Origin of the sequence: Metapseudomonas resinovorans DSM 21078 (genome assembly GCF_000423545.1) — a bacterium.
GTDB classification, from domain to species: Bacteria; Pseudomonadota; Gammaproteobacteria; order Pseudomonadales; family Pseudomonadaceae; genus Metapseudomonas; species Metapseudomonas resinovorans.
The window spans coordinates 172695-286090 of the sequence record NZ_KE384030.1 but is presented as its reverse complement, the minus strand read 5'-3'; the positions used below and the strand labels follow the sequence as shown (position 1 = coordinate 286090).

Sequence of the window (113396 nt, the reverse complement as noted above, 5' to 3'; positions counted from 1 at the left end):
ATCAGCGTGCTGCTGATCACCGCCCTGGTCACCCTGGTCGTCAGCGACATGCTCGCCCGCCAGCGCCTGAGCCTGGCCAGCAGCGCCAACCAACTGAACCAGCAGCAGCTCTGGCAACTGGCCCTGAGCGGCGAGGCCTGGGCACGCCAGCAACTGCTGGCGGACCTGCGCGACACGGACGAACTCGGTCGCGTGCACCTCGGTCAACGCTGGGCCCAGGGCGAGCATGCGTTCGACATCGAAGGCGGGCACATCCGCATCCGTCTGGACGACCTCAGCGGCCGCCTCGACCTGAATACCCAGAATGGGAACAGCGACCCCGTGCTGCGTGCCCGCTACCAGCGCCTGCTGGGCGTGCTCGGCCTCCCCGCCCATGACCCGGCCAGCCTGCTGCCCCGCCTAGGCCGCGATGGCAAGCCGCTGCCCCTGGCCGACATCAGCGAGCTGCAACGCCTCGCGCCACTGGACGCTGCGAGCCTGCGCCGGCTGCGGCCCTGGGTCCGCACCACGGAAGGCGCGCTGAACGTCAGCACCGCGCCGGCCGAAGTACTGGCCGCCCTCGAAAGCCTCGACCTGTCCGTCGCCCGCGCCATCGTCCAGGCCCGGCCCGCGGAAGGCTATGCCAGCGTCCAGGCCTTTCTCGAACAACCGCTGCTGCAGGACCGCCAGGTCCGCTCCTTGGGACTTGGCATCAGCAGCGAGCATTTCCGCGCCACCCTGGATGTCGAGCTGGGCGAGCGTCGCCTGCGTCTGGTCAGTGACTTGCACACCCGCGCCGATGGCCGCGTGGAGGTCCTGCGCCGCCGGCTCGCCCCTCCCGACACCCGCTTTTCGGAGTAACCAACGTGCAAGCCTGGCTTCATCTCAGCCCCCCTGCCCCGGCGGACGGCGACTGGTCGCTGTGCTGGTGGCGCGCCAATGGCGCTGTCATCCAGGGCGACCTCGAACAGGCCGCCCGGGACCTCGCCGGCCTTGACCTGACCCTGCTGCTGCCGGCCGAGGCCGCCAGCCATCACCGTATCGAGGTGCCTGCCCGCAGCGGCCGCTGGCTGCGCCAGGCGATCCATTCGGCTCTGGAGGAACGGCTGCTGGACAACCTCGATGACATGCTGCTGGCCCGAGGGCCCTTGCAGCAGCGGCGCCACTGCCGCCTGTTCGTGGTGCGCCGCGACTGGCTGCGCCAGGTCCTCGCCCGGCTCGCCAAGCACGGCCTTGCGCCCGGGCGCATCCATATCGACGCCGACTGCCTGCCGGGCGAGCGTGCCCTGGCAGTGCGCTGCGCCGGCCGCTGGCTGATCGGCGGTGCCGCGCCCCTGCGCCTGGCCGTGGACGACCAGCAACGGAGCGACCTCGGCGCGCGCCTGCCGGACGACCTCCAGTGGTGTGAGGAAGCCCCCTGGCCGCTGCTGGCCGAAGGCTCGCGGCACGCCATCGACCTGCGCCAGGACGAGTTTGCCCGCGCTTCCGGGCGCCGCCTGCCCTGGCGGGTCCTGGTGCTGCTGGCGGCCCTGGGCGTGGCTGCGCAGCTGGGTCAGGACATCGCTCACCGGCTCATGCTGGAGCAGCGCGCCCACGAACTGGCCCAGGCCAACCTGGCCGTCTGGCAACTGCACGCCCCTGACCCGGGTCCTGTCGTCGACCTGCCCCGTCAAGTGCGCGCACGCATGCAGCAGGCCGGCCAGCCCCACCTTGGCCTGGCCCACGGCCTGGACAGCCTGGCGCGCCTATGGAAAAGCAGCGGCGGTGCCATCGCCCAGGTTGACCGGCTCGACTACCAGGCGGGCGAGGGCTGGACCCTGCGCGTTCGCGCGCCGGCCTTCGCCGATCTCGAACGCTTGCGTGAAGGCCTGGTGCGCCAGGGCCTGATCGTCCTTTCCGACTCCGCCGTGCGCGATTCCGATGGGGTCAGCGCACGCCTGCAAATCAAGGACTGACATATGTCCCGACTACTGAACCCGCTGCACCAGCACTGGCAGCGCCTGCCCGCTCGGGAGCGCCGCGCCTTGCTGGCACTGGCCCTGTTCGTCGGCCTGGTGCTGGCCTGGCGACTGATCTGGCAGCCCCAGCAACACGCCTTGCAGCACGCCGAACGCCGTTACCAGGAGGAACTCCAGTTGCAGATCGACCTTGCCAACCTGCCCCACAACCCCGCTCCGCCAGGCGAGCGCATCCCCCCGACCGCCCTGCCGGGTTACCTCGCCAGGACCAGTGCCAATGCCGACATCACCCTCGAACGCATGGACGGCGACGACTCGGGGCGCGTGAACCTCCACCTGGCGGGCACGCTCGACAGCGTGCTCGCCTGGATGGAACGACTGGAAGACAGCGGTGTGGAGGTGGTGTCGCTGGGGATGGACGTCAGCCGCGAGGCTGACGTGAAGGCGCGGATGGTGGTGGAGGCGCCTCAGGAAACCCGTGCCGGGCTGGGCGACAGCAGGCGCAGGATGCCGCCCAGCAGCATGCCGTAGAGCGGCACGAAGAACACCAGGCTGATCGCAAGCTTGACGCCGTAATCCACGGTGGCGATTTCCACCCAGTGTTCGGCCATGAACGGGTTATCACTGCGCCAGAACGCCACGGAGAAGAAGGCGAAGGTGTCGAGCAGGTTGCCCGCGATGGTCGAAGCCACCGGGGCTATCCACCATTGGCGCATCTGCCGCAGACGGTCAAAGACCTGGATATCCAGCACCTGGCCCAGCACATAGGCCAGGAAACTGGCCAGGGAAATGCGCGCAACGAACAGGTTGAACTCGCCCAGGGCCGAGAGGCCGCGGAAGGCCGCCTCCTGGAACAGCACTGACACCACATAGGACGCCAGCAGGGCCGGCAGCATGACCCGCGCGATCACCCGCCGCGCGGCCTGCTTGCCCATCAGGCGCACGGTCAGGTCGGTGGCCAGGAAGATGAACGGAAAGCTGAATGCGCCCCAGGTGGTGTGCCAGCCGAACAGGGTAATCGGCAGCTGCACCAGATAGTTGCTGGCGATGATGATAAGGATGTGGAACGCGATCAGGCCGGTCAGCGCCGGGCGCCAGACCGTGGGAGAAGCAGCGGGCATGGTGATTGGCATCCTTTTTACCGATGGGGTGAGGGAACCCATGTCGCGGCCCCCTGGCCAACGACGGCGCGCATTCTAACTTGACCCACGCGTCAGGAAAAGCCGCTTCGTTTGGGCGCGAGCATCCAGGGTGACGAGTAATCATCCACGTTCGTAGAACCTGGGCTTGCTTTTTGCCCCCTGTAAGGGGGCGTGGCCAACTCTCGGTGCAGGCTGGCACATCGTAGCCCGGATGAAATCCGGGAGCGGCGATTGGACTTTCCCCGGAGTTCATCCGGGCTACTGACTCAACGTTGCGACAACTAACGCAGACATAGCCAATGAATTCGCCCCCACAAAGGGAGCGCAAGCGAGAAGGGCCGCACAGCGGCCCCTATTCGTTCGGTACCTTGCGTCGCCCGGTCACCATGGACCACGGCAGGTTCTCGCGCGTGCGCACGCTTTCCACCAGCGCCGCCGTGACATGCACGCAGGCCAGCCAGAACAGGCTGTCGGCCATGAAGACATGGATATCCCGGGGCAGGTCCTCGCCCCAGAAGTAGTCGATTTCTTCCATCAGGAAACCGGTGACGCCCAGCCCCAGCATCAGCAGGAGCATGAGGATCATCACCAGCCCACCCAGGGGCGAGTGCCCCAGCCGGTGCATGTGACCACCGGAAAGCAGGGCCTTGGCGTGGGCCAGCAGGCGTGCCGGACGCGGCCAGAAATCGGCCCAGCGTGCCGGCCGGGGGCCGACGAAGCCCCAGACCAGCCGCACCAGCACCACCGCCACGGCGTAGTAGCCGAGCCAGCGGTGCCAGCCGTCACCTGCCTCGTTGAGGAAGTAGTCGCCGATGAAGGCCGCCACCAGGGACCAGTGACCAATCCTGATCACCGGGTCCCAGAGGCGAACGGTGTCAGCGCTCACGGGTCAGTCCTCGATCTCCTGCTTGACCACCTTGCCGTCAACCGGGTCGAAGTAGATCTCGACCTTGCGCTTGTCCTTGTCCCAGCCGTAGATCTCGTAGCAGTTGCCCTCGGTCACCTTGAACTTCTTGATGTCGTAACCCTGGGACTTGAGGTCGTCCTGGAACTTGGTCTGGTCTTGCCAGGTGGCTTTGTCGGCAGTGGTGCATTCGGTCTTGGCGAACGTCAGCGGGCTGACGAGGGCCAGGGAAAGAAGCAGGAGCTTACGCATGGGAATAACCTCGAGTTGTACGTGCTTTGGCTAAAGGCAATGCAATGCTTTCTCATTCACTGCCATGACGATGGAGATTAGGCCAGGCTTGGAGGGCTGTCATTTCGGGGCCGGCCGGTCTCAGCGATGTTCGACCGCAAATTGACCCCGACCTGCGTGCTTGGCTCGGTAACAAGCTGTATCAGCCTGTTTCAAGAGCTCTGCAGGCTGCGCGTTAGAGCCGTGGATGCAGGACATGCCGATGCTGGCGCCCACGCGAAACTGTTGCCCTTCCCACTCCAGCACCACGCCCTGGATCTGCGCGATCAGCCGCGCTGCCAGCAGTTCTGCCTGAGGCAAAGGGCAACTGCGCAAGATCAGGGCGAACTCGTCGCCCCCCAGGCGCGCCAGCTGGTCCCCGGCGCGGACCTGGGCTTGCATCAGCCGCGCGAGCTGGCGCAGCAGTTCGTCGCCGGCGGCGTGGCCGGCGCTGTCGTTGACCTGCTTGAAACGGTCGAGGTCGATGAAGCAGAGCACGCTGCTGCCATCGTTCTGCAGTACATCGCGACAGCTTTCGGCGAGGGCATCCTCGAAGGCCGGACGGTTGAGCAGGCCGGTGAGGGCATCGTGAGTGGCGGCATAGCGCAGGTGCTTCTGCATGGCCCGCGCCTCGCTGACGTCGGTAAGCACCAGCACGCTGCCCAGCAGGGTGCCGTCACCACTGCGCATGGGGGCCGCCTGACCGCGCAGGGCGATGGTGCCGCCTGCCGGGTGGCGCAGCGAGGCGAGGCCCTGGAGGCTGGTGGCACTGCCCTGCTCCAGGCATTCGCGCACCGGGTTGGGAACCAGGCGGCCGTCTTCGCCTTCCAGCAACAGGACCTGTTCGATGGGCAACCCCTGGGCCTCGTCGCTCTGCCAACCACTCAGGCGTACGGCCACCGGGTTGAGGAAGCTGACCCGGCCTTCCAGGTCGGTGGTGATGACGCCGTCGCCGATGGCGTCGAGGGTCACCTGCAACCGCTCGCGCTCGTCGTGCAGGCGTTCGGCCAACTGGCGAAGCTCGCTGACGTCCCAGTTGGTACCGACCATGCGCAGCGGCGTGCCGTCGGCATCACAGACCAGGCGCGCGTGTCCCTTGAGCACCCGCTGGCCGCCATCGGCGCGATGGATGCGGAATTCGATGTCCAGGCGACGACTGCCTTCCCGCGCGGCCAGCACTTCGCGCTCGGCCCGTTCGGCATCGTCCGGGTGCAGGTGGGCGCGCCAATCGGCAAAGGACAGGTCGTCGCCAAGGCTACGCCCGTAGAGGCGGCACATGCCTTCGTCCCAGAGCAGGCGGTCGCTGGCCAGGTCCCATTCCCAGACACCGACACCGCTGGCTTCGGTGGCCACCGAGTAGCGCCGCGCCAGTTCCGCTTCGCGCTCTTCGGCACGCTTACGCCGATCGATGTCCTCGATCTGCGAGATGAAATACATCGGCTCGCCCTCGTGGTCGCGCACCAGGGATACCGCCAGCAGGCCCCAGATTTCCCGGCCGCTCTTGTGCAGGTAGCGTTTCTCCAGGCGATAGCTGTGGCGCCGCCCGGCGAGGACTTCCCGGACCAGCTCGAGGTCGTCGGCGAGGTCTTCGGGATGGGTGAGGTCGTGGAAGCTCAGCGCGGTGAGTTCATCCTCGCTGTAGCCAAGCATGTCGCACAGCGCATGGTTGACCCGCTGCCAGCGGCCGTCCAACCCCACCAGGGCCATGCCGATGGCGGAGTGGTCCATGGCGTCGCGAAAGCGCGTTTCACTCGCCGCCAGTTCGCGACGGCGCTTGCGCAACTGCTCGACCGCCGACGCCAGCAGCAGGGCTGGCAGCAAGGCCAGCAGCAACGGCAGGTAGACCAGCAGATCGCGCCAGCCTTTTTCCAGGGTCGTGGCATCGAGCAGGCCAAGGGCGATGATCAGGCCACCGCTCACCGAGGTCATGGCCACCAGCAACGCAGTACTGGCGAAGGTCAGGCGCACCGCCGCGATCATCAACGGCAGGGACAGGTAGACGAAGGGAAAGGGCAGCCACAGCAGCGCGAAAGGGGTGCCCAGCAACACGAGGCCGCCGTAGAACAACAGCTCGTGGCGACGACGCTCGCCAATGAACTCCCACCAGCTGTGCTGGCGCATCCAGACCGCCAGGGGCAGCACCGAGACGGCGCCGAGCATGGCGCCCTCGACCCAGTACATCCAGCCGCTTTCGAAGGAGTCCAGCCCCTGCCAGGCGAGGATACTGGCCCCCAGACTGGCCCCCATCAGTGGCGGCAGCAGGGCACCAAAGAACATGAACTGCAGGAAGGCCCCAGGGCTTTCGTTCATCCGCAGCGCGGCGCCACTGACCCGCAACAATGCCGCGGCAAGAATGATCTCCAGCAGGTTGGGCGCAATGAAGCTGGCCGCGAGCGCCAGGCCATCGCCAAAGGCCAGGTTGGCCAGCAGGTCGGCCAGCATCGCCACCGCCAGAATCGGCGCCCAGCGGCGCAGCGGTTGGTCCCAGAGCAGGGCGACGGTGAAGGCGTTGGCGTACCAGAGGGTGGCGATGCTGCCCGGCTGGCGCGACAGCCAGACAGCCCCCAGGGCCAGCAGCAGATAGCCGGAGAAGACCAGCAACAGGGTCGGCAAGAAAGCGCCTGGTTCGCGTGTACGGGGCATCAGCCGGGTCTCCCACGGCGGGCGCCGGGCGCGGGCCCGGCAGGATTCAGGCAGGTCGGAAACAAGTCAGCCACGGGAATCTCCACGCCGGCCACAGCTCATCCAGACAATAGCGGAACCTGGGTTCCGAGCAATTCGACGATCAGACGTCGACGTTGCCGCGACCGACACTCAACTCCAGGGCGCGCCGACGAGTAGCGTGGAGCATCGCGCCTGGACGAACTCGCGGAGCAGGCGCACCGGTTTGCTGAGCTGGGCCCGGTGGGCACAGATCAGGTTCAGCGGCGTGGCCTGGCCGCGGTACTCCGGCAGGGCCAGTTCCAGGCGCCCGGCCTGGATGTCGCCAGCCACATCCAGCCAGGACTTGTAGGTCAGCCCCTGCCCGGCCAGCGCCCAGCGCCGCACCACATCGGCATCGTCGCAGACGCGGTTGCCGGTCACCGCCACCACCTGCTCGCGGCGCCCCTCGCTGAAGCTCCAGCGGTCATGGACACGGCCGCCCAGTTGGTAGAGCAGGCAGTTGTGCCCAACCAGGTCCTCCGGCTGGCGCGGCCGGCCATGGCGGGCGAAGTAGTCGGGCGCGCCGCAGAGCACGCGGCGATTGCTGGCGGCCAGTGGCAGCGCCACCAGGCTGGAGTCTTCCGGTTCGCCATAGCGGATGGCGATGTCCACAGCCTGGCGGTACAGGTCGGCGATCCGGTCGCTGAGGTGCAGGCGAATGCAGAGGCGAGGGTGCTCGCGCTGGAGCTCGTCGAGCCAGGGCAACAGCACGTTGCGGCCAAAGTCCGACGGTGCCGACAGCTGCAACAGGCCGGCAATGTCCTCGCGGCCGCCGGCCAACTGGCGCTGGCCCTCCTCCAGGCTGGCCAGGGCATTGCGCGCATGGACGAGGAACTGCTCGCCCTCCGGCGTCAGGCGCAGGCTGCGCGTGGACCGCACGAAGAGGCGGGTGTCGAGCTGCTGCTCCAGGCGCTTGAGCGCGGCGCTGGCCACGGCCGGCGAGACGTCCAGCTTGCGGGCGGCGGCCGAGAGGCTACCGTGGTCAGCGGTGCTGACGAACAAGGCGAGATCGTCGAGGCGCAGCATTTTCAAACCCCCTTTGAAAGACTGTCGCTTTCTAGCCGATTTTTCTCGCTTGCGAAATAACCGACCATGCGGACCCTCAAGCCCTCACGCGGAGAATCCCGATGAAAGCCGTCGCCTACTTCCAGAACCTGCCTATCGATAACCCCGACTCCCTGCAGGACATCGAGCTGCCGGAACCGCAGCCAGGTCCGCGCGACCTGCTGGTGGAAGTCCGCGCCATTTCCGTCAATCCGGTGGATACCAAGGTCCGCCGCAACGCCACGCCGGAAGCCGGTCAACCCAAGGTGCTGGGCTGGGACGTCGCGGGCGTGGTCAAGGCGGTGGGCAGCGACGTCACCCTGTTCCAGTCGGGGGACCGCGTGTTCTACGCCGGCGACCTGACCCGTCCGGGCGGCAACGCGGAGTTCCATCGCGTGGACGAACGCATCGTCGGCCATATGCCGAAGACCCTGGACTTCGCCCAGGCCGCCGCCTTGCCGCTGACCTCCATCACCGCCTGGGAGCTGCTGTTCGACCGCCTGCAGATTGCCGAAGGCAAGACCGACCTGGGCCAGAGCCTGCTGGTGGTGGGTGCCGCTGGCGGCGTCGGTTCGATCCTGGTGCAACTGGCCCGCCAGCTCACCGGCCTGACCGTGATCGGCACTGCTTCGCGCGCGCAAACCCAGGCCTGGGTCCGCGAGCTGGGCGCCCATCAGGTGCTGGACCACAGCCAGCCCCTGGCCGAGGAGTTGCGCCGCGCCGGCCTTGCCCAGGTCAGCCATGTGGCCAGCCTGACCCAGACCGACCAACACCTTGACCAGTTGGTGGAAGCCCTGGCGCCCCAGGGCCGCCTCGGCCTGATCGATGACCCGGCGCAGCTGGACGTGGCCAAGCTCAAGCGCAAGAGCCTGTCGCTGCACTGGGAGTTCATGTACACCCGCTCGATGTTCCAGACCCCGGACATCCTCGAACAACACCGCCTGCTGGAACGCGTCAGCCAGCTGATCGACGCCGGCGTACTGAAGACCACCGTGGGCGAGCACTTCGGCCGTATCAACGCGGCCAACCTGCGCCGCGCCCATGCCCTGCTGGAAAGCGGCACGGCCAAGGGCAAGATCGTGCTGGAAGGGTTTGCCTGAAGGCCTTGAACGCCCAGTCCTGATGGTGGGCTGAAGCCCACCCTACGCGCGGGTGGAAAGGCTTCGCCGGGGTCCTGCCGGACGGGCGAGCGAATGGACTGGCGAATGGTCCGGTACGCACATGCAAAGCGACTAGAATTTCCCTGGTTTCGCCAGCGGCCGGCTGCGCCGCATCGCTTCCGCTTTGCCGGGGTCCTGGATGCATCCCACCCTTGTCCGGCCCGCTATTCGTGCGGGCCTCTACCTGCTATGCGCCGGTGCCTGGCTTCTGGTCTGGGGCACAGGGGCGCTGAGCATACTCGGACTACTCCTGCTCACCGCCTTGCTGATTTTCTTCCTCGAACGCCGTCACCGCCTGGGTCGCGAACGGCTGCGCCAGGGCCTGCGGCGCACCAGCCTGCAACTGGAGCAAGCGCAGCGCGACGCCATCCTTGGCAACTGGGAATACGAGCAAAGCTTCGCCTTGAGCCCGGGCGCCCAGCGAATTCTCGGCTGCAGCGACGAAGACAGCCTCGCCGGCCTGCTGAACCGTTTCCATCCGGCCGACCGCAACAGCGTGCAACGCGGCCTGGAGGCGTTGCTCGTGGGCGGCACTGCGCTGGCAGTGAACGCACGCCTGAACCTGCCCAGCGACCAGTCGCCCGTCTGGCTGGCCCTGCGCGGAGAAGCCCAGCCCGATGGCCGTTCCTTCGGCACGGTGCAGGACATCAGCGCCCAGAAGCGTGACGAAGAAGCGCTGCGTGCCAGCGAGCTTCGATTCCGGCAGTTGTTCGAGCAGACCCCGCGCATTGCCGTGCAGGGCTACGACCGCCAGCGCCGGGTGATCTACTGGAACCACGCCAGCGAACAGCTCTACGGCTACACGGTGGACCAGGCCATGGGCCGCTATCTCGAAGACCTGATAATCCCGCCCGCCATGCGCACCCAGGTCGTCGCCGACATCAATAACTGGATGATCGGCGGCCCGGCCATTCCCGCCAGCGAGCTGACCCTGCAACGCCGTGACGGTAGCCCGGTGACCGTGTTCTCCAGTCACCTGGTGCTACGCAATCTGCACAACCAGTTGGAGCTCTACTGCGTGGATATCGATTTCAGCGCTTTGGAGTCTGCGCGCGACGCCTTGCGGCAAAGCGAGAATCGTTACCAGGAGCTGCTGGATAGCCTCGACCAGCATGCTCCGCAGAGCCAATCCAGTCACGGCGAGCAGGGCTAGGACGAACGGCGATTACCACCAGTCGGCTGCTTGATCCACGTCATTTTCTGTCATCTGCGCCGGTCTACACTGATTTTCCCCACCACTTGATTGGGAGATGACTGAGGTGAAAATTCTCGTTCGTCCGACTACCACCCCTCAGGGTGCGAGCTGGCAAGTCTGCCTGGACCAGCACGCGGTGAGCTTCCGTAGTGAAGCCGAAGCACGCCGATTCGTCAGCGTCCTTGAGGAGCGCCTGAAGGCTCCTCACGTACTGCCGGAATGGTCTCGACGAATCGCGAGTTAGCCCAAGGGCGCCTGGCCGTTGCGGTCGAGGCGCCAGGTCAGAAGCGAACAGGCAACTGCCGCGCAGCCGCACAGGCTGATGACCAGGGCCAGGGGGATGGCGCTGCCGTCGTGCAGCACCCCCACCAGGGTGGCGGCACCCGCCGCCACCGCAAATTGCAGACTGCCCATCAGCGCGGAGGCGCTACCCGCGTTCTGGCCCTGACCGGCCATGGCGCAGGCCGAGCCGTTGGGCAGGATGCACCCCAGACTGGCGATGCAGCCGAACAGCGGCAAGAGCAGAGGCCAGAGCGCTTGGGTATGCAGGCTGGACACCACCAGCAGCGCCAGCGCGCACACCAGATAGATCCAGACCACCCGCCGCATCCAGAAGGCTGGCCCGCGAAAGCGCATCAGGTAGGCATTGACTTGCGCCACCAGAATGAAGCCCGCCGCATTGATGGCGAACAACCAGCCGTAGTGCTCCGGCGGCACGCCATACAGCTGGATGAAAACAAAAGGCGAGCCGGCGATGTAAGCGAACATACCGGCAATGGCAAAGCCACCGGTCATGCCATAGGCGAGGAACTGCCAGTCGCCGAACAACCTCCGGTACTGCCCCAGGGCGCCGTTCAGGGGCGCGCGGGGAGCCACGTCTGAGAGGGTTTCCGGCAGCCAGGCAGCGATACCCAGCAGCACCAGCGTGCTGAACAGCGTGAGTGCCCAGAAGATCGACTGCCAGCCGAACAACTCCAGCAGCAGGCCGCCACCCAGCGGCGCCAGGAGCGGCGCCAGCCCCATCACCAGCATCAATTGCGAGAAGGCCTTGGCCGAGCCGATGGGGTCACACAGGTCACGCACCACCGCCCGCGAAACCACCATGCCGGCACAGCCGCCCAGCGCCTGGACGAAGCGTGCGCCTATCAGCCATTCCAGGGTGGGTGCCATGGCACAGGCCACCGAAGCCAGGGTGAAGATGGTCACACCGACCAGCAGTGGCGGACGCCGGCCGAAACGGTCCGCCAGCGGGCCGTAGATGAGCTGACCGAAGGCCAGGCCGACGAAGTAGGACGCCAGGGTCAGTTGCACATGCTCCACGTCCGTGACGAAGGCCTGGGCAATCGCCGGGAAGCTGGGCAGGTAGAAGTCGATGGCCATGGGGCCGAAGGCACTGAGCGCGCCAAGGAGCAGGAGGATGCGGAAAGTCATGGTCGAGGCTGGCGCCATCCCTTGCGGTTAAGGCGCCAGATAGTAACAGGGGTAAAGGGGACCGCGGCGGAGAGGCTCTTCTATGGGGGTGAATTCATTCGCTAACCGGACCGGCAGGTCCGGCACAGGAGTCCGAGAATGGGCGCTGCGCGCCCATCAGCGAATGAATTCGCCCCCACAATGTTTTCCACAGGCCCCCTAACCCTCATGGGCCTGCTCGGCCTTGGGCGCTTTCTTGCGGTCCAGCCATTCCGAGGCCTGCTCCACCAGCATGAAGAACATGGGGATGAGGAAGGTCGCCAGCAGGGTCGCAGCGAGCATGCCGCCGATCACCCCGGTACCGATGGAATGGCGGCTTGCCGAACCGGCACCCGAACTGATGGCCAACGGCACGCAACCAAGGATGAAGGCCAGGGAGGTCATCACGATCGGCCGGAAGCGCAGCTTGGCAGCCTCCAGCGCCGCCTGCGCAGGCTTCATGCCCTGTTCGCGACACAAGACCGCGAACTCGACGATCAGGATGGCGTTCTTCGCCCCCAGGCCGATCAGGGTCACCAGGCCGACCTGGAAGTACACGTCGTTCTGGATGCCGCGCAGCCACACCGCGAGGATGGCGCCGAACACGGCGAAGGGCACCGCGGTGACCACCGCCAACGGGAGGGTCCAGCGTTCGTACTGGGCGGCGAGGATCAGGAACACCATGATCAGGCCGAAAACGAACGCGATACTGCCGGAGCCATGGGACGCCAGCTCCTGAAAGGCCGAACCGATCCAGCCGAGGGTGTAGTCTTCACCGAGTACTTCGTCCGCCACTGCCTGCATGGCCTCCAGCGCCTGGCCGGAACTGTAGCCCGGCGCCGGTCCGCCGAGGATCTTGGCTGCCGGGTAGACGTTGAAGCGGGCGTAGGAGTCCGGGCCGAGGATGCGCTCCACCCGAACCAGGGATGACAGCGGGACGAGGTCATCGCTGGCTGAGCGCACGTAGACCTGGCTCAGGTCCTCCGGTTTGCGGCGGAACTCCGGTTCCGACTGCAGGCTCACCTGCCAGGTACGCCCGTAGAGGGTGAAGTCGTTGACGTAATAGCTGCCGAACGTCGACTGCATGGCCGTGAACACATCGTTGATGGCCACGCCCAGGGCGCGAGCCTTGGTGCGATCAAGGTCGATGTAGTACTGCGGCACGCTGGCATTGAAGGTGGTGTTGACCCCGGCCAGTTCTGGCCGCTTGGCCGCTGCCGCGACGAACTTCTGCACTACGCCTTCCAGCTGCTGCACGGTACCGCCGCTACGGTCCTGGATATAGGCCTCGAAGCCGCCGGTTGTGCTCATACCGGAAATCGGCGGCGGGTTGAAGGTCATCACCACGGCATCCTTCTGCCCGGCGGCCATGGCCATGAAGGTGTGCGTCAGGTTGCGCGCGTCCAGCTCGGGCGTGGTGCGCTCGCTCCAGTCCTTCAGCGGCACGAAGGACACCCCGGCGTTGCTGCGAGTACCGAAGGTGAGAATGTCGAAACCGGCGAAGGTGACCACATCCTGTACCGCTGGATGCTCCATCAATTCCTCGGTGACGGCGCTGGTGACTTCCTCGGTGCGGGTCAGGGACGCGGCGGGCGGCAAGAAATAGGCATTGAGCACATAGCCCTGGTCCTCGTCGGGCACCAGGGAGCCGGGTACCCGGCCGAACAGCACGACCATCAGCGCGATCATCCCACCGAACAGCACCAGGCCGATCAGCGAACGCTTGAGGAAGAACTGAACGCCAGCGCCATAGCCTGAGGTCATGCGCTCGAAGAAGGTGTTGAACCAGCGGAATGGGGCGGCCGGCTCACCATGGCCGGGTTTGAGCATCAGGGCGCAGAGGGCCGGCGACAAGGTCAGGGCGACGATACCGGAGATCACCACCGAGACCGCGATGGTGATCGCGAACTGCTGGTACATCTGTCCGGCCAGGCCGCCGAGAAAGCCTACCGGGATGAACACCGCACAGAGCACCAGCACGATGGCGACGATCGGGCCAGTCACCTCCTCCATGGCTTCGATGGCCGCCTCACGCGGGCCGATCTTCTTGGTCGCCATCACCCGTTCGACGTTCTCGATCACCACGATGGCGTCGTCCACCACGATACCAATCGCCAGCACCATGCCGAACAGGGTCAGCAGGTTGATGGAGAACCCGAGCATGTACATGCCGGCGAAGGTACCGATCAACGACACCGGGATCGCCAGCACCGGGATCAGCGTGGCACGCCAGTTCTGCAGGAAGATGAAGACCACCAGCACCACCAGTACCAGGGCCTCGAAGAAGGTGTGGATCACCTCTTCGATGGAGACTTCGACGAACTTGGTGGTGTCGTAAGGGATCTTGTAGGTGATGCCTTCGGGGAAGCGCTTGGCCAGCCGCTCCATGGTGGACCTCACCGCTTCGGCGGTGTCCAGGGCGTTGGCGCCTGGTTGCAAGTAGATACCGAAGGCGGCGTTCTGCTGGCCGTTCAGCGAGGTCATCAAGGAGTAGTCCTGGGCCCCCAGCTCGACCCGCGCCACATCTTTCAGCAACAGGCTGGCGCCAGTGGCGTCGGAGCGCAGGATGACGCTCTCGAACTCCTTGGGATCGGTGAAGCGGCCCTGGGTGGTGACGGTGTAGGTGAAGTCCTGCGCCTGATTCAGCGGCTGCTGACCAAAGCTGCCGGCGGCGAACTGGGAGTTCTGCTCGCGGATGGCGTTGACCACATCCGTGGGGGTGAGATCGTACTGCGCCAGCTTGTCCGGCCGCAGCCAGATGCGCATGGAGTAGTCCTTGGAGCCGAACTGGCTGGCATCCCCCACGCCAGGAATCCGCTTCAGCTCGTCGATGACGTTGATCAGCGCGTAGTTGCTGATGAAGATCGGATCGCGGGAGTTGTCCGGCGAATAGAGGGTGACCACCTGGAGGATGTCGGAGGATTTCTTCTCGACCTTCACACCCTGCCGGCGCACTTCTTCCGGCAGCTTGGCCAGTGCGGCCTGGACCTTGTTGTTGACGTCGATGGTGGCCTGGTCCGGATCGCGCCCCACCTCGAAGTACACAGTCAGGCTCATGGCGCCGCTGCTGTCGGAGTTGGACAGCTGATAGATCATGCCCTCCACGCCGTTGATTTCCTGTTCCAGGGGCGCGGCGACGGTTTCGGCGATCACCTGCGAACTGGCACCGGGATACACGGCCGAAACCGAAACCTGCGGCGGAAGGATTTCCGGGTACTGGGCGATGGGCAGTGCGCGCATGGCGGCGAGGCCGGCAAGCACGATGACGATGGAGATGACCGCGGCAAAGACAGGGCGATCGATAAAGAAGCGCGAGATCACGTTAGGCGCTCCTTCAGGATTTCTTTGAGGTTTGGTCGGCAGGCGCCTGGCTGGCCTCGACCGCCTTCACCGGCGAGTCGGGGCGTACCTTGGGCAGGCCCTCGACTATCACCCTGTCGCCAGCCGTAACACCGGACTCGATCACCCAGCGGCCATCGCGGGTATCGCCGGTCTTGACCTGGCGCACGCGCGCCATGCCGTCCTGGTCGACCACATAGACGAAGGTGCCGCGCGGTCCTTGGGCCAGGGCGCGTTCAGGCAGGGTAATGGCCTGCGGACGGGTGAAGCCCTTCACCAGCACTCGCACGAACATGCCGGGCAGCAGTTTCTGTTCCGGGTTGGGTACCACGGCCCGGGCGCTTACGGTGCCAGTGCCTGTGTTGACGAAGCTGTCGGTGAAGTCGACCCGGCCGGAGAGCGGGTAGGTGGAACCGTCGCCGAACTTCAGGTCCGCGCTGAGCAGGCCGTCCGGAGGCAGCTCGACCTTGCCGTTCTTCACGCCGTCGCGCAGGCGCTCGGCTTCGGTGTCCGGGTAGGCGAAGTTGACGTAGATGGGATCGAGCTGGGTGAGTTGGGTCAGCAGGCTGCCGTTCGGGTCGCCGGCTACCACCAGGCTGCCTTCGGACCGGGTCTCCTTGCTGGTCATGCCGGAGATGGGGGCTTCCACCGTGGTGTAGTCGAGGTCGATCTGCCGGGCCTTCACCTCGGCTTGTGCCGCCTCGACGTTGGCCTTGCTCTGTTCGAAGTTGGAAATCGCGTTATCCAGTTCGCTCTCGCTGGCGAAGCCCTTCTTCTGCAGCTCGCGGGTACGCTTGAGGTCGCGCTCGGTCTGGCGGTAACGCGCCTGCTCCTGCGCCAAGGCCCCCTTGGCCCGCGCCAGAGCCGCCTCGTAGGTGCGCGGGTCGATGCGGAACAGCACTTGTCCCTGCTTCACCCGGCTGCCTTCGGTGTAGGTCCGCTGCTGGAGGATGCCGCTAACCTGGGCACGGACCTCCACCTCGCGAAAGCCCGCTGTGCGCCCGGCATACTCGAGAATCAGCGGAAGCGGAGCGGCCTTGGCGGTTTCCACGACCACCTCCGGAGCCGGCGGCGCGCCACCCGGTGCATCAGCTGCGCCCGCAAGGCCAAAAAAACTGGTACTTGCGACGAATAGTGCAAGGCTGAAGGAAAGGTTTCGAGCAAACGGCATGAGGCGTCTCCATACGGTGCCGAGTCGGCAAAAGAATCAAGCGCTGAACTATACATTCATTCGTGTCTGTAAAGGTCATGTACCAGCAAAATCGGTACACTCCGCTCCCCAACAAGAAGCCTAGACAGTATTGGCCCAACTGCTATGCGCAGAACAAAAGAAGAAGCTGAGAAAACCCGAGTCGCAATCCTCGACGCTGCCGAGCACCTTTTCCTGGAAAACGGCGTGGCGCATACGTCCCTGGAACAGATCGCGCGCGCCGCCGGGGTGACCCGTGGCGCGGTCTACTGGCATTTCCAGAACAAGGCCCACTTGTTCCACGAAATGCTGTCCCAGGTGCGCCTGCCCCAGGAACAGATGATCGACCGCCTGTGCGGCTGCAATGGCCAGGACCCGATGCTGTCCCTGCGCGACCTCTGCCTGGAGGCCATCATCAACCTGGCGCGGGATGAGCAGCGCAAGCGCATCTTCAACATCCTGCTGCATCGCTGTGAGTTCACCGAGGAACTGCGGGAGGCCGAAGAGCGCCACTATGCCTTCGTCGACCAGTTCATCCAGCTGTGCGAGGCCCTGTTCGACCGCCCTGCCTGCCGCGAACGACTGCGCCCGGGCATCAAGCCGTTGCACGCGTCCCGGGCGGTCCACGCCCTGGTTATCGGTCTGTTCAGCGACTGGACCCGCGACCCGCGGCTGTTCGACCCGCTGCAGGATGCCGAACCCATGGTGGACGCGCTGTTCCGCGGGCTGGTGAAGGACTGGGACTGATTACGGGCTCAATGCGTGGAGGTGGATCCATTGGCCAAGGGCGGCGCAGCCGACCCATGAGGCTCGAATGGCGAACCTGTGGTTCGAATGGCGATTGAAATAGCTCTCTCTGCATTGCGTGTTGCAGGCAGCTGCATTGCCCGTAGGAGCTGGCTTGCCAGCGAATGGCCCCGCTTCGCTGGCAAGCCAGCTCCTACAAGGCTCTTGGCCCGCTGGGAAGTCTCTCGCAACAGCTAACGCAGACATCGCCAATTCATTCGCAAAAGGGCAGCGAAGCTGCCCCGAAATCATCCAACGGACGGGCTATCAGGCCGGCTCAGCCTGATAGCCCTCTTCGCGAATCGCCTCCAGCACCTGTTCTTCCGCCAACCGGGTGGCAACACGTACCTCGCCGGCCGCCAGATCCACCTGTACCTCGGCGGCCTGGTCATGGGCCTGCACGGCCTGGGTAACGGCGCGGACGCAGTGCCCGCAAGACATGCCTTGAACCTTGAATACCTGCATGGTCGTTCTCCTTGTGAGTGGAACCTGGCGCCAGTCTCATCCTTTCCACGGTGGCAAGGTCAAGGGCTGCTCCTACACTGGGTTGAACATCTTGCAGGAGAACTCCGCCATGTACGGCCTCCGCCCTGCCCTTCTCGGCCTGCTGACCGCCCCGCTGCTGGCCCAGGCCCAGCCACCCATCGATTACGGCGTACTGATCGTCTCCCGCGAACGGCTGGAGCTGGCCACTGCCTGCGACGTCGGCCTCTACCTGGAGGACCAGTTGGCTGCGCGGCTGGTGCAAGGACAGATCGTTTCCTTCAACCTGCCGCCCGGGCGCCTGTCGATCCGCCTCAGCCTGCTGGGTCCAGGTCCCTGCAAGCCGGGTGTCGAGCAACTCCGAAACCAGAGCATTACCTTGATGGCCGGCGAGGTGCGCAAATACCGGCTGGCGCAAAGCACGCAAGGCCTCTATCTGGTGCCGACCACTGCGGTCCAGTGACCTCTTGACCTTTCCCTCGTGTCAAGGTTGATCCTAGTCCGCAGATTAGGAGGATCAGCCCATGACCAACCCAACCGCCTTCGACCTGCCCATATCAGGCATGACCTGCGCCAGTTGCGCAGGCCGTGTCGAGCGCGCCCTGGCCAAAGTGCCGGGCGTGCAGGCCGCCAGCGTCAACCTGGCCACTGAACACGCCCGCGTCCAGGCCCCCGGCGAAAGCCTGCCGGCCCTGGTGGCGGCGGTGGAGGCCGCGGGCTACCGGGTACCCGCCCAGCGCCTGGAACTGGCCATCGGCGGCATGACCTGCGCCAGTTGCGTCGGTCGCGTCGAACGTGCCCTGCGCAAGGTGCCGGGGGTCGCTGAAGTGACGGTGAACCTGGCCAGCGAACGTGCCCATTTGCAGCTCTTCGGCCAACCCGACAACGAGCGTCTGATCCAGGCCGTGGAGGCCGCCGGCTATTCCGCCAGCCTGGTGGACGATGCCCACCCGCCCGTAGACGACGCCGAAACCCGCCTGCGTCGGGAGCGCTGGGCGGTCCTGATCGCCCTCGCCCTCGCCCTGCCATTGGTGGTGCCAATGCTGCTGGAAGGGTTCGGCTTGCACTGGATGCTACCGGCCTGGGCACAGTTCGCCCTGGCCACCCCCGTGCAGTTCATCCTCGGCGCACGCTTCTATCGCGCGGCCTGGAAGGCGGTGAAAGCCGGCGCCGGCAACATGGACCTGTTGGTGGCCATCGGCACCAGCGCCGGTTACGGCCTGAGCCTCTATCAATGGTGGGCGGCCCATCCCGGCCACACGCCGCACCTCTATTTCGAGGCGTCAGCCGTGGTAATCGCCCTGGTGCTGCTGGGCAAGTACCTGGAAAGCCGCGCCAAACGCCAGACCAGCGCGGCCATTCGCGCACTGGAAGCCCTGCGCCCGGAACGCGCCACCCGTCTTGTAGAAGGCAGGGAGGAAGACGTCGCCATCGCCGCCTTGCAACTGGGCGACCTGCTGGTGGTCAAGCCCGGAGAGCGCTTCCCCGCTGACGGCGAGGTGAACGAAGGCCTGAGCCATGCCGACGAAGCCTTGATCAGCGGCGAGAGCCTGCCCGTGCCCAAACAACCCGGCGATCGCGTCACTGCTGGCGCCATCAACGGTGAAGGCCGGTTGCTGGTACGCACCACGGCCCTTGGCGGCGAAACCGTGCTGGCGCGGATCATCCGCCTGGTAGAAGACGCCCAGGCGGCCAAGGCGCCGATCCAGAAACTGGTGGACCGGGTCAGCCAGGTATTCGTCCCGGCCGTGCTGCTGATCGCCTTCGCCACCCTGGCCGGCTGGCTGCTTGCCGGCGCCAGCGTCGAGACCGCCTTGATCAACGCCGTGGCCGTGCTGGTCATCGCCTGCCCTTGCGCACTCGGCCTGGCCACCCCCACCGCCATCATGGCCGGTACCGGCGTGGCGGCGCGCCACGGCATCCTGATCAAGGACGCCGAAGCCCTGGAAGTCGCACATGCCGTGCAGGCGGTGGCCTTCGACAAGACCGGCACCCTGACCTCCGGCAGCCCGCGCATCGCCCACCTGGCGGCGCTGGATGGCAATGAAGATCAGCTGCTGCAACTGGCCGGCGCCCTGCAGCGCGGCAGTGAACACCCATTGGCCAAGGCGGTGCTGGACGCCTGCGCCGAACGCCACCTGGAACCCCCCGTCGTTGAGGCCAGCCAGGCCCTCGCCGGGCGCGGCATTCAAGGACGGGTGAACGACCGCCTGCTGGCCTTGGGCAATCGTCGCTTGCTGGACGAACAGAAACTCGCGGCCGGTGAGTTGACCAACTACGCCACGGCGTGGGAAGCCGAGGGCCGCACCCTGTCGTGGCTGCTGGAGTTGAAGCCTGAGCAGCGCGTGCTCGGCCTGTTCGCCTTCGGCGACACGCTGAAGGACGGCGCGGCCGAAGCCGTAGAGGCCCTGCGCAAGCGGAATATCCACAGCCACCTGATCACCGGCGACAACCGTGGCAGCGCGCGGGTGGTGGCCGAGGCGCTGGGTATCGACTCGGTCCATGCCGAGGTGCTCCCCGCCGACAAGGCGGCCACCGTGGCCGCGCTCAAGGCCAACGGAGTCGTGGTCGCCATGGTCGGCGACGGTATCAACGACGCCCCGGCCCTGGCCGCTGCCGACGTCGGCATCGCCATGGGCAGCGGCACGGACGTGGCCATGCACGCGGCCGGCATCACCCTGATGCGCGGCGACCCGCGCCTGGTGCCGGCGGCCCTGGATATCTCGCGGCGCACCTATGCGAAGATCCGCCAGAACCTGTTCTGGGCCTTCATCTACAACCTGATCGGCATTCCCCTGGCCGCCGCCGGCCTGCTCAGCCCGGTGGTAGCGGGCGCCGCCATGGCGCTGTCCAGCGTCAGCGTGGTGAGTAATGCGCTGCTGCTGAAAACCTGGAAGCCTGAAGAATGAACCCTGCTCCGTGGGAGCCAGCTTGCTGGCGAAGGTTCGCGAGCAAGCTCGCGCCTACGGTCGAGGGACCGCAACAGAGGAAACGCCAATGAACATCGGCCAAGCCGCCAAGAAAAGCGGGCTTACCGCAAAGATGATCCGCTATTACGAAGGCATCGGCCTGCTGCCGGAGGCCGGACGCACCGACAGCGGCTACCGCCAGTACAGCGCCCAGGACCTGCATACCCTCGCCTTCATCAAACGCTCGCGGGACCTGGGCTTCTCGCTGGAGGAAGTGGGACGTTTACTTGAGCTCTGGCAGGACCGCCAGCGCGCCAGCGCCGATGTGAAGTCGCTGGCCCGTGACCATATCGAAGCACTGAACCGCAAGATCGCCGAGCTGGCGGGCCTGCGTGACACCCTTCAGGAATTGGTGGACCACTGCCAGGGCGATCACCGGCCCGACTGCCCGATCCTCAAGGATCTGGAGTCAGGCGGCTGCTGCCACTGAACACTCGGCCGAGCGCACCTTTGGGCAACACGGTGATCGCCAGGCCGACGAACACCAGCACGCACGCCAGCCAGCCGGCAGCGCTGAGCTGTTCACCCAACAGCAGCCAGCCTGACAGCAGGCCGGACACCGGAACCGCCAGGGCAAAGGGCGTCACCAGGCTGGCGGGATAGCGCTGCAGCAGGAAGCTCCAGAGGCCAAAGCCCACAGTGGTCGCCAGGAACGCGATATAGACCAGCGCGCCGATACCGCCCCAGCTTGGGTGGCTCAAAGCACTGGCGATGGCCTCGGGACCTTCGAAGAGGTACGAGAGCACCAGCAGGGGAAGCGGCGGAATCAGGCTGACCCAGCAGATCAGCCGCAGCATGTCCTTCGCGCCGCTGCGCTTGGTGGCGATGTTGGCGAAGGCCCAGGCCAGCGCGGCGGCGATCACCAGCATGAAGGCCAGCAGGCTGTCTCCCAGCGGCCGACCAAAGCCGATCAGTACCAGGCCGGAAGCGGCCAGCAAAAGCCCCATCAGACCACGGCGACTGGGCCGCTCACCGAGGAACAGCGCCGCGATGAGGATGGTGAAGAACACCTGGCTCTGCAGCACCAGCGACGACAGCCCGGCGGGCATGCCCAGGTGCATGCCGACGAAGAGCAGGCCGAATTTGATCACCCCGAGCAACAGGCCGATCTGCACGATGCGCCAGAACGGCGCCGGCATCGGCCCGCGCAGGAACAACAGCGGCAAGGCTGCGAGGGCAAAGCGCAAGGCGCAGAACAGCAGTGGCGGGAAGTCTTCCAGGCCGACCTTGATCACCACGAAATTGACGCCCCAGATCAGGGTGACCAGCAGGGCCAGGAGGATGTGCGGGACAGGCATGGCGAGGGCTCCAGAAACTCAGCACACGCTAACAGCCTGGCGGGCGGATGTAAGGACACAGAAGCCTGCAAAAATCACTGGGCGCTGTATCACTGCCCCCCCCTCTCCCCGCCCCTGTGGGGGCGAATTCATTCACCAAGGACTGCGCAGCAGTCCCGCAGGATGGGTCGGGCGGCGCTCCGCGAGACTGCGATACCCATCAACCGCGATCCGCATGGGTTTCGTGCCTCAACCCATCCTACCCGCCAGACGGAGCGAATTATTGCGCAGCCATCCAGCAGGTCGGGCCAGGCGGCAAGCCGCTCGGCCCGCGAAGTCCAACGTCCGAGCCAAATGAAAAAGGCCGCAAGCGCGGCCTTTCCGGTTCAATTCGATCAGCTCAAGCCTGGGACTGCAGGTAGTTCTTCAGGCCGATGCGGTCGATCATGCCGAGCTGCTGCTCCAGCCAGTAGGCATGGTCTTCTTCGGTGTCCTTGAGCTGGGCGACGAGGATATCGCGGCTCATGTAGTCCTTGTGCTTCTCGCACAGGGTGATGCCCTTGCTCAGCGCGGCGCGCACTTCGTATTCCAGCTTGAGGTCGGCGCGCAGCATGTCTGGCACGGTCTGACCGGGGTGGATGGTGCGCGGGCGCATGTCCGGGGTGGCCTCGAGGAAAAGGATGCGCTGCAGCAGGGCGTCAGCGTGCTGGGTTTCCTCTTCCATCTCGTGGTTGATGCGCTCGAACAGCTTGTTGAAGCCCCAGTCCTGGTACATCCGCGAATGCAGGAAGTACTGGTCCCGGGCGGCCAGTTCACCGCGCAACAGGTCCTTGAGGTAATCCACCACTTCAGCTTGGCCTTGCATCTGCCCATCTCCTGAAAAAACCAATGAACAAGGATCGTGCGCCGATCCGGCCCGGTCAAGTCAGTCTCAGCTGACCATCCATGGCGGTGTTGGTTCTTCCCGTCCGACCGGAGCGTCCTGCTCGGACAAGGCCGCCTGGCGACGGGCTTCATCGGCGAGGGCGGCCTTGATTTCACGCATCACGGCATCCAGATCAGCGGTGTCCTCGGTCTCGGCGAACTCGCCGGTAAGCGGGGTTTCCGGGGTCAGTTTGCCTTCTTCGAAGAGCGCCCACATTTCCTTCGCATAGCGGGTGTACAGCAGCTCAGGCGCGAACTGCCCGAAATAGGCCGACATGTTGCCGACATCACGCTCGAGCATGCGGAATGCGTGATTGTTGCCGGCAGCGTCCACGGCCTGGGGCAGGTCGATGATCACCGGACCATAAGGATCGAGGAGCACGTTGAACTCGGACAGGTCGCCATGGACCAGGCCGGCGCAGAGCATCTTGACGATCTCGCCGATCATGAAGGCGTGGAATTCGCGGGCATCTTCGGGCGTCAGGTCGACGTCATTCAGGCGCGGTGCGGCATCGCCCTCGCCATCGCTGACCAGCTCCATCAACAGCACGCCATCGAGGAAGTCGTAAGGCTTGGGTACCCGCACCCCGGCGTTGGCCAGGCGGAACAACGCGGCCACCTCGGCGTTCTGCCAGGAGTCCTCGCGCTCGCGACGGCCGTATTTCGAGCCCTTGGCCATGGCCCGGGCATCACGGCTGTTGCGGACTTTGCGGCCCTCCTGGTACTCGGCGGCCTGGCGGAATCCGCGCTTGTTGGCCTCCTTGTAAACCTTGGCGCAACGCAGCTCGCTGCCGCAGCGCACCACGTACACGGAGGCTTCCTTGCCGCTCATCAGCGGGCGCAGGACTTCATCGATCAGGCCATCTTCCAGCAGTGGCTCAAGGCGTTTCGGGGTCTTCATTCAGGTGCAGCGGGCATCGTCGGGGGAAGTGGAACACTGGCCGACGTTATACGGCATGCAGGCTCCGACGGCTATCCACGACGCGAAAGACCACGACGAAGGGTTTCGATGGCATAGCGCACCTTGGCCGGCTGCGCATCGCGCCGAGGGGTGACGATGTAGAGCCCCACGGGCTTGGGCTGCCACTCAGGCAGCAGCGCCAGCAGCCGACCGCTGGCCAGTTCTTCCCGGACTTCCGGCTCCGGTTGCAAGGACAGGCCCAGCCCTGCCAGGGTGAAGCTGCGCACGGCGAGGATGTTGTTGCAGGCCACTCGCGGCTCCAGGCGCAGCCGCTGCTCTTCCCCGCCTGGACCGGTGAAGCTCACCTGGTGTTGCTGGCGTTCGCCGTTGAGACTGATCCAGTCCAGCTCCAGCAGGCGTTCCGGGCGTTGGATCGGCCCACTGCGGGCCAGGTAGGCCGGAGCACAACAGAGCACCGCCGGCCAATCGGCGAGGTGGCGGGCCACGAGGCTGGAGTCTTCCTGGCGGCCGACGCGGATAGCCAGGTCGATGCGCTGCTCCACCAGGTCGATCTGCTCGTCATGGAAGAACAGCTGGAGGCTCAGGCCCGGATGAGCCTCCAGCAACGGCGCCAGCGCCTCGGTGAGCATGCCGTTGGAGAAGCCGACCGGAGCGGCAATACGCAACTCGCCCACCGGCGCATCACGCAGTTCGGCCAGGCGCTGTTCGGCCTGCTGCGCCAGTTCCAGTACCTGGGCGCAGCTCTTGTAGAACACCGCGCCCGCTTCGGTCAGGGTCAGCTTGCGGGTGGTGCGGTGCAGCAGGCTGACCTGGGTTTCCGCCTCCAGCTTGCGGATCTGCTGGCTGACCGCCGAGGCCGTCATGCCCAGCACCTCTGCCGCGGCCACCATGCTGCCGCGCTCCACGACCGTGGCGAACACTGCCATGCGCTTGAGCTGTTCCATTCGTAAGCTCCGCTTAATTGTGAAAGCGCTTTCAAGCACTTTTTCCATCGATTATCCAGCAGCGATTATGCGCCACCTCGCAACCCACCTTGGAGATGCTCATGAAAATCGCCCTGATCGGCGCCAGCGGTTTCGTCGGTTCCGCCGTCCTCGACGAAGCCCTGCAACGCGGCCACCAAGTGACCGCCATCGTCCGCCACCCGGAAAAACTCCCCCAGCCCCCCAACCTGACGGCCCTCAAAGGTGACGCCTATGACGCCGCCGCCATCGCCCGGGCCGTGGCCGGCCACGAGGCGGTGGTCCACGCCTTCAACCCCGGCTGGGGCGAGGAGAAGATTCGCGAGCTGTTCATCCAGGGCACCCAGGCCATCTTCGCCGGGGTCAAGCAAGCCGGCCTGAAACGCCTGCTGGTGGTAGGCGGCGCCGGCAGCTTGTATGTCGCACCGAACCTGCAACTGATCGACACGCCCGACTTCCCCGCCGCCTACCAGGAAGGCGCCGAAGGCGCGCGCCAGGCGCTCAACCTGATCCGCGAAGAGCACAGCCTGGACTGGACCTTCCTCTCCCCACCCGCGCTGCTGGAGCCGGGCGAGCGCAGCGGCCGCTTCCGTATCGGCGGCGACCAGTTGCTGATGAGCGGCGATCACCCGGCGCGCATCAGCGTCGCCGACCTGGCCGTGGCCATCATCGACGAGCTGGAACAACCCCAGCACATCCGCCAACGTTTCACCGTCGGCTACTGAGGAGAGCCCCCATGACCCTGACCGCATCCGCCCATGTCACCACCGCCACCCCGGCGCGCTACATCAGCCGCCTGTGCAAGCACTTCGCCCACCGCGTGCCCGTGAGCTACGACGAACAGCAGGGCCGCATCGAATTCGACCTGGGCCTCGGTCTGCTGCGCGTCGATGGCGACGGCCTGACCCTGGCCGTGGAAAGCCAGACGCCGGAGGGCCTGGAGCGCCTGAAAGATATCGTCGGCAGCCACTTCGTCCGCGTGGCATGGCAGGAGGAACTGAACCTGGAGTGGAAGGCCTGAAACGACGGCTGCGTCCTCAGTGGGACGCAGTCCAGACCGTCTAGAAAACCGGATCGCCCAATACCCACCGTCCCGCGCACCGCTGTAGATTCACCCCCGCCCTTCCGGCCCCCGCGCCAGCCGAAATCTCGTGTTCGAAGCACTTCCCCCGTTCGGGGTAAGGCTTGCCCCACCCCTGAGTGCAAATCCCCACTCCAATCACCTGAAAACCGTCGAAACCCTTTGGAACGCGCGGGCTAGAACGCCCCTGGCGGCATGGCACAGCCATTGCTGAGACACGATTGCAACTGCTCGGTCCCCAGATGCAGGCCGGGAAAGCTGCAAGCGCGCGCCCACGCTGGCGAGCAATAGGGAGGTTCTTTCGAATGACAGACGCAAGACTTCAGGCCGTCCCCGACCACCCCCAGGCCGACCACCCCTGGATCGAGTACGTGGCAGGGCAATGGGTCGTGGTGCGCAAGCGCCGGGCTCCGGATGAGCGACGCTGCTATCACGCCATGCGCGCCCACATCGACTTGCTGCTCTACCTGGGCTGGAGCATCACCGGCCGCGACCCGGTGCGGCTCGAGTTCAACCAGATGGTGAAGATCGTCAGGCGCGGCGCGCTGATCGACGGATGAGCGGGTAACGCCCCCGAGGCCTGGCGCAAGGCAAAAAAAAGGGCGGCCCCGACATTGCGGGCCGCCCTAAATCACGGAGTTGCTTACATCGCGTGGCGGCGATGACTTGCCGCCACGGGTATTGGATTACTTTTCCAGGATCGCAGTCACACCTTGGCCGCCGGCGGCGCAAATCGAGATGACGCCGCGCCCCTCTCCGGCGACCGAAAGCAGCTTGGCCAGGTTGGCGACGATGCGCCCGCCCGTCGCGGCGAAGGGGTGGCCGGCGGCCAGTGAGCTGCCCTTGACGTTCATCTTGCTGCGGTCAATGGCGCCCAGCGGTTTGTCCAGGCCGAGGCGGGTCTTGCAGTAGTCGGCGTCTTCCCAGGCCTTGAGGGTACAGAGCACCTGGGCGGCGAAGGCTTCATGGATCTCGTAGTAATCGAAATCCTGCAGGCACAGGTTGTTGCGCGCCAGCAGGCGCGGCACGGCGTAGACCGGCGCCATCAGCAGGCCTTCCTCGCCACTGACGAAGTCCACCGCCGCCGCCTCGCCATCCTTGAAGTACGCGAGGATCGGCAGCCCGCGCGCCTTGGCCCATTCCTCGCTGGCCAGCAGCACCACCGAGGCACCGTCGGTGAGCGGGGTGGAGTTGGCCGCCGTCAGGGTGCCGCGCGGGCCGCGTTCGAACACCGGGTTCAGGCTCGCCAGCTTCTCGGCGTTGATGTCCGGGCGCAGGTTCTGGTCGCGGTTGAGGCCACGGAAGGGGCTCATCAGGTCGTTCTGCCAGCCTTCGGCATAAGCGGCCGCCAGCTTCTGGTGACTGGCGATGGCCAGCAGGTCCTGCTCATCACGGGGAATGGCCCAGGTCTGCGCCATCAGCTCGCAGTGCTCGCCCATGGACAGCCCGGTGCGCGGCTCGCCGTTGCGCGGAATGTGCGGCGCCAGGTGGCGCGGACGTACTTTCAGCAACGTCTTGATCTTGTCGCCGGTGGTCTTGCCGCGATTGGCCTCCAGGAGGATCTTGCGCAGCTCCTCATGCACGCCGATGGGCGCGTCGGAAGTAGTGTCCACGCCGCCGGCGATGCCGCTCTCGATCTGCCCCAGGGCGATCTTGTTGGCCACCAGGATGGCGGCTTCGAGACCCGTGCCACAGGCCTGCTGGATGTCATAGGCCGGGGTTTCCGGCGCCAGGCGCGAGCCCAACACGCACTCGCGCGCCAGGTTGAAATCCCGGGAGTGCTTGAGCACCGCGCCGGCCGCGAACTCCCCAATGCGCACGCCATGGAGGTTGAAGCGTTCCACCAGGCCTTCGAGGGCGCTGGTCAGCATGTCCTGGTTGCTCGCCGTGGCGTAGACCGTGTTGGAGCGGGCGAAAGGGATGCGATTGCCGCCGACGATGGCGACCCGGCGAAGCTGGGTCATGGTGACTCCTTGCGATGAGGGTTGGCAGGTTGCAGTGTCGGATACAAGACTAGACGCCTGGATTGGCCGCCTTGCCGGGCGGCAGGTCAGCGCGGTCAATTGCGCGCAACCTGCGCCTGCGTAGAGTGAGCCCACTTTCGATTTTCCAGCAGGAGCGCTACCCCATGAACGACCGTTACCTCGCCTTCGCCAACTCCAACGCCGGCCGGCGCCTGGTTGGCGCCCTCGGCCTGCCGGCGCCGGTGCGCCTGGAGCGCTGGATGGCGGGCCGCGCACGGCCGGTGGACGGTGCCCTGCTGATCGGTGGCCAGGGTGGCCTGGCGGAAGTCGCCAGCACCGTACTGAACAAACTGACTGACCAGAACTTCGCCGATGAAGACGGCCGCTTCGGCCTGCCGCGCTGGACCGCCGAGCACGGCCCGAAACTCAAGGCGCTGATCTTCGATGCCAGTGGCCTGACCCGTTTCGAGCAACTGATCGAGCTGCGCAACTTCTTCCAGCCGGCCATGAAAGGCCTGGGCAAATGCCCGAAAGTGGTCGTGCTGGCCCGCGCACCGGAAGCCACCAAAGACCTGGTGGCCGCCAGCGTGCAGCGCTCCCTGGAAGGCTTCACCCGCTCCCTGGGCAAGGAAATCCGCCGTGGCGGCAACGTGCAGCTGGTCTATGTGGGCAAGGGTGCCGAGGACCAGTTGGAAGGCGCCCTGCGCTTCTTCCTCTCGCCGAAGAGCGCCTACGTCTCGGCCCAGGTGCTGCGCCTGACCGCTTGTGCCGAGCGGGTGCAGGACTGGACCCGCCCGCTGGCCGGCAAGCGCGCGCTGGTCACCGGCGCCTCCCGCGGCATCGGTGCCGCCATTGCCGAAACCCTGGCCCGCGACGGTGCCGACGTGGTGCTGCTGGACGTGCCCCAGGCCAAGGACGCCCTCGACGGCCTCGCCGCGCGCCTGGGCGGCCGGGGTGTCGCCATGGACATCACCGCCGACGACGCTGCCAGCCAATTGGTAGAAGCCCTGCCCGAAGGCGTCGACATCCTGGTGCACAACGCTGGCATCACCCGCGACAAGACCCTGGCCAAGATGAGCGACGACTTCTGGCACTCGGTGATCAACGTCAACCTACGCGCCCCGCACGTACTCACCCAGGCCCTGCTGGACGCGGGCAAGCTGCACGACAACGGCCGCGTGGTGCTGATCGCCTCCATCAGCGGCATCGCCGGCAACCTCGGCCAGACCAACTATGCGGTGAGCAAGGCCGGGGTGATCGGCCTGGCGCAGAACTGGGCGCCAGCCCTGGCCAAGCGCGGCATCAGCATCAACGCCGTGGCGCCGGGCTTCATCGAAACCCAGATGACTGCAGCCATCCCCCTCACCATCCGCGAAGCCGGCCGGCGCATGAACTCCATGAACCAGGGCGGCCTGCCCCAGGACGTGGCCGAAGCCGTGGCCTGGTTCGCCCAGCCGGGCTCAGGCGCCCTGACCGGCCAAGTGATGCGGGTGTGCGGGCAGAGCCTGCTGGGGGCGTGATTCGCCCCTACAAGGGCATTCGCCCCCACAAGAGCGTTCACGCGGGCCTCAGCCCTCGCCCTTCCCCTTTCGCCGGAACTCCACTGGCGTCTCCCCTACCCAGCGTTTGAACGCCCGGTAGAAGGTGCTCGGCTCGGAGAAGCCGGTGCGCTCGACAATCACCTCGATGCGCTCGTCGGTCTTCAGCAGCAGCTCCTTGGCCAACCGGCAGCGGTAGTCGGTGACCAGGTCGTTGAAGCGCACGCCGGCCATGGCCAGGCGTTCGCGCAGGCGTCGGGCCGGCATGTTCAGGCGGGCGGCCACCTGTTCGAGGGTGGCACCGCTGTCCACCAGCAACTCACCGATCAGCTCGCGCACCTGGCGCACCAGGTCCAGGCGTTCCACCTCGGCCAATTGGCGACGGGCCAGGGATTCGTGCATGCGCAGCAAGTCTGGCGCGGCGTGGCGCGAGGGTTTGTCCAGCACTTCGGCATCGAAGATCAGCGCATAGCGCTCAGCGCCCAGGGTTGCCGGGCAGCCGTACACCGCCTGGTAGCGCTCGGCGGGCGCGCCTTCGGCATGCATCAGTTGCACTTCATGGGGTTTGAACTGGCCCTCGGTGAGAGCATGGAACAGGCGGATCACCGCACCGGCGAGCATTTCCGGGAAGTGGCGGTTGCTGCCGGCGTGTCGGCCGAGGGACAGCACGGCACGGTCGTCTTCCACTTCCAGATGGGCGTTCAGGGTGTCGGAGAGCAGGCGCACATAGCGCAGGGCGTGGCGCAACCCCTCACCGAAGGTCCCACTGGAGAGGAACAGGTATTCCAACAGCAGCCCATGGAAGGCAGGCAGGTGACCGGCCAGGTAGAGGCCGACATGCTCCTCGCCGCATTCATCGGCGGCAGCCTTCCAGAACTGGGTTTGCGCAGCATGGGGAAAGCGACCTGCGGGCAGCCCGCCAGGCGGCAGGCCCACGCGCACCAGTACCTTGTCCGGATCGGTGCCGCTGGCACGCAGGGCGTCGATCACCGGGCGCATCAGCGCCACATCGTCGGTCAGATCACGCATCATTTTCGGATAATTCTTATTGTCTGCGAGGCGCAGCCATCTTATGCAGCTTTGTCCCCGCCGCTCAAGGCCGCGATTGACTGCCCTGCCACGGCCCCGGGAAGGTCGGCCAATGTGCGCCCGACGCCGCTGGCTATGCTGAGCCCCATTCGCCTCCAGGAGATCATCCATGGCCACCGACTGGCTCGACCTGTCCGCTCCCCCCGCCCTCCCCGGCCTGTTCGCCCGCGCCGCCGTGCGCCGTGGTACACGCGGCAAGGCCCTGCCCGAACTGGGCGTGCGTTGCCAGGTGAGCGTCGACCCCGGCCACCTGGCGCGTTACCGCGCCGTCTGCGGCTTCAGCGACAAGGGCCTGCTGCCGGCGACTTATCCACACATCCTCGCCTTCCCGCTGCAGATGCGTCTGCTTACCGACCCGCGCTTCCCCTTCCCGCTGCTGGGGCTGGTGCACCTGGAAAACCGTATCCGCGTGTTTCGTGCGCTGGGCGGCCTTGGCCCCTTCACCGTCAGCGTGCAGCTGGATGATCTGCAGCCCCATGAAAAAGGCGTCACCTTCAGCCTGATCACCCGCCTGGAGGACCAGCTCGGCCTGGTCTGGGAAGGCGACAGCCGCATCCTCTTCCGTGGCCTGCGCCTGCCCGACCAGCCCGAACCGCGCGCCGCCATGGACACCTTGCCGCTGAACCATCTGGATCAATGGTATGCCTCCGGCGACATCGGCCGGCGCTACGCCCGCGTGGCCGGCGACTACAACCCCATCCACCTCTCGGCCATCAGCGCCCGGTTGTTCGGCTTCCCTCGCGCCATCGCCCACGGCCTGTGGAACAAGGCCCGCAGCCTCGCGGCGCTGGAAATTCACCTGCCCGCAGCCGGGTACGAGCTGGAGGTGCGCTTCCAGAAACCCGTGTTGCTGCCGGGCGAAGTCACCCTGCTGGCCAGCGCAGCGGCGCCGGCAGGCCAACTCGTCCTGCGTGGCAAGGGCGACACCCCGCACATGGCCGGGAGCTGGCGCCCCCTCGTCTGACCCTTGCGCCGGCGGGCGGCCGGCGGGACCATTAGCGGCTCCAAGGAGAGCGCAATGAACCTCGACGAACTCACCGACCGCCTGCACGCCATTCGCGACCGCAACGACTGGCGGCAATTCCACAGCCCGAAGAACCTGGCCATGGCTGCCAGCGTGGAAATGGCAGAGCTGGTGGAAATCTTCCAATGGCTGACCGAAGACCAGTCACGCCAACTGCCCCCCGAGAAACTCGCCCACGCCGGCCAGGAAGTGGGCGACATCATCCTCTACCTCCTGCTGCTCTGCGCCGAGCTGGGCCTGGACATGGACGCCGTGGTGCGCGCCAAGCTCGCCGACAGCGAAAGGCGCTTCACATGAGCGACCGACACTTCGATGAACTGGCGACACGCTTCGCCGAGAAGATCTACGGCGGCGCCAAGGGCGCCATCCGCCTCGCGGTGCTCCAGGCCGACCTGGCCGAAGTGCTGCCCGAGCGCCCATTGCGCGTGCTCGACGTCGGCGCCGGTCTCGGCCATATGTCCCTGTGGCTGGCCCAGCGTGGTCACCAGGTGACCCTGGCCGAACCCGCCGAACCCATGCTCGAAGGCGCTCGCCAGCGCTTCGACGAAGCCGGCCAGAACGCCACCTTCCTCCAGGCGCCCTGGCAGGAGCTGCTCGGCCAGCTCACCGAACCCTACGACCTGGTGCTGTGCCACGCCGTGCTGGAATGGCTCGCCGAACCCGAGGCCATCCTCCCGGTGCTGCACCAGCTCACCGCCAAGGATGGGTTGCTGTCGCTGGCCTTCTACAACAAGGACGCGCTGATCTACCGCAACCTGCTCAAGGGCCACTTCCGCAAACTGCGCAAACACAAGTTCGCCGGCGAAGGCCAGAGCCTGACCCCGCAGCAACCCCTTGACCCGCGCGACCTGGCCGCGCAACTCGAAGGCCACTGGCAGGTCGAAAAACAGAGCGGCGTGCGGGTGTTCCACGACTACATGCCCCAGGAGTTCCAGGCCAAGGCCGAACTGGTGGACCTGCTGGAAATGGAGCTGGCCTACCGGCGCCACCCCAGCTACCAAGGGCTCGGCCGTTACCTACACTGGATTTGCCGCCCGCTCTGAACGGAGGCCCGATGAAACTGCCCGCTCTGCTCACCCTGGCGCTGCTGCTTGGCGCCTGCCAGAGCCCCAACCCCTACACGGCCGATTCCCGCCCGCTGCCACCCGCGCCGCCGGGCGCCGCGACCACCTTCGACAGCAGCGCCTACCCCGCGCCGCCACGCGACTTCGGCCGCTACCGCAGCTGGACCTGGTTCGACGGCCAGCTCCCCGCGGGCAACAACTGGGCAACCCCCGAGCAGATGGCCGACATGGTCAACGCAGGCCTCGACCAGCACGGCCTGCGCCAGGCCCGCGATCCCGGCCAGGCCGATCTCAAGGTCAGCGCCCGCCTGCGCTACGAAAAGCGCCTGCGGCAGTACGACGACTACGCCGGCGCCTACTACGGCAGCGGCCCCTGGCACGACCAGTACGGCGCCTGGGCCACCGTCCCCATCGTCCGCACCTACGAGGAGCAGGTGGCCGTGGTCTACCTGGAGTTCTATGACGCCCACGACAATCAGCCGGTGTGGAGCGGCAGTGGTGAGGCCTACGCCAATGGCAGCCGTTCCGACAGCGTCAACGCTTTGCGCCAGGCGGTGAAGCAAGCACTGGACGACTATCCACCGAATTGAGACGCCGTCGCCCAACACCCCAAAATCCCCTTGCCGGCGGCCTGGCCTTGCGCTTCGATAGAGGTCCAGGCAGAGGAGATCCGATCATGATCCGCCGCACGCTAGTCCTGTCCGCAGCACTGCTCCTGGCCGCCTGCCAGAACTACAACCTCAACCGGGATTACGACAGCACGCGCGACTTCGGGGCCTATCACAGCTGGAGCTGGAAAGAGCCTGCCCTGCAGTACAGCCCTGACGACCCACGTATCAAGAGCGACCTCACCGAGCAACGCATCCGTGAAGCCGTCGGCCAGCAACTCGACCAGCGCGGCCTGCGCCCTGCCGCCGACGGCAAGGCCGACCTCACCGTCCAGTCCTGGTTGATCGTCGATGAGCGCCAGCAGCAGACCAGCTACAACTACGGTGGCGCCTGGGGCGGCTATTGGGGAGGTTACTGGGGCGGCCCGGCCTACACCGAAACCCGCATCTACAACTACAAGGTCGCCACCATCCAGGTGGACCTGTACGACGGCAAGGACGGCAAGCTGGTCTGGCGCGGCAGTGCCGAGCAGGTCATGACGAGCGCGCCGCCAAGCCCCGCCGAACGTGAAGCCGCCATTCGCGAGACGGTCGCCAAGGTGATCGCCCAATACCCACCGCACTGAGTCCCCCATGCCCGCTGCCTATCCCCAACTGCAACACCGCCCCGCCAGCGCCGAAGACCTCCACGAAATCGTCCGCTTCCCCCAGGATGCGGACGAACTCTTCTTCGCCTACCCCAAGGCCAGTTGGCCGCTCACCGTCGGCCAGCTCGCCGCCGCCATGGCCGAGCGCCGTGGCAGCACCGTCGCCCTGCTGGACGGCAAGGTCGCCGGCTTCGCCAACTTCTACCAATGGCAGAACGGCGAGTTCTGCGCCCTCGGCAACATGATGGTGGCCTTCTGGGCGCGCGGTCAGGGCGTGGCCCAATACCTGATCGAAGCGATGGAGCGCCAGGCCCGCGAGCAGTACAAGGCCAGGCTGATGAAAGTCTCCTGCTTCAATGCCAATGCCGGTGGCCTGCTGCTCTACACCCGCCTCGGCTACCAGCCCCGCACCATCGTCGAACGCCACGGCCCGGACGGCCGCCGCGTTGCCCTGGTGCAGATGGACAAGCCCCTCATGGACTGAGCCTCATGACCCACTGCGAAACCATGGGCCACAACCCCGGCTGAACCGGTCGGCACCTGCCGCCCCCACTCGCCTGCCTCTCACTAAACTTATCCACAAGGCACCGGCCAACGTCGATGCCGGGTGGGGAGCGGGAGGCTCCTCCTTGCGTGCCGGCCCCACCGGCTTATCGGGAGCGACAAGCCGGCGCCTGGCAGGAGGTGTCTCATGACCATGATCACCCAGCTGCAAAGCAGTCTGATGCAGCACAAGACCCGCTTCGACGTGCTCAACCACGCCGCCTCCATGACCACCCGCGAAGCCGCCCGCCGCGCGGGCATACCACCGCAGCAGATGGCCAAGCCCGTCATCCTCGACGACTTCCAGGGCCACTGGCTGATGGCCGTGATCCCCGCCTCGCGCCATGTCGACCTGGAAAAGGTCCACAAGCTCACCCACCGCCACTGGCGCCTGGTGCGCGAGCGTGACTTCGGCAAACGCTTCGGTGACTGCGATGTCGGCGCCATCCCCGCCGTGGGCAACCTCTTCGGCCTGGAAACCCTGGTCGACCAGTCCCTCACCGAACAGCCGGACATCTACTTCGAATCCGGCCGCCACGACGAACTCGTGCACATGAGCGGCAAGCACTACATGGCCCTGATTCCAGAAGCGAAAAGCGGGCGGTTCTGCGAGTAGCTGCGCCCTCACACAACGGCACTTCTGTAGGGGCGATTTCAATCGCCAGGCAGGCCAAAGGCCTGCGCCTTCAAGCCGTCCTCACGCACAAACCAAAAGGCTCCTTACCAGGAGCCTTTTCCAATGGCATGGCGCGTGCCTTACCGAATATCCCCACAGAAAATATCGAAACTGCCGTCCGCGGGCGTCGTGCGCAACACGAGGGAGTAATCACCCGCGCGAAGCGTCGAGAGGGGAACCGGTGCCGACTTCGACATTCGCCAGACATCACCCCGGAAGTGGCGGTCTGTCGTGAGCGTTCTGTTCAGCTCATAGGCCGGCGTGCCCCCAGGATACGCGCAGCTTCCCGGGTAGATGAAGGTGTAAAGGCGAACAGGCCTGGTCGTGTAGGAGGGTACACCGCTGATCACCAGCGAAATGCTCGTCTCATCGCCCCGCGGTACCAGCGTCGCCTGCGCGATGCGCCCGGCGTTCTTCGGCGTGGCGTTCAATCTGACTTCGAGCATCTCGTTGCTGGCGTCGCCTGCCGGGCTCGCGCATCCGCACAATCCGCAAGCGGCCATGATCAGTGCCAGGTATCTCGCTGCGTTCATCGCTGGCCTCCTGCAGTAAGAAGCGCCGTTGCGAGGGTCACCTATCCACTATAAGCGCGAGATTGGCAGCAGCCGTGCGTCTCTACCCAGTGGTCGAGAGGTCAAAAAATGCGAGCGGAAAGCCCCATAAACAGGGGCTTTCAGAGGCGGGGCCGGCGGGGTGAAGGTCGATACGGACTCAGGGCTTGTACTTACTCTGCGCCACGCACCACTTGCTGGCCGGGTCTTTCGAACGGGTGCAGGAGTTACGGAACACCACCTGCGCATGCTTCTGGCAGTCGCGGAACTGCGAGGAGCCCTTCTCGTTCTTGCTGCAGACGGAGTCCAGGGCGATTGCGCCGTTACGTTCCTGCCAGTTCAGGTAGTAGTTGTCGCTTTCTTTCTTGGCGGCAGGGGCGGCGGCAAACGAAACGCTTGCCATGAGTACCAGCACGCTACCCAGTGCGAATCGAATGGTCATATCAACTCCTGATAGTCGCTTGTGCGTAAGTGCACCTTCTAAGAGGCGCTTTTCCTGATGCGGTGTTGCCAGTGAAGCGGCGTTACTTGAACAACCAGGTGGAAAGCCAATCGCGCAGCCCCCTGCTCATTAAAGCAACTGCCGAATGAACTGCAGCGCATAGTGCTGAGCGCCCTTGGAAGCCGCAAGGGCTCAGGGCCAATCTGGGCTGACCGTCTGTCGAAACGTCCAGCTTATGAAGACAGTCCCCCTGCATGGCGCAGATCGTAACCCGGATGAAATCCGGGAGCGGCGATTGGACTTTCCCCGGATTTCATCCGGGCTACTAACGTGTAGGAGCGAGCTTGCTCGCGAAAGATCGTGCTCGGGCTGTTCGCGAGCAAGCTCGCTCCTACAGACACTCCGACTTCATCCTGTATATCAGGCATTTCGATCGTCACAGGCAGATCCAATGACTCATGAACACGCCCTAAGGACGTGGTTTCCCAGGTTCAAATGAAGAAGCCGAACAGGCACCACTGGGCTCTATCGACGCCCTGGAGCGCACCTTCAAGCGCATCAGCTGGCATCCTGAATCGGGCTCATAGAGATACGCCCACGAGCTCGATCTGCCGGGACTGCGCTCCTGAGCGTTGAAGTGCTATTCCCAACCTGGTCGTCTATATCGAGCGAGATGTGTGGCATGTGCTGCATGAGATGAGGGAGACCCCAGCGCGGATGCTGGGCAACGACAGAAAATAGACTCGTCCCCATTTCCCTCAGATTCGGGATTTCGACACGTCTTCGACACCTCGGCCAAGCCGGGGTCGGTGGATGCGCTGAAAGCCCCGTAACCCAGGACCTCCAGAGGGGCGAATTGGCGGAAGGCAGTGGGAGTCGAACCCACCCAGGAACGGCTGCCGTCCCCCACCGGGTTTGAAGCCCGGCCACGCCACCGGGCGTGCTTGCCTTCCATGTCGATCTACAAGGCTTTTTCCTTGCCGTCTTGCTCTGCAAGCGCGGAGGTGTCGAAGAACTGTCGAAAATCTATGGTCGGACCATACCGGAAAACATCCTGGAAGGAGTGGCCTGACGCAAGGCTAGCGTAGCGCAGAGTGCCCGGCCTCAACGGAGCATCTTGCCCGACATTTCAGTAATGATGATCGAATCGATGCAGCGCAGCGCTCTCATCTCCCCGGGGAATGCTTGCCTGACCTCGGGCTGCAACCTCGCAATCTCTTCGTTTTCACGTTGCACCTGGTCAATGAGTTCCTTGGCACCTTTGCGCACTGCTGTAGCCAGCTGGACAACCTGTGCTCTCGCCGTGGCCGGCTTGATCGCGAGTATCCCGGCCGCCTCGACAAGCAGGTCCAGGCTCATGCGCTCCAAGCGATCTTCACCCGCTATTGGCCAGGCCATGGTCACTGCGCCCGGCCAATGGTCCTTGTCGAAAGCCTTCGTGGTCCAGACGGCAGTACTCAGCAGGTCATAGAAAGGTGCCAGCTCCAGCCCCCGAGGGCTCATGAGGAAACTCAGGTTTTTCAGGTGTGCGTCGGTGTTGCCAACCAGAACGTTGAACGTCAGCCACTGGAAGAGTTGAAGCCTGGCTCTGGCTGGAATGCGGCACATCGCGCTCAACTCACGCAGGCGCTCGACGTTGCCCGCGTGGTACTTGGTCGATCTATCAAGGTTGAGGACCTGGCAGGCGTCCAGGCAGTGGAGCCTTGTCCACCCTGTGGTGGTGAGAGCCCGGTCGAACCGCTCGACCAGGTAGACCGGCATGGGAATGTACTTTCGGGTCACGGCCGGAACAGGCAGGCCCACCTTCCTGGCGAGTGTCATCACGAACCACTCGTTGATCACCGAATGGGCAAAGTCTCCACTCGGGTGATCCGGCTTGAGGATGTGTGTCGAGGGTTCGTTACCGCCTGGTTCCAGGAACCCACCCTCCTCAACGCGGAGTGCGACTTTGTGTTGCGCCCCGGCCAGCGACATCCTTTTGAAGGACTGCTCGGCCAAAGGGATTTGAGGCATTTTCTGAATGCGCTCGGCCATGGCATCAAAGGAGAGTGCTCGCAGTTCGCCTGGCTCGGGCACCAGGTCGGGGGGCAGCAAGGTGATGGACCCTGCCGACTCGGCGCCGAAGTGCTGCAGCATCCCGAATGCATCCTCGACACCAACGCCGGCACTTGAGGCAATGAGCTGGCGTTGCCCTTCCTCCGGGAGCAGGTTGTCGAAGAACCACTGAACCGGGCGGTCGCTTGCACCGTCAACGTAAGGCTCCGCCCTCAACGGCAAACTCGGGCTGATGGCATAGGCATCACGCTTATCCAACCAGGCCTGGGTGTAAGTGAAGGTCCATAAGCCGTTGCGCTCGGCCAGCACACCGACCTGGTCGAAGTTGATCCAGACGTACAGTTGCCGATCCATCAGCGAGCCTTGTCGTTCAGGGACGTTTCAATGGCATGCAGCAGACGGTTCAAATCATCTGAGCCGGGATTGCTCTTGCCGGGGTGGGGCACCGTCGCGGACTTGTTGAATGCGCGAACGATCTGAGCCCTTGCCTCCCCGGCAATCTCATCGGGAACCTCCACCGACACTTTCAGCCCCAGCTCTTGCATGACCTGGAACAGCAGGCCCCATTGCACGGTTTCGCCGCCGCGCTCGACCTTGCCGAGGAAGTTCTCGCTCACGCCAATAACGCCAGCGGCCACGTCTTGGCGCATATCCATGGCCTTTCGGCAGGCCCGAATGAGGTGGCCCAGGGCTTTAGGAGAATCGATTGGCACATTCACTGAAAAAATCCCCACGCTCATAAGGAAAACCGAGCGATGCTGAGCTGCACGAAATAATCCACATGATCGTGAGGATTGCTTCAATCAGAGTGCATAGCCACTCGGAATCCTCACGTACGCAAGGATTATAGTCACAGAACAGACCAAGCCGGAAAAACCTCACGAACGAGAGGACTCTTGGCACAGGGCTTTGCCCTTGCCTTCCTGCTCAGCAAGCCGCGAGGTGTTGAAGAGCTGGCGAAAATCCCTGGTGGGGCCGTATTCCAGAACATCCAGGAGGTGGCCTGGCACCCGGTGTGCAAACCCATGGTCATCGACAGTACGGGGTGCCTCGCTCTCAGTGAGCTGCGCGAAATTTCCGCGTGATCCTGAGGACATAAGCGAGTCACTCGTTGGCGCAATGCCGCCCGGCAAGCTGGTCGATCACGTAGCGGCCCCATTGGTCAGCCATCGCGTCGGCGATGCCCTGGTGAGTGCGGCAGAGGCTCTTCCAGCGTTCGGGGCCGGAGTTGGGCGCCATGTACAGCGCGGCCGGATCGCGCTCGCAAACGATGTGGGTGGGTTGCAGCTTCGGCAGGTTCTCCAGCCAGAAGTGGATATATCTGCGCTCGCCGTGGCCGAACATCCAGGGCTGGACAGTCTGGTCGGGCTTGCGGATCTGCGTGGAAATCACCGACGTGGGGCCCTTCAGGGCTTTGAAACGAATCGGGGCGGCCAGCAGAGTGCGGACGAAGTCGACCGCCCTGCCCTGCCTGCCGTCCGCGATTTTGGCGGCGAAGTAGCGGGCACCGGAGACGGCGAGATCAATGTACGGCGGGTGGGCGATCAGCAGGTCCCAGCCCAGGTCCAGCAGTTCGCAGACATCCCCCAGGACGTGTTCGCCTTCGGTTTCCGAGGGCAGAAGGTCGCAGCTCACCGCATGAAAACCGACACGGGTCAGGGCGTCGCGTACGCGGCCGGAGAATTCGCAGGCCACCAGGGCCCTGGGTTGGCGCTCAGACACGGCTCAGGGCTCCCTGCCGAACGGTTCGCAAATGGACACGGAGGGCGTGGGCGCGCCGCTGCCATACACAACGCGCCAATACTTCAGCGCGCGGCGCACGCGCCTGTGTTTCCCGCAGCACGAGGCCCGCGGGCAGACCCGGCGCCCAGCGGCCCTGGATATCCGTGCGGGGCGGCCGTGCTCGCAGGACATGGACCGGGAAAGAACGCACTTCGCCCGTTCGCATGGGCACCAGCAGACAGAGCAGACGCAATGCTCGGCGCGGGCGAGGCAGCGCCAGCATTCGACTGTGTCGATGGTTCATGCCCTTCGCTCCTTCTCCAGCAGCTGCTGCGTCAGGAGCGCCACGTTGACCATCACGTACTTCCCCACCTTGTGCGACGGGATATAGCCGTTGCGAATCCAGCCCCACACCACGTCGTGTTCATTGCTCATCCGTATCCAGTCGGCGAACTCGCGCCAGGGCATCACCGGCGGCGGGCTGAGCAGGTCCTTAAGCGAGAGGGTCGTTCCTTCCACATCCATGGCCTTTGTTGCACTATGTTGGTATTTACTCACATGTAACTAGAGTCAATCTGACTCAATCTATTTCGAGCATATTCAACTCAAGTCATTTTGACTAGAGTTTATTTAGATGAATCAGGAATGATCAAAGAGCGCGTTATAACCATCCTCTCCTGGTCGGATATCAGGCTGCCCAAGCTGGAGGAGATGACCGGCATCAGTCGCTACACCTGGAGCAACCTGAAGAATCCCTCCAAGTCTCGGGAGATCAAGGAAGAGGAGATCCTGGCCATTGCCAAGGTATTCCCGCAGTTCCGTTGGTGGCTTTTAACGGGTGAAGTGATGCCGGAGGCAGGCCAGATCAGTCCCGGCTATGAAGACGCTCAGCGCGAGACCTCATCTCAGAAAGGCGCGGAAAAGCGCTAGCCAAGAAGGCCGTAGGTTGCTGACTTCAAAGGAGTGAAGTGAAGAAATGAAAGCGGACTGGGATGACGCACCGAACTACCTGAAAGCATCGCGAGGGGCCGGCAATATCGGCAAATGGCTAATCGCCAGCCTGATCGGTACCAGCATCACCGCCGGCCTGCTCTACCTGGCAGGTGCCCGAATCCCCTTCCTGCAAAACTCCGCGCCGGTCGCAACGATCGAGCAGCCGCAGAACGACTACTCTCCCCTCCCTCCTTTCGAAGAACCGGACCCGAATCAGCCAACTGCTGAGGAAATGTTCTGGTCCAGCGTCAAGCAGCAAGAATCCGAGCGCAAAACCCAGATCAAGCAAACCGAATACAACGACCAGAACTACACACCACGCCAGCCTGACAACATCGTGAGCATGGAAGGCGTCAGGCAGTCATCCGCTTATCAACAACCCATCCAGCAGACAACCACACGCAGCAGAACCATCGAGAAGCATGGCGAGTGGATCGATAAATGGAGCGGCGGCGCCCGCTACTACGCCACCTGGACCATCGTGAACAACTACATCGACGGCAGCAGCGTATGTGGTAACCACAGGCGTGGTTCGATTGACTATCGGGAATGCCGAAAGGGTGCGAAGCAGTTCTTTAAAGATGAATGCCGTGCCTGGGGGGTGCGCTATCAAAGCGACAGAACACTACAAAGTGATGGTATGAAGGAGAGATATTGCTCAGCGGCAAGTAATTTTAGCCCTATGGGATAAGTAGCAAACTCAAACAAAAATCAGTTAAGTCGTAATTAAATATATCTACACAAGAAGCAAAAAAGCTAGGGCATAAGATAACAAAATGAACGCTGACGAAATTAGAGAGTCATTCCTTTCAAACCAGAAATTTCTTGAGGAAATGGCCGAAAAAGAATACAGGCGCTATGCGAAAATGGCGTTCCGAAAGAAAATAAGAGCGGCATTTTTAATAGCAACCGCAGGGATAGCCTCTTATCTTGCCTTTTACCATTACTTCATAAATCCAATAGACGAAAGCTCCCCGCTACTGGCCACCATCAAACGAACCATACTAACTCCTCAATACATACTCATTCCTCTCGGCCTAACTATTATAGCCATCATAGTTCGCCAATTTTTCAACTACCTACAACCAGAAACACTAACTTCTTCAAGCTCTAGTAGAATAGATGAAAGCTCTCTCAGGGACCTTCTGCGACGCCATGAAGCAAAAATATACAGACTGGACGCTAAATACGACACGATAATTCAGAAGCTTCAGAGCGGCGGATCCGCTGGCGAGATTTTTAGCTAGGATGAGAAAGAAGAAATCCTTAAGGAGCTTTCTACTCGCCTAGAGAGCAACACCTTTGAAGAATATTTCAACAAGCTTACCGCATCCATCAAGGACAGCAGCAAATTCAAGCAACGAGACGAATTATTTCAGAGAACAATCTCAAGACTAGAAGTTGAAATTAAAAGCCAGTCAAAAAGAGGCAATATAAATCTAGGCCTTGGAATATTAACGACCGTTACGGGAGTTAGCATTCTTGGTTACTCAGTTTTTGATGCCCCAACGCTTACCACCGAAATTGAAATAGCAGCTCACTTCCTACCGAGACTTTCACTAGTCCTGGTTATAGAAGTTTTTGCATACTTTTTCTTGCGATTATACAAGCAGGGCCTTGATGAAATTAAATATTTTCAGAATGAGATGACTAACATAGAAAGCAAATACCTAGCACTCTATGTAGCTTCAGAAAGCGCAGTTCACGAAGGCGTACTAAATACGATCAACCTCCTCGCCTCAACTGAAAGAAATTTCATTCTTGAGAAAGACCAATCAACAGCCCACATTGAGCTAAAGAAGATTGAATCAACTGACAATGGACTAATTCTTGATAAAATATCCAACATCCTACCAAACCTGGTTAGAAGAACCTAAAGCTGTCATCTTCGGGATGTCAAAAGCTAATATTTGGTAAGAGGGGCCGACTAGGCCCCTCCAGTAATAGAACTTCAGGAACAGAACGCGAACATTAATATATTGGTGAGTTTTTCCTTACTATTATCAGTAAGCACCACATCACCATCAAGATATTTTCTCACTCTCTTCCACGAGTTGTACGGCTTGTCTTTAGAACTTGCTATTTCATCTGCCGCCGAATCCCAAAGAACATGCTCAAATGTATCCGAGACAACATAAACGTTCTTGGAATTAGCAACACTAGCAATTTTGGCATTTGCCTTAAATGGATGGATTGCCGGTTTATCCGCAAGTTCCCCATCAGAAAGACCATGACGATCCTCATCGTGAATAACTCGATAATCGATACCCAAAGCATTCAAAACCTTGCAAATAGCTGGAATAGTCCACTTTCCTCCAGCGGATATTATCGTAGTATCCTTTACAAGATCAGAAGTCAGATCTAGCTTACCTAGAAGCTCTTCAACCATGGAGAAAACAGCAACTTCTGTGTCTCCTTCCACCAAAACAACTCTCTTCGCAAAAAGGCTTTCACAAACGGTAGGATGAAAGTCCAACGTCGCCCGCAACAAAGACCGCTCATCATATTCGCCCCCTTCTTCAAAAATATTAGAGGCAAGCTGGTGAATAATCCTCTTATTCTCTGCATTCTTCCGAATCAATTTCAATGATTCAGGCTTATCAGCAAGCGAAATTAGAAACGGAGAATGCGTGGAGCAAATAACTTGCCATTTTGGGGACCCCGTCTTGCTCACCAATGCAGACTTGAGCCTACGCATCAAATGTGGGTGTATATAAAGCTCCGGCTCTTCATACAGTACAACCACTGACCGTTCGCCACCTTCAACAATTGAGGCGTGTCCTGCAGTGCTTTCGAGCATAGCAAATGCTAACGCCCGCTGGACGCCGCTTCCTTGATATTGAAGACTTGACTCAAACTCTTCATCGATGAGCAAAGTAGCAGCCTTCATGAATAGAGGCTCAATGTCGACTTCGCCGATGGCCAGCCGAACCTTCGAGTCAAAATCCAAGACCTCATTCAGTGTTGCACTTACTTGCTCAAGCGCCTCGCCAAGCCCTTCTATTACCTCTTCACCACCAGCTTTAGACTTAAGCTTTTTCTGAAGATATCCCGCTTTTTCTACATACTCTTTGTATGAGGCATCACTCTTAACAATCGGAAATAGCTTATTGGAGAAAAGAAATGAAAATGGAGTATTTGCCGTAGTCTTAAGCTCGTCTTCTATCTTGAAGCAAGCAGGAACATACATAACATGAGGAACTGCTTGCTGAAGAGAATTAGCAAATTTTTTAACGTGCCAATCGGTTCGTGCATTGACGAGACCTGGATATCTATCCTTAAACATTCCTTCTAATTCTGCACTTTTTGCCTTGAATTCGGCAGCATTTGTTATTCCAAGAGCCTCCATACACTCTTGTGCCTCTGCTATTTTTCTAGCTTCTGTAATCCCTGACCATGGGACTTCATCTATGGTGCAGTAAACACTATAATCAGACGACGGTTGCTCAGACTCAATTTCCCATGTCCCAGCTAGCTTGACAATAAGCTTATCTTCATGCAGCAGCCCTGAAATAGCTGGCTTGTTTCTCTCCCAGTCCTCGAGCTCCCCGAACTCAACCACAATCTCCATGGATTCTTGAGAGGGCTTTTTGTTAGGCCAATCATCAACCGTAGGCTTCTTATTATCCAAAACAATATTAAGCGCATGCAGTATTGTGGATTTACCAATATTGTTCGGACCTATAAAACTAGTGAAGTTCTCGATATCTATCTCAGCAGAGGATATGCCTCGGAAGTTGTTTATATATAGTTTTCTGACTTTCACGATCAGCTCCCTTGAATGATGTCAAAACGCCTTCATTTTTGCCAGAACACCTAAGCGTTTACAAGGACCTTTCTAAGAAGAACTGGATTTCCTCACCGTGAAGCACTATGCAATAGATTCTTAGGGTGTCGAAAAAGAGTCGAAAAAATTTGATAAGGAAGTCCAGAAATAGCCAGTGGTGCATCAAAAAAGCCGCAGATTGACCGCTTTTTGCTGTCATAAACCATCAATGAATTAGCCCCGAAACGGGTTTGAAGCCCGGCCACGCCACCGGGCGTGCTTGCCTTCCAAAATCTGTGATCAGGGCATAGGCGCTTGGGCCAAGGCTGAGTCTTCCCTGATCTTGCGTTGGTCGCCGATGCGGCGGGTGAAGCCGATGCGATCGAAGTATTCCAGTAGCTGGATGCTGCGTTTGCGGCCGATGGCGAGGCGGTCGCGCCAGTGGGCGGCCTTGATGCTGCCGTGTTCATCCTGCAGTTGCCGGGCCAGTGTAGCCAGTTGGCGGATGGTCGCATCCGGGTAGAACAGGTCTTTTACCACCTGGTGCAGTTGGCCGAGGCGCGCGAGTTTGCGTTCCAGCAGGCGCATGGCGCCCTCTTCCACGGTCAGTTCGCGGGCGAGTTCGCGGACCCAGGGTGGGTCGAAGCCGCCTGCTTCCAGCAATGGCCAGATGCGTTGGCGCAGGAGTTCGTCCTCGGGGCTGAGTTGTACGCGGTGGTCGGGCAGGTGCAGCCAGGGGCCGCTGGCTTGCACGGCGCCGCTGGCGAGGTGGTGTTCGAGCAAGGCGATGAAGATGGGGCGTTCCAGTTCGGAAAGTGCGTAGCGGCGCAGGCGGTCGCGGTCGGGGCCGAGTTCGTCGGGCAGCTCGGCGTGGAAGTGTGCGAGGCCTTCGACCAATTGTTGCGCCAGGGCCTGCCAGCGTTGTTGTGCGAAGAGGCGCGGGCCGAGGCGGGTGGGGATTTCCACAGCGCCTTCGGGCAGCGCCCAGCCTGTGCGGGGGCGGTTGAACTGGCGTTCCAGCCGTTGCGGGTCGAGGCCGTTGTGGGCCGTACTCAGCAAGGCTGGCAGGGCGGCTTCCAGCCCCTCTCCGCGCAGGGCTTCAAGTTCGGCCAGGCGTTCGGGCGTGCGACGGTTGCGGGCAGGCGCGAAGGGGTCGAGTACGCGGCCACCGCCAAGGGTGCGTTGGGCGGACTGGTCGCGCAGCACCAGGCGGTCGCCGTGGACCGCATGTGCAGGCGCGTTGAGCAGCAGCTGGGCGAAGGTACGCCGGCCGGGGGCAAGGCTGTTGTGTTCCAGCAGGGCTACACGGCCGGTGACATCCTGGGCGCCGAGGTGGATATGCACAGGCGTCCAGTGGGCGAGGTCGTGGGGCTCGCCGGGGAGCAGGCGCAGGTCGATGTCCAGGCGGGTGCTGGGTGCCAGCAAGGGCGGCGCCAGCAGCCAGTCGCCACGATGCAGGTGCTCCAGGGCCAGGCGTTCGCCGGCGATGTTCAGGGCCACGCGCTGGCCGGCGCAGGCTTGGTCTACCTGTTGGTTGCGGGCGTGCAGGCCGCGTACGCGCACTGTCCTGCCGGATGGGCTGAGCACCAGTTCGTCGCCTACTTTTACCTGCCCGGCAAAGGCGGTGCCGGTGACCACCACGCCCGCACCGGACACGCTGAAGGCCCGGTCGATGGGCAGGCGGAAATGGCCGTCAGCCCTGCGCCCAGCGGTAAGGGTCGCCTCGGCCAACAAGGCGCTGCGCAAGGCGTCGACACCCTTCCCGCTCACACTATCCACAGGGAAGAGTTCAGCCCCAGCCAGCGCACCAGGCGCCAGCAGCGCGACGACTTCGGCGCGCGCCTGTTCGACGCGCTCGGGTGCTACCCGGTCGATCTTGGTCAGCGCCACCAGGGCGCGGCGAATGCCGAGCAGTTCGGCGATGGCGAGGTGTTCGCGGGTCTGCGGCATCACGCCGTCGTCGGCGGCGACCACCAGCAGCAGGTCGATGCCGCAGGCGCCGGCCAGCATGTTGTGGACGAAGCGCTCGTGGCCGGGCACGTCGATGAAGGCGGTGGGCTGGCCGTCGCCCAGGTCGGCGTGCAGGTAGCCGAGGTCGATGGTGATGCCGCGCTCACGCTCGGCCGGGCGGCGGTCGCCGTCCAGTCCGGTGAGGGCTTTGAGGAGGGCGGTCTTGCCGTGGTCGATATGGCCCGCCGTGCCGACTATCACTCAACGCCCCCCTGCAGGTGCGGCAGTTGGGCGATGAAGGCCGGTTCGTCGTCGAGCTGGCGCAGGTCGAGCCAGAGGGCGTCGTCGTCGAGTCGGCCGATCACGGGAATGGGCAGGGTGCGCAGGCTCTCTTCGAGTTGGTGCAGCGCGCGGCCGCGCAGGCGTTTGGGCTGCTGCGGACGCAGGCACAGGGCTGCGCTGGGCAGGCGCGCCACGGGCTGGGCACCGCTGCCGATCATGCCGAGGGCAGGCTCCACGCTCACCCGCCAGGTGCTGCCGAGCTGGGTGGTCACCAGCGGGGCGATGCGTTCGGCCTGGGCGCGGATGTCGGCCTGCGGGCGGCTGAGCAGGCGCAAGGTGGTAAGGCGTTCGGCAAGGCGCTCCGGGTCGCGATAGAGCCCAAGCACCGCTTCGAGGGCGGCGAGGGTCAGCTTGTCCACGCGCAGTGCGCGTTTGAGCGGGTTTTTCTTGATCCGCCCGATCAGTTCCTTGCTGCCGAGGATCAGGCCAGCCTGGGGGCCGCCGAGCAATTTGTCGCCGCTGAAGGTGACGATATCGGCGCCGTCGCGCAGGGCTTCCTGCACGGTGGGTTCCTTGGGCAGGCCCCAGCGGGTGAGGTCGACCAGGGTGCCGCTGCCAAGGTCTTCCAGAAGCGGCAGGCCGTGGGCGTGGGCGATGGCAGCCAGCTCTGCCGTGGGTACGCTGGCGGTGAAACCCTGCACGCTGTAGTTGCTGGTGTGCACGCGCATGAGCAGGCCGGTGCGCGGGCCGATGGCGGCCTCGTAGTCCTTGGCGTGGGTGCGGTTGGTGGTGCCCACTTCCACCAGTTTCACACTGGCGCGGGCCATGATGTCGGGGATGCGGAACGCGCCGCCGATCTCGATCAGTTCGCCCCGGGAGATCACGCCTTCCTTGCGTGCGCCCAGGCTGTTCAGCGCGAGCAGCACGGCCGCGGCGTTGTTGTTGACCACGGTGACCGCCTCGGCGCCGGTGAGCTCACGGATCAGCCCGGTGATGAGGTCGTCGCGGTCGCCGCGTTTGCCAGTGGCCAGGTCGAATTCCAGGTTGAGCGGGTAGCGTGCGGCGAGGGTGATGGCTTCGATGGCTTCATCCGGCAACAGGGCGCGGCCGAGGTTGGTGTGCAGGACGGTGCCGGTGAGGTTGAACACGCGCCGCACCCGGCTGGAATGCCAGGCGGCGAGCCGTTCACCAGCACGGCCGGCGAGCACGGCGTCGGTCAGTTCGATGGCAGCGAGTTGACCTTGGCGGGCGGGTTCGCGCAGTTCATCCAGCAGGTCGCGCAGGGTCTTGAGCAACGCCTCGCGGCCGTATCGCTGTTGCAGGGGGGCGCAGGCCGGGCTGCGCAGAAGACGGTCGACGGAGGGCAAGCGAGCGGCCGACATGGGCATTCCTTAGCGTGGGGCAATCAGGTCCGTTGTTGAGTCTAGGTGCTTAATCCGATCCGGGGGCCAGCAGGAGGTTGGGCGCGCGGCGCAGGTAGCCCTCTTCGCTCAGGCGCAGGTCGAGATCGAGGCTGGCCAGGTCGTCGGCCTGGGCTTCGGCACCGGAGTCGAACTCCAGGTAGCACTGTTTGAGGTAGCCCTGGCAGTTGGGGCAGGCCTCGGCGCGGATCGGCGCCCGTTCGCCCTTCACGCCGTCGCGGTCGAGCGAGAGATGGGCCAGGTGTTTGCTTTCCTGGCAGTGGCTGCATTTCAGCCGCACGTAGTGCCACTCGCAGGAGCACAGCGAGCAGGCGAGGTAGCGCAGGCCGTTGTACTTGCCGCGATGACGAACCATGCCGGCCACCGGGGGTGAGCCACAGGCCGGGCAGAGGACCTTGGCCTCGCTCTCCACGATCACGTCATTGGGCAGGGCCAGCAGCCAGTGGCTGAAGGCGACTTGCAGGGCGGCGCCAACGAAGGGGGCAATGGCGGGTGGCAGCAGGTCGAACTGGCCACTGAGCAGCGCCACGCCCCAGGTCTTGCGCTGGGCGGTGTCGGCGTTCTTGAGTTGCTGAACGGCTTCGGCAACGGCGGGATTGGTGATGGCCTCTACGCGAACCAGCAGCGCGTCCAGGGCGGCCAGCCAGCCATCGGCGCGCACCAGGGCTTCGAAGGCAATGGGCGGCATGCCGTGTTCGCGGCTACGGGCAACGGCCTCGGGTGCTGGCCCGGGGAGCGCGGGTGGGTTGTCGAGGACCTGTTGCTGGGCTTTGCACAGATCAGCCACCAGCAGCAGGTAGCCGGCCAGCGGATGGCCATCGGCAAGGTGACGCAGGCGCTCGGCGCGAACCATGAACAGGTCACGACCGGGTACATGGAGGAAGGGTGGGATGTTGGCTGCGGCCTCGATCTGGCCGGGTTCGAGTATCTGGCCTGCCACGCAGGACTCCTTCAGTGGATTGGCTGTGTGTAGGGTGGGTGGAGCAACGCGATACCCGCCGTTTGCGCCTATTTGATGGGTTTCGCTTCGCTCTAGCGGAACGCCGCCCGCGCCATCCAATTGCGAACTGGCAAATCGTAGCCCGGATGAAATCCGGGAGCGGCGTTGAACACTCCCCGGATTTCGTCCGGGCTACTGGCTACGAACCCTTCGCGAATGAATTCGCTCCCACAGCGCTTATTTGATGGGTTTCGCTTCGCTCTACGCCATCCTACGGCCGTGCCTCTTGCCGGCCTCAGAGCGGGGCTGAGCCCATACAGAAAAAACACAGGCATCGGGTTCAGCGCTTGCCCTCCTCCTTGCTGACTTGCTTGTACCAAGCGCCGTGGTGTTTGCGGGCCCAGCCCTTGCTGACCCAGCCGTGGAGCATGGCGCTGATGGAGCCCTTGATCCAGATGCCGGCGTAGATGTGGACGATGATGCTGAGGATCAGCACCCAGGCGGCGAAGGCGTGCAGCAGCGCGGCGAGACGGATGATGTCGATGCCGAACAGGTGGCTGAAGTACTGCCGCCAGATCACCACGCCTGTGGCCAGCAGCACCAGCATGCTGAGCAGCAGCACCCAGAACAGCAGCTTCTGGCCGGCGTTGTAGCGTCCGACTTCGGGCAGCTTGTCCTCGCGGTTATTCACCACGTCCTTCCACTGTTTGAGCCATTGGCTATCGGACTTTTCCCAGCGGTTGTGGTGGGCGAAACGCAGGGCCAACCAGATGAAGAAGAGGAACATGGCCACGCCGAGGAACGGGTGCAGGATGCGCGTCCAGGGCCCGCCGCCGAAGAAGCTGGTCAGCCAGAACAGGGCGGGATGGAACAGTGCCAGGCCGGAAAGCCCGGCGAGGATGAAGAGGATGGCCACCGCCCAGTGGTTGCTGCGCTCGGAGGGGGTGTAGCGTTCGATGTCTTTGTTCATGTCCAGCTCCTGGTCAGGGTGAAGTTCCCTCACCCCGGCCCTCTCCCAGAGGGAGAGGGGGCGTTTATCTCAGCTCGGCGATTTCGGGTCGACCTTGTGTACCGTCGTATCGCCACGTGGCGCTTCGTCTTCGTCCACTTTGTTCGGGCCGACCCGTACGTAGTGGAAGAAGCCGAACAGCGCCACCACGCCCATGGCCAGCAGGCCCAGGGGTTTGGTGACGCCTTTCCACAGGCTGACCATGGGGCTGATGGCGGGCTCGTCCGGCAGGCCGGCGTAGAGCGAGGGCTTGTCGGCGTGGTGCAGCACGTACATGACGTGGGTGCCGCCGACACCCGCCGGGTCGTAGAGTCCAGCGTTCTCGAAGCCGCGTGATTTCAGGTCGACGATGCGCTCGGCGGCGTGTTCCTTCATGTCTTCCTTGGTGCCGAAGACGATGGCGCCAGTCGGGCAGGTTTTCACGCAGGCCGGCTCCAGCCCCACGGACACGCGGTCGGAACACAGGGTGCACTTGTAGGCTTTGTGGTCCTTCTGCGAGATGCGCGGGATATCGAACGGGCAGCCGGTGATGCAGTAGCCGCAGCCGATGCATTTGTCCTGGTTGAAGTCGACGATGCCGTTGGCGTATTTCACGATGGCGCCGGGGCTCGGGCAGGCCGCTAGGCAGCCCGGTTCGTCGCAGTGCATGCAGCCGTCCTTGCGGATCAGCCACTCCAGGTTGCCGGCCTCGGTCTCATGCTCGGTGAAGCGCATCAGGGTCCAGGTGTTGGCCGTGAGGTCTGCCGGGTTGTCGTAGGTGCCGTGGTTCTGGCCGACCTCGTCACGCAGGTCGTTCCATTCCGAGCACGCCACCTGGCAGGCCTTGCAGCCGATGCACTTGGAGACGTCGATGAGCTTGGCCACCTCGTCCATCTGGCGCACGGATGGCATGGGCGTGGTGGTGGCGGAGCGGGCGATGATGTCTTGTGATGCCATGGCTCAGCTCCTCATGCCTTTTCCACTTTCACCAGGAACGACTTGAACTCCGGCGTCTGCGTATTGCCGTCGCCGACGAAGGGAGTAAGCGTATTGGTGATGTAGCCGGGGCGCGCCACACCGGAGAAGCCCCAGTGCAGCGGAATGCCGACCTGGTGCACGGTCTTGCCGTCCACGGTCAGCGGTTTCAGGCGTTTGGTCACCACTGCCACAGCCTTGATGAAGCCGCGGTTGGAGGAGACCTTGACCCGATCACCCGCCGCGATGCCCAGTTCCTTGGCCAGCACTTCGCTGATCTCGACGAACTGCTCGGGCTGGGTGATCGCGTTCAGCCGGCAGTGCTTGGTCCAGAAGTGGAAGTGCTCGGTGAGGCGGTAGGTGGTGGCGGCGATGGGGAAGTCGGCCGCCTTGCCGAACGCTTCCCAGTCGCCCTTGAACACCCGCGCGGCCGGGTTGCTGGTGACCTTGGCGTGTTCCGGGTGCAAGGGGTTGCGCCCGATGGGGGTCTCGAAGGGTTCGTAGTGCTCGGGGAACGGGCCTTCGTTCATCTTGTCGAGGGCGAAGAAACGCGCCACGCCTTCGGGGTTCATGATGAACGGGCTCATGCCCGCTTCCGGCGCGACGTCAGCCTTGTAGTCCGGCACATCGGTGCCGGTCCAGGCCTTGCCGTTCCACCACACCAGGCGTTTCTTCTCCGGGTTCCACGGTTTGCCGGAGGGATCGGCCGAGGCGCGGTTGTAGAGGATGCGCCGGTTCGCCGGCCAGGCCCAGGCCCAGCCGAGGGTCTGGCCCATGGCGTAGGGGTCGGCATTGTCGCGGCGAGCCATCTGATTGCCGGCGGCGGTCCAGCAGCCGGCGAAGATCCAGCAGCCACTGGCGGTACTGCCATCGTCGCGCAGTACGGCGAAGCCCGGCACTTGTTCGCCAGCCTTCAGCAGCACCGCGCCGGTGGCCGGGTCGGTGAGGTCGGCCAGGGCCTTGCCGTTGAACTCGCGGGCGATCTCATCCGGCCCTGGTTCATCCGGACGCAGGTAATTCCAGTCAAGCCCCAGGATCGGGTCGGGGAAGGCGCCGCCGTCTTTCGTGTAGGCCGCGCGCAGGCGATGCAACAGGCCGCCCATGATGGCGATGTCGGTACGTGCCTGCCCCGGTGGTTCGGCGCCCTTCCAGTGCCATTGCAGCCAGCGCCCGCTGTTGACCAGGGAGCCGTCTTCCTCTGCGAAGCAGGTGGTGGGCAGGCGGAATACCGTGGTCTGGATGCTGGCGCTGTCGACGTCGTTGAACTCGCCGGCATTGCGCCAGAACTCGGAGGTTTCGGTGGCCAGCGGGTCCATGACCACCAGGTACTTCAGCTTGCTGAGGCTTTCAGTGACCTTGGCCTTGTTGGGGAAGGAGCCAATGGGGTTGAAGCCCTGGCAGAAATAGCCGTTCACCTTGCCCTGGTGCATCAGGTCGAAGTAACGCAACACGTCATAGGCCGGTACATCGAGCTTGGGCAACCAGTCGTAGCACCAGTTGTTCTCGGCAGTGGCCGACTTGCCGAACCAGGACTTCATCAGGCTGACGTGGAACTTGCCGTAGTTCTGCCAGTAGGACATCTGCCCCGGCCGCACCGGCTTGGCCGCGCGTTTGTCGATGTACGCGGCGTAGTCCTGCTCGGCATCGGCCGGCAGGGTCAGGTAGCCCGGCAGGGAGTTGGAGAGCAGGCCGAGGTCGGTCAGGCCCTGGATGTTGGAGTGGCCGCGCAGGGCGTTCATGCCACCGCCGGGCATGCCGATATTGCCCAGCAGGAGCTGCACCATGGCGCCGGTGCGAATCATCTGCGAGCCCACCGAGTGCTGGGTCCAGCCCAGGGCATACATGATGGTCATGGTCTTGCGCGGGTCGGAGGTCTCCGCAATCTGGCTCCAGACCTTTTCCAGTTGTTCCTTCGGCGTGCCGCAGATGCTGCTCACCAGGTCCGGCGTGTAGCGGCTGTAGTGCTGCTTCATCAACTGGAACACGCAGCGCGGGTCCTGCAGGGTCATGTCGGACAGCACGTAGCCGTCTTCGCCCTTGGCATAGCTCCAGCTGGACTTGTCGGGATAGGCGCGCTTGGCCTCGTCGTAACCGCTGAACAGGCCGTCCTGGAAGGTGAAGCCGTCGTTCACGATGAAAGGTGCGTCGGTGTAGTTGCGCACGTACTCGTGCTGGATCTTGTCCTGCGTGATCAGGTGGTTGATCAGACCGCCGAGGAAGGCGATATCGGTGCCAGTGCGGATCGGCGCGTAGTAATCGGCGACGGATGCCGAACGGGTGAAGCGCGGATCGACCACGATCAGCCGGGCGTTATTGTGCGCCTTGGCTTCGGTGACCCACTTGAATCCACAAGGGTGGGCTTCGGCGGCGTTGCCGCCCATGATCAGCACCAGATCGGCATTCTTGATGTCGGTCCAGTGGTTCGTCATGGCTCCACGGCCAAACGTCGGGGCAAGACCTGCCACCGTCGGGCCATGTCAGACACGCGCTTGGTTATCGAACCCCAGCATGCCAAGGGAACGCACCACCTTGTGGGTGATGTAGCCGGCCTCGTTGGAGGACGCCGACGCCGCGAGGAAGCCCGTGGTCAGCCAGCGGTTCACCGTCTGGCCCTGGTCGTTCTTCTCGACGAAGTTGGCGTCGCGGTCGGCCTTCATCAGCGTGGCGATGCGATCGAGGGCGTCATCCCACTCGATGCGCTTCCACTCGCTGGAGCCGGGCTCGCGAATCTCCGGGTACTTGAGGCGGTTGGGGCTGTGGACGAAATCCAGCAGACCGGCGCCCTTCGGGCAGAGGGTTCCACGGTTCACCGGGTGATCCGCGTCGCCTTCGATATGGATGATGTTCTGCGCGACGTTTTTCGCCGCGTCGCCCTGGCTGTACATGATCAGGCCGCAGCCGACCGAGCAGTAAGGGCAGGTGTTGCGCGTCTCGACAGTACGCGCCAGTTTGAAATGGCGCACCTGGTCGGCGAAGGCTTCCGGGGGCGCTACCCCCAGAGCCGCCAGGCTCGATCCTCCAAGGCCCACGGCACAGACCTTGAAGAACTGACGACGATTCATGTCCATCGTGTTCTCCCTCATCAGGCAGGCCCTGCCCAGTACATAGCTGGGCAGGCATATCCAATAAAAGGGTAGTCAGGTTCGGGGGTAATGCCAGAAAGGGAGCCTGGAGGGGCGCGGGTGGCGACCTATTGGCAGACTGTCGAATCCCGACAGGTCTGCAACCGAGCGCCAACATGCCCAAGGGAGAAACGCAGTGGCCTTGAAGGAACTGACCGGCGACGATCGGGCATACTACGCGCCCCTATTTTTCCCGGAGATCGCCATGCCCAAGGCCTGGTGACTACTCGCCCTGCCCTTCGTCGCCGGCTCATTCCTGCCCTTGCAGGCCGGCATCAACGGCCAACTCGCCAAGCAGGTTTCCAGTGTCATGAGTGCGGCGCTGGCGTCCTTCGTGGTGGGCACCCTTGCGCTGCTCACCGTGGTGCTGATGCAACGCGACCTGCCAACGTTCGAGGCGCTCAAGGGCGTGACCTGGTGGCAGTGGAGCGGCGGCCTGCTGGGCGCCGTGTTCATCGCGACCGCCGCCTTCGCCGGGCCGCGCATCGGTGCGCTGCTGTTCATGGCGCTGGTGCTGGCCGGCCAACTGAGCATGGCGCTGATGCTGGATCACTTCGGCTGGGCCGGTTACCGCGAAGCGCCTATCAGCATGGGCAAGCTGGCCGGTCTGGCGCTGATCATCGGCGGCGTCTGGCTCATTCGTCGGGGATAAACGGAAGCAATGTCAATCTGATGTCATTGGCGCAATGGAACGGCTAAGCTCAGCCGACCTCTGCTGTATCTGTGATCACAAATAGATGACCGACGCCGATCTACCTCATTCCCCAGAGCGATTCCGCCTCTGGCGCGAAGTGCAGGACACCCGCACACGCACAAGGCTTGGCGGCGTCTACTACTTGCTGGCCTGGCTGCTCTGCTGGTTGTTCAGTGCAGCCCCCATGCAGCACCTGGCCGTGGGACTGGCCGGCTGCGCCTTCTTTACCCTGATGCTGGCTGCGCGCGTGCTGCACCATCCGCCCGCAGCGGGCAGCGAGCCCGAGCTGCAGCGCTGGCTGGACCGTCACTGGGGCGTGATCCTGGTGTCGTCCATCGGCTGGGGCCTGGCCCATGCCTGGGTGCTGTTGTCGCCCGAATTCCTGTCGTCCAGGTTGATCGGCACCCTGGCCACCGTTGCATTCAGCACCGCCATGGCCTTCAACTTCGCCATGCGCCGACGCCGCGCGATACTGGCCATCCTCCTGCTGTACCTGCCGGGGCTGGTGGCGTTGAGTGTGTCGCCAGACAGCACGCGCGCCGAGCTGATCACCCTCATCTTCTACCTCAGCTACCTGCTGCTGGCGCTGAACCGCAGCCACCGCGAGTACGGCACCATGATTGCCCTGGAGCTACAGTTGCTGGAACAACGCCAGCGCCTGGATACCCTGAGCCGCACCGACGGCCTGACCCAACTGGGCAACCGCTACCAGTTCAACAACCTGTTCCCGGCGATGTGCGCCAGTGCCCAGCGCCATGGCGGCGAGTTGTCGCTGCTGCTGATGGATATCGACTTCTTCAAGCGGGTCAACGACGAACACGGCCACAGCATGGGCGATGCCTGCCTGCGGGCGTTCGGCGAGCGCATGCGCGCGATCTTCCGCCGCGACAGCGATGCCTTACTGCGCCTGGGCGGCGAGGAGTTCGGCGTGCTGATGCCAGACACCAGCATGGAGCAGGCCCGCCAATTGGCCGAGCTGTTCCGTGAAGACCTGGCCAATCGCGGCTTCGAACTCGACGGCCAGCACTTGCCGGTTACCGCGAGCCTGGGCCTGGGCTGTTTCGACGAGCGCGACGGTGGCAGTGCCGAGGCCTTCTTCAAGCGCGTGGACGATGCGCTGTACCGCGCCAAGGCACTGGGGCGGGACCGATTGGAATTGGCGGAGGCAGAGCCTGGCCCTGCGTCCCTCTCCCCCGACCCCTCTCCCTGAAGAGGAGAGAGGTGACTCGCGCCGGAGCCGCCCTGCTCCCGCCGCACCGCTCTCTGTGGGGGCGTCTGCACGTCGTAGGAGCTGGCTTGCCAGCGAATGGCCCCGTTTCGCTGGCAAGCCAGCTCCTACAAGGCTCTTGCCCGGTGGTAAGTCTCGCAACCGCTAACGCAGACATAACGAATTCATTCGCCAAGCGGGACAACGTCCCGCCGCCCGCTCCCCTTACAACCTGAACTTGCCCACCTGTTGCGCCAGGTCGCCAGCCAGGCGGCTGAGGGTCTGGCATTCTTCGCGGCAGCCACGCACTTCGCTGGCGGTGGCGTGGGCCAGGTCGGCGATACCCTGGACGTTGCGGTTGATTTCCTCGGTCACCGAGGACTGCTCTTCGGTCGCCGCCGCCACCTGGTGGTTCATGTCGCTGATGCGTTCCACCTGGTCGGTGATGGCGCCCAGGGAGGTGCCGGTGCGCTGGCTGGCTTCGACACCGGTGCCGGTGGCGGCCTGGCCGGCGTGCATGGAGTGCACCGCGGTTTCGGCGCCGTGCTTGAGGCGCTGGATCATCTGTTGGATTTCATCGGTGGAGGACTGGGTGCGGCTGGCCAGGGTGCGTACTTCATCGGCAACCACGGCGAAGCCACGGCCCATCTCGCCGGCGCGGGCGGCTTCGATGGCGGCGTTCAGTGCCAGCAGGTTGGTCTGTTCGGAGATGCCGCGGATCACCGCCAGCACCTGGTCGATGGACGCCACCTGGCTGGCCAGTTCGCTCACCGCCGAGGCCGCGACGCCGATCTCGTTGGACATCTTCTCGATATGCCCCACCGACTCGCCCACGACCTGCCGCGCCTGCAGGGACTCATCGCGTGCATGCTGCGACGCCTGGGCGGCTGCACCGGCGTTACGGGCGATCTCCTGCACGGTGAGACCCATTTCGTGCACAGCCGTGGCCACCATGTCGGTCATTTCCTGCTGCTGGCCGGCGCGACCGGCGGTGTTGTCCACCACCTGGGCCACTTGGCCGACCACCTTGTGCAGACGCTCGCTGGTATCCAGCACTTCACCGATCAGGCTGCGCTGGCTTTCCAGGAAGCGGTTGAAGCCGCGGGCGAGGTCGCCCAGTTCGTCTGCGCGGGATTCATCCAGCCGACGGGTCAGGTCACCACCACCGCCGCCGATTTCCACCAGGGCCGCGGTGACCTGGCGGATCGGCCGCACCAACCCGCGAGCCAGTAGCACCACCAGCAGCAAGCAGACGGCGAGCACGCCGAAGCCGGCAAAGCTGCTGGTCCACATGGCCTTGCGCGCTTCGGCATAGATTTCCGCCTCGGGCACTTCACTCACCAGCAACCAGCCGACGCTTTCCAGCGGGCGGGCCAGGGCGAGGTAATCCTCACCGTCACGGCTGAAGCGAATGGCTTTGCCAGCGGAGGCCAGCAGTTCGGTCGCTGGGCTGGCGCCAAACACATCCGCCAGGCGCGCGCTGCCGTTGAGCGCGGCGTCCGGGTGGACCTTGATACCGCCTTCGCGGTCCATCAGGAACACGCGACCGCGTTCGCCAAAGCGGAAGTCGCGGATCATCTCGGACATGGACTGCAGGCTGTAGCCCAGGCCGGACACACCGAGCGTCTTGCCGTTGCGGCTGATGCGCTGGTTGATGAACAGGGTCGGCAGGCGGGTGCCCTTGTCGATGTCGATTTCCAGCACCCGGTTACGGTCGCTGTCCACCAGCTTGTAGAACCACTGGTTCTCCGGCTGGCTGCGGTCGATGGTGCGTGCCAGGCCCTGGCCGGTGTAGTAGTGGCCGCTGTCCATCACGGCGATGGAGGTGGTGGTGGCGTTCTGCTGGGCACGCACGCCTTCCAGGTAGCGGGCGAAGGCTTCGGCTCGGGCCGGATCTTCACCTTCGCTCAGCCAGTCTTGCACCAGGGCGTTCTCGGCGATGCCGGCGTTGGCGGTAATGGGCGCCGCGAGGGTGCGCTCCAGGGAATTGCCAATGGCCTCTACGCGGGCAGGCAAGGCTTCATCCAGCAGGAAACGTTCGGTCAGGCGGTTCATCAATACCGAGTAGATGCCGATGACGATGAGAATGCCGGCGAGCAGGGCTGTACCCATGCTGAAGATCAGCTGCCACTGAATGCTGCGTTGCCAGAGGCGCATGGAGTTGTCTCCTTGGAATGCTTGTTGGAGTCGAGACGAGGGCGGAAGATTGTATACAAATTGTTCGACAATTTTCCCACTCTTTGCCAACAAGGCATATCGGCGACCAACGTCAAAAACTTGAACGAACGGTCAGTCCGTGACGGTGAACTCCAGACGAGTGGTCTGTCCGGCCTCATCCAGCACGCTCAACTGGTGCCGGCCACTGCGTCGGAACGCCTGGCTGAAACTCTCCTCCGGCGCCGTGGTGACAAGCGGCGCGCCATCGAGGAACCACCAACGCCGGCCGCTTCCACCCAGAGTCGAGAGTTTGAGCCGCAGCGGCCCGGCGATGCCCGACGGGCGGCGCAGCTGGTCGCCCTCACGCACCCCGACGATGGACAACGGTGCAGCCGGTGGCGGCAACTGCGGCGGACAGGTCGGGTCCACCGCGGGTAGGCGCGCCGCACGTCGCTCGCGGCGCGGCAGCCAGGGCTCCAGGGGCGCCGGCCAGAGCACCAGCTCACGCGCCTGGGCGCCACTGCACCCCGCCGCGACCTGGCGACCTTTAGCGTTCACCCAGAGCAGCTGGCGAAGCCCCAGGCCGAGGGGCTGGTCGGCCGCAAGCAGTGTTGGCGGCGTGGTGCCCTCCAGGGTCCAGGCGAAACGCTGACGGCGACAATTCGGGTCGCCCTTGGCCATGGGCTGGCCGAGGGGCCAGCAGATGGCCGCCACACTCACCTCCGGCGGCTGCGGGTCCAGGGGTTGGGCGATGCCGCGCTGGGTGTCGCGGTTCATCAACAGGTCATGCACCTGCAGCAGCAACGGCGCGGCCGAGGCCAGGCCGAACTGACCAGGCACCGGGGTGCCGTCGGGGCGGCCTATCCACACACCGATCAGGTGACGCGGGCCAACGCCGATGGCCCAGGCATCGCGCAAGCCATAGCTGGTGCCGGTCTTCCAGGCCAGCACCGGGCGCTGGGTCAGCCTTGCACGCGGGTCGCGGTCCGGGCGGGCCTGGCCGGCGAGGATGCGGCGGATGATCCAGGCGGCGCCGGGCGACAGCAGCCTGCGCTCCTGCAGCACGTCCTGGGGCTGCAGGCGCAGGTGAGCAACGCGGCCCTGACGGGCGAAGGCGCTGTAGCCACTGACCAACTCCTCCAGCTTGCTGCCGGCACCGCCGAGGATGAGCGCCAGGTTGGGTTCACTGGCCGCCGGCAGCACCAGCGATACGCCGACGTTGCGCAATTCCCCGGCGAAGCGCTTCGGCCCATAGGCCTCCAGCAATTGCACCGCGGGCAGGTTGAGGGACATGCCCAGCGCCTCGCTGGCCGACACCGGGCCGGTGAACCCCGCGGCGAAGTTGCCGGGACGGTAGTCGCCGTAGCGCCGCGGCACATCCTGCAGCAGGGATTCGGAATGGATCAGCCCGGCGTCCAGGGCCATGCCGTAGAGGAAGGGTTTTAGGGTCGAGCCGGGGGAGCGCAGCGACTCGATCATGTCCACATGGCCGAAGCGGCGCTCATCGGTGATGTCGACCGAACCCAGGTAGGCCCGCACGGCCATGGTCTGGTGCTCCACCACCAGGATCGCCGCCGAGGTGCGCTCCGGCAGGCGCGCACGCCAACCCAGCAGCAGGTCTTCCAGGCGACGCTGCAAGGCGGCATCGAGGGTCGTGCGGATCAGCGGCGGGCTGTCGGGTTTGTTCAGTCGCCGCGCCAGCAGTGGTGCCAGGCTGGGTTCCTGGCGCGGCGCCAGGAGCACCGGCTCCTCCATGGCCTCTTGCACGGCGCCCTCCGGCCAGACCTGGAACTGCGCCAGGCGCCGCAGCACCTTGTCGCGCGCAGCCTGGGCGCGTTCGGGATGGCGGTCCGGGCGCAGCCGACTGGGGGCCTGGGGCAGCACGGCAAGCAGCGCCGCCTCGGCGCGGGTGAGCTGGGACGGCGGCTTGCCGAGGTAGGCCCAGCTCGCCGCCGCCACGCCCTGCAAGGTGCCGCCGAAGGGTGCGCGGTTGAGGTAGAGGCCGAGGATTTCATCCTTCGACAGGTGCCACTCCAGTTGGGCCGTGCGCCAGAGTTGACGCAGCTTGCCGGTGTAGGTGCGCGGGTGCGGATCGAGCAGCCGCGCCACCTGCATCGACAGGGTGCTGCCGCCGGAAAGCACGCGCCCGCCAGTGAGGTTGAGCCAGGCGGCACGGGCCAGGGCCAGCGGATTCACGCCAGGATGCTGGTAGAACCAGCGGTCCTCATAGGTGAGCAGCGCTTCCAGGTAATAGGGGGACACCTGGTCCAGGCTGACCGGGTAGCGCCACACGCCCTCGGCATCGGCGAAGCGCCAGAGCGGCGTGCCGTCCTCGGCCAGCACCACCCGCGCCAGGTCGTCGCCCGGCAGGGGCAGCGGGAATAGGCGGTCGGCCGACCAAAGCAGCGCCAACAGCGTCAGCGGAATGGCGAGCCAGGGGCGGCGGAAGCCAAGTTTGAACCAACCTTTACTCATGGAATTCGAATGCGCCTGATCGACACCGCGCCCCGGATTTCATCCGGGCTACTCGGTGTAGCCCGGACGCTCGTTGGTGACGCCTCTACTTCCCTCTCACCACCAACTGCTCCGGCGCATCGCCCAACGCCTGCCAGTTCGGTCGGTACATGGATTCCACCGTGGGCGGCGGCACGCGGTAAGTGCCGGGGGTGACGGCACGGGCCAAGTAGAGCAAGTGGGTGGTGCCGTACTCGCCGACATCCAGGGCGGCCACGTAGCGGTCGTCGCGAAACTCCTGGTGTTTGATGGCGGCGTTCTGCATGGACTTCTGCCACGCCTTCACCGCGCTGCTGGCGTCGTCCAGGCTGGCGGCGCTCTGGGCGAGGTTCTGGTTCTCCAGTTCCAGGCCGGCCGGCAGCAGGTCCACCACCAGGGCGTCGGGGACCCGTTCCTTGGCTTCAATGGCCAGGTGCACCAGCACCAGATCGCCGCTGTCCAGGGCCTTGAGGTCGAGGCGCTGGCCATCCACGCCGAGGAACTCGCGGCGAATGGTGAGGTTATCGCCTCCGGCGGGCGGTGCCGCCAACGGATAGCCGGACAACGTCAGTTGCTGATAAAGCGGTTCACTGCCGCCAGAGGCGATGCGAAGCGGCTCGGCCAGCAGGGCGCCGTCCAGCTTGAGCCCCGGCTGCTGGTTGTTCAGCTCGCGCTGCTGGTCACCCGCGGTGAGTTGCGCGCTCCAGTTCGGCTCGGGTTTGCCCAGCAGGCCACGACCGGCCAGGTACAGGGCGTTGCGTTCCTGGGTGGACAGCCAGCGCTCGCCGGCCACCAGGTCGGCCAGGTCGAACAGGCGCTGCTCGCGGACGCCGGCAGCCAGGTCGTGCTCCTCCAGCACGGCGAGAATCAGCGCCTGGTCGCGCAGCGGGCTGCCGTAGTCGGCCAGCCAATCGCGGCTTTCGCGTTGCACACGCAGGCCCAGCTCGAGGGCCTGGTCGGCGCGAGGCGCGTCGCCCATCAGCTTGAGGGCCACCGCCAGCTGCACCAGCGGCAGGCCGGAGCGGGCATCGGCGCGACGCTCCCACAGGCTGCGCAGTGCGCCCAGGGGCGCCTGCTGGCTGCGCGCCAGGACGTAACCGGCATAGGCCTGCACGGCAAAGCGCGTGTGGTCGGCATTCTGGCTGTAGCTGATCTCGATCAGGCTGCGCTCCTGCAGGTAGCGCAGCAGCCGCTCGCTGGCCTTCTTCAAGGCTTCCGGCGGCACGGCGAAACCCTGGTCACGGGCGCGCAGGAGGAAGTCGGTGACGTAGGCGGTCAGCCAGTATTCCTCTTCGCCGTCCGAACTCCACAGGCCGAAGCTGCCGTTGTAGCGCTGCATGCCCAGCAGGCGTTCGATGCCCAGTTCGATGGACTTGCGGCGTTTGTCGTCCGGTTCGCCTTCCAGGCCCAGGCGCTTGAGGGAGGCGGCATCGGCGTAAAGCGACGGGTAAAGACCGCTGGTGGTCTGCTCGACGCAGCCGTAGGGGTAGGCCTTGAGGGCGCGCACCTGCTCACCCAGATTCAGCGGCGGGCGGCTGGAGAGTTGCAGCAGGGCCTCGCGCCCATTCGGCTCGAAGGCGTCGAGAGTGCCTGCCGGCAGGCTCCAGGCATCGCCCTTGAGCACCGCGCGGAACTGCTTGAGCTGGGCCGGATAGGCCGGGCGCACGCCAAGGGTCCATTCGCGGCTGAACGGCGGCAGGTTCTCGCCCGGCAGTTCCAGGCCGTTGACCGTCACCTTGAAGCTACCCTGGCCGTAGCCGCCCACGGCGCGCACCGGGATGCGCAGGGTGGTGCGCTGGCCATCGGCGAGCTGGACAGGCGCCGTCTGGGCGCCACCGCTCTGGGCAAGGTCCAGTTGGCCGCTGCTTTCCAGGTTGATGTCCAGGCGCTGCGGCTTGCCGGAGAGGTTGGTCAGGTCCAGCGCCAGGGTGGTCTGGTCGCCACCGGCGAGGAAGCGCGGCGCAGCCAGTTCCGCTACCAAGGGTGCGGCCACGATGGTCTTGGCCTCCGCCATGCCGTAGCGCTCATCGGTCCAGGCCTGGGCCATCAGGCGCAGTTCGCCGTTGAAGTCGGGAATATCCAGGCTGACCTCGCCCTGGCCCTGGTCGTCCAGGGTTACCGGCATGCTTTGCAGGGCAACGATGGTGATGCTGGTCTGCGGGCGTTTGCCTCCGCCGGCCAGCGCCGCGTCGCCACCGAAGGCCAGGGTCGCCAGGCGCCCCTGCCCGGCTTCGATCAGTTGGCCGTAGACGTCCAATTGGTCAGCGCCATAAGCCTTGCGGCCGAAGAGCGTGGCGAAGGGATCCGGCGTGGCGTAGCCGGTGATGTTGAGGATGCCCACATCCACTGCGGCCACCAGCACGTTCACCTGCTTGGGCATGCTGCCATCGGCGTTCTTCGCCTGCACCTGGACCTTCAGCGGCTGCTTGGGCCGCATCTTCTCAGGCGCGGTGAGGGTGAGGGCCAGCTTGCGCGGCGCCCGTTCCAGCGGCAGGTGCAAAAGGCCTACGGCGCGCTTGGGCGTGACGCTGGCCTTGCGCTCGCCGGGGCGGATCACCAGCGCGCTGACATAGAGGTCGTGACGCGCCCAGTCCTTGGCCACCGGGATATCGAAGCGCTTGCCTTCGGCCGGTACTTCGATGGGTTGCCACCACAGCGGCCCTTCGGCGGACTCCACCAGCAGGTAGCCGCTGCCGGCGCTGGGCGGGGTGACCGTGACTTTGGCGGTTTCGCCGGCGGCATAGGCCGGCTTGTCCAGCGCCAGCTTGACCTGGTCCGGGCGCACTGCGCCGCCTTCGGCGTTGTCCTGCCAGCGGTAGCCGGCCCAGAAGCGCAGGCTGCTGGTGATGCCGGTCTGCGGGTCTTCCACTTCCACGCGGTAGGGGCCCCACTCCACCGGGAAGCTGACCTTGGCCGTGCCGCCGGCTGCCACCTGCACCTGTTCTTCGGAGAGGTTCAGGTACTTCTCGTTGAAGTGGTAGGTCCAGCCATCGTTGTTGGAGTAGTTCCAGTAGTAGTCGCGGCGCTCGCGCACCAGGCGCACCTTGAGGTTGTCGGCGGCCAGCTTGTTGCCTTCGGGGTCGGCCACCAGCAGCTCGAACTCGGCCAGGCTGTCGGCGTCGGTTTCCTCGCCGTCGAACAATGCGCGCAGGCCCGGCAGGCGCTCGGCCGGCCACACCGGCTGCACCAGGCGGCGGGTGATCGGGCGGCCGCCGGACTCCTGCAGGCTGGCCTGGAGGATCAACTGCAGGGGCGACTTGGCCTCGGCCCAGCGGGTTTCGATGTTCAGCTCGGTCTTGCCGTCGGCGTCGAGTCGGGTTTCGTCGAGTTCGATGTCCTGTTTCAACTCGTCCTCGGTCACCGAACCGAACTGGTAGCCGGGCAGCCCTTTCACTGCTTCACGCAACGGTCGCACGTAGAGCTGGCCGGTCAGACGGTTGCCGGAGGCCGGCGCGCCATAGAGGTAACGGCCGGTGACCTGGAAGCGCGCGCTATCGCGGGGCGCGAACGGCTGGTCGCTGCCCTTGAGCTCCAGGGCCATGCGCTCGGGCAGGAAGTCTTCGACGAGGAATTCGTAGAGCTGCGGCTTGCCGTCACCCAGATCGAAGAGCAACTGCCAGCGTCCGGTGGGTGCTTCAGCGGCGAGCTGCAACGGGTACTGGTAGAAGCCGCCCTCCCCGGCTTCCCAGACGAAGCGGCGGCTGACCTGTTCGTCGGGTCGGCGTACTTCCACGGTCACCGGCTGGCCCGCCACCGCGCGGCCATCGGCATCGCGCAGCAGGGCGTTGAGTAGCACGGTCTCCCCCGGACGGTAGAGGTCGCGCGGGCCGAAGACGAAGAACTGCAGGGCGTGGCTGGCCGGGCCGGCGATGTCGAACTCGGCCAGGTCCAGCGCGGGCGCGGACAGGCGCAGCAGGCTGGTCTGCTCATCCTTGCGGGCAATCAGCACTTCGGCCTTGGGCGGCAGCGGCAGTTCGGCGTGGCCTTTGCCATCGGTCTTGCCTTCGGCCAGTACGCGGCCTTCGCCGTCCAGCAGTTCCAGGGCGATATCGGCCTGGGCGGCGCCCCCTTCCAGGGCCTGGGTGAAGACATCCAGGCGGTCGCGGTAGCGGTGGGCGGAGAGGCCGATGTCGCTCAGGGTGAAGAGCGTCGCCGGGTTGGAATAGGTGTAGCTGCCGGCTTCCTTCATTACCGCCAGGTAGACACCGGGCTGCTTCATCGGATCAAGGTTGGCGATGGGCAACAGCAGGGTTTCGCGGGTGTTGCGTGCGGGCTTCAGGTCGAAGCGGCCGGTGTAGACCAGGTCGGCCATCTTCAGCAGTTCGCGGGCTTCCCAGACGTCCAGGGCACCGCGCTTGCCCCAGCGGGCGAGAAAACCGGGCAGGGATTCGGTCTTCACGCGGAAGAAGTCCACGTCGACCTTGTCGACGTTCAGCGCGATCACCGGCAGGCCTTCGGCCAGGCGGGTGGGCAGCAGCGAGCCACGGCTGGCGAAGCCGACGGTGGCTTGCAGGTCGCGGGTTTCCAGGCGGGTGATGTGCTCTTCGGCCAGGCGCGCGTCATTCACCGCACGCAGGCCGGGGTCGATGGTCAGCACCAGTTTGCGCTTGGGCTCCAGATGGCGCAGGCGCAGCTCCATCAGATTGTCGGAGAGCTCCCAGGCGCCGTCCACCTTGCCGTCCTTGCTGTCCACCAGGTGCAGGCGCTCGGCGAACGTCTGCTCCGGGTCCAGCGGCACCGAGAAGGTCACCGACAGCGCACTGGCGCCGTCGAGCTGCACTTCGGATACGTCGATCACCTTCAGCTCGCGGCCGGCGTAGCGCGTGGCCAGGGCGGCGGTGTCGACGGCCGGGCGAGCCGCCTGCTCGATAGCGGCAGGCGGCGACTTGCTCGCCGGCTGCTCGGGGGTGGAGGAATCGCAGGCGCTGAGCAGGCTCAGCACCACGGCCAGAAGTAGTCCTTTCTTCGGCATGGCAGGCTCTCGATGGGGAGTGCGTATAGGCGGCGAACTATAGACCAGCGTGGCGCTCCGGTGGCATCCGGATGACGGCAGGGGCGATACGCCTCTCGAAACGTCGCGCCGCTATACTGCGCGGCTTGACTGGAGCCCTGCATGAGTCTGTTCCTCGACGCCTGGCGGCATTCCCCGACCCACAAGAAGGTCTGGGCGCTGGCCGCTCCCATGATTCTCTCGAACATCTCCGTGCCCCTGGTCGCCCTGGTGGACAGCACGGTGGTGGGCCACCTGCCCCACGCCCACCAACTGGGCGCGGTGGCAGTCGGCAGCACCCTGTACATGCTGTTGCTCGGCGTACTGGGCTTCCTGCGCATGGGCACCACCGGCTTCGCCGCCCAGGCAGCCGGCCGCGCGGACGGTGGCGCCCTGCGCCAGGTGTTGTTGCAGGGGCTGGGCCTGGCCTTGGGTCTGGCCCTGCTGCTGGGCCTGCTGGCAGTGCCTTTCAGCGACCTGGCCCTGGGGCTGATGAACCCGTCGGCCGAGCTGGACGCACTGACCCGCGAATTCTTCCACCTGCGCCTGCTCGGCCTCCCTGCCGCGCTGGCCAACTACGCCCTGGTCGGCTGGTTCCTTGGCACGCAGAACGCCCGCGCGCCCCTGGCCATCCTGCTGGGCACCAACCTCGCCAATATCGCCCTGGCGCTGTGGTTCGTGCTCGGACTGGACTGGGGCGTGGCCGGTGCAGCGCGGGCGGCGGTGATTGCCGAGTGGAGCGGCGCGCTGATCGGCCTGGCGCTCACCCGTGGCGCCCTGCTCCGCCACCCCGGCCGCATCGATTGGCCGGCGCTGCGGCTGTGGCGCAACTGGCGGCCGTTGCTGGCGGTCAACCGCGACATCTTCATCCGCTCCCTGGCACTTCAGCTGGTGTTCTTCCTGCTGACGGTTCAGGGCACGCGGATGGGCGACGCCACGGTGGCGGCCAACGCCTTGCTGCTCAATGGCCTGCTGGTGACCGCCTACGCCCTGGATGGCCTGGCCCATGCCGTGGAAGCCCTGTGCGGGCACGCCATCGGCGCCCGCGACCGCCTGAGCCTGCGGCGCTCCCTGTTGGTGGCCGGTGGCTGGTCGCTGCTGGCGAGCCTGGCCTTTGCGCTGTTCTTCGCCGTTGCTGGCGGCCTGTTCATTGATATGCAGAGCGATATCACTGCCGTGCGCGAGGTGGCTCACACCTACCTGCCCTACCTGGCGCTGCTGCCGCTGATCGCGGTCTGGAGCTACCTGCTGGACGGCCTGTTCATCGGCGCCACCCGTGCCCGGGAAATGCGCGATGCCATGCTGGTGGCGGTCGCCCTTAGCCTGCCATTGGGATGGGGGCTACAGTTTCTCGGCAACCACGGACTTTGGCTGGCCTTCCTCGCCTTCATGGCAGTGCGCGGGCTCAGCCTCGGTACACTGGCATGGCGTCTGAACAAGCGCGACGCCTGGTTCGCCGGTGCCCACGGATAAGGAGTAGACAATGCTGGCCGCCCCCTGCCACCCCGATGAACCACGACGCCTTCAGGCACTGCAGAACCTGGAGATCCTCGACACACCCGCCGAGCACTACCTCGATACCCTGGTGCGACTGACCCGCGACCTGTTCAACGTGGCCACGGTGCTGATCAGCTTGATCGACCAGGATCGCCAGTGGTTCAAGGCGCGCATCGGCCTGGCGGCACAGGAAACACCACGGAACATTTCCTTCTGCGGCCACGCCATCCTCCAGGACGACCTGTTGCTGGTGGAGGACGCCCGCCGCGACCCACGCTTTGCCGATAATCCGCTGGTGCTGGGCCCGCCCTACCTGCGCTTCTATGCCGGCCAGCCGATCTACTCCGCCGACGGCCAACCCATCGGCACCCTCTGCCTGCTGGACCCGACCCCGCGCGCCTTCAGCCGCTTCGAGCGCACCCGCCTACGCGACCTGGCGACCCTGGCCCAGGGCTATCTGCAGATGCACATGCTGAGCCAGCAGACCCGCAACCTGCGCGAGGCGGTGGACCGCGAACAGCGCAAGGCGCTGATGGACCCGTTGACCCAGCTGTGGAACCGCGGCGGCTTCAACCAGTTCTACCCGCTGGAACTGGCCAAGCTACTCGGCAGCGACCTCAAGCTGGGGGTGATCTACTGCGACCTGGACCACTTCAAGAAGGTCAATGACCAGCATGGCCACGGCGCTGGTGACCAGGTGCTGTGGGAATGTGCCCGCCGCATGAGCGCCGCGTTGCGGCCCCAGGACTTGCTGGCACGCCTGGGCGGCGAAGAATTCGTCGCCCTGATAACGGTGCATGACGAGACCGAGTTGCAGCAGGTGGCCGAGCGCCTGCGCCGAGCCATCGAGCAGGAGACCATCCCGCTGGAAGGCCACGCCCTGGCGCAGACCGCCAGCTTCGGCGCGACCCTGGTACAGCCCGGCGATACCCGGACCACCGCCCTGGAACGCGCCGACCGTGGGCTGTACCTGGCCAAGCAGAATGGCCGCAACCGGGTGGAGTACCTCGCCCGGCAAGGATGACCACAACGACAACGAACCTGATGACCTGAAGGAGTTCCCATGGGACAAGCTATTGCCGCGTACCTGCATTTCCTGTCGATCTTCGCGCTCTTCGCCCTGCTCGTCCTGGAGCATCGACTGTTCAAACTGCCGCTGGACCTCGAACGCGCCCGCAGCCTGGTGCGCATCGACATCGCCTACGGCCTGGCCGCCGGTGCGGTGCTGGCCACCGGCCTGGCGCGGGTGGTCTGGTACGGCAAGGGCCTGGACTACTACCTGGGTAACGCGATGTTCCACGCCAAGATGGGGCTGTTCGTGCTGATCGCCCTGCTCTCCAGCTTCCCGACCTTCGTCTTCCTCAACTGGCGCAATACGCTGAGCGCCGGGCAAGTGCCGGAGATCAGCCCCGGCAAGGCCAAGGCAGTGATCATGGTGATCCGCCTGGAGCTGCTGCTGGCATTGATCCTGCCGCTGTTAGCGGTGCTGATGGCGCGTGGCTACGGCGTGATCGGCAGCTAAGGCTGCAAGCGGGCCCAGGCAGGACTGCGTCCTGCCTGGCGAATGAATTGGCTATGTCTGCGTTATCTGTTGCAAAGTTGATTTAAGCGCTCTAGCGCAGGCATTCCAGGCTTCCGGGCCAGCCTGACGCAGCCCTCATCCGAACGCGGCCCGCCCCGCCCCTCTCCCAGAGGGCGAGGGGTGACTCGCGCCGGCGAGGTACAAGCCATCCTGAAGCCCACATGGGCCTGAAACCGGGCTGACGAGGTGGGGCAGCGACTGCGCCCCTTCAGGAGGCCGAGCGGAATCGTTGTGCAGGGGGACGAGCGGCATGGATGCCGCGAGAGGCGTGCGGGGCCATGGATGGCCCCTCTCGCTGGGCCCCCGGACGCTGCTTGCAGCGAACGCACTTCAGTGCGGCCCGAAGGGCGAGCGAAGCGAGTAACAACGATGGAGTGAGGGAACCCCGGCGAAGCCGGGGCCGGATGCAGGGGCAAGCCCTTTGGTTCCTTTCGGCGCTTGAGAAAGGGACTCGTCCGGGGGGACGAAACCAGAAACATCCGCAGAACTCGGCAAGCAGCTGGGCTCAGGACGTTCTAGCAACACTTAACGCAGACATAGCCAATGAATTCGCCCAGCTTGTAGGGTGGAAGTCGCCTTTTACTTCCACCATCCGATGACGCCCCCAACATTCATGGTGGACCGATGAAGCGTGGTCCATCCAACGTAACGGGGGATGCTGCGCATCCCTTGGCGAATGAATTCGCCCCTTCTACAGGACCACGTCGGGGAAAGGTTCGGGGGCGAAGACCGGATTGAACGACAGGCGCTCCCGCGCCTGTTGCAGGGCCGCCGCCACGGCTTCATCGCCATCGGCCAGGCCCTGCAGGTGGACGTACTCCACATGATGCAGGCCGATGATGCCGAGCACATGACGCAGGTAGGGGGAAAGGAAATCCATCTGCTTGGCCTTGGCCCCCAGGTAATGCCCACCCGAACTCAGCACCACGAAGGTGGGCCGGTCTTCCAGCAGGCCGTCGCGCCGGCCGTCGTATATCTCGAAAGTACGATGGATGCGCACCACGTAGTCCAGCCAGAGCTTCAGCGCCGCCGGCACCATGTAGTTGTGCATCGGTGTCGAGATGATCAGGTAGTGGCTCACCTCCAGCTCACCGATCAGTTGCTCCGAAAGCGTGAAGGCTGCCTCCGGGCAATCCGACTTTCCCACCACCGCCTCGGCATAACCTGCACAGAGCGGCGGCAGCGGCTCGCGCACGAGGTTGCGCACGATGACCTCGGCCTTCGGATGGATGCGCCGGGCCATTTCCCGGGCCAGTTGGCCGCCGGGGGATGCCAGGTCGTTGGGGCTACATTCGAGCAGGAGGACGCGCGGCATTTGAGGTGCTCCGCACAAACCAGAATTGGCTGGCGGAAATGAAAGCGCCGGATCGGGGAATTTGCCAGGGGGTTGGTCGGATCGCGGCCCAAGAAAAAGCCCGGCGCGGAGCCAGGCTTTTTCATTCACTCGCCCATCAGGGCCTGTTCACGATTGTGCGAGCTAGAGAAGAACAAGGCGAAACTGGCGGAGGAAGCGGAGTTTACGACTGTAAATGAGCATTCCGAAGCCAGTTTCAACGCAGTTATTCCGACGCGCAGCCAATCATGGGCCGGCACTCAGGACGACAGGTAGGACGAGCGGGTCAGCCCCAGCCGTAGGGCGTCGATGTACTGGGTGCGCTCGCGCGGGCTCAGTTTGGCGCTGGCCACCTTGTCGCGGTAGTGCGCCATCAGCTCTTCGGGAGACAGGTGCACATAGCGCAGCATGTCTTCGATGGTGTCGTGGGTTTCGATGCCGGCGTGATACGCGCTGCCGTCATCATTCTGGTAGACGTTCACCGAGTCAGTGTCACCGAAGAGGTTGTGCATGTCACCGAGGATCTCCTGGTAGGCACCTACCAGGAACACGCCGAGCAGGTAGTCCTCACCCTCGCGCACCTCGTGCACCGGCATGCTGGTCTCGATGCTCTGCTCGTCCACGTACTGGTTGATCTTGCCGTCGGAGTCGCAGGTCAGGTCCTGCAGCACGGCGCGGCGCAGGGGCTCCTCGTCCAGGCGGTGCAGCGGGATGATCGGCAGCACCTGGCCGATGGCCCAGGTGTCCGGCAGGCTCTGGAACACCGAGAAGTTGCAAATGTACTTCTCCGCCAGCTTGTCGTTCAGTTCGTCGAGCACCTGGCGATGGGAACGCTGGCGCGCCTTGAGCTGGTTATGCAGGCGACGGCAAATGGCGAAGTAGGTCTGCTCGGCCAGGGCCTTCTCGGCGAGGGTCAGTTTGCCTTCGGCGTATTGAGAGGCGGCATCCCCCATGTAGTGAGTGGCGCGCCAGTAGGTCTCGGTGACCATCTCGGCATCGGTCGGGCCGAGCAGGTCCATCAGCCAGCGGACGATCTCCGGCTGTTCGGCGACGTTGTCGATCTGCGGCACGGCGTCGTTGTGGCGTTCGACGTCAGTCACCTGCATCACCAGCACGGCGTGGTGCGCGGTCATGGCGCGGCCGCTCTCGGAGAAGATGTGCGGGTGCGGCAGGCCCTGGGCGTCGCAGAACTCCTTGAGCATGCCCACCACCACGCCGGCGTAGTCGTCCATGTCGTAGTTGATGGAGCTGGCGTTGCGCGAGTGGGTGCCGTCGTAGTCGACGCCGAGGCCGCCGCCGACGTCGATGTGGTCGACCGGCAGTCCGAGGTTGCGCAGCTCCGCGTAGTAGCGGATGGCTTCCTTGAAGCCGTGCTGGTAGTCGGCCAGGTTGGCGATCTGCGAGCCCATGTGGAAGTGCAGCAGGCGCACGCCCTGGTCCAGGCCAGCCTTGCGGAAGCGCTCGACCACGGAAAGGATCTGCGCGGCGGAAAGGCCGAATTTGGACTTCTCGCCACCGGTGTCGGCCCACTTGGAGGACGCCAGGGACGACAGGCGCACGCGCAGGCCCACCTGGGGGGCGACCTTGAGCTCGGCGGCGATGTCGATGACGAACTCCACCTCGGCTTCCTTCTCGATCACGATGAAGACGTTGTGGCCGAGCTTCTGGCCCATGAGTGCCAGGCGGATGAACTCACGGTCCTTGTAGCCGTTGCAGACGATGGTGCCGCCCTTCGGCGCCAGTGCCAGCACAGCCAGCAGCTCGGGCTTGGAACCGGCTTCCAGGCCGATGGATACGTTCTGGGTGGCGATGATGTTTTCCACCACCGCTTCCTGCTGGTTGACCTTGATCGGGTACAGGGCGGTGTAGCGGCTCTGGTACTCCAGACGCTCGATATTGGCGTCGAAGGCGCCGGTCAGCTGGCGCACGCGCTCTTGCAGGATATCCGGGAAGCGCACCAGCAGCGGCAGGCTGAGGCCTGCCTCGCGCAGGGTGTCGACCTGCTCGAAGAGATCGATCGGCGCACTGCCGGGACCGCGCGGGCGTACTTCGACTCGACCCGATTCGTTAATCGCGAAAAAGCCGGCCCCCCAGTGGCGAATGCCATAGACACTGCGGCTGTCGGCCACGGTCCAGCTGGTGCCATCGTCCTTGCGCGTGCGTCGTGCAGACATCGGTTTCCCCCTATGGGATAGAAAAGGGCCATGCCCGCCGGATCGTGCCGGGCGGGCGCTGACAGGTTAATTCGGTCGTGTGACGTTGGAGTGTTGACCGCTGCTATGACGGTCAGTTTAGAAAGCCGTGGCTCAGCCGCCGGATTTCTTGGCCTTGAAGCCGCGCTTGGCGAGTTCTTCAAGCAACAGGCCCACGTGGTCGCCCTGGATCTCGATCACGCCGTCCTTCAGGGCTCCACCGGTTCCACAACGACGCTTGAGCGCACTGGCCAGATCCTTCAGGGCATCTTCGGCCAGCGGTACGCCGCTGACGGTGGTGACGGTCTTGCCGCCACGGCCCTTGGTTTCACGGCGCACGCGCGCAATGCCATCACCAGCAGGCACGGCGGCTTGCTTGCAGACACAGGCGTCGAGAGGCTGGCGGCATTCCGGGCAGTGCCGGCCGCTGTCGGTGGAGTACACCAGGCCGCCCAGGGCGGCAAAGGACGAAGCTTTCTTGACCACCGGCTTTCCTCGTAGGGGTCAGGATAGCGACTGGTCGGCGGGGAGCCGACCGCGAAGCCCCACTCTGGCAGGGGCAGCGCTGCCTGGCTGGGAGGCCAGGGTTGAAAGGCGGCGAAATTTAGCAGTTATCGCGGCGAATGCTAAGTACGAAAATGCGCCATTGATCGACAGATTGGCGACCTCGTGCAGCATCCCGCACGAAAGGGTCCGGGATTCTGCACAAACCCGCGCCTGGCGCGGGTTGAGAAGGTGTTCGGGGCATTTTCAATGTAAGGGCGAATTCATTCGCCAAGCAGGCCGAAGGTCTGCCTCCCAGGACTGCGGGGCTGCTGCGCAACCCTTGGCGATTGAAATACAAGGTGGAAGAGCAGCCTAGACGGAAGCGAGGTAGAGCTTCAGCGCCTTGAGGGAGTCCGGGCAGCAAGGCTGCTGGACCAAAGCGTCCTGCACGTCCATGAACCGCGCGTCCATTACCTCCTCCGGCTGCAGCTTGAGCGGCGCGTCGGAAACGGCGGAGAACACAGCCCCCCAGAGGCGGTTGCCCGGCTCGTCGAAATAGAAGCGGCCATGCTCGCGCAGCGGCACGCCGCCGATGCCGAGTTCCTCTTCCAACTCGCGGGCAGCGGATTCTGCGTACTCCTCGCCTTCCTGCACCATGCCCCCGGCGGCCACATCCCAGTAGCCCGGATAAAGCGCCTTGCTCAGGGTGCGGCGATGCACGCAGAGCTGGCCGGCGGTGTTGAACAGCAGGATGAAGGTGCCGCGCGAGATCAGTCCGCGCTCGCGCAACTCGGCGCGAGGCAGACCGCCGAGCGGGCGGTCATCCTCATCGACCCAGGCCACCCGCTCGGCGTCGGAGGCGGCACGATGGGCCGCCTCGCGTTCGTCGATCACCATCAGCCCTGCTCCAGCAACTGGCGCAGGTCGATGACGGCGGCATTGGCGCGGGAGATGTAGTTGGCCATTACCAGCGAGTGGTTCGCCAGGATGCCGTAGCCGCTGCCGTTCAGCACCATGGGGCTCCACAGCGGCTCCTGGGCAGCCTCCAGCTCACGAATGATCTGCCGCACGCTGATGGTGGCGTTCTTCTTCGCCAGGACGTCGGCGAAGTCGACTTCGATGGCGCGCAGGATGTGCGACAGCGCCCAGGCCTGGCCACGGGCTTCATAGAAGACGTTGTCGATCTGCAGCCAGGGCGTCTCGACGACTTCTTCGCTCACGGCTGGTACCTGGCCACTGACCGCGGCAGCTTCCGGGCTGATATCGGTGTTCAGGCGCACTCGGCCGACGCTGGCGGACAGGCGTTGGGACAGCGAACCGAGACGGGTGGCGACGTCGCCCAGCCAGTTGTTCAGGTTGTCGGCACGGGAATAGAACTGCGCGTTGGGCTGCTTGGGGTCGGAGAGGCGGGCCAGGAAGCGATCCAGGGAACGGATACCTTCCTTGTACTCGGCCTCTGCAGCGGGCAACGCCCAGCTCTTGTTATCGAAGTTGAAGCGCGGCTCGGCCTTGGCCAGGTCCGGGTCCTCGGTGGACTGGGACTGGGAGCGGGCGAAGTCCTTGCGCAGGGCGCGGGACAGGTCGCGCACCTGGACCAGCACGCCGTATTCCCAGCTGGGCATGTTGTCCAGCCAGAGGCCAGGCGGGGCCAGGTCGTTGGAGAGGTAGCCGCCGCTCTTGTCGAGCAGGGTCTGAGCCACGGTCTTGAGGGCTTCCACCGTGGTGTAGCCGTTGACCATCTGGCGACCGGCGCGCTCGGCAGCCGCCTGGGCGTCCTGCTGCACGGGGAAGAGGTCGGGCTCGCGGCTCCAGTACCAACCCACCACCACACAGGCGAGCAGGTAGATCACCAGCAGGCTGCCGAGGGCGCGGCTCAGCCAGATCCCGCCGAAATAGCTGCGCACATCGTCAACCGAATCATCGACGCGCTCGCGTGCGTCGCCCATACGCTTCTTCCAGTCCAGCATGGCAGTGTCCTTCGAATTTCGATCAGCACGGAAAGGTTCGACCACGCCCCGCCAAGGGTGTCGTGGGCGAGTCCTGCACTATAAGGGATGCGCGGGCGCAGCGCAGTGGCCGCGAGCCAAACCATCATCCGGCGCGCGCGCCTGTTTCGGCCCTGTGGCCACCGGTTGACGAAATTTACCCCGCATTTCGTGCAAAACCGGGACAGATGGCACTGGCGTACCGAACACAAGGTGATAGCATGGAGCCATCATCTAGATCGTCTCCAGGCGACACCCCCGGCCATGACCGAGCACGAAGATCCCAGTCGCGACAGACTCAAGAACCACTTCGCCCAGCGGGTGATCAACCAGGCGCGACATGTCCTGGAGATCTGGCAGCGCCTGCAACGCAGCGAGTGGAGCACGGCCTGCATGACCGAGCTGGCCGAGGCCAGCCTCTACCTGCAGCGCTATGCCGAACGCTTCGAGCAGCCCGAGCACACCCGCCTTGCGATGGCCATCGGTAATTGCCTGCGCGGCGTCGAGGAGAATCGCGGCCGCCTGTCGAGCGACCTGATCACTGAACTCAGCCTGCTGATGCAGCGCCTGTCGCGCACCGGCCTGCGTCATGGCGACCAGTTCGAGCAGACCTTCCTGCCGCCCTTGCGCAAACCGGTTTACCTGGCGCTGCAAAGTAAGGAGCGCGCCGAGCGCCTGACCCAGCAACTGGAGTTCTTCGGCCTCAACGCGCAGCTCTGCGAGAGCGCCAACGCCTTCCGTTCGGCCATGGCCGAACGGCATCCGGCAGCCATCGTGCTTGAAGTGGACTTCTCCGGACCGGGCCAGGGCCTGGAGCTGGCACGCGAGGCCCAGCAAGGGCTGGAACAGAAGCTGCCGATCATCTTCTTCAGCCATGACGAGGCCGACGCCCCGACCCGCCTGACTGCCGTGCGCGCCGGCGGCCAGGAGTTCTTCACCGGCGCCCTGGATGCGTCCAGCCTGCTGGAGAAGCTGGAAACCCTGACCCGCACCGCTCACTACGACCCGTTCAAGGTGCTGGTGGTTGACGACTCCCGAGCCCAGGCCACCCATACCGAACTGGTCCTCAACTCGGCCGGCATCGTCACCCGCGTCATCACCGAGCCGGTACAGGCCCTGTTGGCCCTGGCCGATTTCCAGCCAGACCTGATCATCCTCGACATGTACATGCCCGAATGCCTGGGCACCGAACTGGCCAAGGTCATTCGCCAGCACGAGCGTTACGTCAGCGTGCCGATCATTTATCTGTCGGCCGAGGACGACCTGAATAAACAGCTGGACGCCATGAGCGAGGGCGGCGACGACTTCCTCACCAAACCGATCAAGCCGCGCCACCTGATCGCCACGGTGCGCACCCGCGCCAAGCGGGCGCGCAGCCTGAAGGCGCGCATGGTGCGCGACAGCCTCACCGGGCTGTTCAACCACACCCACACCCTGCAGTTACTGGAAGACGCCAGCTCCCGGGCACGCCGGGACGGCAAGCCGCTGTGCTTCGCCATGCTCGATATCGACCACTTCAAGAAGGTCAACGACACCTACGGCCACCCCATGGGCGACCGGGTGATCAAAAGCCTCGCCCTGTTCCTCAAGCAACGCCTGCGCAAGACCGACCACATTGGCCGCTATGGGGGCGAGGAATTCGCCGTGGTACTCCCCGATACCGACCTGGCGGCTGCGCACCGCGTGCTGGAAGAAATCCGCCGCCGCTTCGCCGAGATCCGCTACCCGGCGCAACCCCACGACCTGTCCTGCACCTTCAGTTGCGGTATCGCCCAACTGCAGGACGGCCTCGACATCAACCAGCTCTCCAAGCAGGCCGACGAAGCGCTCTACCGCGCCAAACACGGCGGGCGCAACCGGGTGGAGTTGCACCAGGACTGACCTCCCCGCCGTCACGGGACTGTCACTAAACCGCAATATCATCTGGCCATCCCTCAGAAGCCTGTCGAGGACAAGATGCGCCTGAAACTGCTCACCAACCTCATTACCCTGCTGCTGGTCACTGTGTGCCTCGCATTGGGGGCCACCCTCTGGTGGTCGCAGCAGGCCCTGCAGCGGCCCTACCAGTTGATGGAGCAGTACCTGGAACTGGCCCAACGCTTTCGCGGTGAAGTGGCGGACAACGTCCAGGCCTATCTCAATAGCGGCGACGCCCTGCGTCACAGCGCGGCCAGCCAGGGCATCGACAACCTGGAACAGCGCCTCGGCCAGCTTCCCGAGGAGTTCACCCGCGACCTGCTGCCCAGCTTCGTCGAGTTGCGCGAATTCACTCGCGGCGAACTGCTCGCCGCCGGCAAGTTGGCAGGCGACCCCCAGGGCCTGCTGATCCAGGCCGAGCGGGAAATCGCCGGTTCCCTTGATCAGCTCGCCCGGTACGCCGACTCCGCCAGCACCCCGACCGCCGGCGACTACCGCGCGCCGCTGTTTGCCGCCGCCCAGCACCTCAATCGCCTCAGCCAGGCCCGGGCCAAGCTGGTTGCCAGTGGCCGCGACGAGTTGGCCGCCGATGTCGAGCGCGAGCTGGAAGCCCTGGGCCGCGACAGCGCCCAGCTGGAACAACTGCCCCTGCTCGGCGTAGCCGACAGCAGCGACTCGGCCGCCAACGACTTCGCCGCCATGATGGGCCTGGAAAGCAGTAGCGAAACCAGTCAGGCCGAGGACCGGGGCATCGCCCTCAAACGCGAGCTGGCCGGCCTGCTCAAACGCTACCCGGGTGAACTGACACGCACTCGCGAACTGATCCAGCGTCGCGCCGAACTGGCCGCCACCACCGTCCAGCGAGTGGATGCCCTGCAGGCCGCACTGGCTGCGCTGGAGCCGCAAGTGCGCGCCGAGCACGGCCGCATCCAGGGTGAGGTCCGCCTGATGCAGGGTCTGATGATCGGCCTGATCCTGCTCATCGCCCTGTGCATCGACCGCATCCAGCGCCGTCTGACGCAGGTCCTAGGTCGCCTGGTGGCCGCCCTGGGTGCCTGGGCCGCCGGCGACTTCAGCCGCCCCATCGCCCTGGGCTCCAACACCCTCGACCTGCGCCGCATCGAAGACTCGCTCAACCGCTTGCGCGATTACCTTGGCGAACTGGTCGGCACCATCCGCCAGCACGCCGAACGGGTGGCCGGCAGCAGCAGTGCCCTGGCCGACCTGAACAACGGCCTGCATGCCGGCGCCGAAGACCAGGCCGGCGGCACCGCACAGATACGCGACGCGCTGGGCGAGCTGGAAAGCACCATCCAGCAGGTGGCCGGTGACGCCAGCCTGGCCGCGGATGCCAGTCGCGACGCCGGGCTTGCCGTGGAGCAAGGCCAGAGCGTGATCGACCAGAGCCTGGCCGGCCTGCACCAACTGGTGGGCGAAGTGCAGAACAACGCGCAGGCCGTGGAGCGCCTGGCCGAAGAGACCGAAACCATTGACAAGGTGCTGACGGTGATCCGCGGCATTGCCGAGCAGACCAACCTGCTGGCCCTCAACGCCGCCATCGAAGCCGCCCGCGCCGGAGAAATGGGCCGCGGCTTCGCTGTCGTTGCCGAGGAAGTACGCTCCCTGTCCCAGCGCACCACCGGCGCCACCACGGAAATCCAGCAACTGATCGCCCGCCTGCAACAGGCGGCGCGGCAGTCGGTGGAAGCCATGCGCATCCAGGTGGAGCACGCAGAAGCCAGCGCCGAGCAGGCCGCGGCCGCCGACGGCGCGCTGGTGGAAGTGGTCAGCGCCATCCGCACCATCGCCAGCATGGCCGAGCGCATCGCCGACGCCACCGCCCAGCAGAGCGGTGCGGTGAGCGACATCCGCGACCACAGCGAGCAGATCCATCAACTGGGCGGCGACAACCTGGCACGCATCAGCGAAAGCCGCAGCCAGGGCGAGCGCCTGCTGCAGCTGGGTGGCGAACTGCATACGGCGGTGCAGGCCTTCCGCGTCTGACGCTATGGCGTGACGGATTGTCGCGCCGGAGCTTTCTCCTACCCTCCACCCCCAGACCTTTCAGCCCGAGGACAAAACCGCTTACAGCCTGGAGCCTGCAGGAAGGCGCCGAGGTTCGCTATGATGCGAGCACTTTCTGCCCAAGAGACTTCCATGCGCCGCCTGCTGAGCCTGATCCTGCTGCTGGTGGCCCTGCCCGCTAGCGCAGGGTTGCTGGACAACCGCCCGAACCCGAACCTGGGTGCCTCCCTCAATAACAGTGGCGATTTCCTGCCGGTGCGCGAGGCCTTCCGCCTCAGCCTGGTGGAAAGCACACCTACCTCGGTGAAGCTGCGCTTCACCAATGCCGAGGGCTACTACCTCTATCGCCATCGTTTCCAGTTCCGCGCCGAACCCGCCGACAGCGGCCTGGGACAGCCGGTGCTGCCCGCCGGCGAGCACAAGACCGACGAGTACTTCGGTGATGTGGAGGTCTATTACGGCGTGCTGGACGTGGACCTGCCGGTAGACCCGGCCCGCAAGGCACCGACCGAGTTACGCGTGACCTACCAGGGCTGCGCCGACAAGGGCCTGTGCTATCCGCCGGAAACCGAGGTGCTGAAGCTGGCCGCTGGCGCGACGGGCGGCGACGCGTCTGGAATTGGCGGTACCGCCACGGGCAAAGGCTGGAGCTGGCACGAACTGGCGCTGTTCTTCCTCGCTGGCCTGGGCCTGACCTTCACCCCCTGCGTGCTGCCGATGCTGCCGATCCTCTCCGGCGTGGTACTGCGCGGCCAGGCGGGTGGCAGCCGCGGCCTGGTGCTGTCATTGGCCTACGTGCTGCCGATGGCTGCCTGCTTCGCCCTGCTGGGCGCGCTGATGGGCGTGTTCGGTGCCGAACTCAACCTCCAGGCGCGACTGCAATCCCCCTGGGTACTGGTGCCTTTCGCCGCCTTCTTCACCGCCTTTGCCCTGGCCATGTTCGGCCTCTATGAACTGCGCCTGCCGCGCTTCATCAGCGGCCCGCTGGACACCTTGGCCGGCAGCACCAAGGGCGGTTCGATCTGGAGCGCCGCACTGCTCGGCGTAGTCTCCAGCCTGCTGGTTTCCCCTTGTGTTTCCGCACCGCTGGCCGGAGCGCTGCTTTATATCAGTGCAAGCGGCGATGCCCTGGGTGGCGGCCTGAAACTCTTCGCACTCGGCCTGGGCATGGGCGCTCCCCTGGTGCTGTTCGCCACTGGCGGTGGCGCGCTTCTGCCCAAGGCCGGCCAGTGGATGGTCGCCGTACGCAACGCCTTCGGCGTGCTACTGCTGGCGGTGGCGGTGTGGATGCTCGAACGCGTCCTGCCCGGCCCCCTGGCCCTAGGCCTCTGGGGCCTGCTGGCCGGCGGCGTGGCGCTGTTCCTCGGGGCCCTGGAGTTCACTCCCAAGGCGCCCCGCGAGCGCTTGGCGCAGCTCGGCGGCCTGGTCCTGCTGGTGTACGCCGTGGCCGCCTGGGCCGGCGCCCTTCAGGGTGAAACCGACCCGTTGCGCCCGCTGGGCCGCACGCACCTGGTTGGTGCGCCGTCTGTCGCGCCAGCCACCGGGCAATGGCAGACCATCAAGACCCCGGCGGAACTCACCGGTGCCCTGGCCGAAGCCAAGGGCTCTGGCCAGCCGCTGCTGCTGGACTGGTATGCCGACTGGTGCATTAGTTGCAAGGTGATCGAGCGTGAAGTCCTTACTGCCACGGAGGTTACCTCGCAGCTGGGCGGCTACCGCCTGATCCGCTTCGACATGACCGAGAGCAACGCGGAACAACGCGCGTTACTCGACCGCTACAAGCTGTTCGGACCGCCGGCCATCCTGTTTTTCAACGGGCGGGGTGACGAACTGGCCGATCTGCGAGTCGTAGGTGAAGTCGATGCCAAGGCCTTCGCCGCTCGTCTGCAACAGGCGAATGCATCGCGCTGATGCATGCAACGTCATATATTTGCCGTAAACACCGGGCATCTTGTCGACTATTGTTGGCAACTGGACAGCCTTTCCGGCTATCCGGCATAGTGCCGCCTGGCCTCCAATAAGGAACAAAACAGCATGGCCACCCTGCTCGTCCTGCATGGCCCCAACCTCAACCTGCTGGGGACCCGCGAACCCGACAAATACGGGGCTACCACCCTGGCCGAGATCAACCAGGACCTGGAGCGCCGCGCCCGCGAAGCCGGACACCATCTGATGTACCTGCAGAGCAATGCCGAGTACGAACTGATCGACCGGATTCATGCCGCCCGTGGTGAAGGAGTGGACTTCATCATCATCAATCCTGCGGCTTTCACGCATACAAGTGTCGCCCTACGTGACGCATTGCTCGCAGTGAGCATCCCATTCATCGAAGTGCACCTGTCCAACGTGCACAAGCGAGAACCTTTTCGCCATCACTCCTACTTTTCCGACGTTGCCGTGGGAGTGATCTGCGGTCTGGGTGCCACCGGCTACCGCCTGGCCCTGGACGCGGCGCTAGAACACCTTGAACGCCCCTGACCTCACCCTTGGGAGTTGATGATTAATGGATATCCGTAAAGTCAAGAAACTGATCGAACTGCTGGAAGAGTCCGGTATCGACGAACTGGAGATCCGCGAGGGCGAAGAGTCCGTGCGCATCAGCCGTCACAGCAACAAGGCCTTCGCGGGTCAACCCATTTACGCTGCCGCCCCTGCGCCGGTAGCTGCTCCGGTTGCTGCTGCCCCGGCCGCCGCTGCTGAAGCCGCGGCCCCGGCTGCACCGAAGCTGAATGGCAGTGTCGTGCGCTCGCCGATGGTCGGCACCTTCTACCGCTCGCCGTCCCCGACGACTGCTTCCTTCGTCGAAGTCGGCCAGAGCGTGAAGAAAGGCGACATCCTCTGCATCGTCGAAGCCATGAAGATGATGAACCACATCGAGGCCGAGACCAGCGGCGTGATCGAATCCGTCCTGGTGGAAAACGGTCAGCCGGTTGAGTACGACCAGCCGCTGTTCACCATCGTTTGAACCGCGGAGAGCCTGCGATGTTGGAAAAAGTCCTGATCGCCAACCGTGGCGAGATTGCCCTGCGCATCCTGCGCGCCTGCAAGGAGCTGGGCATCAAGACGGTGGCAGTGCACTCCACGGCCGACCGTGAGCTGATGCACCTGTCCCTGGCCGATGAGACCGTCTGCATCGGCCCGGCTTCGGCAGCCCAGTCCTACCTGAGCATCCCAGCGATCATCAGCGCCGCCGAACTCACCGGCGCTACCGCGATCCACCCGGGCTACGGCTTCCTCGCCGAGAACGCCGATTTCGCCGAACAAGTGGAGAAATCCGGTTTTGCCTTCATCGGCCCGAAAGCCGACACCATTCGCCTGATGGGCGACAAGGTTTCGGCCAAGGACGCCATGAAGCGCTCCGGCGTACCGACCGTACCGGGCTCCGACGGCCCGCTGCCGGAAGACGAGGAAACCGCACTCGCCATCGCGCGCGAAGTGGGTTACCCCGTAATCATCAAGGCAGCCGGTGGCGGCGGTGGTCGCGGCATGCGCGTGGTGCATGACGAAGAAGAACTGATCAAGTCGGCCAAGCTGACCCGTACCGAAGCCGGTGCGGCGTTCGGCAACCCCATGGTCTACCTGGAGAAGTTCCTCACCAACCCGCGCCACGTCGAAGTCCAGGTCCTGTCCGACGGCCAGGGCAACGCCATCCACCTCGGCGACCGCGACTGCTCCTTGCAGCGCCGTCACCAGAAGGTGCTGGAAGAAGCCCCTGCCCCGGGTATCGACGAGAAGGCCCGCGCCGAAGTACTGGACCGTTGTGTCCAGGCCTGTATCGAAATCGGCTACCGCGGCGCCGGCACCTTCGAGTTCCTCTACGAGAACGGTCGCTTCTACTTCATCGAGATGAACACTCGCGTGCAGGTAGAGCACCCGGTTACCGAAATGGTCACCGGCATCGACATCGTCAAGGAAATGCTCAGCATCGCCGCCGGCAACAAGCTGTCGATCAAGCAGGAAGACGTGGTCATCCGTGGCCATGCGCTGGAATGCCGGATCAACGCCGAAGACCCGGACAACTTCATGCCCAGTCCCGGCAAGGTGACCTACTTCCATGCCCCGGGCGGAAACGGCGTTCGCGTCGACTCGCACCTGTACAGTGGCTACGCGGTTCCGCCGAACTACGATTCGCTGATCGGCAAGCTGATCACCTATGGCAAAGATCGCGACGAAGCCATGGCGCGCATGCGCAATGCGCTGGACGAGATCGTCGTCGACGGGATCAAGACCAACATCCCGTTGCACCGCAACCTCACGCGCGACAAGGGTTTCTGCAAGGGTGGTATCAACATCCACTACCTGGAAAAGAAACTCGGTATGGACAAGCACTGATCACCGTCGGTGCCTGATCCACGACACAAGGGCTGCCAACTGGCGGCCCTTGTGTTTTTCCGGCCTGTGCTCAAGTAAGCTTGCGCGCCTGCCGCGTGTGCACGCTGAATATTCAAGAGGTCCCGCCATGCCCTGGTTACAAGTTCGTCTCGCCATCACCCCGGAACAGGCGGAAACCTACGAAGACGCCCTGCTGGAAGTGGGAGCGGTCTCAGTGACCTTCATGGATGCCGAGGACCAGCCGATTTTCGAGCCGGACCTGGGCACCACCCCGCTCTGGACCCACACCCACCTGCTGGCCCTGTTCGAGGCCGACACCGACGAAGCCAGTCTGGTGGCGCACCTTGAGCTGCTGACCGGTGGCACGCTGCCGGAGCACCTGATAGAGCGCATCGAGGACCAGGATTGGGAACGCAGCTGGATGGACAACTTCCAGCCCATGCGCTTCGGCCGCCGCCTGTGGATCGTACCGAGCTGGCATGAAGCGCCCGAACCGGGCGCGGTGAACCTGCTACTGGACCCTGGCCTGGCCTTCGGCACCGGCACCCACCCGACCACCGCCCTGTGCCTGGAATGGCTGGACGACCAGAAGCTCGACGGTTGCGAAGTGCTGGATTTCGGCTGCGGTTCGGGCATCCTCGCCATCGCAGCTTTGCTGCTGGGCGCGCGCCAGGCCGTGGGCACCGACATCGACCCCCAGGCCCTGGAAGCCTCTCGCGACAACGCCTCGCGCAACGGCATCGACCCGGCGCGCTTCCCGGTCTACCTGCCTGCCGACCTGCCGGCCAAGCCCGCCGAAGTAGTGGTGGCCAACATCCTCGCCGGCCCGCTGGTGTCCCTGGCGCCGCAGATCACCAGCCTGGTGGCACCGCGCGGACGCCTGGCCCTGTCCGGCATCCTCGCCGAGCAGGCCGAGGAAGTACGCGCCGCCTACGCCGACGCATTCGATCTCGACCCCACGGCAGAGAAGGACGGCTGGGTACGCATCAGTGGCGTGCGCCGCTGAAGCGCTGGAAACCCAATGGATCGAGTAAAATAGCCTTTAGTTTCGACCGGATCGCCGCATGACCGACAGTTTCGTCACCCAATGCCCACAATGCCAGACCAGTTTCCGCGTCAGCCGCGCCCAACTGGCCGTGGCCCATGGCGCCGTGCGCTGCGGAGCCTGTCTGCATGTGTTCAATGCGGCGCAACAGCTGTTGGCGGCGAAGGGCCAGGCGGCTCCGACGGCCAGTAAACCCAAGGCACCAACCCCGCCCCCTGCGCCCAGGACAGAGGCGCCCCAGGTCGCAGTCCCCAGTGTCGCCACCGTGCTCAATCAGCCGGTTGCACCGCAAGCGCAGGCGCCAGCCAAACCGGCCGGCAGCGAAACCCTGTGGATCCACGACGACCTGGACCTCGACAGCCTCGACCTGGATGAGGAGCTGGCCAAGCTGGAACAGGAAGAACAACGCCTGTCCCGTGACTTGCTCGGCCCTAACGCACCGGCACGCGCCGAAGCGCAACCAGCACCCCGTCATGATGAAGGCTGGGCCGAAGCCCTGCTGGAAGCCGAAGAGCACAAGGCCCCCTCGGCACCCGCCTCCGAACCGGAGCCAGCGCCGGAGCCCGACTTCGAACGACGTGCCGAGCCCAGTGCCGAACCGGTCGGTCGCAGCCCGGAGGAGCCACCCAAACCGGCCCCGCGCACCGAGCCCAGCCTGTCCATGGACCTGGTGGAAGACGAGCCCGGCCCGGACTTCAGCCTCGGCTCCGCCCGCGACGACGAGCCCGACGACCTGGACAACGACGTCGACGATGACCTCGACGAACCGCAAACCGCAGCCCCCTCACGCCAGCAGCCCCAGCGCAACGAGCCCGGCCTGCGCGAAGAAGGCCTGCTTGACCTCAGCGACGAGCCCCTGCAACTCGACTGGCAGGAATCCAGACGCCCCTGGGGCCGCTGGATCGGCTGGACCCTGCTGAACCTGTTCGGCGCCTTCGCCCTGGCCACTCAGTACGTCTGGTATCACTTCGACGAATTGGCGCGACAGGACCAGTACCGCCCCTGGTTCCAGCAAATCTGCCCGGAGATCGGCTGCCAGTTGCCTTCCAAGGTGGACATCGCGCTGATCAAGAGCAGCAACCTGGTGGTCCGCAGCCACCCCGAGTTCTCAGGCGCCCTGGTGGTCGACGCGATCCTCTACAACCGCGCCGCCTTCGCCCAGCCGTTCCCGCTGCTGGAACTGCGTTTCGCCGACATCAATGGCCAGTTGCTGGCCAGCCGCCGCTTCAAGCCCGGCGAATACCTCTCCGGCGAACTGGCCGGGCAGGCAGAGATGCCGCCGCAGACCCCCATCCACATCAGCCTGGACATCCTCGACCCAGGCACCAAGGCCGTGAACTACAGCCTCAGCTTCCACTCCCCCGAATAAGCCGCAAGCGCCGGATTCCGGCGCCTCCAGGGCATTTCTAACTCCCGGCAATAAGCGCAGGGCTGTTCAGAATTTGTTCAAAACAGCCTTTATCCAGTCATCGAGAGCGGGTATCATGCCCACCCTTTTTCGAACTCCCCCAGCACTCATCTGAGCAGGCCCCAAACAGGGAAGACCTATGTCGGCGGTTAGCATTGGCCCTTATGCCTTGCCCAATCAGGTGATACTCGCCCCCATGGCGGGTGTGACCGACCGGCCGTTCCGTCTGCTTTGCCGCCGCCTCGGCGCCGGCATGGTGGTATCGGAAATGGTCACCAGCGACGTGCGCCTGTGGAACAGCCGCAAGTCGCGACTGCGCCTGCTCCACGAAGGGGACCCGGAGCCCCGCTCCGTCCAGATAGCCGGTGGAGATCCGGACATGCTGGCAGAAGCGGCAAGGGCCAATGTTGAACTCGGTGCGCAGATCATCGACATCAACATGGGCTGCCCGGCGAAGAAGGTCTGCAACAAGGCCGCCGGCTCGGCGCTGATGAAGGACGAAGCCCTGGTGGCCGACATCCTCAACGCCGTGGTCAAGGCCGTCGACGTGCCCGTCACCCTGAAGATCCGGACCGGCTGGGACCGATCGAACAGGAACGGCATCACAGTGGCGAAAATCGCCGAACAGGCTGGTATCCAGGCCCTGGCCGTCCACGGCCGGACCCGCGCCGACCTGTACACCGGTGAAGCGGAGTACGACACCATCGCAGCGATCAAGCAGGCGGTGTCGATTCCGGTCTTTGCCAACGGCGATATCGATTCGCCACAGAAAGCCAGACAGGTCCTCGACGCCACCGGCGCCGATGCCCTGCTGATCGGTCGAGCGGCCCAGGGGCGACCCTGGATCTTCCGCGAGATCGCGCATTACCTGGCGACCGGTGAACTACTGCCGGCGCCGGGCTTGATCGAGGTGGAACGGATACTGCTGGAACACCTGGCCGCACTGCACGCCTTCTATGGCGACGAGATGGGCGTTCGCATCGCCCGCAAGCATGTCGGCTGGTATCTGGCAACCCTGCCGGGCGCCAGGGAGTTTCGCGCCAAGTTCAATCGTTTGGAGTCCACGGACGCGCAGTGCGCCAACGTTCGGGAGTTCTTCGCCGAGCGTCACAACGAAGGGGAAAAGGCCGCATGACGACGATGACCGAGAATTTTTTTGATGGGGCAACACCCGTGAGCGACAACGCTAACCTTAAACAGCACCTGACGGCGCCCACCGCAGAGGGCCAGACCCTGCGTGGCAGTGTCGAAAAGGCACTGCACAACTATTTTGCCCATCTTGAGGGCGCCGCCGTCACGGACGTGTACAACCTGGTGCTTTCCGAAGTGGAAGCGCCGTTGCTGGAATCCGTGATGAACTACGTCAAGGGTAACCAGACCAAGGCTTCCGAGATGCTCGGCCTCAATCGGGGCACGCTGCGAAAGAAGCTCAAGCAATACGACCTGCTCTGAAGGTCGGGCGCTGGAAGCCGGAAGCTTGAAGCGGGACGCTCCCCGACGGTCAAGCTTCCGGCTTCCAGTTTCAGGCCTAGCCGCTAAATCCTCTCCCACTCGAATGGTTCCGAAATGACCGACCAGACCACCCGCCTTCCCGTTCGCCGCGCCCTGATCAGCGTCTCCGACAAGACCGGCATCGTCGAATTCGCCCGTGAACTGGCTGCCCTTGGCGTGGAAATCCTCTCCACCGGCGGCACCTACAAGCTGCTCAAGGACAACGCCATCGCCGCCGTGGAAGTCGCTGACTACACCGGCTTCCCGGAAATGATGGACGGTCGCGTGAAGACCCTGCACCCGAAGATCCATGGCGGCATCCTCGGCCGTCGCGACCTCGACGGCGCGGTGATGGAACAACACGGCATCAAGCCGATCGACCTGGTCGCGGTCAACCTCTACCCCTTCGAGGCCACCGTCGCCAAGCCTGACTGCGACCTGCCCACCGCCATCGAGAACATCGATATCGGCGGCCCGACCATGGTCCGCAGCGCCGCGAAGAACCACAAGGACGTCGCCATCGTGGTCAACGCCAGCGACTACGCCAGCGTCCTCGAAGGCCTGAAAGCCGGCGGCCTGACCTACGCCCAGCGTTTCGACCTGGCCCTCAAGGCGTTCGAGCACACCTCCGCCTACGACGGCATGATCGCCAACTACCTGGGCACCATCGACCAGGCACGTGACACCCTGTCCACCGAAGGCCGTGGCGCCTTCCCGCGCACCTTCAACAGCCAGTTCGTCAAGGCCCAGGAAATGCGCTACGGCGAGAACCCGCACCAGAGCGCGGCGTTCTACGTGGAAGCGAAAAAGGGCGAAGCCAGCGTCTCCACCGCCATTCAGCTGCAGGGCAAGGAACTCTCCTTCAACAACGTGGCCGATACCGACGCCGCGCTGGAGTGCGTGAAGAGCTTCGTCAAGCCGGCCTGCGTCATCGTCAAGCACGCCAACCCGTGCGGCGTGGCCGTGGTACCGGAAAACGAAGGCGGCATTCGCAAGGCCTACGACCTGGCCTACGCCACCGATACCGAATCCGCCTTCGGCGGCATCATCGCCTTCAACCGCGAGCTGGATGGCGAAACCGCCAAGGCCATCGTCGAGCGCCAGTTCGTCGAAGTCATCATCGCGCCGAAAATCTCCGCCGCCGCTCGTGAAGTGGTCGCTGCCAAGGCCAACGTGCGTCTGCTGGAATGCGGTGAATGGCCGGCTGAGCGTGCCGCAGGCTGGGACTTCAAGCGCGTCAACGGCGGCCTGCTGGTACAGAGCCGCGACATCGGCATGATCAAGGCGGAAGACCTGAAGATCGTCACCCAGCGCGCCCCGAGCGAGCAGGAAATCCACGACCTGATCTTCGCCTGGAAAGTGGCCAAGTTCGTCAAATCCAACGCCATCGTCTACGCAAAGAACCGCCAGACCGTCGGCGTCGGCGCCGGCCAGATGAGCCGCGTCAACTCCGCCCGCATCGCCGCCATCAAGGCCGAGCATGCCGGTCTCGAAGTGAAAGGTGCGGTCATGGCGTCCGACGCCTTCTTCCCGTTCCGCGACGGCATCGACAACGCAGCCAAGGCCGGCATCACCGCGGTGATCCAGCCGGGTGGCTCCATGCGTGACAACGAAGTCATCGCCGCCGCCGACGAAGCAGGCATCGCGATGGTGTTCACCGGCATGCGCCACTTTAGACACTAACGGTCGCCCTCGAGCAGGCGTCTGCTGTGTTGCCCGCCCCGTCCCCAATGCTCATTGCCAGAAGGCAACTCCGCTTGGTGACGGGGCAGGCGCCTTGCATCTACCAGCTCGATCGCAACCTCGACATTCGTAGGTTGGGTGGCGCGAAGCGATACCCAACGATCCGGCTCCAATCGGAGCAGATCAGGAGAACGCAATGAACGTACTCATCATCGGCAGCGGCGGTCGTGAACACGCCCTGGCCTGGAAAGTGGCCCAGGACCCGCGCGTGGCGAAGGTCTTCGTGGCCCCGGGCAACGCCGGCACCGCGACCGAAGCCAAGTGCGAGAACGTCGCCATCGACGTGCTGGCCCTGGAACAACTGGCCGATTTCGCCGCCAAGAACGTCCAGCTGACCATCGTCGGCCCGGAAGCGCCGCTGGTGAAAGGCGTGGTCGATCTGTTCCGCAGCCGTGGCCTGGACATCTTCGGCCCGACTGCCGGCGCCGCCCAACTGGAAGGTTCCAAGGCCTTCACCAAGGACTTCCTGGCCCGCCACAAGATCCCCACCGCCGACTACCAGAACTTCACCGAAGTGGAGCCGGCCCTGGCCTACCTGCGCGAAAAAGGCGCTCCCATCGTGATCAAGGCCGACGGCCTGGCCGCGGGCAAGGGCGTGATCGTCGCCATGACCCTGGCCGAAGCCGAAGACGCCGTGCGCGACATGCTCGCCGGCAATGCCTTCGGTGACGCCGGTTCGCGCGTGGTGATCGAAGAATTCCTCGACGGCGAAGAAGCCAGCTTCATCGTCATGGTCGACGGCCAGAACGTGCTGCCCATGGCCACCAGCCAGGACCACAAGCGCGTTGGCGACGGCGACACCGGCCCCAACACCGGCGGCATGGGCGCGTACTCCCCCGCTCCGGTGGTCACCGCCGACGTGCACCAGCGCGTGATGGACGAAGTCATCTACCCGACCGTGCGCGGCATGGCCGAGGAAGGCAACGTCTACACCGGCTTCCTCTACGCCGGCCTGATGATCGACAAGAGCGGTGCGCCCAAGGTCATCGAGTTCAACTGCCGCTTCGGCGACCCGGAAACCCAGCCCATCATGGTGCGCCTGGAGTCTTCCCTGGTCCTCCTGGTGGAAGCCGCCCTGGCCAAGGCCCTGGACAAGGTCGAAGCCACCTGGGACCCGCGCCCCACCGTGGGCGTGGTTCTGGCCGCCGGCGGCTACCCGGGCGACTACGCCAAGGGTGACGTGATCGAAGGCCTGGACGATGCCGCCGCCCTGGACGGCAAGGTGTTCCACGCCGGTACCGCGCTGAAGGACGGCCAGATCGTCACTGCCGGTGGTCGCGTACTCTGTGCCACCGCCATCGGCGCCAGCGTGTCCGACGCCCAGCAGCAGGCCTATCGCCTGGCGGAGAAAATCCGCTGGAACGGGTGTTTCTACCGCAAGGACATCGGCTACCGCGCCATCGCCCGGGAACGCAACGACGGGTAAAAGGTCGGAAATAGTGCTCACCAAGGCGGCCAGTGGCCGCCTTGGTCATATTCCGCACAAGAGGGGCTTGGCTATAATCCGGCCACTCACCCACGAAGGGACCTCGACCGTGCTTCGGCTCAGGATTGCCACAGGATTGATCGCCAGCCTGCTACTGGCCCTGCTCCATCTGTTGCCTGCCCAGGCGGCGGAAGGGCGGCAGTGGAGCATGCTGCTCGACCCCAGCGCCAACCTGCAGCTGCAGGAAGTCCGCACCCAGCAGGCCCTCTCCCAGTTCACTCCGGTCGACCTCGACGAGCTTTATACCCCCGGTGGCAGCAGCGCCCTCTGGCTTCACTACCGGCTTGCACCCAGCCAGCATGAACAGCTGCTGCGGGTCTTCGCTCCTTACCTGGCCTATCTCGACCTCTACGTCCTCAAAGGCGATGAGCTGGTCGCCCATACCCGCACCGGCAGTCGCCTACCCTTCAGCGAGCGTCCGCTGCCCAGCCGGGATTTCCTCCTGCCCCTGCCGGTTCAGCAGGAGCCCCTGGACCTCTACCTGCGCATGGCTTCGGAACACGCCCTGCGCCCCACGGTGACGCTGCAGTCTTCGGCGCTGATGGCCGCCGACGATACCCGTCCGCTGCTCTTCGGGCTGATGCTCGGGGGCCTTGGCATGCTGGTCTATTACAACCTGGTGCGTTACGCCTACTCCCGTGCCGCCGTCAGCCTTTGGCTGGCCGCCGCGCAGAGCTGCCTGATCGTCACCAGCGTCAGCCTGCTGGGCATCAGTTCGCCCTGGTTGGGTGACTGGCAGAGCGCGCAACCGCAAATTGCCAACCTCTCGATGCTGATGGCCATGGTCTGCGCCCTGGCCTTTACCGTCAGCTTCTTCCACAAGGTCTGCCCGAACACGCCACTGGCGCTCCTGTTGCTGGGCGAGATCGTGCTGATCTCCCTCACCGCCGCCCTGCTGCTGATCGTCACCGACCTGCAGTTCAACCAACTGGTGTATGGGCTGGCCGCCATCGCCAGCCTGAGCATGTTCGCGTACGCCCTGGTCCACTGGCACCAGGGCTACCATCCGGCGCGGCTGTTCAGCCTGGCCTTGGGCGTGTTCTGCGTGGCCATCCTCGGCGCCCTGCCGGCGCTGTTCGGCTACTGGCACCTGCAATCCGACTGGCTGGCCTACACCCTGCTGGCGATCTCCACCGTCAGCGGCGTGTTCCTCAGCATGGCCCTGAGCGAACGCCAGCGACGCCTCCAGAACGAAGCCTTCAGCGCCAGCCGGGCCCTGGCCGCCAGCTCCGCCGAACTCAAGGCCAAGGGTGAATTCCTCGCCAAGATCAGCCACGAAATCCGCACCCCGATGAACGGTGTGCTGGGCATGACCGAGCTACTCCTGGGGACGCCGCTGTCGGCCAAGCAGCGCGACTACGTGCAGACCATCCACAGTTCCGGCAACGAACTGCTCACCCTGATCAACGAAATCCTCGACATTTCCAAGCTGGAATCCGGCCAGATCGAACTGGACGACGTGCAGTTCGACCTCAACGCCCTGATCGACGACTGCCTCGACATCTTCCGTGCCAAGGCCGAACAGCAGCGCGTTGAGCTCATCAGCTTCATGCAGCCCCAGGTGCCCCGCGTGATCAGCGGCGACCCTACACGCCTGCGGCAGATCCTCCTCAGCCTGCTGGACAACGCCTTCAAGCAGACCGACGAGGGCGAAATCCTCCTGGTGGTGGCGCTGGACAACAGCTCGGCCCGCCCCCGCCTGCGCATCGCGGTGCAGGACAGCGGCCGGCCCCTGGAGGCCGGCGAGCGCGAAGCCCTGCTCAACGCCGAATTGCAAAGCAGCGACTTCCTCGCGGCGTCCAAGCTCGGCGGCCGCCTCGGCCTGGTCATCGCCCGACAACTGGCGCGCCTGATGGAGGGCGAATTCGGTATCCAGAGCGGTGCCGGCCAGGGCAGCACCCTCTGGCTGACACTGCCCCTGGACAGCCAGCACCTGGAGCGCCCCGTTGCCGACCTCGACAGCCCGCTGGAAGGCGCACGCCTGCTGGTCGTGGACGACAACGACACCTGCCGCAAGGTGCTGGTCCAGCAATGCAGCGCCTGGGGCCTGCAGGTCAGTGCCGTACCGTCCGGAAAAGAGGCCCTGGCCCTGCTGCGCACCAAGGCGCACCTGCGCGAGTACTTCGACGTGGTCCTGCTGGACCAGGACATGCCCGGTATGACCGGCATGCAGCTGGCGGCCAAGATCAAGGAAGACCCGAGCCTCAACCACGACATCCTGATCATCATGCTCACCGGCATCAGCAATGCGCCGAGCAAGATCATCGCGCGCAACGCCGGCATCAAGCGCATCCTCGCCAAGCCGGTGGCCGGCTACACGCTGAAGACCACGCTGGCGGACGAGTTGAACCAACGCAAGGCCGGCGGTTCCATCTCGCTGCCGGGCTCCCAGGTCAGCGAACCGATCCACGTCCCCAATGACTTCCGCATCCTGGTGGCCGAGGACAACAGCATCTCCACCAAGGTCATCCGCGGCATGCTGAGCAAGCTCAACCTCGAGCCAGATACCGCCAGCAACGGCGAGGAAGCCCTGAGCGCCATGAAGAACCAGCACTACGACCTGGTGCTGATGGACTGCGAGATGCCGGTACTGGATGGCTTCACCGCCACCGAGATGCTGCGGAACTGGGAAAACCTGGAGCAGCGCCCGCGCACGCCGGTAGTCGCCCTCACCGCCCACATCCTCAGCGAACACAAGGAACGCGCCCGTCAGGCCGGCATGGACGGCCACATGGCCAAGCCGGTGGAACTCTCGCAACTGCGCGAACTGATCAAATACTGGGTCGCCGAGAAGGAAATGCGCGAACGGCATGCGATGCATAGCTGACACTTGGCGCTAGCACACCTCAATGGTGGGCTGAAGCCCACCCTACAATTCCGCGCGTCCGGGCCTACCCAAACCTCACCGCGAAGATCGGCGGCAGGTGCCCCGCCACCAGGTTCCAGCTATCGCCCTGATCCTCCGATACCCACAGATGCCCCGTGGTGGAACCCATCACCAGGCGCTGGCCGCTCTCGTCCACATCCAGCCCGTGGCGATACACCAGGTCGTAGCAGAGTTGCTGCGGCAGGCCCTGCTCCAGTACGTCGAAGCGCTTGCCACCATCACGGGTGCGCGTAACGCGTAAACGCTGGTCGGCGGGGACGCGGCATTCGTCCTTCACCGCCGGCACGAACCAGGCACAGTCCGGCTCGGAGGGATGCACCGCAACGGCGAAACCGAAGGTAGACGGGCCGGCCTGCGGGATCTCCCGCCAGTTCAGCCCTCGGTCGTCGCTGACGAAGATGCCGTTGTGGTGTTGCACCCAGAGTCGCTCCGGATCAACCGGGCAGGCCACCATGCGGTGCGGGTCCTGGATGTCCGGCTCCTCGGCGCGCTCCGGCGGCATGTACGCGGCGCGCATGCCACGGGTGCGGTAGCTCCAGCTCGCCCCCTCATCCTCGCTGTGCCAGACGCCACCGCAGGACACGGCCAACGTCAGGTGCCGGCTGTTGCGCGGGTCCACGCAGATGGAGTGGATACCCGGCTGGTCATAGCCACCCCCGAACCAGTTGGCCCGTTCCGGGCGCTGCCACAGGCTGTCCACCAGGGCCCAGGAACTGCCATGGTCGCGAGACCTGAACAAGCCACCGGGAATGGTCCCTGCCCACAGGGTGCCAGGCTGGTCGGGGCCGCCGGGCTCCAGGCACCAGATCATCTCCACCGACGGCCCGTCCTCGCCCTCCGCCGCCTGCGCAAAGGCCGGGGCGGCGATCTCTTCCCAGTTGAGTCCCGCATCAACCGAGCGCCACAGCTTGGGGCCGAAGTGGCCCAGGTGCAGGGCAGCGTAAAGATGCCCGTCACGCGGATCGGCCAGCAGCATGCTCACCGGTTCGCCCAGGAAATCCTGACGCGCCAGGCGCCAGCCATCACCCTCAGGCTCGAAGCGCAGCAGGCCCTTGCGGGTCGCCACATGGATGCATCGGCTCATGGTCCTTCTCCTTGCTCCGGCTCAACCACCGGACAGCGCCTGGACGACGAAGATGTCGCTGGCCGCCCCGACCGGGTCGCTGAGCCGGCGGCGGTCGCTGACTTGCTGGGCGTCGACGAACACCGCCACATGCCGGCGCAGGTGACCCTGGTCATCCAGCAGGTAGCTGCGCAGCCGTGGATTGGCGGCGAAAGCGGCCTCCAACGCCTCGGCCACAGAAACGGCCATGACATCCAGCTCGGGGACATCGAGGTGACGCTGCAGGTTGGGGGTGAAGCTGATGTGCGCCATCAACGGCTCCCTGCGCGACGAAACGACCCAGTGGGAGAAGGTATAGCCGACCACGGCGGGGCGGTTATAGTTGTGCGCCCAATGGCAGGGCAGCCTCTACACTGAGGAACGGCCCTCGCAGTCACGAACGGATGCCCCCATGCTCGAAAGCCTTTCCAGCCTGTACCTGAAGATGCTGGTGCTCTATAGCCCCTTCTTCGTGCTCTCCTGCTTCATCAGCCTGACCCGTGGCTACACGGTGAAGGAGCGCAAGAGGCTCGCCTGGAAAGTCGCCCTCGGTACCCTGGTCGCCAGCGCCCTGCTCTACCTGTTTGGCCAGGCCATCTTCAATGTTTTCGGCATCACCATCGACGCCTTCCGCATCGGCGCCGGTACCGTTTTGTTCATCTCCGCCCTCGGCATGGCCCAGGGCAAGCCGGCGGTGCAGGCGGACAACGTGCAGCAGGATGTCACCATCGTGCCGCTGACCATCCCCCTCACCGTCGGCCCCGGCACCATCGGCGCCATGCTGGTGATGGGCGCGGGCCATGTGCACTGGGACGACAAGCTCACCGCGCTGTTCGCCATTGCCATCGCCAGCGTAACGGTGGGCGCCATTCTCTATCTCTCCGACCATATCGAACGTCTCCTTGGCGACCAGGGCCTGCAGATCGTCAGTCGCCTGATGGGCCTGTTCGTCTGCGCCCTGGCCGCGCAGATCATCTTCACCGGGGTGAAGAATTACCTGGTGCTGTAGCTTCGTGCGTGATGCCCAACGCGGCGTTGGGCTTCGCTTCGCTCTGCACCAACCTACGTCCTGATTCCCTACCCATGCCCTGGCGCGGTGCGAAACTAATCGCATCGAGAACACCAAAATTCCGACTTAAGCCCAGCAATGACAGGGCTTTCCCGGATCTGGCACCACCTTTGCTCAAGGGAATTCCAACTTGGATACAAGATGGAACTCCAGAGTATGTCCGACGCCCCCAACGCCTTTACCCTGACCGACTGGCAACAGGCCTATCGCGATCAACTGCAACCTGCCGACCTGCTGCACGCTCTGCGCCAGCGTCTGAGCACGGATGACAATGCCTGGATCAGCCTGGTCAGCGCCGAACAGCTGGACGGCCAGCTCGCCGAACTGGCTACCCTGCTCGCTGCCGCCGAAGGCCGTCAGGAGCGCCTGCCGCTGTACGGCGTGCCCTTCGCCATCAAGGACAACATCGACGCCGCCGGCTGGACCACCACGGCTGCCTGCCCCGAATTCGCCTACCCGGCCAGCGAGGACGCCACGGTGGTCGCCCGCCTGCGCGCAGCCGGCGCCATCCTCATTGGCAAGACCAACCTCGACCAGTTCGCCACCGGCCTGGTGGGCACCCGCTCGCCCTACGGCGCGGTAAGCAACGCCTTCAACCCCGAGTACGTCAGTGGCGGCTCCAGCTCCGGCTCGGCCTCGGTGGTCGCTCGCAGCTTGGTGCCCTTCTCCCTCGGCACCGACACCGCCGGCTCCGGCCGCGTGCCCGCCGGCTTCAACAACATCGTCGGGCTGAAACCCACCAAGGGCTGGCTGCCCAACACCGGGCTGGTTCCGGCCTGCCGCACGATCGACTGCATTTCGGTGTTTGCCCTGACCGTGGCCGACGCCGAGACCGTAGCGCGCATTGCCGGCGGCTACGACGCCCTTGATCCCTACTCGCGGAATAACCCCAACAGCGCGCCGGTGGGCATGGGCGTCAAGCCGAAGTTCGCCATACCGGATGTGCTGGAGTTCTTCGGTGACGAGCAGACCCGCGTCGTCTTCGAGACCGCGCTGGACAAGCTCCGCGCCCTCGGTGCCGAGATCACGCCAATCGACTTCAGCCCCTTCCGCCAATTGGCCGAGCAGCTCTACCAGGGCTCCTGGGTGGCCGAGCGCACCGTGGCGGTCGAGGGCGTCGACCCTGCGCACATCGACCCGGTGGTGCGCGGCATCGTCGAGAACGGCCAGAACTACAGCGCTTGCGACGCCTACAGGGCCGAGTACCTGCGGGCCGAACTGGCGCGCCGGATCAACCTGGCTCTGGAACCCTTCGATGCCCTGGTGGTGCCCACCTCGCCCACCATCCGCCGCATCGCCGAAATGGCCGAAGAACCGGTGCTCTTCAACGCCCAGTTCGGCACCTACACCAACTTCACCAACTTCTCCGACCTCAGCGCCCTGGCCCTGCCCGCCGGGTTTCGTACCGACGGCCTGCCGGCCGGCATCACCCTGCTCGCCCCGGCCTGGCACGACGCCGCCCTGGCCGCTTTCGGCAAGCGCTGGCAAGCCAGCCTCGACCTGCCGCTGGGCGCCACCAATCGCGCCCTGCCTGCACAGGCGCCGGCCAAGCAGGCCCCTGGCTGTGTGCGGGTGGCGGTAGTGGGGGCGCACCTCACCGGCATGCCGCTGAACTTCCAACTCACCAGCCGCGACGCCGTACTGGTGGAAGAAACCCGCACCGCCGCCGATTACCGCCTGTTCGCCCTGCCCGGCACCGTGCCGCCCAAACCGGGCCTGGCCCGCAGCCAGGACGGTGCGCCGCTGATCGTCGAGCTTTGGGACATCCCCCTGGCGCGCTTCGGCGAATTCGTCGCCGAGATTCCTCCGCCACTGGGCATCGGCAACCTGCAGCTGGAAGACGGCCGCTGGGTGAAAGGCTTCATCTGCGAGCCCTACGCCCTGGAAGGCGCTCGCGACATCACCGGCTTCGGCGGCTGGCGCGCCTTCATCGCCAGCCAGCAGCGCTGACCATGCAGCTCGCCAGCACCACTAACGGGCGCCGCGAGCGCCCCGAAAGTCTCGCCGGGCGCATCTACGCCCGGCTCAAGAGCGAGATCAGCGAGTTCCGCCTGCTGCCCGGCGACCGCTTCAGCGAGGGCGATGTGGCCGAGCGCATGCAAGCCAGTCGCACGCCTGTACGACAGGCCCTGCACCGCCTGGAGCGCGAGGGTTACCTGGAAGTTCGCTTTCGCAGCGGCTGGCAGGTGAAGGCTTTCGACTTCGACCATTTCGAGGAGCTGTACGAGCTGCGCATCGTCCTCGAACTGGAAGCGGTACGTCGCCACTGTGCGCGCCCCACACAGGAGCAACCCGAAGCACTGCAACGGCTCAGTCGCACCTGGTTGGTGCAACCGCAACCACAGGACGGCTTCGAAGTGTCGCGCCTGGACGAGGACTTCCACTGCCATCTGGTGGAAGCCGCAGGCAATCGCGAGATGGCCCGTATCCACCGCGAAGTCAGCGAAAAGATCCGCATCATCCGCCGCCTGGACTTCACCCAGGCGCCGCGCATCGACGCCACCTACCGGGAGCACGCAGCGATTCTCCAGGCCATTGGCGAGCGAAAGTGCGAAGAGGCACAGCAATTGCTGAGGACCCACATCGAAACGAGCAAGGCCGAAGTACGCAAGATCACCCTGCACATGTTGCACAGCGCTCGGCAAAGACCGCAGCCGGCCCAAGGGTGACGAGGAAGACCCTTTGAAAACTGCCCGGATAACAAGCCAATAAATGCAGTAATTTCAAACACTTGTGAGAATGGAGACCGACCCCATGCAACGTCGCAGCCTGATCAAGGCGTTCACCCTTTCCGCATCCATTGCCGCCATGGGCATGTCCTGGTCCATCCAGGCGGCCGAGACCATCAAGGTCGGCATCCTGCACTCGCTGTCCGGCACCATGGCGATCTCCGAGACCTCGCTGAAAGACATGGCGCTGATGACCCTCTCCGAGATCAACGCCAAGGGCGGCGTGAACGGCAAGCAGCTTGAACCGGTGGTGGTCGACCCGGCTTCCAACTGGCCGCTGTTCGCCGAGAAGGCCCGTCAACTGCTGACCAAGGACAAGGTGGACGTAGTCTTTGGCTGCTGGACCTCGGTATCGCGCAAGTCCGTGCTGCCGGTGTTCGAGGAGCTCAACGGCCTGCTCTTCTACCCGGTGCAGTACGAAGGTGAAGAACTCTCCCCCAACGTCTTCTATACCGGCGCCGCGCCGAACCAGCAGGCCATCCCGGCGGTGGAATACCTGATGAGCGAAGACGGCGGCAGCGCCAAGCGCTTCTTCCTGCTGGGCACCGACTACGTCTACCCGCGCACCACCAACAAGATCCTGCGCAGCTTCCTGCACAGCAAGGGCATCGCCGACAAGGACATCGAAGAGGTCTACACCCCCTTCGGCCACAGCGACTATCAAACCATCGTCGCCAACATCAAGAAGTTCTCCGCCGGCGGCAAGACCGCAGTGATCTCCACCGTCAACGGCGACTCCAACGTGCCCTTCTACAAGGAACTGGCCAACCAGGGCCTGGAAGCCACCGACGTGCCGGTAGTGGCCTTCTCGGTGGGCGAAGAGGAACTGCGCGGCATCGACACCAAGCCGCTGGTGGGCCACCTGGCCGCCTGGAACTACTTCGAGTCCGTGGATAACCCGGTCAACGACACGTTCGTCGAGCAGTGGAAGGCCTATGCGAAAGCCAAGAACCTGCCCAACTACCAGACCGCGGTGACCAACGACCCGATGGAAGCCACCTACGTCGGCATCCACATGTGGGCCCAGGCCGTCGAGAAGGCCGGTACCACCGAGGTGGACAAAGTGCGCGAGGCCCTGGCCGGCCAGACCTTCGCCGCGCCCTCCGGCTACACCCTGACCATGGACAAGACCAACCACCACCTGCACAAGCCGGTGATGATCGGTGAAATCCAGGAAGACGGTCAGTTCTCGGTGGTCTGGCAGACCGAAGGCCCGCTGCGCGCCCAGCCCTGGAGCCCCTTCATCCCCGGCAACGACAAGAAGCCGGACTACGCGGTGAAGACAAACTGAGTTGAACGAGGACGTCCGGAGACTGCGCTGACCCTGACTCTCCTCACCCCCGGCCCCTCTCCCGTAGGGAGAGGGGCCGGGGGTGAGGGAGGTGCCTGCTGGCACAACCCTCTCTCCGCGCCATGAACCAGGACCACCCTATGCCGACAGTCCTCTACCGAATCCTCCTCGCCCTGGCCCTGCTGCTTCCTGTCGAAGCACTGGCCGGCGACGCCAACGACTTCGCCGCGGCCAATCCGGCACAGCAGGCGAAACTGCTGGAGCGCTGGGCCGCCGAGCCCGACGCCGCGCGCCAGCCGCTGCTCGATGCCCTGCAGCAGGGCCGCTTCGCCGTTGACGCCAAACAGGCCTTCATCGAACAGGATGGCGCCTATGCCGCCGCCGAAGGTGACGCCGCCCCCAGCGGTACACCGAAGAAACTGCGCCTGAACAACCGCCTGCGCGGCCTTCTGATCACCGCCCAGGCCAGCCACCAACTGCTTGCCGCCGAACCCACCATTCGCCTGGACGCCGCGCGCCAACTGCAGAAGAGCGCCAAGCCCGCCCAATTGCCCCTGCTCAACCAGCGCATGGTGGCCGAAGAGGATGCCGGCGTGCGTGACGCCCTCTCCCTCGCCCTGGCCAACCTGCAGCTGGTCGACCCGGACCCGGCCATCCGCCTCAACGCCGTGCGCCTGCTCGGCGAAACCGGCGACCCGCTGGCTCGCACCCGCCTCGAAGCCTTGCTCGATCCGGCCGTGGAAACCGATGCGGGCGTGCGCACCGCTGCCGAAACCAGCCTGAGCCAGGTCAAGCGCCGGTTGCTGGTGGGCGAGTTGCTCGGCCAGGCCTTCAGTGGCCTGTCGCTGGGTTCCATCCTGCTGCTCGCCGCGCTGGGCCTGGCCATCACCTTCGGCCTGCTCGGGGTGATCAACATGGCCCACGGCGAGATGCTGATGCTCGGTGCCTACGCCACCTACATGGTGCAGCTGGGCTTCCAGCGCCTGGCGCCGGAGATGCTGGCCCTGTATCCGCTGGTGGCGCTGCCCGTGGCCTTCTTCGTCACCGCCCTGGTGGGCATGGCGCTCGAACGCACGGTAATCCGCCACCTCTATGGCCGGCCGCTGGAAACCCTGCTCGCCACCTGGGGCATCAGCCTGATCCTGATCCAGCTGGTGCGGGTGATCTTCGGCGCGCAGAACGTCGAAGTGGCCAACCCCGCCTGGCTTTCCGGTGGCGTGCAGGTCCTGCCCAACCTGGTGCTGCCTTACAACCGCATCGTCATCATCGGCTTCGCCCTCTTCGTGGTGGCGCTGACCTGGCTGCTGCTGAACAAGACCCGTCTCGGCCTCAACGTCCGCGCGGTCACCCAGAACCGCAACATGGCCGCCTGCTGCGGCGTACCCACTGGCCGTGTGGACATGCTGGCCTTCGGGCTCGGCTCCGGCATCGCCGGTCTTGGCGGCGTGGCGCTGTCGCAGGTCGGCAACGTCGGCCCCGACCTCGGCCAGGGCTACATCATCGATTCGTTCCTGGTGGTGGTGCTGGGCGGCGTCGGACAACTCGCCGGCAGCGTCATGGCCGCCTTCGGTCTCGGCGTGGCGAACAAGATCCTCGAACCGCAGATTGGCGCCGTGCTGGGCAAGATCCTGATCCTGGCGCTGATCATCCTCTTCATCCAGAAGCGCCCGCAGGGACTCTTCGCACTCAAAGGAAGGGTGATCGACTGATGACTCAACCCCTCAACCAGACCCTGCTCGCCCGCGCCACGACCACCCTCGGCCCGCGCGTGTCGCTGGCCATCGGCGTCGCGGTACTCGCTGTCCTGCTGGCCCTGCCGCTGCTGCACCTGCTGCCCGCGGACAACCCGCTGCAGGTCTCGGCCTACACCCTGACCCTGGTGGGCAAGATCCTCTGCTACGCCATCGTCGCCCTCGCCCTGGACCTGGTCTGGGGCTACGCGGGGCTGCTGTCCCTCGGCCATGGTTTGTTCTTCGCGCTCGGCGGCTACGCCATGGGCATGTACCTGATGCGCGAAGCGGCCGGTGACGGCCTGCCGGCCTTCATGAGCTTCCTCGCCTGGACCGAACTGCCCTGGTACTGGGCTGGCACCCAGCACTTCCTCTGGGCCCTGTGCCTGGTGGTGCTGGCACCCGGTCTGCTGGCGCTGGTGTTCGGCTTCTTCGCCTTCCGCTCGCGGATCAAGGGCGTGTACTTCTCGATCATGACCCAGGCATTGACCTTCGCCGGCATGCTGCTGTTCTTCCGCAACGAAACCGGTTTCGGCGGCAACAACGGCTTCACCGACTTCCGCCGCATCCTCGGTTTCGACATCACGGCGCCGGGTACCCGCGCCGTGCTGTTCCTCGCCACCGTGGCCCTGCTGGTGGGCAGCCTGCTGCTCGGCTGGCGCCTGGCGCGGAGCAAGTTCGGCCGGGTGCTCACCGCCCTGCGCGACGCCGAGAACCGCCTGATGTTCTGCGGCTACGACCCGCGCGGCTACAAGCTGTTCATCTGGGTGCTGTCGGCCGTGCTCTGCGGCCTGGCCGGCGCGCTCTACGTGCCCCAGGTAGGCATCATCAACCCCAGCGAGATGTCGCCCACCAACTCCATCGAGGCGGCGGTGTGGGTCGCGCTCGGCGGACGCGGCTCGCTCGTCGGCCCGCTGCTCGGCGCAGGCCTGGTCAATGGCATGAAGAGCTGGTTCACCGTGGCCTTCCCGGAGTACTGGCTGTTCTTCCTCGGCGCCCTGTTCATCCTGGTCACCCTCTATCTGCCCAAGGGCGTGATTGGCCTGGTCAAACGGGGAGACAAGTAAATGCGTGCAGCCCCGGTACCCGAACTCATGCTCGAGCCCGCCTTCGACCCCAACCGCGATGCCGGCAGCGGCCGCGACTCGCTAGGCCTCGGCCGCACCGCCGGCCAGGGCCTGGACGTGCGCCACGGCACCATCCTCACCCTGGAAGACATCAGCGTCAGCTTCGATGGCTTCAAGGCGCTGCGTGACCTCAACCTCTACATCGGGGTCGGTGAGCTGCGCTGCATCATCGGTCCCAACGGCGCCGGCAAGACCACGCTGATGGACGTGATCACCGGCAAGACCCGCCCCGACACCGGCAAGGCCTGGTTCGGCGAAACCCTCGACCTCACCCGCATGAGCGAAGTGGAAATCGCCCAGGCCGGCATCGGCCGCAAGTTCCAGAAGCCCACGGTGTTCGAGGCACTCTCGGTGTTCGAGAACCTGGAGCTGGCACAGAAGACCGACAAATCCGTCTGGGCGAGCCTGCGGGCGAAGCTCACCGGCGAACAGAAGGACCGCATCGACGAAGTGCTCGCGGTGATCCGCCTGGAAGCCTCGCGCAATCGCCCGGCCGGCCTGCTTTCCCACGGCCAGAAGCAGTTCCTCGAGATCGGCATGCTGCTGATGCAGGACCCGCAATTGCTGTTGCTCGACGAGCCGGTGGCGGGCATGACCGACGCCGAAACCGAGTTCACCGCCGAGCTGTTCAAGAGCCTCGCCGGCCAGCATTCGCTGATGGTGGTGGAGCACGACATGGGCTTCGTCGGCTCAATCGCCGACCACGTCACCGTGCTGCACCAGGGCCACGTCCTGGCCGAAGGCTCGCTGGCCGAGGTGCAGGCCAACGAACAGGTGATCGAGGTCTACCTCGGCCGCTGACCCGTTGCAGGACGATTTCCCTGTAGGTTGGTGCAGAGCGAAGCGAAGCCCAACAACCGGTCCGCAGGACCGGCACCGGGGACCTGATGAACACACAGGAGCGCGATGCGCTCCCCGTTGGGCTTCGCAGGCTCAGCGCCAACCTACGGAAAGGCAGCGCCATCCAAGGGGAACCAACACATGCTCCAAGTCGACAAGCTCCACCAGTACTACGGCGGCAGCCACATCCTCCGCGGCCTGTCGTTCGACGTGAAGATCGGCGAGGTCACCTGCCTGCTCGGGCGCAACGGGGTGGGCAAGACCACCCTGCTGAAATGCCTGATGGGCCTGATTCCGGCCAAGGAAGGTGCGGTGAACTGGGAAGGCCGCGCCATCACCGGTTTCAAGCCGCACCAGCGGGTGCACGCCGGCATCGCCTACGTGCCCCAGGGCCGCGAAATCTTCCCGCGTCTGACGGTGGAAGAGAACCTGCTGATGGGCCTTTCCCGCTTTCCCGCCGGCCAGGCCAAGGCGGTGCCGGAGTCCATCTACGAGCTCTTTCCCGTGCTGCGGGAGATGAAGCACCGCCGCGGCGGCGACCTCTCCGGCGGCCAGCAACAGCAACTCGCCATCGGCCGCGCCCTGGCCAGCCAGCCGCGTCTGTTGATCCTCGATGAACCCACCGAAGGCATCCAGCCCTCGGTGATCAAGGAAATCGGCGCGGTGATCCGCAAGCTCGCCGAGCGCGGCGACATGGCCATCCTGCTGGTGGAGCAGTTCTACGACTTCGCCGCCGAACTGGCCGACCAGTACCTGGTGATGAGCCGGGGCGAAATCATCCAGCAGGGACGCGGAGAAAACATGGAAGCCGAGGGCGTGCGCGGCCTGGTGACCATATGATGTACCCGACCCTTTGCACCGCGTGGGTTACGCCGCTTCACGGCTAACCCACCCTACAAGAACGATCCATGAACGCACCTGCCGATACTGCCCTCTTCACCCCCAGCTGGCACGCCGAGCTGGAGCTGGCCTATGCGCTCGACGGCGCCACCACGCGCCCGGTACAGCGTCGCCACATCGGCCCGCTGCGGGTGCAGAAACACCTGCACGCCGAAGGCCCGCAGGTGTGCCAGCACATCATCGTCCACCCGCCCGGCGGCATTGCCGGCGGCGATCGCCTGGACATCTCCGCCCGCGTTGGAGAAGGTGCCTGGGCGCAGCTCACCAGCCCCGGCGCAGCCAAGTGGTACCGCGCTGCCGGCCCGGCCTTCCAGAGCGTCGAGCTGAGCGTTGAAGCGGGCGCGACCCTGGAGTGGCTGCCCCAGGAAACCATCGTCTTCTCCGGCGCCCAGGCCGAACTCGAGACCCGCATCGAACTGGCCGACGACGCCCGCCTGTTCTATTGGGACATGGTCGCCCTCGGCCGCCCCGCTGCCCGCGAACGTTTCGCCGAAGGCCACTTCCAGGCGCATCTGGATATCCGTCGCAACGGCACCCTGATCTGGCATGAACGCCAGCGCATCGAGGGCAACGACGGCCTGCTCGATTCCCCCATCGGCCTCGCCGGCCAACCGGTGTTCGCCACCCTGATCGCCGCTGGCGAGATCGACTCCGACCTGCTCGAACGTTGCCGTGAACTGCCCTGTGCCGGGCGCGGCGACCTGACCCAATTGCCCGGCCTGCTGGTGGCCCGCTGCCTCGCTGCCGAGGCGCTGCACGCCCGCGCCTGGCTGATCGACCTCTGGCGCCTGTTGCGCCCTGCCTTGCTCGGCCGCGAGGCCGTGCCTCCTCGCATCTGGAGTACCTGATGGACCTCACCCCAAGAGAGAAAGACAAGCTGCTGATCTTCACCGCCGGCCTGGTGGCTGAACGGCGCCTGGCCCGTGGCCTGAAACTCAACTACCCGGAAGCCATGGCGTTCATCTCCGCCGCGCTGCTGGAAGGTGCCCGCGACGGCCGGACCGTGGCCGAGCTGATGCACTTCGGCACCACCCTGCTCGCCCGTGACCAGGTGATGGAAGGCGTGCCGGAGATGATCCCGGAGATCCAGATCGAGGCCACCTTCCCCGACGGCACCAAACTGGTGACCGTGCACCAGCCGATTGCCTGAGGCCCGTTATGTCTTACGTGATTCGCGATGCCGTCGAGGCTGACCTGCCCGGCATCCTCGCCATCTACAACGACGCCGTGGAGCACACCACGGCGATCTGGAACGAAACCCTGGTGGACCTGGCCAATCGCCGCGCCTGGCTGGCCGAGCGCACAGCCGCCGGCTTTCCGGTGCTGGTGGCGGTGAACCAGGCAGACGATGTGCTGGGCTACGCCAGCTACGGCACCTGGCGCACCATCGAGGGCTTCCGCCACACCGTGGAACATTCGGTCTACGTGCGCGGTGACCAGCGCGGCCAGGGCCTCGGGCCTGAGCTGATGCAGGCGCTGATCGAACGCGCCCGCAAGGCCGGGCTGCACGTGATGGTGGCCGCCATCGAGAGCGAGAACGCCGCCTCCATCCGCCTGCACGAACGCCTCGGCTTCGTCACCACCGGGCAGATGCCCCAGGTGGGCCGCAAGTTCGAGCGCTGGCTCGACCTCACCTTCATGCAACTCATCCTGGAGTGACCTGATGATCCCCGGCGAATACCAGATCCAGGACGGCGAGATCGAACTCAACGCCGGCCGCCGCACCCTGACCCTCTCCGTGGCCAACACCGGCGACCGGCCGATCCAGGTCGGCTCCCACTACCACTTCTTCGAAACCAACGACGCGCTCGCCTTCGACCGTGCGGCCGCGCGCGGCATGCGCCTGAATATTCCGGCCGGCACCGCCGTGCGCTTCGAGCCCGGCCAGAGCCGCGAGGTGGAGCTGGTCGACCTGGCCGGCGCCCGCCGCGTGTTCGGCTTCGCCGGCCGGGTGATGGGCGACCTCTGATCGCCCCTCGACATTTGTAGGATGGGTCGGGCGGCGCTCCGCGAGCGTAGCGAAACCTATCACTTCTCAGTGCCGATGGGTTACGCCACTTCGTGGCTAACCCATCCTACGGACAGGACCCACGATGAAGATTTCCCGCCAAGCCTATGCCGACATGTTCGGCCCCACCGTCGGCGACAAGGTGCGCCTGGCCGACACCGACCTGTGGATCGAAGTCGAGAAGGACTTCACCACCTACGGCGAAGAAGTGAAGTTCGGCGGCGGCAAGGTGATCCGCGACGGCATGGGCCAGGGCCAGTTGCTGGCGGCCGATGTGGTCGACACCCTGATCACTAACGCCCTGATCATCGACCACTGGGGCATCGTCAAGGCCGACGTCGGCCTCAAGGACGGACGCATCGCCGCCATCGGCAAGGCCGGCAACCCGGACATCCAGCCCGACGTCACCATCGCCGTCGGCGCCAGCACCGAAGTGATCGCCGGAGAAGGCATGATCCTCACCGCCGGTGGCATCGACACCCACATCCACTTCATCTGCCCCCAGCAGATCGAAGAAGCGCTCATGAGCGGCGTCACCACCATGATCGGCGGCGGCACCGGCCCGGCCACCGGCACCAACGCCACCACCTGCACCTCCGGCCCCTGGCACATGGCGCGCATGCTCCAGGCCGCCGACGCCTTCCCGATGAACATCGGCTTCACCGGCAAGGGCAACGCCAGCCTCCCCGAGCCGCTGATCGAGCAGGTCAAGGCCGGCGCCATCGGCCTCAAGCTGCACGAAGACTGGGGCACCACGCCGGCAGCCATCGACAACTGCCTGTCGGTCGCCGACCAGTACGACGTACAGGTGGCCATCCATACCGACACGCTGAACGAATCCGGCTTCGTCGAAACCACCCTGGGTGCCTTCAAGGGCCGCACCATCCACACCTATCACACCGAAGGCGCCGGCGGCGGCCACGCCCCGGACATCATCAAGGCCTGCGGCTTCTCCAACGTGCTGCCCAGCTCGACCAACCCAACCCGACCCTTCACCCGCAACACCATCGACGAGCACCTGGACATGCTCATGGTCTGCCACCACCTGGACCCGAGCATCGCCGAGGACGTGGCCTTCGCCGAGAGCCGCATCCGCCGCGAGACCATCGCCGCCGAAGACATCCTCCATGACCTCGGCGCGTTCTCGATGATCAGCTCCGACAGCCAGGCCATGGGCCGCGTGGGCGAAGTCATCACCCGCACCTGGCAGACTGCCGACAAGATGAAGCAGCAGCGCGGCGCCCTACCCGAAGACGCTCCCGGCAACGACAACTTCCGCGCCAAGCGCTACATCGCCAAGTACACCATCAACCCGGCCATCACCCACGGCATCAGCCATGAAGTGGGCTCGATCGAGGTGGGCAAATGGGCCGACCTGGTGCTCTGGCGCCCGGCCTTCTTCGGTGTGAAACCGACGCTGATCCTCAAGGGTGGTGCCATCGCCGCCAGCCTGATGGGCGACGCCAACGCCTCCATCCCAACCCCACAGCCGGTCCACTACCGCCCGATGTTCGCGAGCTACGCCGGCAGCCGCCACGCCACCAGCATCACCTTCATCAGCCAGGCGGCGTTCGAGGCGGGCGTGCCCGCGCAGCTGGGTCTGCAGAAGAAGATCGGCGTGGTGAAGGGCTGCCGCACAGTGAAGAAACAGGACCTGATCCACAACGACTACACCCCGACCATCGAGGTCGACCCGCAGAACTACCAGGTGAAAGCCGACGGCCAGTTGCTCTGGTGCGAACCGGCGGACGTGTTGCCGATGGCGCAGCGGTATTTCCTGTTCTGAAATCGGCTAGTGGGTTTCGTTGCGCTCAACGCAACCCGCAGCACTTGAGTCAAGCCAATAAAAAGACCAGAATTTGGCTCCATATATAGGAGCCAAATTCATGCAAAACGTTCTTGCCGACGTTGCCGTCAGCGTTTCCGAGTTGAAGAAGAATCCGTCGGCCGTGGTGTCCCAAGCCAAAGGTTCCCCCGTCGCGGTTCTCAACCACAACAAGGTCATGGCCTACATGGTTCCGGCTGAAACCTTCGAAGCCTTGATGGAGTATTTGGACGACCAGGCGCTGGCGGAAATCGTCCGCAGCCGCGCCCACGAGAAGGGAGTGAAAGTCAGCCTCGATGACCTATGAACTGGAGTTCCTGCCCTCGGCGCTCAAGGAATGGCGCAAGCTCGGCGACACCGTCCGGGATCAATTCAAGAGAAAGCTGAAAGAGCGTCTGCAACGGCCGCGAGTTCAGGGCGACGCCCTTCATGGGATGCCTGACTGCTTCAAGATCAAACTTCGATCAGCCGGATATCGCCTGGTGTATCGCGTCGAAGAGGGGCGAATCACTGTGGTGGTGATCAGCGTCGGCAAACGCGAACGTGGTTCGGTCTATGAGAGCGCCCGGAACCGACGCTGAGACCGCCGCTCAACGCAACTGACTATCCTTGCTCCCCCGCCGGTTGTACCCGGCATAGGCAGCGCTTTCCCGGTCGTGTTCGGCCTGGCAGTTGACGCACAGGCGCACGCCGGGGACGGCCTTGCGCCGGGCTTCGGGGATAGCGGCATCGCACTCTTCGCAGTGCGTCAGGCTTTCACCCTTCGGCAACTGGCTGCGCGCGCGCTGGATGGCATCTTCGATAGTGCTGTCGATCTGTTCCTGGACGGCGCCGTCGCCGGCCCAACCACTGGCCATACTGACCTCCCGCTTGCTCAAGGCCCAGTGGAAGATGTGGGCTTTCTTCCGGCCTTTTGCAAGGGGGGCGGTCGCAAGGCGACAAGTGGAGGTCGCGCTATTCCTTCACGTCCATGAACTCCTCGGCCCAGATGATGTAGTCCTCTGGCAGGGTGTACTTGTGGGTCAGTTCGGTGGCGGTGAGCTCAGTGCCGGTAGCGATCTGGCGCTGCTCGCGCAGGCAGTCGTAGGTGGCCTTGATGGCGGCGAAGTAGGCGGCATGGCCGTTGACCACGATGCGCACGCCAAGGCGGGCGAGGCGTTCGTTGTCGCGCAGCTTCGGGTTGCCGTAGGTGACCAGCATCAGCGGGATGCTCAGGTGCTCGGCGATTTGCTCCAGGTGCTCGAAGTCGGTCACGCCGACCATGCAGATGCCGTCGGCACCGGCAGCCTGGTAGGCCTTGGTGCGCTTGATCACTTCTTCCACGTCCAACACCCCGGCGTGGGTGCGGGCGATGATGGCGAGGTCGGGATCGACGCGCGCCTCCAGGGCTGCGCGGATCTTGCCGACGCCCTCTTCCACCGGGATCAGGTCGGTGGACTTGCGGCCGAACTGGGCCGGCAGCAGGGTGTCTTCGATGGTCAGTGCGGCGATGCCGGCACGTTCCAGCTCGACCACCGTGCGCATCACATTGAGCGCGTTGCCATAGCCGTGGTCCGCATCGGCGATCACCGGCAGGCGCGAGACGCGGCCGATACGGGTGGCCTGCTCGACGAATTCGCTCAAGGTGATCAGCGCGAAGTCAGGGGCGGCAAGCACCTGCAGGGAAGCGACCGAACCGCCAAGGATGCCGACTTCGAAACCGAGGTCAGCGGCGATGCGGGCGGACATGGGGTCGAACACCGAAGCGGTGTGATAACAGGAATCCGAGTCCAGCAGCGCACGAAAAGCCGTGCGCAACTCGTGATGAGAAGCTCTACGCATAAAGGGCACCAAAGATCAGAGGGGGTCAGGATGAAGCCGGCTCCGTAACTCTGGAGTCGACGCCCCCGTTTTTCCATTGTCAGACTGCGCCCATTCTAACGGATCAGTCTTTCAGTTCGCTTAAAGGCCTTTCGGCTTGTCCGGCCAATCGTCGGCCGCCACACTGACGCCCCCTTTCTCCGAGACACCTACGTGCTGGCACTCACCGCCTACCTGGGCCTGTTCCTATCCGCCTTCGGCGCCGCCACCCTGCTGCCCCTGCAATCGGAAGCCGTGCTGGTCGCCCTGCTGCTGGCCAAGGCCCATCCGGCCTGGGCGCTGGTGGCGGTGGCGACCTTCGGCAATGTGCTGGGCTCGCTGGTGAACTGGTGGCTGGGGCGCTACCTGGAGCACTTCCATGACCGCCGCTGGTTTCCGGTGAAGCCGGCGCAGCTGGCGAAGGCACAAGCCTTCTACCACCGCTATGGACGCTGGTCGCTGTTGCTGGCCTGGGTGCCGCTGATCGGCGATCCGCTGACCCTGGTGGCGGGCGTGATGCGCGAGTCCTTCTGGGTATTCCTGGCGTTGGTGACCCTGGCCAAGGCGGGGCGCTATCTGGTGCTGGCGGCGCTGACGCTTGGCTGGAACTGATGGGTTTCGCGGGCTCTACCCCTCATACGTGGATGCGCCGATGGTGGATATGAATAGCGATTTCCCCCTACGCCCGCGAGGCCCGCCATTGTGTTTCGGGATACTGCCCAGGCGGCGGCAAGTGGGTAGAGCGCCTACGCTTTCCGGGTCGCTGACTGGAGGCCAACGCCATGAGAAAACTTGCCCTGCTGCTCGCCTTCTTCGCCCTGGTGCTTGGCGCCACGGCCGCCTTCGCCCATCACGGCTGGAGTTCCTACGACGCCGACAAGCCGCTGACCATCGAGGCCCCCGTCAAGGAACTCTCCTACCGCAACCCCCACGCCCATCTCACCATCGACTACGACGGACGCGAGTGGCACGTGGTGCTGGCACCCATCAGCCGCATGTCGGCGCGTGGGCTGCCCGAGGCGGACCTCCTGCCCGGCAAGCGAGTGACCATAGTCGGCTACCCGCGCAAGGACGGCGAGGCGGAAATCCGCGCCGAGCGGGTCATCGTCAACGGACGCACGGTAGAGCTGCGCTGAGGCGCCGATGGAGTTCATCCTGCCTTGGGCGGAGCGTCTGGAGGCGTCCACCTTCGGTGCACTGATGCGCGAGTCGACGCTGCTCTACCCGACGGCCAACCTGCTGCACCTGGCAGGCCTGGTGATGTTGCTGGGGTCGATGATTCTGCTCGACCTGCGTCTGCTCGGTATCGCTCGTGAAGTTCCGCTACCGGAAGTCTCCCGCCGCCTCACCCCGATCGCCATCGCCGGACTGCTGCTCCTGCTGCTCACCGGTTTCTGTCTGTTCGCCGCCGACGCCGGGCCGCTCACTGGCAATTGGCTGCTGCAGCTCAAGCTGCTGCTGGTGGGGCTGGGGATCGTCAACGCCTTGCTGTTTCGCGCCAGTTGGGCCCGACGCCTGGACGACTGGGACCTGCGGCCGCCCCCCGCGGGACGCCTGCAGGCAGCGCTGTCGATCCTGATCTGGTGCGGTGCAATGTCGGCGGGGCGGCTGCTGGCCTATATCTAGTCCGCCTTCAGGTAACAGCTCACGGACGAACTGCGCCGGACAACCCCGCCCTGCTCGCGTAAACTGCGCGGCCGTTTTTTTGCCGGAACACCCGCGACATGAGCAACGTCCTCCCCGCCCAGGCCCTGGGCATCGACTTCGGAACCTCCAACTCCACCGTTGGCTGGTGGCGCCCGGATGCGGAACCGCTGATCGCCCTGGAGGACGACAAGATCACCCTGCCCTCGGTGGTGTTCTTCAACACCGAGGAACGCCGCCCGGCCTATGGCCGCCAGGCCCTGCACGAGTACCTGGAGGGCTACGAAGGCCGCCTGATGCGCTCGCTGAAGAGCCTGTTGGGCTCGCCCCTGCTGAAGAGCGAGACCACCGTGCTGGGCAGCGCCCTGCCCTTCAAGGACCTGCTGGGCCTGTTCATCGGCCAACTCAAGCAAAGAGCCGAAGCCGCTGCTGGCCGCGAGTTCGAGCGCGTGGTGCTGGGCCGTCCGGTGTTCTTCGTGGATGAAGACCCCGAAGCCGACCAGGAGGCCCAGAACACCCTGGTGGCAGTCGCGCAGAAACTTGGCTTCAAGGACGTGTCCTTCCAGTACGAACCGATAGCCGCGGCCTTCGACTACGAGCGCGGTATCGAGCGCGAAGAGTTGGTGCTGATCGTCGACATCGGCGGTGGTACCTCGGACTTCTCCCTGGTACGTCTGTCGCCCCAGCGCCGTGAAGTGGCCGAGCGCCAGGACGACATCCTCGCCACTGGCGGCGTGCACATCGGCGGTACCGACTTCGACAAGCAGCTGTCGCTGGCCGGCGTGATGCCGCTGTTCGGCTACGGCAGCCGGATGAAGAGCGACGCGCTGATGCCCACCAGTTACCACCTGAACCTGGCGACCTGGCACACCATCAACGCCGTGTATGCGCAGAAGTCGCAGCTGGCGCTGAAGAACATGCGCTACGACATCGTCGACGCCACCGGCATCGACCGCCTGTTCAGCCTGATCGAGCAGCGCGCCGGCCATTGGCTGGCCATGCAGGTGGAAGACAGCAAGATCGAACTGACCGAAGCGGAGAGCCGCCGCATCGACCTGGCGCGCATCGAGCCGGGCCTGGACGTGGAGCTGACCCGCGCGCTGTTCGAAAGCGCCATCGACGACCTGCTGGTGCGCATTCGCGCCAGCGTCGATGGGCTGCTGGCCCAGGCCGGCGTCAGCGCCGACCAGGTCGACACCCTGTTCTTCACCGGCGGCTCCAGCGGCATCCCAGCGCTGCGCCAGAGCGTTGCCGCCATGCTGCCCAATGCCCGTCAGGTGGAGGGCAACCTGTTCGGCAGCATCGGCAGTGGCCTGGCCATCGAGGCAAAAAAGCGCTACGGCTGACCGATCATCGACACGCCGTCCCGACGCCAGCCGCCGGGACGCAGCGGCCACTCAGGTCGTTTTTCCAGGTGCCTGCTAGGCTCAATCCCATCGCGGGGCAAGCCCGCGCCAGATAGGGAAGATCCGCCATGAGCAAGCAAGCGATCCTGCTGGCCTGCGCCCTGGCCTCCACGGTCGGCTGCGCCAGCAAGATGGAAAACCCCACCGATTACTACACCTACCGCAACCAGCCGCTGGTCAAGCAGGTGGACGAAGGCATGACCGAAACGCAGGTGCGCAACGTCGGCGGTCCGCCGTCTTCCTCGATCCGCCGCAAGGTCAACCCGGGCGTCTGCAACAACTACATCCTCAATCAGGACGGTCACCAGCAGGCCTACCACGTCAGCTTCGACGGCAGTGGTCGGGTCGAGGAGCAAGGCTTCATGACCTGCGAGCAGCGGGAGCAGCTCGAACTCGAGAAGGCGCAGAAGAAGGTCGAGCACGGCGGCGGTTATTGATCCGCCTTGTCGAGGTCGCCCAGGCGAAACCCATCAGTTTGCCATCACCGTACCTGGAAGCCTCGCCAGCCGGGGCTTCCAGGCTTCTCCTCGGGCATTTAGCCAGCTACTGGCGCAATGCCGTCCATCGCCTGATCGTCCTCCCGGCGTTCTCGGGCGAACTCTCCCCACTTTCCGATGTTCCAAGCGCAGTGTTTCAACTGCGTTAACCTTGAGGACCCATGATGTACAAGCAAGCGCTTGTCATGGCTTGTGCCCTGGCATCGATGGCGGGCTGCGCCAGCAAGATCGAAAACCCCACGGACTACATCACGTTCCGCAACCAGCCGCTGGTGAAGGAAGTCGAACCCGGCATGAGCCGACAGCAGGTGCTGATCATCGGCGGGCGCCCCTCCTCCATCGT

Annotated in this window: 104 protein-coding genes and 1 tRNA gene (2 of these 105 cut by a window edge); 63 read left to right on the top strand and 42 right to left on the bottom strand. The window is 64.8% G+C overall.

Annotated features, from left to right (window positions below; all coding sequences use genetic code 11):
- The 3 genes in view from gspK to gspM are tightly spaced (at most 5 nt apart) and all read left to right on the top strand, a layout consistent with a single transcriptional unit that may run on beyond the window.
- Positions 1–840, top strand: partial view of a type II secretion system minor pseudopilin GspK gene (gene gspK / locus G559_RS0124710; RefSeq protein ID WP_028630794.1) — the 3' portion only. 36 nt of this gene lie to the left of the window's left edge; only the last 840 of its 876 coding nucleotides appear in the window; its start codon lies off the left edge, out of view; the stop codon is at positions 838–840.
- A gap of 5 nt (positions 841–845) precedes the next feature.
- Entirely contained in the window at positions 846–1934 is a 1089-nt protein-coding gene (gene gspL, locus G559_RS0124705; RefSeq protein WP_028630793.1) for a type II secretion system protein GspL, read from the top strand.
- A gap of 3 nt (positions 1935–1937) precedes the next feature.
- Positions 1938–2468 carry a type II secretion system protein GspM gene (gspM, locus tag G559_RS29320; protein ID WP_081668157.1) on the top strand — a complete coding sequence of 177 codons (531 nt, stop codon included), beginning with the start codon at positions 1938–1940 and terminating at the stop codon, positions 2466–2468.
- On the opposite strand, the gene G559_RS0124695 is transcribed toward gspM, so the two are convergent.
- The 5 genes from G559_RS0124695 to G559_RS0124675 all read right to left on the bottom strand — a co-directional run bounded on the left by G559_RS0124695 (position 2405) and on the right by G559_RS0124675 (position 7982).
- Positions 2405–3058, bottom strand: a complete 654-nt coding sequence (locus tag G559_RS0124695) for a 7-cyano-7-deazaguanine/7-aminomethyl-7-deazaguanine transporter (protein ID WP_028630792.1) — start codon at positions 3056–3058, stop codon at positions 2405–2407. The two genes, gspM and G559_RS0124695, sit on opposite strands and share 64 nt — an antisense overlap.
- Positions 3059–3431: 373 nt before the next feature.
- Complete coding sequence (locus G559_RS0124690) at positions 3432–3965, bottom strand: cytochrome b/b6 domain-containing protein (protein ID WP_028630791.1); 534 nt, start codon at positions 3963–3965, stop codon at positions 3432–3434.
- A 3-nt stretch (positions 3966–3968) separates the two neighbouring features.
- Positions 3969–4235 carry a PepSY domain-containing protein gene (locus G559_RS0124685; RefSeq protein ID WP_028630790.1) on the bottom strand — a complete coding sequence of 89 codons (267 nt, stop codon included), beginning with the start codon at positions 4233–4235 and terminating at the stop codon, positions 3969–3971.
- 120 nt (positions 4236–4355) lie between these two features.
- The gene (locus tag G559_RS29315) at positions 4356–6896 is read right to left on the bottom strand and encodes a PAS domain S-box protein (protein WP_051246884.1); all 2541 of its coding nucleotides are present in this window, start codon (positions 6894–6896) and stop codon (positions 4356–4358) included.
- A 171-nt stretch (positions 6897–7067) separates the two neighbouring features.
- Positions 7068–7982, bottom strand: coding sequence for a LysR family transcriptional regulator (locus G559_RS0124675; protein ID WP_028630789.1), 915 nt, complete (start codon positions 7980–7982; stop codon positions 7068–7070).
- Positions 7983–8083: 101 nt separating this feature from the next.
- Between G559_RS0124675 and G559_RS0124670 the strand changes: the two genes are divergently transcribed.
- The 3 genes from G559_RS0124670 to G559_RS31040 all read left to right on the top strand — a co-directional run bounded on the left by G559_RS0124670 (position 8084) and on the right by G559_RS31040 (position 10599).
- Entirely contained in the window at positions 8084–9100 is a 1017-nt protein-coding gene (locus tag G559_RS0124670; protein WP_028630788.1) for a zinc-binding alcohol dehydrogenase family protein, read from the top strand.
- A gap of 199 nt (positions 9101–9299) precedes the next feature.
- A complete protein-coding gene (locus G559_RS0124665) occupies positions 9300–10313 on the top strand; it encodes a PAS domain-containing protein (protein ID WP_028630787.1) in 1014 nt (337 codons plus the stop codon).
- Between the two features lie 106 nt (positions 10314–10419).
- The gene (locus tag G559_RS31040; protein WP_081668168.1) at positions 10420–10599 is read left to right on the top strand and encodes a hypothetical protein; all 180 of its coding nucleotides are present in this window, start codon (positions 10420–10422) and stop codon (positions 10597–10599) included.
- Here G559_RS31040 and G559_RS0124660 read toward each other — a convergent pair.
- From G559_RS0124660 to G559_RS0124650, 3 genes are all read right to left on the bottom strand, one after another.
- A complete protein-coding gene (locus G559_RS0124660) occupies positions 10596–11786 on the bottom strand; it encodes a Bcr/CflA family multidrug efflux MFS transporter (RefSeq protein WP_028630786.1) in 1191 nt (396 codons plus the stop codon). The two genes, G559_RS31040 and G559_RS0124660, sit on opposite strands and share 4 nt — an antisense overlap.
- 198 nt (positions 11787–11984) lie before the next feature.
- A complete protein-coding gene (locus tag G559_RS0124655; protein WP_028630785.1) occupies positions 11985–15125 on the bottom strand; it encodes an efflux RND transporter permease subunit in 3141 nt (1046 codons plus the stop codon).
- A gap of 13 nt (positions 15126–15138) precedes the next feature.
- Positions 15139–16314 (bottom strand): efflux RND transporter periplasmic adaptor subunit, encoded by a 1176-nt coding sequence (locus G559_RS0124650; protein WP_028630784.1) that lies wholly within the window; start codon positions 16312–16314, stop codon positions 15139–15141.
- A gap of 144 nt (positions 16315–16458) precedes the next feature.
- Here G559_RS0124650 and G559_RS0124645 point away from each other — a divergent pair, with 144 nt between their 5' ends.
- The gene (locus G559_RS0124645) at positions 16459–17079 is read left to right on the top strand and encodes a TetR family transcriptional regulator (protein WP_028630783.1); all 621 of its coding nucleotides are present in this window, start codon (positions 16459–16461) and stop codon (positions 17077–17079) included.
- A 306-nt stretch (positions 17080–17385) separates the two neighbouring features.
- Here the strand turns inward: G559_RS0124645 and G559_RS0124640 are convergent, their stop codons facing one another.
- On the bottom strand, positions 17386–17583 hold the full coding sequence (locus G559_RS0124640) for a heavy-metal-associated domain-containing protein (protein WP_028630782.1): 198 nt from the start codon (positions 17581–17583) through the stop codon (positions 17386–17388).
- Positions 17584–17692: 109 nt separating this feature from the next.
- Between G559_RS0124640 and G559_RS0124635 the strand changes: the two genes are divergently transcribed.
- From G559_RS0124635 to cueR, 3 genes are all read left to right on the top strand, one after another.
- Entirely contained in the window at positions 17693–18064 is a 372-nt protein-coding gene (locus tag G559_RS0124635; RefSeq protein ID WP_028630781.1) for a hypothetical protein, read from the top strand.
- A gap of 61 nt (positions 18065–18125) precedes the next feature.
- The gene (locus G559_RS0124630; RefSeq protein WP_028630780.1) at positions 18126–20510 is read left to right on the top strand and encodes a heavy metal translocating P-type ATPase; all 2385 of its coding nucleotides are present in this window, start codon (positions 18126–18128) and stop codon (positions 20508–20510) included.
- Positions 20511–20598: 88 nt separating this feature from the next.
- Complete coding sequence (gene cueR, locus G559_RS0124625; protein WP_028630779.1) at positions 20599–21000, top strand: Cu(I)-responsive transcriptional regulator; 402 nt, start codon at positions 20599–20601, stop codon at positions 20998–21000.
- Here the strand turns inward: cueR and G559_RS0124620 are convergent.
- The 4 genes from G559_RS0124620 to G559_RS0124605 all read right to left on the bottom strand — a co-directional run bounded on the left by G559_RS0124620 (position 20966) and on the right by G559_RS0124605 (position 24637).
- Positions 20966–21868, bottom strand: a complete 903-nt coding sequence (locus G559_RS0124620) for an EamA family transporter (protein ID WP_028630778.1) — start codon at positions 21866–21868, stop codon at positions 20966–20968. The two genes, cueR and G559_RS0124620, sit on opposite strands and share 35 nt — an antisense overlap.
- A 379-nt stretch (positions 21869–22247) precedes the next feature.
- Entirely contained in the window at positions 22248–22712 is a 465-nt protein-coding gene (gene bfr / locus G559_RS0124615) for a bacterioferritin (protein WP_028630777.1), read from the bottom strand.
- Between the two features lie 66 nt (positions 22713–22778).
- Complete coding sequence (locus G559_RS0124610) at positions 22779–23672, bottom strand: PA4780 family RIO1-like protein kinase (protein WP_028630776.1); 894 nt, start codon at positions 23670–23672, stop codon at positions 22779–22781.
- A 71-nt stretch (positions 23673–23743) separates the two neighbouring features.
- Positions 23744–24637: a LysR family transcriptional regulator gene (locus G559_RS0124605; protein WP_028630775.1), complete on the bottom strand. Its 894-nt coding sequence runs from the start codon at positions 24635–24637 to the stop codon at positions 23744–23746.
- 101 nt (positions 24638–24738) lie between these two features.
- On the opposite strand from G559_RS0124605, the gene G559_RS0124600 reads away from it, so the two are divergent.
- The 3 genes from G559_RS0124600 (at position 24739) to G559_RS29310 (ending at position 26296) form a co-directional block, all read left to right on the top strand.
- On the top strand, positions 24739–25380 hold the full coding sequence (locus G559_RS0124600; RefSeq protein WP_028630774.1) for an NAD(P)-dependent oxidoreductase: 642 nt from the start codon (positions 24739–24741) through the stop codon (positions 25378–25380).
- Between the two features lie 11 nt (positions 25381–25391).
- Positions 25392–25676: a DUF2218 domain-containing protein gene (locus G559_RS0124595; protein ID WP_028630773.1), complete on the top strand. Its 285-nt coding sequence runs from the start codon at positions 25392–25394 to the stop codon at positions 25674–25676.
- Between the two features lie 365 nt (positions 25677–26041).
- Entirely contained in the window at positions 26042–26296 is a 255-nt protein-coding gene (locus tag G559_RS29310; protein ID WP_036997843.1) for a hypothetical protein, read from the top strand.
- Positions 26297–26422: 126 nt separating this feature from the next.
- Here the strand turns inward: G559_RS29310 and G559_RS0124585 are convergent, their stop codons facing one another.
- Positions 26423–27700: an acetyl-CoA C-acetyltransferase gene (locus G559_RS0124585; protein WP_028630772.1), complete on the bottom strand. Its 1278-nt coding sequence runs from the start codon at positions 27698–27700 to the stop codon at positions 26423–26425.
- 164 nt (positions 27701–27864) lie between these two features.
- On the opposite strand from G559_RS0124585, the gene G559_RS0124580 reads away from it, so the two are divergent.
- Positions 27865–29220 carry a 3-oxoacyl-ACP reductase gene (locus G559_RS0124580; RefSeq protein ID WP_028630771.1) on the top strand — a complete coding sequence of 452 codons (1356 nt, stop codon included), beginning with the start codon at positions 27865–27867 and terminating at the stop codon, positions 29218–29220.
- Between the two features lie 48 nt (positions 29221–29268).
- Here the strand turns inward: G559_RS0124580 and G559_RS0124575 are convergent, their stop codons facing one another.
- On the bottom strand, positions 29269–30267 hold the full coding sequence (locus tag G559_RS0124575) for an AraC family transcriptional regulator (RefSeq protein WP_028630770.1): 999 nt from the start codon (positions 30265–30267) through the stop codon (positions 29269–29271).
- Between the two features lie 169 nt (positions 30268–30436).
- On the opposite strand from G559_RS0124575, the gene G559_RS0124565 reads away from it, so the two are divergent.
- The 7 genes from G559_RS0124565 (at position 30437) to G559_RS0124535 (ending at position 34829) form a co-directional block, all read left to right on the top strand.
- Positions 30437–31291 carry a MaoC family dehydratase gene (locus G559_RS0124565; RefSeq protein ID WP_028630769.1) on the top strand — a complete coding sequence of 285 codons (855 nt, stop codon included), beginning with the start codon at positions 30437–30439 and terminating at the stop codon, positions 31289–31291.
- A 54-nt stretch (positions 31292–31345) separates the two neighbouring features.
- The gene (locus G559_RS0124560) at positions 31346–31648 is read left to right on the top strand and encodes a MazG-like family protein (protein WP_028630768.1); all 303 of its coding nucleotides are present in this window, start codon (positions 31346–31348) and stop codon (positions 31646–31648) included.
- Positions 31645–32394 carry a methyltransferase domain-containing protein gene (locus G559_RS0124555; RefSeq protein WP_028630767.1) on the top strand — a complete coding sequence of 250 codons (750 nt, stop codon included), beginning with the start codon at positions 31645–31647 and terminating at the stop codon, positions 32392–32394. Before G559_RS0124560 ends, G559_RS0124555 begins: the two co-directional genes overlap by 4 nt.
- Positions 32395–32405: 11 nt before the next feature.
- Positions 32406–33005 (top strand): DUF4136 domain-containing protein, encoded by a 600-nt coding sequence (locus G559_RS0124550; RefSeq protein ID WP_028630766.1) that lies wholly within the window; start codon positions 32406–32408, stop codon positions 33003–33005.
- An 86-nt stretch (positions 33006–33091) separates the two neighbouring features.
- On the top strand, positions 33092–33649 hold the full coding sequence (locus G559_RS0124545) for a DUF4136 domain-containing protein (RefSeq protein ID WP_028630765.1): 558 nt from the start codon (positions 33092–33094) through the stop codon (positions 33647–33649).
- A gap of 7 nt (positions 33650–33656) precedes the next feature.
- Positions 33657–34154 (top strand): GNAT family N-acetyltransferase, encoded by a 498-nt coding sequence (locus tag G559_RS0124540; RefSeq protein ID WP_028630764.1) that lies wholly within the window; start codon positions 33657–33659, stop codon positions 34152–34154.
- A 207-nt stretch (positions 34155–34361) separates the two neighbouring features.
- A complete protein-coding gene (locus G559_RS0124535; protein ID WP_028630763.1) occupies positions 34362–34829 on the top strand; it encodes an aminoacyl-tRNA deacylase in 468 nt (155 codons plus the stop codon).
- A 140-nt stretch (positions 34830–34969) separates the two neighbouring features.
- On the opposite strand, the gene G559_RS0124530 is transcribed toward G559_RS0124535, so the two are convergent.
- The 8 genes from G559_RS0124530 to G559_RS0124490 form a co-directional block, all read right to left on the bottom strand.
- Positions 34970–35422 carry a hypothetical protein gene (locus G559_RS0124530; protein WP_028630762.1) on the bottom strand — a complete coding sequence of 151 codons (453 nt, stop codon included), beginning with the start codon at positions 35420–35422 and terminating at the stop codon, positions 34970–34972.
- A 178-nt stretch (positions 35423–35600) separates the two neighbouring features.
- A complete protein-coding gene (locus G559_RS0124525; RefSeq protein ID WP_028630761.1) occupies positions 35601–35882 on the bottom strand; it encodes a hypothetical protein in 282 nt (93 codons plus the stop codon).
- Positions 35883–36739: 857 nt separating this feature from the next.
- Positions 36740–36835: transfer RNA gene (locus tag G559_RS0124520), tRNA-Sec, on the bottom strand.
- 151 nt (positions 36836–36986) lie between these two features.
- Entirely contained in the window at positions 36987–38291 is a 1305-nt protein-coding gene (locus tag G559_RS0124515) for a HipA domain-containing protein (protein ID WP_028630760.1), read from the bottom strand.
- Entirely contained in the window at positions 38291–38677 is a 387-nt protein-coding gene (locus tag G559_RS30130) for a helix-turn-helix domain-containing protein (RefSeq protein WP_081668156.1), read from the bottom strand. Before G559_RS30130 ends, G559_RS0124515 begins: the two co-directional genes overlap by 1 nt.
- Before the next feature lie 364 nt (positions 38678–39041).
- The gene (locus tag G559_RS0124500; RefSeq protein WP_028630758.1) at positions 39042–39659 is read right to left on the bottom strand and encodes a hypothetical protein; all 618 of its coding nucleotides are present in this window, start codon (positions 39657–39659) and stop codon (positions 39042–39044) included.
- Between the two features lie 3 nt (positions 39660–39662).
- Positions 39663–39956: a lysogeny maintenance protein PflM gene (gene pflM, locus G559_RS30635; RefSeq protein WP_162144834.1), complete on the bottom strand. Its 294-nt coding sequence runs from the start codon at positions 39954–39956 to the stop codon at positions 39663–39665.
- Between the two features lie 3 nt (positions 39957–39959).
- Complete coding sequence (locus G559_RS0124490; RefSeq protein ID WP_028630757.1) at positions 39960–40184, bottom strand: hypothetical protein; 225 nt, start codon at positions 40182–40184, stop codon at positions 39960–39962.
- A 120-nt stretch (positions 40185–40304) separates the two neighbouring features.
- Between G559_RS0124490 and G559_RS0124485 the strand changes: the two genes are divergently transcribed.
- The 3 genes from G559_RS0124485 to G559_RS30525 all read left to right on the top strand — a co-directional run bounded on the left by G559_RS0124485 (position 40305) and on the right by G559_RS30525 (position 41899).
- Positions 40305–40589: a hypothetical protein gene (locus G559_RS0124485; RefSeq protein ID WP_028630756.1), complete on the top strand. Its 285-nt coding sequence runs from the start codon at positions 40305–40307 to the stop codon at positions 40587–40589.
- A 46-nt stretch (positions 40590–40635) separates the two neighbouring features.
- Complete coding sequence (locus G559_RS0124480) at positions 40636–41343, top strand: hypothetical protein (protein WP_028630755.1); 708 nt, start codon at positions 40636–40638, stop codon at positions 41341–41343.
- Positions 41344–41428: 85 nt separating this feature from the next.
- Positions 41429–41899, top strand: coding sequence for a hypothetical protein (locus tag G559_RS30525; protein WP_155945755.1), 471 nt, complete (start codon positions 41429–41431; stop codon positions 41897–41899).
- 704 nt (positions 41900–42603) lie between these two features.
- Here the strand turns inward: G559_RS30525 and G559_RS30125 are convergent.
- From G559_RS30125 to fdnG, 7 genes are all read right to left on the bottom strand, one after another.
- The gene (locus tag G559_RS30125; RefSeq protein ID WP_081668155.1) at positions 42604–44418 is read right to left on the bottom strand and encodes an ATP-dependent nuclease; all 1815 of its coding nucleotides are present in this window, start codon (positions 44416–44418) and stop codon (positions 42604–42606) included.
- A gap of 300 nt (positions 44419–44718) precedes the next feature.
- The gene (gene selB, locus G559_RS0124465) at positions 44719–46629 is read right to left on the bottom strand and encodes a selenocysteine-specific translation elongation factor (protein WP_028630753.1); all 1911 of its coding nucleotides are present in this window, start codon (positions 46627–46629) and stop codon (positions 44719–44721) included.
- A complete protein-coding gene (gene selA / locus G559_RS0124460; protein WP_028630752.1) occupies positions 46626–48032 on the bottom strand; it encodes an L-seryl-tRNA(Sec) selenium transferase in 1407 nt (468 codons plus the stop codon). The genes selB and selA overlap by 4 nt, the downstream gene beginning before the upstream one ends.
- A gap of 49 nt (positions 48033–48081) precedes the next feature.
- The gene (gene fdhE, locus G559_RS0124455) at positions 48082–49011 is read right to left on the bottom strand and encodes a formate dehydrogenase accessory protein FdhE (RefSeq protein ID WP_028630751.1); all 930 of its coding nucleotides are present in this window, start codon (positions 49009–49011) and stop codon (positions 48082–48084) included.
- A gap of 340 nt (positions 49012–49351) precedes the next feature.
- The gene (locus G559_RS0124450; protein ID WP_028630750.1) at positions 49352–49981 is read right to left on the bottom strand and encodes a formate dehydrogenase subunit gamma; all 630 of its coding nucleotides are present in this window, start codon (positions 49979–49981) and stop codon (positions 49352–49354) included.
- A 69-nt stretch (positions 49982–50050) separates the two neighbouring features.
- Entirely contained in the window at positions 50051–50956 is a 906-nt protein-coding gene (fdxH, locus tag G559_RS0124445; RefSeq protein ID WP_028630749.1) for a formate dehydrogenase subunit beta, read from the bottom strand.
- Between the two features lie 11 nt (positions 50957–50967).
- A complete protein-coding gene (gene fdnG / locus G559_RS0124440) occupies positions 50968–54042 on the bottom strand; it encodes a formate dehydrogenase-N subunit alpha (RefSeq protein ID WP_155945754.1) in 3075 nt (1024 codons plus the stop codon).
- A 286-nt stretch (positions 54043–54328) separates the two neighbouring features.
- Between fdnG and G559_RS29295 the strand changes: the two genes are divergently transcribed.
- Together G559_RS29295 and G559_RS29290 are read left to right on the top strand one after the other, a co-directional pair.
- Positions 54329–54748 carry a DMT family transporter gene (locus tag G559_RS29295; protein WP_245586544.1) on the top strand — a complete coding sequence of 140 codons (420 nt, stop codon included), beginning with the start codon at positions 54329–54331 and terminating at the stop codon, positions 54746–54748.
- An 85-nt stretch (positions 54749–54833) separates the two neighbouring features.
- On the top strand, positions 54834–56000 hold the full coding sequence (locus G559_RS29290) for a GGDEF domain-containing protein (RefSeq protein WP_051246880.1): 1167 nt from the start codon (positions 54834–54836) through the stop codon (positions 55998–56000).
- Positions 56001–56222: 222 nt separating this feature from the next.
- Here G559_RS29290 and G559_RS0124420 read toward each other — a convergent pair whose 3' ends face one another.
- From G559_RS0124420 to G559_RS0124410, 3 genes are all read right to left on the bottom strand, one after another.
- A complete protein-coding gene (locus G559_RS0124420; RefSeq protein WP_028630746.1) occupies positions 56223–58154 on the bottom strand; it encodes a methyl-accepting chemotaxis protein in 1932 nt (643 codons plus the stop codon).
- A 132-nt stretch (positions 58155–58286) separates the two neighbouring features.
- Positions 58287–60629: a peptidoglycan glycosyltransferase PbpC gene (pbpC, locus tag G559_RS0124415; RefSeq protein ID WP_028630745.1), complete on the bottom strand. Its 2343-nt coding sequence runs from the start codon at positions 60627–60629 to the stop codon at positions 58287–58289.
- An 85-nt stretch (positions 60630–60714) separates the two neighbouring features.
- Positions 60715–65619, bottom strand: a complete 4905-nt coding sequence (locus tag G559_RS0124410) for an alpha-2-macroglobulin family protein (protein ID WP_028630744.1) — start codon at positions 65617–65619, stop codon at positions 60715–60717.
- A gap of 141 nt (positions 65620–65760) precedes the next feature.
- On the opposite strand from G559_RS0124410, the gene G559_RS0124405 reads away from it, so the two are divergent.
- Genes G559_RS0124405 through G559_RS0124395 form a run of 3 tightly spaced genes read left to right on the top strand, consistent with a single transcriptional unit; the run spans position 65761 to position 68656 of the window.
- Positions 65761–67110, top strand: coding sequence for an MATE family efflux transporter (locus G559_RS0124405; RefSeq protein WP_028630743.1), 1350 nt, complete (start codon positions 65761–65763; stop codon positions 67108–67110).
- A gap of 10 nt (positions 67111–67120) precedes the next feature.
- A complete protein-coding gene (locus G559_RS0124400; protein WP_028630742.1) occupies positions 67121–68158 on the top strand; it encodes a GGDEF domain-containing protein in 1038 nt (345 codons plus the stop codon).
- Positions 68159–68197: 39 nt separating this feature from the next.
- The gene (locus G559_RS0124395) at positions 68198–68656 is read left to right on the top strand and encodes a DUF2214 family protein (RefSeq protein ID WP_028630741.1); all 459 of its coding nucleotides are present in this window, start codon (positions 68198–68200) and stop codon (positions 68654–68656) included.
- Between the two features lie 751 nt (positions 68657–69407).
- Here the strand turns inward: G559_RS0124395 and G559_RS0124390 are convergent.
- The 5 genes from G559_RS0124390 to G559_RS0124370 all read right to left on the bottom strand — a co-directional run bounded on the left by G559_RS0124390 (position 69408) and on the right by G559_RS0124370 (position 74694).
- Positions 69408–70031 (bottom strand): FMN-dependent NADH-azoreductase, encoded by a 624-nt coding sequence (locus G559_RS0124390; protein WP_028630740.1) that lies wholly within the window; start codon positions 70029–70031, stop codon positions 69408–69410.
- Positions 70032–70309: 278 nt separating this feature from the next.
- Positions 70310–72223: an arginine decarboxylase gene (speA, locus tag G559_RS0124385; RefSeq protein WP_028630739.1), complete on the bottom strand. Its 1914-nt coding sequence runs from the start codon at positions 72221–72223 to the stop codon at positions 70310–70312.
- Between the two features lie 132 nt (positions 72224–72355).
- Positions 72356–72727 (bottom strand): translation initiation factor Sui1, encoded by a 372-nt coding sequence (locus tag G559_RS0124380; protein ID WP_028630738.1) that lies wholly within the window; start codon positions 72725–72727, stop codon positions 72356–72358.
- A gap of 372 nt (positions 72728–73099) precedes the next feature.
- A complete protein-coding gene (locus tag G559_RS0124375) occupies positions 73100–73624 on the bottom strand; it encodes an NUDIX hydrolase (RefSeq protein WP_028630737.1) in 525 nt (174 codons plus the stop codon).
- Positions 73624–74694: a DUF2333 family protein gene (locus G559_RS0124370; protein WP_028630736.1), complete on the bottom strand. Its 1071-nt coding sequence runs from the start codon at positions 74692–74694 to the stop codon at positions 73624–73626. Before G559_RS0124370 ends, G559_RS0124375 begins: the two co-directional genes overlap by 1 nt.
- A 282-nt stretch (positions 74695–74976) precedes the next feature.
- Between G559_RS0124370 and G559_RS0124365 the strand changes: the two genes are divergently transcribed.
- From G559_RS0124365 to G559_RS0124300, 13 genes are all read left to right on the top strand, one after another.
- Positions 74977–76593 (top strand): response regulator, encoded by a 1617-nt coding sequence (locus tag G559_RS0124365; protein WP_028630735.1) that lies wholly within the window; start codon positions 74977–74979, stop codon positions 76591–76593.
- Positions 76594–76668: 75 nt separating this feature from the next.
- Positions 76669–78633 (top strand): methyl-accepting chemotaxis protein, encoded by a 1965-nt coding sequence (locus G559_RS0124360; RefSeq protein ID WP_028630734.1) that lies wholly within the window; start codon positions 76669–76671, stop codon positions 78631–78633.
- A gap of 153 nt (positions 78634–78786) precedes the next feature.
- Positions 78787–80565 (top strand): protein-disulfide reductase DsbD, encoded by a 1779-nt coding sequence (locus G559_RS0124355; protein ID WP_028630733.1) that lies wholly within the window; start codon positions 78787–78789, stop codon positions 80563–80565.
- 123 nt (positions 80566–80688) lie between these two features.
- Positions 80689–81132, top strand: coding sequence for a type II 3-dehydroquinate dehydratase (gene aroQ / locus G559_RS0124350; protein WP_028630732.1), 444 nt, complete (start codon positions 80689–80691; stop codon positions 81130–81132).
- Positions 81133–81157: 25 nt separating this feature from the next.
- Positions 81158–81619 carry an acetyl-CoA carboxylase biotin carboxyl carrier protein gene (gene accB, locus G559_RS0124345; RefSeq protein WP_028630731.1) on the top strand — a complete coding sequence of 154 codons (462 nt, stop codon included), beginning with the start codon at positions 81158–81160 and terminating at the stop codon, positions 81617–81619.
- Between the two features lie 17 nt (positions 81620–81636).
- Complete coding sequence (gene accC / locus G559_RS0124340; protein ID WP_028630730.1) at positions 81637–82986, top strand: acetyl-CoA carboxylase biotin carboxylase subunit; 1350 nt, start codon at positions 81637–81639, stop codon at positions 82984–82986.
- Positions 82987–83113: 127 nt separating this feature from the next.
- Positions 83114–83992, top strand: coding sequence for a 50S ribosomal protein L11 methyltransferase (gene prmA, locus G559_RS0124335; protein WP_028630729.1), 879 nt, complete (start codon positions 83114–83116; stop codon positions 83990–83992).
- A gap of 58 nt (positions 83993–84050) precedes the next feature.
- Positions 84051–85400, top strand: coding sequence for a DUF3426 domain-containing protein (locus G559_RS0124330; protein WP_028630728.1), 1350 nt, complete (start codon positions 84051–84053; stop codon positions 85398–85400).
- A 178-nt stretch (positions 85401–85578) separates the two neighbouring features.
- On the top strand, positions 85579–86574 hold the full coding sequence (gene dusB / locus G559_RS0124325; protein WP_028630727.1) for a tRNA dihydrouridine synthase DusB: 996 nt from the start codon (positions 85579–85581) through the stop codon (positions 86572–86574).
- Positions 86571–86891 carry a DNA-binding transcriptional regulator Fis gene (gene fis / locus G559_RS0124320; protein WP_028630726.1) on the top strand — a complete coding sequence of 107 codons (321 nt, stop codon included), beginning with the start codon at positions 86571–86573 and terminating at the stop codon, positions 86889–86891. Before dusB ends, fis begins: the two co-directional genes overlap by 4 nt.
- Positions 86892–87005: 114 nt before the next feature.
- On the top strand, positions 87006–88613 hold the full coding sequence (gene purH, locus G559_RS0124315) for a bifunctional phosphoribosylaminoimidazolecarboxamide formyltransferase/IMP cyclohydrolase (RefSeq protein WP_028630725.1): 1608 nt from the start codon (positions 87006–87008) through the stop codon (positions 88611–88613).
- Positions 88614–88809: 196 nt separating this feature from the next.
- On the top strand, positions 88810–90099 hold the full coding sequence (gene purD, locus G559_RS0124305; RefSeq protein WP_028630724.1) for a phosphoribosylamine--glycine ligase: 1290 nt from the start codon (positions 88810–88812) through the stop codon (positions 90097–90099).
- Positions 90100–90208: 109 nt separating this feature from the next.
- Positions 90209–92986: a hybrid sensor histidine kinase/response regulator gene (locus tag G559_RS0124300; RefSeq protein WP_036997836.1), complete on the top strand. Its 2778-nt coding sequence runs from the start codon at positions 90209–90211 to the stop codon at positions 92984–92986.
- 64 nt (positions 92987–93050) lie between these two features.
- On the opposite strand, the gene G559_RS0124295 is transcribed toward G559_RS0124300, so the two are convergent.
- Positions 93051–94130 (bottom strand): WD40/YVTN/BNR-like repeat-containing protein, encoded by a 1080-nt coding sequence (locus G559_RS0124295; RefSeq protein WP_028630722.1) that lies wholly within the window; start codon positions 94128–94130, stop codon positions 93051–93053.
- A 21-nt stretch (positions 94131–94151) separates the two neighbouring features.
- Positions 94152–94421, bottom strand: a complete 270-nt coding sequence (locus tag G559_RS0124290; protein WP_028630721.1) for a ubiquitin family protein — start codon at positions 94419–94421, stop codon at positions 94152–94154.
- A gap of 139 nt (positions 94422–94560) precedes the next feature.
- On the opposite strand from G559_RS0124290, the gene G559_RS0124285 reads away from it, so the two are divergent.
- The 15 genes from G559_RS0124285 to G559_RS0124215 all read left to right on the top strand — a co-directional run bounded on the left by G559_RS0124285 (position 94561) and on the right by G559_RS0124215 (position 108248).
- Positions 94561–95157, top strand: a complete 597-nt coding sequence (locus G559_RS0124285) for a MarC family protein (RefSeq protein WP_028630720.1) — start codon at positions 94561–94563, stop codon at positions 95155–95157.
- A gap of 216 nt (positions 95158–95373) precedes the next feature.
- Positions 95374–97167, top strand: coding sequence for an allophanate hydrolase (atzF, locus tag G559_RS0124280; protein WP_028630719.1), 1794 nt, complete (start codon positions 95374–95376; stop codon positions 97165–97167).
- A 2-nt stretch (positions 97168–97169) separates the two neighbouring features.
- Positions 97170–97886: a GntR family transcriptional regulator gene (locus tag G559_RS0124275; RefSeq protein ID WP_028630718.1), complete on the top strand. Its 717-nt coding sequence runs from the start codon at positions 97170–97172 to the stop codon at positions 97884–97886.
- A gap of 85 nt (positions 97887–97971) precedes the next feature.
- Complete coding sequence (gene urtA / locus G559_RS0124270; protein WP_028630717.1) at positions 97972–99237, top strand: urea ABC transporter substrate-binding protein; 1266 nt, start codon at positions 97972–97974, stop codon at positions 99235–99237.
- Between the two features lie 140 nt (positions 99238–99377).
- The gene (urtB, locus tag G559_RS0124265; protein WP_028630716.1) at positions 99378–100946 is read left to right on the top strand and encodes an urea ABC transporter permease subunit UrtB; all 1569 of its coding nucleotides are present in this window, start codon (positions 99378–99380) and stop codon (positions 100944–100946) included.
- On the top strand, positions 100946–102034 hold the full coding sequence (gene urtC, locus G559_RS0124260; RefSeq protein WP_028630715.1) for an urea ABC transporter permease subunit UrtC: 1089 nt from the start codon (positions 100946–100948) through the stop codon (positions 102032–102034). The genes urtB and urtC overlap by 1 nt, the downstream gene beginning before the upstream one ends.
- Complete coding sequence (urtD, locus tag G559_RS0124255; RefSeq protein WP_028630714.1) at positions 102035–102895, top strand: urea ABC transporter ATP-binding protein UrtD; 861 nt, start codon at positions 102035–102037, stop codon at positions 102893–102895. It abuts the gene before it with no gap.
- A gap of 180 nt (positions 102896–103075) precedes the next feature.
- Complete coding sequence (urtE, locus tag G559_RS0124250; RefSeq protein WP_028630713.1) at positions 103076–103774, top strand: urea ABC transporter ATP-binding subunit UrtE; 699 nt, start codon at positions 103076–103078, stop codon at positions 103772–103774.
- Between the two features lie 68 nt (positions 103775–103842).
- Positions 103843–104682 carry an urease accessory protein UreD gene (locus G559_RS0124245; RefSeq protein WP_028630712.1) on the top strand — a complete coding sequence of 280 codons (840 nt, stop codon included), beginning with the start codon at positions 103843–103845 and terminating at the stop codon, positions 104680–104682.
- A complete protein-coding gene (gene ureA, locus G559_RS0124240; protein ID WP_028630711.1) occupies positions 104682–104984 on the top strand; it encodes an urease subunit gamma in 303 nt (100 codons plus the stop codon). The genes G559_RS0124245 and ureA overlap by 1 nt, the downstream gene beginning before the upstream one ends.
- A gap of 8 nt (positions 104985–104992) precedes the next feature.
- Positions 104993–105493 (top strand): GNAT family N-acetyltransferase, encoded by a 501-nt coding sequence (locus G559_RS0124235; protein WP_028630710.1) that lies wholly within the window; start codon positions 104993–104995, stop codon positions 105491–105493.
- Positions 105494–105497: 4 nt separating this feature from the next.
- A complete protein-coding gene (locus G559_RS0124230; protein ID WP_003452861.1) occupies positions 105498–105803 on the top strand; it encodes an urease subunit beta in 306 nt (101 codons plus the stop codon).
- A 124-nt stretch (positions 105804–105927) separates the two neighbouring features.
- Positions 105928–107628 (top strand): urease subunit alpha, encoded by a 1701-nt coding sequence (gene ureC, locus G559_RS0124225; protein WP_028630709.1) that lies wholly within the window; start codon positions 105928–105930, stop codon positions 107626–107628.
- A 100-nt stretch (positions 107629–107728) separates the two neighbouring features.
- Positions 107729–107974, top strand: coding sequence for a type II toxin-antitoxin system Phd/YefM family antitoxin (locus G559_RS0124220; protein ID WP_028630708.1), 246 nt, complete (start codon positions 107729–107731; stop codon positions 107972–107974).
- Positions 107964–108248: a type II toxin-antitoxin system RelE family toxin gene (locus G559_RS0124215; RefSeq protein ID WP_028630707.1), complete on the top strand. Its 285-nt coding sequence runs from the start codon at positions 107964–107966 to the stop codon at positions 108246–108248. Before G559_RS0124220 ends, G559_RS0124215 begins: the two co-directional genes overlap by 11 nt.
- Before the next feature lie 9 nt (positions 108249–108257).
- Here G559_RS0124215 and G559_RS0124210 read toward each other — a convergent pair whose 3' ends face one another.
- Together G559_RS0124210 and G559_RS0124205 are read right to left on the bottom strand one after the other, a co-directional pair.
- Positions 108258–108524, bottom strand: coding sequence for a DksA/TraR family C4-type zinc finger protein (locus tag G559_RS0124210; protein WP_028630706.1), 267 nt, complete (start codon positions 108522–108524; stop codon positions 108258–108260).
- Between the two features lie 97 nt (positions 108525–108621).
- On the bottom strand, positions 108622–109488 hold the full coding sequence (locus G559_RS0124205; protein ID WP_028630705.1) for an isocitrate lyase/PEP mutase family protein: 867 nt from the start codon (positions 109486–109488) through the stop codon (positions 108622–108624).
- Between the two features lie 192 nt (positions 109489–109680).
- On the opposite strand from G559_RS0124205, the gene G559_RS0124200 reads away from it, so the two are divergent.
- The 6 genes from G559_RS0124200 to osmE (G559_RS0124175) all read left to right on the top strand — a co-directional run.
- Positions 109681–110118: a YqaA family protein gene (locus G559_RS0124200; protein ID WP_028630704.1), complete on the top strand. Its 438-nt coding sequence runs from the start codon at positions 109681–109683 to the stop codon at positions 110116–110118.
- A 170-nt stretch (positions 110119–110288) separates the two neighbouring features.
- Entirely contained in the window at positions 110289–110642 is a 354-nt protein-coding gene (locus tag G559_RS0124195) for a DUF6152 family protein (RefSeq protein WP_028630703.1), read from the top strand.
- A 7-nt stretch (positions 110643–110649) separates the two neighbouring features.
- Complete coding sequence (locus G559_RS0124190; RefSeq protein ID WP_036997833.1) at positions 110650–111132, top strand: DUF6644 family protein; 483 nt, start codon at positions 110650–110652, stop codon at positions 111130–111132.
- Between the two features lie 98 nt (positions 111133–111230).
- Positions 111231–112496: an Hsp70 family protein gene (locus tag G559_RS0124185; protein ID WP_028630701.1), complete on the top strand. Its 1266-nt coding sequence runs from the start codon at positions 111231–111233 to the stop codon at positions 112494–112496.
- 128 nt (positions 112497–112624) lie between these two features.
- A complete protein-coding gene (osmE, locus tag G559_RS0124180) occupies positions 112625–112993 on the top strand; it encodes an osmotically-inducible lipoprotein OsmE (protein WP_028630700.1) in 369 nt (122 codons plus the stop codon).
- A gap of 224 nt (positions 112994–113217) precedes the next feature.
- Positions 113218–113396: the 5' portion of an osmotically-inducible lipoprotein OsmE gene (gene osmE, locus G559_RS0124175; protein ID WP_028630699.1), read on the top strand. Its footprint extends 160 nt past the window's final position; 179 of the gene's 339 nt are visible here — the first part of the coding sequence; its start codon is at positions 113218–113220; the stop codon falls past the right edge of the window.

What these genes read in the sequence shown, in the direction of transcription:
- G559_RS0124600 (WP_028630774.1), top strand. Translation starts at nt 24,739, where the DNA reads ATGAAAATCGCCCTGATCGGCGCCAGCGGTTTCGTCGGTTCCGCCGTC.
- G559_RS0124675 (WP_028630789.1), bottom strand. Translation starts at nt 7,982, where the DNA reads ATGCTGCGCCTCGACGATCTCGCCTTGTTCGTCAGCACCGCTGACCAC.
- aroQ (WP_028630732.1), top strand. Translation starts at nt 80,689, where the DNA reads ATGGCCACCCTGCTCGTCCTGCATGGCCCCAACCTCAACCTGCTGGGG.
- G559_RS0124245 (WP_028630712.1), top strand. Translation starts at nt 103,843, where the DNA reads ATGAACGCACCTGCCGATACTGCCCTCTTCACCCCCAGCTGGCACGCC.
- G559_RS0124595 (WP_028630773.1), top strand. Translation starts at nt 25,392, where the DNA reads ATGACCCTGACCGCATCCGCCCATGTCACCACCGCCACCCCGGCGCGC.
- G559_RS0124290 (WP_028630721.1), bottom strand. Translation starts at nt 94,421, where the DNA reads ATGGCGCACATCAGCTTCACCCCCAACCTGCAGCGTCACCTCGATGTC.
- G559_RS0124605 (WP_028630775.1), bottom strand. Translation starts at nt 24,637, where the DNA reads ATGGAACAGCTCAAGCGCATGGCAGTGTTCGCCACGGTCGTGGAGCGC.
- G559_RS0124205 (WP_028630705.1), bottom strand. Translation starts at nt 109,488, where the DNA reads ATGCGTAGAGCTTCTCATCACGAGTTGCGCACGGCTTTTCGTGCGCTG.
- urtB (WP_028630716.1), top strand. Translation starts at nt 99,378, where the DNA reads ATGCCGACAGTCCTCTACCGAATCCTCCTCGCCCTGGCCCTGCTGCTT.
- G559_RS0124275 (WP_028630718.1), top strand. Translation starts at nt 97,170, where the DNA reads ATGCAGCTCGCCAGCACCACTAACGGGCGCCGCGAGCGCCCCGAAAGT.
- G559_RS0124670 (WP_028630788.1), top strand. Translation starts at nt 8,084, where the DNA reads ATGAAAGCCGTCGCCTACTTCCAGAACCTGCCTATCGATAACCCCGAC.
- G559_RS0124490 (WP_028630757.1), bottom strand. Translation starts at nt 40,184, where the DNA reads ATGGATGTGGAAGGAACGACCCTCTCGCTTAAGGACCTGCTCAGCCCG.
- G559_RS0124555 (WP_028630767.1), top strand. Translation starts at nt 31,645, where the DNA reads ATGAGCGACCGACACTTCGATGAACTGGCGACACGCTTCGCCGAGAAG.
- G559_RS0124610 (WP_028630776.1), bottom strand. Translation starts at nt 23,672, where the DNA reads ATGAAGACCCCGAAACGCCTTGAGCCACTGCTGGAAGATGGCCTGATC.
- G559_RS0124575 (WP_028630770.1), bottom strand. Translation starts at nt 30,267, where the DNA reads ATGCGTGATCTGACCGACGATGTGGCGCTGATGCGCCCGGTGATCGAC.
- G559_RS30130 (WP_081668156.1), bottom strand. Translation starts at nt 38,677, where the DNA reads ATGAGCGTGGGGATTTTTTCAGTGAATGTGCCAATCGATTCTCCTAAA.
- G559_RS0124195 (WP_028630703.1), top strand. Translation starts at nt 110,289, where the DNA reads ATGAGAAAACTTGCCCTGCTGCTCGCCTTCTTCGCCCTGGTGCTTGGC.
- G559_RS0124190 (WP_036997833.1), top strand. Translation starts at nt 110,650, where the DNA reads ATGGAGTTCATCCTGCCTTGGGCGGAGCGTCTGGAGGCGTCCACCTTC.
- G559_RS30525 (WP_155945755.1), top strand. Translation starts at nt 41,429, where the DNA reads ATGAACGCTGACGAAATTAGAGAGTCATTCCTTTCAAACCAGAAATTT.
- G559_RS0124215 (WP_028630707.1), top strand. Translation starts at nt 107,964, where the DNA reads ATGACCTATGAACTGGAGTTCCTGCCCTCGGCGCTCAAGGAATGGCGC.
- G559_RS29315 (WP_051246884.1), bottom strand. Translation starts at nt 6,896, where the DNA reads ATGCCCCGTACACGCGAACCAGGCGCTTTCTTGCCGACCCTGTTGCTG.
- G559_RS0124545 (WP_028630765.1), top strand. Translation starts at nt 33,092, where the DNA reads ATGATCCGCCGCACGCTAGTCCTGTCCGCAGCACTGCTCCTGGCCGCC.
- G559_RS0124585 (WP_028630772.1), bottom strand. Translation starts at nt 27,700, where the DNA reads ATGACCCAGCTTCGCCGGGTCGCCATCGTCGGCGGCAATCGCATCCCT.
- G559_RS0124375 (WP_028630737.1), bottom strand. Translation starts at nt 73,624, where the DNA reads ATGGTGATCGACGAACGCGAGGCGGCCCATCGTGCCGCCTCCGACGCC.
- G559_RS0124365 (WP_028630735.1), top strand. Translation starts at nt 74,977, where the DNA reads ATGACCGAGCACGAAGATCCCAGTCGCGACAGACTCAAGAACCACTTC.
- G559_RS0124480 (WP_028630755.1), top strand. Translation starts at nt 40,636, where the DNA reads ATGAAAGCGGACTGGGATGACGCACCGAACTACCTGAAAGCATCGCGA.
- G559_RS0124685 (WP_028630790.1), bottom strand. Translation starts at nt 4,235, where the DNA reads ATGCGTAAGCTCCTGCTTCTTTCCCTGGCCCTCGTCAGCCCGCTGACG.
- G559_RS0124540 (WP_028630764.1), top strand. Translation starts at nt 33,657, where the DNA reads ATGCCCGCTGCCTATCCCCAACTGCAACACCGCCCCGCCAGCGCCGAA.
- G559_RS0124530 (WP_028630762.1), bottom strand. Translation starts at nt 35,422, where the DNA reads ATGAACGCAGCGAGATACCTGGCACTGATCATGGCCGCTTGCGGATTG.
- urtC (WP_028630715.1), top strand. Translation starts at nt 100,946, where the DNA reads ATGACTCAACCCCTCAACCAGACCCTGCTCGCCCGCGCCACGACCACC.
- accB (WP_028630731.1), top strand. Translation starts at nt 81,158, where the DNA reads ATGGATATCCGTAAAGTCAAGAAACTGATCGAACTGCTGGAAGAGTCC.
- G559_RS0124665 (WP_028630787.1), top strand. Translation starts at nt 9,300, where the DNA reads ATGCATCCCACCCTTGTCCGGCCCGCTATTCGTGCGGGCCTCTACCTG.
- fdxH (WP_028630749.1), bottom strand. Translation starts at nt 50,956, where the DNA reads ATGGCATCACAAGACATCATCGCCCGCTCCGCCACCACCACGCCCATG.
- cueR (WP_028630779.1), top strand. Translation starts at nt 20,599, where the DNA reads ATGAACATCGGCCAAGCCGCCAAGAAAAGCGGGCTTACCGCAAAGATG.
- urtD (WP_028630714.1), top strand. Translation starts at nt 102,035, where the DNA reads ATGCGTGCAGCCCCGGTACCCGAACTCATGCTCGAGCCCGCCTTCGAC.
- G559_RS0124640 (WP_028630782.1), bottom strand. Translation starts at nt 17,583, where the DNA reads ATGCAGGTATTCAAGGTTCAAGGCATGTCTTGCGGGCACTGCGTCCGC.
- ureA (WP_028630711.1), top strand. Translation starts at nt 104,682, where the DNA reads ATGGACCTCACCCCAAGAGAGAAAGACAAGCTGCTGATCTTCACCGCC.
- G559_RS0124285 (WP_028630720.1), top strand. Translation starts at nt 94,561, where the DNA reads ATGCTCGAAAGCCTTTCCAGCCTGTACCTGAAGATGCTGGTGCTCTAT.
- G559_RS29310 (WP_036997843.1), top strand. Translation starts at nt 26,042, where the DNA reads ATGACAGACGCAAGACTTCAGGCCGTCCCCGACCACCCCCAGGCCGAC.
- G559_RS0124400 (WP_028630742.1), top strand. Translation starts at nt 67,121, where the DNA reads ATGCTGGCCGCCCCCTGCCACCCCGATGAACCACGACGCCTTCAGGCA.
- bfr (WP_028630777.1), bottom strand. Translation starts at nt 22,712, where the DNA reads ATGCAAGGCCAAGCTGAAGTGGTGGATTACCTCAAGGACCTGTTGCGC.
- G559_RS0124635 (WP_028630781.1), top strand. Translation starts at nt 17,693, where the DNA reads ATGTACGGCCTCCGCCCTGCCCTTCTCGGCCTGCTGACCGCCCCGCTG.
- G559_RS0124295 (WP_028630722.1), bottom strand. Translation starts at nt 94,130, where the DNA reads ATGAGCCGATGCATCCATGTGGCGACCCGCAAGGGCCTGCTGCGCTTC.
- G559_RS0124550 (WP_028630766.1), top strand. Translation starts at nt 32,406, where the DNA reads ATGAAACTGCCCGCTCTGCTCACCCTGGCGCTGCTGCTTGGCGCCTGC.
- osmE (WP_028630700.1), top strand. Translation starts at nt 112,625, where the DNA reads ATGAGCAAGCAAGCGATCCTGCTGGCCTGCGCCCTGGCCTCCACGGTC.
- dusB (WP_028630727.1), top strand. Translation starts at nt 85,579, where the DNA reads ATGTCGGCGGTTAGCATTGGCCCTTATGCCTTGCCCAATCAGGTGATA.
- G559_RS0124405 (WP_028630743.1), top strand. Translation starts at nt 65,761, where the DNA reads ATGAGTCTGTTCCTCGACGCCTGGCGGCATTCCCCGACCCACAAGAAG.
- accC (WP_028630730.1), top strand. Translation starts at nt 81,637, where the DNA reads ATGTTGGAAAAAGTCCTGATCGCCAACCGTGGCGAGATTGCCCTGCGC.
- pbpC (WP_028630745.1), bottom strand. Translation starts at nt 60,629, where the DNA reads ATGAGTAAAGGTTGGTTCAAACTTGGCTTCCGCCGCCCCTGGCTCGCC.
- fis (WP_028630726.1), top strand. Translation starts at nt 86,571, where the DNA reads ATGACGACGATGACCGAGAATTTTTTTGATGGGGCAACACCCGTGAGC.
- G559_RS0124395 (WP_028630741.1), top strand. Translation starts at nt 68,198, where the DNA reads ATGGGACAAGCTATTGCCGCGTACCTGCATTTCCTGTCGATCTTCGCG.
- G559_RS0124185 (WP_028630701.1), top strand. Translation starts at nt 111,231, where the DNA reads ATGAGCAACGTCCTCCCCGCCCAGGCCCTGGGCATCGACTTCGGAACC.
- G559_RS29290 (WP_051246880.1), top strand. Translation starts at nt 54,834, where the DNA reads ATGACCGACGCCGATCTACCTCATTCCCCAGAGCGATTCCGCCTCTGG.
- G559_RS0124630 (WP_028630780.1), top strand. Translation starts at nt 18,126, where the DNA reads ATGACCAACCCAACCGCCTTCGACCTGCCCATATCAGGCATGACCTGC.
- G559_RS0124535 (WP_028630763.1), top strand. Translation starts at nt 34,362, where the DNA reads ATGACCATGATCACCCAGCTGCAAAGCAGTCTGATGCAGCACAAGACC.
- G559_RS0124230 (WP_003452861.1), top strand. Translation starts at nt 105,498, where the DNA reads ATGATCCCCGGCGAATACCAGATCCAGGACGGCGAGATCGAACTCAAC.
- prmA (WP_028630729.1), top strand. Translation starts at nt 83,114, where the DNA reads ATGCCCTGGTTACAAGTTCGTCTCGCCATCACCCCGGAACAGGCGGAA.
- G559_RS0124420 (WP_028630746.1), bottom strand. Translation starts at nt 58,154, where the DNA reads ATGCGCCTCTGGCAACGCAGCATTCAGTGGCAGCTGATCTTCAGCATG.
- G559_RS0124370 (WP_028630736.1), bottom strand. Translation starts at nt 74,694, where the DNA reads ATGCTGGACTGGAAGAAGCGTATGGGCGACGCACGCGAGCGCGTCGAT.
- G559_RS0124410 (WP_028630744.1), bottom strand. Translation starts at nt 65,619, where the DNA reads ATGCCGAAGAAAGGACTACTTCTGGCCGTGGTGCTGAGCCTGCTCAGC.
- gspM (WP_081668157.1), top strand. Translation starts at nt 1,938, where the DNA reads ATGTCCCGACTACTGAACCCGCTGCACCAGCACTGGCAGCGCCTGCCC.
- G559_RS0124620 (WP_028630778.1), bottom strand. Translation starts at nt 21,868, where the DNA reads ATGCCTGTCCCGCACATCCTCCTGGCCCTGCTGGTCACCCTGATCTGG.
- G559_RS0124650 (WP_028630784.1), bottom strand. Translation starts at nt 16,314, where the DNA reads ATGCCGTTTGCTCGAAACCTTTCCTTCAGCCTTGCACTATTCGTCGCA.
- G559_RS0124645 (WP_028630783.1), top strand. Translation starts at nt 16,459, where the DNA reads ATGCGCAGAACAAAAGAAGAAGCTGAGAAAACCCGAGTCGCAATCCTC.
- G559_RS0124525 (WP_028630761.1), bottom strand. Translation starts at nt 35,882, where the DNA reads ATGACCATTCGATTCGCACTGGGTAGCGTGCTGGTACTCATGGCAAGC.
- speA (WP_028630739.1), bottom strand. Translation starts at nt 72,223, where the DNA reads ATGTCTGCACGACGCACGCGCAAGGACGATGGCACCAGCTGGACCGTG.
- urtE (WP_028630713.1), top strand. Translation starts at nt 103,076, where the DNA reads ATGCTCCAAGTCGACAAGCTCCACCAGTACTACGGCGGCAGCCACATC.
- G559_RS0124355 (WP_028630733.1), top strand. Translation starts at nt 78,787, where the DNA reads ATGCGCCGCCTGCTGAGCCTGATCCTGCTGCTGGTGGCCCTGCCCGCT.
- G559_RS0124695 (WP_028630792.1), bottom strand. Translation starts at nt 3,058, where the DNA reads ATGCCCGCTGCTTCTCCCACGGTCTGGCGCCCGGCGCTGACCGGCCTG.
- G559_RS0124485 (WP_028630756.1), top strand. Translation starts at nt 40,305, where the DNA reads ATGATCAAAGAGCGCGTTATAACCATCCTCTCCTGGTCGGATATCAGG.
- G559_RS0124220 (WP_028630708.1), top strand. Translation starts at nt 107,729, where the DNA reads ATGCAAAACGTTCTTGCCGACGTTGCCGTCAGCGTTTCCGAGTTGAAG.
- purD (WP_028630724.1), top strand. Translation starts at nt 88,810, where the DNA reads ATGAACGTACTCATCATCGGCAGCGGCGGTCGTGAACACGCCCTGGCC.
- G559_RS0124580 (WP_028630771.1), top strand. Translation starts at nt 27,865, where the DNA reads ATGAACGACCGTTACCTCGCCTTCGCCAACTCCAACGCCGGCCGGCGC.
- G559_RS0124210 (WP_028630706.1), bottom strand. Translation starts at nt 108,524, where the DNA reads ATGGCCAGTGGTTGGGCCGGCGACGGCGCCGTCCAGGAACAGATCGAC.
- purH (WP_028630725.1), top strand. Translation starts at nt 87,006, where the DNA reads ATGACCGACCAGACCACCCGCCTTCCCGTTCGCCGCGCCCTGATCAGC.
- G559_RS0124235 (WP_028630710.1), top strand. Translation starts at nt 104,993, where the DNA reads ATGTCTTACGTGATTCGCGATGCCGTCGAGGCTGACCTGCCCGGCATC.
- G559_RS0124560 (WP_028630768.1), top strand. Translation starts at nt 31,346, where the DNA reads ATGAACCTCGACGAACTCACCGACCGCCTGCACGCCATTCGCGACCGC.
- G559_RS0124660 (WP_028630786.1), bottom strand. Translation starts at nt 11,786, where the DNA reads ATGACTTTCCGCATCCTCCTGCTCCTTGGCGCGCTCAGTGCCTTCGGC.
- urtA (WP_028630717.1), top strand. Translation starts at nt 97,972, where the DNA reads ATGCAACGTCGCAGCCTGATCAAGGCGTTCACCCTTTCCGCATCCATT.
- G559_RS0124330 (WP_028630728.1), top strand. Translation starts at nt 84,051, where the DNA reads ATGACCGACAGTTTCGTCACCCAATGCCCACAATGCCAGACCAGTTTC.
- selA (WP_028630752.1), bottom strand. Translation starts at nt 48,032, where the DNA reads ATGTCGGCCGCTCGCTTGCCCTCCGTCGACCGTCTTCTGCGCAGCCCG.
- G559_RS0124515 (WP_028630760.1), bottom strand. Translation starts at nt 38,291, where the DNA reads ATGGATCGGCAACTGTACGTCTGGATCAACTTCGACCAGGTCGGTGTG.
- G559_RS0124450 (WP_028630750.1), bottom strand. Translation starts at nt 49,981, where the DNA reads ATGAACAAAGACATCGAACGCTACACCCCCTCCGAGCGCAGCAACCAC.
- G559_RS0124360 (WP_028630734.1), top strand. Translation starts at nt 76,669, where the DNA reads ATGCGCCTGAAACTGCTCACCAACCTCATTACCCTGCTGCTGGTCACT.
- ureC (WP_028630709.1), top strand. Translation starts at nt 105,928, where the DNA reads ATGAAGATTTCCCGCCAAGCCTATGCCGACATGTTCGGCCCCACCGTC.
- G559_RS0124390 (WP_028630740.1), bottom strand. Translation starts at nt 70,031, where the DNA reads ATGCCGCGCGTCCTCCTGCTCGAATGTAGCCCCAACGACCTGGCATCC.
- G559_RS0124565 (WP_028630769.1), top strand. Translation starts at nt 30,437, where the DNA reads ATGGCCACCGACTGGCTCGACCTGTCCGCTCCCCCCGCCCTCCCCGGC.
- atzF (WP_028630719.1), top strand. Translation starts at nt 95,374, where the DNA reads ATGTCCGACGCCCCCAACGCCTTTACCCTGACCGACTGGCAACAGGCC.